This is a genomic window from Azorhizobium sp. AG788, assembly GCF_004364705.1.
GTDB classification, from domain to species: Bacteria; Pseudomonadota; Alphaproteobacteria; order Rhizobiales; family Xanthobacteraceae; genus Azorhizobium; species Azorhizobium caulinodans.
Genome location: NZ_SOBM01000006.1, coordinates 57,025 through 170,753 on the forward strand (window position 1 = coordinate 57,025; position 113,729 = coordinate 170,753).

At 68.2% G+C, this 113,729-nt stretch carries 103 protein-coding genes and 1 pseudogene (2 of these 104 only partly in view); 37 read left to right on the top strand and 67 right to left on the bottom strand.

Translation table 11 applies throughout. The annotated features are described in order from the left end of the window. Positions 1-278 carry the 5' portion of a MarR family winged helix-turn-helix transcriptional regulator gene (locus tag DFO45_RS16290; RefSeq protein WP_133865718.1) on the bottom strand. The gene continues 199 nt to the left of window position 1, outside the view, so 278 of the gene's 477 nt are visible here — the first part of the coding sequence; it begins with the start codon at positions 276-278; its stop codon lies beyond the left edge, outside the window. Positions 279-374: 96 nt separating this feature from the next. Here DFO45_RS16290 and DFO45_RS16295 point away from each other — a divergent pair, with 96 nt between their 5' ends. The 3 genes from DFO45_RS16295 to DFO45_RS16305 are packed head-to-tail and all read left to right on the top strand — an operon-like array spanning position 375 to position 1,706. After that, positions 375-743, top strand: a complete 369-nt coding sequence (locus DFO45_RS16295; RefSeq protein WP_133865719.1) for an antibiotic biosynthesis monooxygenase family protein — start codon at positions 375-377, stop codon at positions 741-743. Positions 744-777: 34 nt separating this feature from the next. Continuing rightward, positions 778-1,224 (top strand): DUF1772 domain-containing protein, encoded by a 447-nt coding sequence (locus DFO45_RS16300; protein WP_133865720.1) that lies wholly within the window; start codon positions 778-780, stop codon positions 1,222-1,224. A gap of 8 nt (positions 1,225-1,232) precedes the next feature. After that, positions 1,233-1,706 carry a hypothetical protein gene (locus tag DFO45_RS16305; protein WP_133865721.1) on the top strand — a complete coding sequence of 158 codons (474 nt, stop codon included), beginning with the start codon at positions 1,233-1,235 and terminating at the stop codon, positions 1,704-1,706. A 270-nt stretch (positions 1,707-1,976) separates the two neighbouring features. Here the strand turns inward: DFO45_RS16305 and DFO45_RS16310 are convergent, their stop codons facing one another. From DFO45_RS16310 to exbB, 12 genes are all read right to left on the bottom strand, one after another. Next, positions 1,977-2,117: a hypothetical protein gene (locus DFO45_RS16310; RefSeq protein ID WP_280960288.1), complete on the bottom strand. Its 141-nt coding sequence runs from the start codon at positions 2,115-2,117 to the stop codon at positions 1,977-1,979. A 280-nt stretch (positions 2,118-2,397) separates the two neighbouring features. Further along, a complete protein-coding gene (locus tag DFO45_RS16315) occupies positions 2,398-6,123 on the bottom strand; it encodes a vitamin B12-dependent ribonucleotide reductase (RefSeq protein ID WP_133865722.1) in 3,726 nt (1,241 codons plus the stop codon). 452 nt (positions 6,124-6,575) lie between these two features. Beyond that, positions 6,576-7,568 carry a thiamine-phosphate kinase gene (gene thiL, locus DFO45_RS16320; protein WP_133865723.1) on the bottom strand — a complete coding sequence of 331 codons (993 nt, stop codon included), beginning with the start codon at positions 7,566-7,568 and terminating at the stop codon, positions 6,576-6,578. Between the two features lie 105 nt (positions 7,569-7,673). Then, the gene (nusB, locus tag DFO45_RS16325) at positions 7,674-8,141 is read right to left on the bottom strand and encodes a transcription antitermination factor NusB (RefSeq protein WP_133865724.1); all 468 of its coding nucleotides are present in this window, start codon (positions 8,139-8,141) and stop codon (positions 7,674-7,676) included. Next, complete coding sequence (gene ribH, locus DFO45_RS16330; protein WP_012169796.1) at positions 8,138-8,626, bottom strand: 6,7-dimethyl-8-ribityllumazine synthase; 489 nt, start codon at positions 8,624-8,626, stop codon at positions 8,138-8,140. Before ribH ends, nusB begins: the two co-directional genes overlap by 4 nt. Positions 8,627-8,770: 144 nt before the next feature. Next, entirely contained in the window at positions 8,771-9,382 is a 612-nt protein-coding gene (locus tag DFO45_RS16335; protein WP_133865725.1) for a riboflavin synthase, read from the bottom strand. 129 nt (positions 9,383-9,511) lie between these two features. Next, a complete protein-coding gene (ribD, locus tag DFO45_RS16340; RefSeq protein WP_133865726.1) occupies positions 9,512-10,663 on the bottom strand; it encodes a bifunctional diaminohydroxyphosphoribosylaminopyrimidine deaminase/5-amino-6-(5-phosphoribosylamino)uracil reductase RibD in 1,152 nt (383 codons plus the stop codon). Between the two features lie 5 nt (positions 10,664-10,668). Beyond that, complete coding sequence (nrdR, locus tag DFO45_RS16345) at positions 10,669-11,190, bottom strand: transcriptional regulator NrdR (RefSeq protein WP_012169793.1); 522 nt, start codon at positions 11,188-11,190, stop codon at positions 10,669-10,671. 105 nt (positions 11,191-11,295) lie between these two features. Continuing rightward, on the bottom strand, positions 11,296-12,609 hold the full coding sequence (gene glyA, locus DFO45_RS16350; protein ID WP_133865727.1) for a serine hydroxymethyltransferase: 1,314 nt from the start codon (positions 12,607-12,609) through the stop codon (positions 11,296-11,298). 176 nt (positions 12,610-12,785) lie between these two features. Next, positions 12,786-13,640 (bottom strand): energy transducer TonB, encoded by an 855-nt coding sequence (locus DFO45_RS16355; protein WP_245518141.1) that lies wholly within the window; start codon positions 13,638-13,640, stop codon positions 12,786-12,788. Further along, positions 13,637-14,104 (bottom strand): TonB system transport protein ExbD, encoded by a 468-nt coding sequence (gene exbD / locus DFO45_RS16360; protein WP_012169790.1) that lies wholly within the window; start codon positions 14,102-14,104, stop codon positions 13,637-13,639. Before exbD ends, DFO45_RS16355 begins: the two co-directional genes overlap by 4 nt. A 3-nt stretch (positions 14,105-14,107) precedes the next feature. Then, positions 14,108-15,229 (bottom strand): tonB-system energizer ExbB, encoded by a 1,122-nt coding sequence (gene exbB, locus DFO45_RS16365; protein ID WP_133865728.1) that lies wholly within the window; start codon positions 15,227-15,229, stop codon positions 14,108-14,110. A gap of 269 nt (positions 15,230-15,498) precedes the next feature. Between exbB and DFO45_RS16370 the strand changes: the two genes are divergently transcribed. Together DFO45_RS16370 and DFO45_RS16375 are read left to right on the top strand one after the other, a co-directional pair. Then, positions 15,499-15,918 carry a DUF2946 family protein gene (locus tag DFO45_RS16370; protein WP_133865729.1) on the top strand — a complete coding sequence of 140 codons (420 nt, stop codon included), beginning with the start codon at positions 15,499-15,501 and terminating at the stop codon, positions 15,916-15,918. A 199-nt stretch (positions 15,919-16,117) separates the two neighbouring features. After that, positions 16,118-18,223, top strand: a complete 2,106-nt coding sequence (locus DFO45_RS16375; protein ID WP_133865730.1) for a TonB-dependent receptor — start codon at positions 16,118-16,120, stop codon at positions 18,221-18,223. Positions 18,224-18,268: 45 nt separating this feature from the next. Here the strand turns inward: DFO45_RS16375 and DFO45_RS16380 are convergent, their stop codons facing one another. Next, positions 18,269-19,636, bottom strand: a complete 1,368-nt coding sequence (locus tag DFO45_RS16380) for a sugar porter family MFS transporter (RefSeq protein ID WP_133865731.1) — start codon at positions 19,634-19,636, stop codon at positions 18,269-18,271. A 199-nt stretch (positions 19,637-19,835) separates the two neighbouring features. Here DFO45_RS16380 and rimO point away from each other — a divergent pair, with 199 nt between their 5' ends. Then, positions 19,836-21,188 carry a 30S ribosomal protein S12 methylthiotransferase RimO gene (rimO, locus tag DFO45_RS16385; protein WP_012169785.1) on the top strand — a complete coding sequence of 451 codons (1,353 nt, stop codon included), beginning with the start codon at positions 19,836-19,838 and terminating at the stop codon, positions 21,186-21,188. A gap of 259 nt (positions 21,189-21,447) precedes the next feature. On the opposite strand, the gene rpoZ is transcribed toward rimO, so the two are convergent. Then, complete coding sequence (rpoZ, locus tag DFO45_RS16390; protein ID WP_012169784.1) at positions 21,448-21,834, bottom strand: DNA-directed RNA polymerase subunit omega; 387 nt, start codon at positions 21,832-21,834, stop codon at positions 21,448-21,450. A gap of 201 nt (positions 21,835-22,035) precedes the next feature. On the opposite strand from rpoZ, the gene DFO45_RS16395 reads away from it, so the two are divergent. From DFO45_RS16395 to DFO45_RS16405, 3 genes are read left to right on the top strand one after another with little or no spacing between them, the layout of a single operon-like run. After that, positions 22,036-22,641, top strand: a complete 606-nt coding sequence (locus DFO45_RS16395; protein WP_012169783.1) for an NYN domain-containing protein — start codon at positions 22,036-22,038, stop codon at positions 22,639-22,641. 8 nt (positions 22,642-22,649) lie between these two features. Next, the gene (locus tag DFO45_RS16400; protein WP_133865732.1) at positions 22,650-23,285 is read left to right on the top strand and encodes a uracil-DNA glycosylase; all 636 of its coding nucleotides are present in this window, start codon (positions 22,650-22,652) and stop codon (positions 23,283-23,285) included. 18 nt (positions 23,286-23,303) lie between these two features. After that, positions 23,304-23,771, top strand: coding sequence for a c-type cytochrome (locus tag DFO45_RS16405; RefSeq protein ID WP_133865733.1), 468 nt, complete (start codon positions 23,304-23,306; stop codon positions 23,769-23,771). 6 nt (positions 23,772-23,777) lie between these two features. On the opposite strand, the gene DFO45_RS16410 is transcribed toward DFO45_RS16405, so the two are convergent. Both DFO45_RS16410 and DFO45_RS16415 read right to left on the bottom strand, forming a co-directional pair. Beyond that, positions 23,778-25,133, bottom strand: a complete 1,356-nt coding sequence (locus tag DFO45_RS16410) for a hypothetical protein (RefSeq protein WP_133865734.1) — start codon at positions 25,131-25,133, stop codon at positions 23,778-23,780. A gap of 142 nt (positions 25,134-25,275) precedes the next feature. Next, complete coding sequence (locus DFO45_RS16415) at positions 25,276-25,836, bottom strand: peroxiredoxin (protein ID WP_043878995.1); 561 nt, start codon at positions 25,834-25,836, stop codon at positions 25,276-25,278. Positions 25,837-26,236: 400 nt separating this feature from the next. Here DFO45_RS16415 and DFO45_RS16420 point away from each other — a divergent pair, with 400 nt between their 5' ends. Further along, positions 26,237-27,034: a DUF1217 domain-containing protein gene (locus tag DFO45_RS16420; RefSeq protein ID WP_166657157.1), complete on the top strand. Its 798-nt coding sequence runs from the start codon at positions 26,237-26,239 to the stop codon at positions 27,032-27,034. Positions 27,035-27,207: 173 nt separating this feature from the next. Further along, positions 27,208-28,002, top strand: coding sequence for a DUF1217 domain-containing protein (locus tag DFO45_RS16425; RefSeq protein WP_043878993.1), 795 nt, complete (start codon positions 27,208-27,210; stop codon positions 28,000-28,002). A 40-nt stretch (positions 28,003-28,042) separates the two neighbouring features. Here the strand turns inward: DFO45_RS16425 and DFO45_RS16430 are convergent, their stop codons facing one another. From DFO45_RS16430 to dapA, 3 genes are all read right to left on the bottom strand, one after another. Beyond that, complete coding sequence (locus DFO45_RS16430) at positions 28,043-28,570, bottom strand: GNAT family N-acetyltransferase (RefSeq protein WP_133865737.1); 528 nt, start codon at positions 28,568-28,570, stop codon at positions 28,043-28,045. Between the two features lie 7 nt (positions 28,571-28,577). Further along, entirely contained in the window at positions 28,578-29,057 is a 480-nt protein-coding gene (smpB, locus tag DFO45_RS16435; RefSeq protein WP_043878992.1) for an SsrA-binding protein SmpB, read from the bottom strand. A 90-nt stretch (positions 29,058-29,147) separates the two neighbouring features. Then, positions 29,148-30,047, bottom strand: a complete 900-nt coding sequence (gene dapA / locus DFO45_RS16440) for a 4-hydroxy-tetrahydrodipicolinate synthase (protein WP_133865738.1) — start codon at positions 30,045-30,047, stop codon at positions 29,148-29,150. Positions 30,048-30,321: 274 nt separating this feature from the next. On the opposite strand from dapA, the gene DFO45_RS16445 reads away from it, so the two are divergent. The 3 genes from DFO45_RS16445 (at position 30,322) to DFO45_RS16455 (ending at position 34,085) form a co-directional block, all read left to right on the top strand. Next, positions 30,322-32,505, top strand: coding sequence for a lytic transglycosylase domain-containing protein (locus tag DFO45_RS16445; protein ID WP_245518142.1), 2,184 nt, complete (start codon positions 30,322-30,324; stop codon positions 32,503-32,505). A 123-nt stretch (positions 32,506-32,628) separates the two neighbouring features. Further along, the gene (locus DFO45_RS16450; RefSeq protein WP_133865740.1) at positions 32,629-33,252 is read left to right on the top strand and encodes a glutathione S-transferase family protein; all 624 of its coding nucleotides are present in this window, start codon (positions 32,629-32,631) and stop codon (positions 33,250-33,252) included. Between the two features lie 20 nt (positions 33,253-33,272). Then, the gene (locus DFO45_RS16455; protein ID WP_133865741.1) at positions 33,273-34,085 is read left to right on the top strand and encodes a PhzF family phenazine biosynthesis protein; all 813 of its coding nucleotides are present in this window, start codon (positions 33,273-33,275) and stop codon (positions 34,083-34,085) included. Between the two features lie 18 nt (positions 34,086-34,103). Here DFO45_RS16455 and DFO45_RS16460 read toward each other — a convergent pair whose 3' ends face one another. The 9 genes from DFO45_RS16460 to DFO45_RS16500 all read right to left on the bottom strand — a co-directional run bounded on the left by DFO45_RS16460 (position 34,104) and on the right by DFO45_RS16500 (position 43,098). Further along, on the bottom strand, positions 34,104-35,249 hold the full coding sequence (locus tag DFO45_RS16460) for a DSD1 family PLP-dependent enzyme (RefSeq protein WP_133865742.1): 1,146 nt from the start codon (positions 35,247-35,249) through the stop codon (positions 34,104-34,106). Between the two features lie 76 nt (positions 35,250-35,325). Then, entirely contained in the window at positions 35,326-36,453 is a 1,128-nt protein-coding gene (locus tag DFO45_RS16465; RefSeq protein ID WP_133865994.1) for an FAD-dependent oxidoreductase, read from the bottom strand. Position 36,454: 1 nt separating this feature from the next. After that, positions 36,455-37,882, bottom strand: a complete 1,428-nt coding sequence (locus DFO45_RS16470) for an NAD(P)/FAD-dependent oxidoreductase (RefSeq protein ID WP_133865743.1) — start codon at positions 37,880-37,882, stop codon at positions 36,455-36,457. Continuing rightward, positions 37,879-38,175, bottom strand: coding sequence for a (2Fe-2S)-binding protein (locus DFO45_RS16475; RefSeq protein ID WP_133865744.1), 297 nt, complete (start codon positions 38,173-38,175; stop codon positions 37,879-37,881). The genes DFO45_RS16470 and DFO45_RS16475 overlap by 4 nt, the downstream gene beginning before the upstream one ends. Then, a complete protein-coding gene (locus DFO45_RS16480; RefSeq protein ID WP_133865745.1) occupies positions 38,156-39,280 on the bottom strand; it encodes an FAD-dependent oxidoreductase in 1,125 nt (374 codons plus the stop codon). Before DFO45_RS16480 ends, DFO45_RS16475 begins: the two co-directional genes overlap by 20 nt. Further along, complete coding sequence (locus DFO45_RS16485; protein WP_133865746.1) at positions 39,277-40,080, bottom strand: ABC transporter permease; 804 nt, start codon at positions 40,078-40,080, stop codon at positions 39,277-39,279. The genes DFO45_RS16480 and DFO45_RS16485 overlap by 4 nt, the downstream gene beginning before the upstream one ends. Then, a complete protein-coding gene (locus DFO45_RS16490; protein WP_245518167.1) occupies positions 40,077-40,955 on the bottom strand; it encodes an ABC transporter permease in 879 nt (292 codons plus the stop codon). The genes DFO45_RS16485 and DFO45_RS16490 overlap by 4 nt, the downstream gene beginning before the upstream one ends. A 14-nt stretch (positions 40,956-40,969) precedes the next feature. Next, positions 40,970-42,010 (bottom strand): ABC transporter ATP-binding protein, encoded by a 1,041-nt coding sequence (locus DFO45_RS16495; RefSeq protein ID WP_133865995.1) that lies wholly within the window; start codon positions 42,008-42,010, stop codon positions 40,970-40,972. Positions 42,011-42,048: 38 nt separating this feature from the next. Next, complete coding sequence (locus DFO45_RS16500) at positions 42,049-43,098, bottom strand: ABC transporter substrate-binding protein (RefSeq protein WP_133865748.1); 1,050 nt, start codon at positions 43,096-43,098, stop codon at positions 42,049-42,051. A gap of 175 nt (positions 43,099-43,273) precedes the next feature. Between DFO45_RS16500 and DFO45_RS16505 the strand changes: the two genes are divergently transcribed. Continuing rightward, on the top strand, positions 43,274-44,212 hold the full coding sequence (locus tag DFO45_RS16505; protein ID WP_133865749.1) for a LysR substrate-binding domain-containing protein: 939 nt from the start codon (positions 43,274-43,276) through the stop codon (positions 44,210-44,212). Between the two features lie 6 nt (positions 44,213-44,218). Here DFO45_RS16505 and DFO45_RS16510 read toward each other — a convergent pair whose 3' ends face one another. Further along, the gene (locus DFO45_RS16510; RefSeq protein ID WP_133865750.1) at positions 44,219-45,178 is read right to left on the bottom strand and encodes an AEC family transporter; all 960 of its coding nucleotides are present in this window, start codon (positions 45,176-45,178) and stop codon (positions 44,219-44,221) included. 92 nt (positions 45,179-45,270) lie between these two features. Beyond that, positions 45,271-46,029 (bottom strand): gamma-glutamylcyclotransferase family protein, encoded by a 759-nt coding sequence (locus DFO45_RS16515; RefSeq protein ID WP_245518143.1) that lies wholly within the window; start codon positions 46,027-46,029, stop codon positions 45,271-45,273. 164 nt (positions 46,030-46,193) lie between these two features. Between DFO45_RS16515 and DFO45_RS16520 the strand changes: the two genes are divergently transcribed. The 3 genes from DFO45_RS16520 to DFO45_RS16530 all read left to right on the top strand — a co-directional run bounded on the left by DFO45_RS16520 (position 46,194) and on the right by DFO45_RS16530 (position 50,024). Next, the gene (locus tag DFO45_RS16520; protein WP_012169758.1) at positions 46,194-47,234 is read left to right on the top strand and encodes a CoA ester lyase; all 1,041 of its coding nucleotides are present in this window, start codon (positions 46,194-46,196) and stop codon (positions 47,232-47,234) included. 219 nt (positions 47,235-47,453) lie between these two features. Further along, positions 47,454-47,795, top strand: a complete 342-nt coding sequence (gene hspQ, locus DFO45_RS16525) for a heat shock protein HspQ (RefSeq protein ID WP_043878989.1) — start codon at positions 47,454-47,456, stop codon at positions 47,793-47,795. A gap of 144 nt (positions 47,796-47,939) precedes the next feature. Beyond that, positions 47,940-50,024: a methyl-accepting chemotaxis protein gene (locus DFO45_RS16530; protein WP_133865751.1), complete on the top strand. Its 2,085-nt coding sequence runs from the start codon at positions 47,940-47,942 to the stop codon at positions 50,022-50,024. Positions 50,025-50,102: 78 nt separating this feature from the next. Here DFO45_RS16530 and DFO45_RS16535 read toward each other — a convergent pair whose 3' ends face one another. After that, positions 50,103-50,873 (bottom strand): invasion associated locus B family protein, encoded by a 771-nt coding sequence (locus tag DFO45_RS16535; RefSeq protein WP_043878988.1) that lies wholly within the window; start codon positions 50,871-50,873, stop codon positions 50,103-50,105. A 357-nt stretch (positions 50,874-51,230) separates the two neighbouring features. Here DFO45_RS16535 and DFO45_RS16540 point away from each other — a divergent pair, with 357 nt between their 5' ends. Continuing rightward, positions 51,231-52,907, top strand: a complete 1,677-nt coding sequence (locus DFO45_RS16540; protein ID WP_245518144.1) for an extracellular solute-binding protein — start codon at positions 51,231-51,233, stop codon at positions 52,905-52,907. 15 nt (positions 52,908-52,922) lie between these two features. Here DFO45_RS16540 and DFO45_RS16545 read toward each other — a convergent pair whose 3' ends face one another. The 4 genes from DFO45_RS16545 to surE all read right to left on the bottom strand — a co-directional run bounded on the left by DFO45_RS16545 (position 52,923) and on the right by surE (position 59,522). Further along, complete coding sequence (locus DFO45_RS16545) at positions 52,923-54,383, bottom strand: EAL domain-containing protein (protein ID WP_166657158.1); 1,461 nt, start codon at positions 54,381-54,383, stop codon at positions 52,923-52,925. Positions 54,384-54,658: 275 nt separating this feature from the next. After that, the gene (gene mfd / locus DFO45_RS16550) at positions 54,659-58,174 is read right to left on the bottom strand and encodes a transcription-repair coupling factor (RefSeq protein WP_133865753.1); all 3,516 of its coding nucleotides are present in this window, start codon (positions 58,172-58,174) and stop codon (positions 54,659-54,661) included. Between the two features lie 51 nt (positions 58,175-58,225). Further along, entirely contained in the window at positions 58,226-58,522 is a 297-nt protein-coding gene (locus tag DFO45_RS16555) for a succinate dehydrogenase assembly factor 2 (RefSeq protein WP_012169751.1), read from the bottom strand. A 232-nt stretch (positions 58,523-58,754) separates the two neighbouring features. Next, positions 58,755-59,522 carry a 5'/3'-nucleotidase SurE gene (surE, locus tag DFO45_RS16560; protein WP_133865754.1) on the bottom strand — a complete coding sequence of 256 codons (768 nt, stop codon included), beginning with the start codon at positions 59,520-59,522 and terminating at the stop codon, positions 58,755-58,757. Positions 59,523-59,773: 251 nt separating this feature from the next. Here surE and folP point away from each other — a divergent pair, with 251 nt between their 5' ends. Beyond that, entirely contained in the window at positions 59,774-60,538 is a 765-nt protein-coding gene (gene folP / locus DFO45_RS16565) for a dihydropteroate synthase (protein WP_245518168.1), read from the top strand. Further along, positions 60,535-61,014: a 2-amino-4-hydroxy-6-hydroxymethyldihydropteridine diphosphokinase gene (gene folK / locus DFO45_RS16570; RefSeq protein WP_133865756.1), complete on the top strand. Its 480-nt coding sequence runs from the start codon at positions 60,535-60,537 to the stop codon at positions 61,012-61,014. The genes folP and folK overlap by 4 nt, the downstream gene beginning before the upstream one ends. Here the strand turns inward: folK and DFO45_RS25495 are convergent, their stop codons facing one another. From DFO45_RS25495 to DFO45_RS16585, 3 genes are all read right to left on the bottom strand, one after another. Further along, a complete protein-coding gene (locus tag DFO45_RS25495; RefSeq protein ID WP_208299817.1) occupies positions 61,015-61,581 on the bottom strand; it encodes a hypothetical protein in 567 nt (188 codons plus the stop codon). Between the two features lie 107 nt (positions 61,582-61,688). Further along, positions 61,689-63,830, bottom strand: a complete 2,142-nt coding sequence (locus DFO45_RS16580) for a flagellar motor protein MotB (protein WP_133865757.1) — start codon at positions 63,828-63,830, stop codon at positions 61,689-61,691. A 385-nt stretch (positions 63,831-64,215) separates the two neighbouring features. Further along, positions 64,216-65,667 (bottom strand): porin, encoded by a 1,452-nt coding sequence (locus DFO45_RS16585; protein ID WP_133865758.1) that lies wholly within the window; start codon positions 65,665-65,667, stop codon positions 64,216-64,218. Positions 65,668-66,192: 525 nt separating this feature from the next. Between DFO45_RS16585 and DFO45_RS16590 the strand changes: the two genes are divergently transcribed. The 4 genes from DFO45_RS16590 (at position 66,193) to aat (ending at position 72,382) form a co-directional block, all read left to right on the top strand. Beyond that, entirely contained in the window at positions 66,193-67,314 is a 1,122-nt protein-coding gene (locus tag DFO45_RS16590; protein WP_133865759.1) for a DNA repair exonuclease, read from the top strand. Then, entirely contained in the window at positions 67,314-69,938 is a 2,625-nt protein-coding gene (locus DFO45_RS16595; protein WP_133865760.1) for an ATP-binding protein, read from the top strand. The genes DFO45_RS16590 and DFO45_RS16595 overlap by 1 nt, the downstream gene beginning before the upstream one ends. Positions 69,939-70,156: 218 nt before the next feature. After that, positions 70,157-71,632 (top strand): diguanylate cyclase, encoded by a 1,476-nt coding sequence (locus DFO45_RS25435; RefSeq protein ID WP_166657159.1) that lies wholly within the window; start codon positions 70,157-70,159, stop codon positions 71,630-71,632. Between the two features lie 72 nt (positions 71,633-71,704). Continuing rightward, positions 71,705-72,382 (top strand): leucyl/phenylalanyl-tRNA--protein transferase, encoded by a 678-nt coding sequence (gene aat, locus DFO45_RS16605; RefSeq protein WP_133865762.1) that lies wholly within the window; start codon positions 71,705-71,707, stop codon positions 72,380-72,382. Here the strand turns inward: aat and DFO45_RS16610 are convergent. The 5 genes from DFO45_RS16610 to DFO45_RS16630 form a co-directional block, all read right to left on the bottom strand. After that, positions 72,313-73,125, bottom strand: a complete 813-nt coding sequence (locus DFO45_RS16610; RefSeq protein WP_245518145.1) for a DUF2155 domain-containing protein — start codon at positions 73,123-73,125, stop codon at positions 72,313-72,315. The genes aat and DFO45_RS16610 overlap by 70 nt on opposite strands. Positions 73,126-73,310: 185 nt before the next feature. Beyond that, positions 73,311-73,721, bottom strand: a complete 411-nt coding sequence (locus DFO45_RS16615) for an NADH:ubiquinone oxidoreductase subunit NDUFA12 (protein WP_043880077.1) — start codon at positions 73,719-73,721, stop codon at positions 73,311-73,313. Between the two features lie 94 nt (positions 73,722-73,815). Continuing rightward, entirely contained in the window at positions 73,816-74,880 is a 1,065-nt protein-coding gene (locus tag DFO45_RS16620) for an ionic transporter (protein ID WP_133865763.1), read from the bottom strand. 147 nt (positions 74,881-75,027) lie between these two features. Next, positions 75,028-76,011, bottom strand: a complete 984-nt coding sequence (gene speB / locus DFO45_RS16625) for an agmatinase (protein WP_012169737.1) — start codon at positions 76,009-76,011, stop codon at positions 75,028-75,030. A gap of 43 nt (positions 76,012-76,054) precedes the next feature. Next, complete coding sequence (locus DFO45_RS16630; protein ID WP_133865764.1) at positions 76,055-77,152, bottom strand: sulfate ABC transporter ATP-binding protein; 1,098 nt, start codon at positions 77,150-77,152, stop codon at positions 76,055-76,057. A 203-nt stretch (positions 77,153-77,355) separates the two neighbouring features. Between DFO45_RS16630 and DFO45_RS16635 the strand changes: the two genes are divergently transcribed. After that, a complete protein-coding gene (locus tag DFO45_RS16635) occupies positions 77,356-78,564 on the top strand; it encodes a GGDEF domain-containing protein (RefSeq protein ID WP_133865765.1) in 1,209 nt (402 codons plus the stop codon). A gap of 10 nt (positions 78,565-78,574) precedes the next feature. Here the strand turns inward: DFO45_RS16635 and DFO45_RS16640 are convergent, their stop codons facing one another. The 3 genes from DFO45_RS16640 to DFO45_RS16650 form a co-directional block, all read right to left on the bottom strand. Continuing rightward, positions 78,575-79,414: an anti-sigma factor gene (locus tag DFO45_RS16640; protein WP_133865766.1), complete on the bottom strand. Its 840-nt coding sequence runs from the start codon at positions 79,412-79,414 to the stop codon at positions 78,575-78,577. Next, complete coding sequence (locus DFO45_RS16645; RefSeq protein WP_012169733.1) at positions 79,411-79,947, bottom strand: sigma-70 family RNA polymerase sigma factor; 537 nt, start codon at positions 79,945-79,947, stop codon at positions 79,411-79,413. Before DFO45_RS16645 ends, DFO45_RS16640 begins: the two co-directional genes overlap by 4 nt. 162 nt (positions 79,948-80,109) lie before the next feature. Next, positions 80,110-80,502 carry a flagellar export protein FliJ gene (locus DFO45_RS16650; RefSeq protein ID WP_133865767.1) on the bottom strand — a complete coding sequence of 131 codons (393 nt, stop codon included), beginning with the start codon at positions 80,500-80,502 and terminating at the stop codon, positions 80,110-80,112. A 450-nt stretch (positions 80,503-80,952) separates the two neighbouring features. On the opposite strand from DFO45_RS16650, the gene DFO45_RS16655 reads away from it, so the two are divergent. Continuing rightward, the gene (locus tag DFO45_RS16655; RefSeq protein ID WP_012169731.1) at positions 80,953-81,654 is read left to right on the top strand and encodes a response regulator transcription factor CtrA; all 702 of its coding nucleotides are present in this window, start codon (positions 80,953-80,955) and stop codon (positions 81,652-81,654) included. Positions 81,655-81,762: 108 nt separating this feature from the next. On the opposite strand, the gene DFO45_RS16660 is transcribed toward DFO45_RS16655, so the two are convergent. Beyond that, complete coding sequence (locus DFO45_RS16660) at positions 81,763-82,737, bottom strand: DnaJ C-terminal domain-containing protein (RefSeq protein WP_012169730.1); 975 nt, start codon at positions 82,735-82,737, stop codon at positions 81,763-81,765. A gap of 334 nt (positions 82,738-83,071) precedes the next feature. Beyond that, complete coding sequence (locus DFO45_RS16665; RefSeq protein ID WP_166657160.1) at positions 83,072-83,449, bottom strand: RT0821/Lpp0805 family surface protein; 378 nt, start codon at positions 83,447-83,449, stop codon at positions 83,072-83,074. A gap of 142 nt (positions 83,450-83,591) precedes the next feature. Here DFO45_RS16665 and pdxH point away from each other — a divergent pair, with 142 nt between their 5' ends. Together pdxH and DFO45_RS16675 are read left to right on the top strand one after the other, a co-directional pair. After that, positions 83,592-84,230, top strand: a complete 639-nt coding sequence (gene pdxH, locus DFO45_RS16670) for a pyridoxamine 5'-phosphate oxidase (protein ID WP_043878984.1) — start codon at positions 83,592-83,594, stop codon at positions 84,228-84,230. A gap of 86 nt (positions 84,231-84,316) precedes the next feature. After that, positions 84,317-85,066, top strand: coding sequence for an SDR family oxidoreductase (locus tag DFO45_RS16675; protein WP_043878983.1), 750 nt, complete (start codon positions 84,317-84,319; stop codon positions 85,064-85,066). A 12-nt stretch (positions 85,067-85,078) separates the two neighbouring features. Here DFO45_RS16675 and DFO45_RS16680 read toward each other — a convergent pair whose 3' ends face one another. Both DFO45_RS16680 and DFO45_RS16685 read right to left on the bottom strand, forming a co-directional pair. Further along, positions 85,079-86,059: a magnesium transporter CorA family protein gene (locus DFO45_RS16680; protein ID WP_133865769.1), complete on the bottom strand. Its 981-nt coding sequence runs from the start codon at positions 86,057-86,059 to the stop codon at positions 85,079-85,081. Positions 86,060-86,190: 131 nt separating this feature from the next. Next, positions 86,191-86,394, bottom strand: a complete 204-nt coding sequence (locus DFO45_RS16685) for a hypothetical protein (protein ID WP_043878982.1) — start codon at positions 86,392-86,394, stop codon at positions 86,191-86,193. 317 nt (positions 86,395-86,711) lie between these two features. On the opposite strand from DFO45_RS16685, the gene DFO45_RS16690 reads away from it, so the two are divergent. Continuing rightward, the gene (locus DFO45_RS16690) at positions 86,712-87,314 is read left to right on the top strand and encodes a L,D-transpeptidase (protein ID WP_012169725.1); all 603 of its coding nucleotides are present in this window, start codon (positions 86,712-86,714) and stop codon (positions 87,312-87,314) included. 102 nt (positions 87,315-87,416) lie between these two features. Here DFO45_RS16690 and ilvA read toward each other — a convergent pair whose 3' ends face one another. Together ilvA and DFO45_RS16700 are read right to left on the bottom strand one after the other, a co-directional pair. After that, a complete protein-coding gene (gene ilvA / locus DFO45_RS16695; RefSeq protein ID WP_133865770.1) occupies positions 87,417-88,931 on the bottom strand; it encodes a threonine ammonia-lyase, biosynthetic in 1,515 nt (504 codons plus the stop codon). 142 nt (positions 88,932-89,073) lie between these two features. Next, positions 89,074-90,036 carry a DMT family transporter gene (locus DFO45_RS16700; RefSeq protein ID WP_208299818.1) on the bottom strand — a complete coding sequence of 321 codons (963 nt, stop codon included), beginning with the start codon at positions 90,034-90,036 and terminating at the stop codon, positions 89,074-89,076. 135 nt (positions 90,037-90,171) lie between these two features. On the opposite strand from DFO45_RS16700, the gene DFO45_RS16705 reads away from it, so the two are divergent. Then, the gene (locus tag DFO45_RS16705) at positions 90,172-90,669 is read left to right on the top strand and encodes an Lrp/AsnC family transcriptional regulator (protein ID WP_133865772.1); all 498 of its coding nucleotides are present in this window, start codon (positions 90,172-90,174) and stop codon (positions 90,667-90,669) included. Positions 90,670-90,814: 145 nt separating this feature from the next. Next, positions 90,815-91,663 (top strand): FkbM family methyltransferase, encoded by an 849-nt coding sequence (locus DFO45_RS16710; RefSeq protein WP_133865773.1) that lies wholly within the window; start codon positions 90,815-90,817, stop codon positions 91,661-91,663. Here DFO45_RS16710 and DFO45_RS16715 read toward each other — a convergent pair. Next, positions 91,642-92,820 carry a citrate synthase family protein gene (locus DFO45_RS16715; protein WP_133865774.1) on the bottom strand — a complete coding sequence of 393 codons (1,179 nt, stop codon included), beginning with the start codon at positions 92,818-92,820 and terminating at the stop codon, positions 91,642-91,644. The two genes, DFO45_RS16710 and DFO45_RS16715, sit on opposite strands and share 22 nt — an antisense overlap. A gap of 83 nt (positions 92,821-92,903) precedes the next feature. Between DFO45_RS16715 and DFO45_RS16720 the strand changes: the two genes are divergently transcribed. Beyond that, on the top strand, positions 92,904-94,277 hold the full coding sequence (locus DFO45_RS16720) for a CoA transferase (protein ID WP_133865775.1): 1,374 nt from the start codon (positions 92,904-92,906) through the stop codon (positions 94,275-94,277). A gap of 3 nt (positions 94,278-94,280) precedes the next feature. Here DFO45_RS16720 and choV read toward each other — a convergent pair whose 3' ends face one another. The 3 genes from choV to DFO45_RS16735 all read right to left on the bottom strand — a co-directional run bounded on the left by choV (position 94,281) and on the right by DFO45_RS16735 (position 97,455). Next, a complete protein-coding gene (choV, locus tag DFO45_RS16725; protein WP_245518146.1) occupies positions 94,281-95,504 on the bottom strand; it encodes a choline ABC transporter ATP-binding protein in 1,224 nt (407 codons plus the stop codon). Between the two features lie 3 nt (positions 95,505-95,507). Continuing rightward, positions 95,508-96,368 (bottom strand): choline ABC transporter permease subunit, encoded by an 861-nt coding sequence (gene choW / locus DFO45_RS16730; protein ID WP_043878978.1) that lies wholly within the window; start codon positions 96,366-96,368, stop codon positions 95,508-95,510. A gap of 121 nt (positions 96,369-96,489) precedes the next feature. Then, positions 96,490-97,455 carry a choline ABC transporter substrate-binding protein gene (locus DFO45_RS16735; RefSeq protein ID WP_133865776.1) on the bottom strand — a complete coding sequence of 322 codons (966 nt, stop codon included), beginning with the start codon at positions 97,453-97,455 and terminating at the stop codon, positions 96,490-96,492. 310 nt (positions 97,456-97,765) lie between these two features. On the opposite strand from DFO45_RS16735, the pseudogene betI reads away from it, so the two are divergent. From betI to betA, 3 genes and pseudogenes are all read left to right on the top strand, one after another. Beyond that, a pseudogene (gene betI, locus DFO45_RS25500) lies at positions 97,766-98,347 on the top strand (transcriptional regulator BetI); the annotation flags it as partial. Between the two features lie 84 nt (positions 98,348-98,431). Next, complete coding sequence (betB, locus tag DFO45_RS16740; protein WP_348633846.1) at positions 98,432-99,868, top strand: betaine-aldehyde dehydrogenase; 1,437 nt, start codon at positions 98,432-98,434, stop codon at positions 99,866-99,868. Between the two features lie 11 nt (positions 99,869-99,879). Beyond that, positions 99,880-101,550 (top strand): choline dehydrogenase, encoded by a 1,671-nt coding sequence (betA, locus tag DFO45_RS16745; RefSeq protein WP_245518147.1) that lies wholly within the window; start codon positions 99,880-99,882, stop codon positions 101,548-101,550. A 15-nt stretch (positions 101,551-101,565) separates the two neighbouring features. Here the strand turns inward: betA and DFO45_RS16750 are convergent, their stop codons facing one another. The 3 genes from DFO45_RS16750 to DFO45_RS16760 are packed head-to-tail and all read right to left on the bottom strand — an operon-like array spanning position 101,566 to position 104,197. Next, positions 101,566-102,843: an SLC13 family permease gene (locus DFO45_RS16750; RefSeq protein ID WP_133865779.1), complete on the bottom strand. Its 1,278-nt coding sequence runs from the start codon at positions 102,841-102,843 to the stop codon at positions 101,566-101,568. 60 nt (positions 102,844-102,903) lie between these two features. Further along, a complete protein-coding gene (locus tag DFO45_RS16755) occupies positions 102,904-103,863 on the bottom strand; it encodes an alpha/beta fold hydrolase (protein ID WP_133865780.1) in 960 nt (319 codons plus the stop codon). Between the two features lie 4 nt (positions 103,864-103,867). Then, on the bottom strand, positions 103,868-104,197 hold the full coding sequence (locus DFO45_RS16760) for a hypothetical protein (protein ID WP_133865781.1): 330 nt from the start codon (positions 104,195-104,197) through the stop codon (positions 103,868-103,870). Positions 104,198-104,285: 88 nt separating this feature from the next. On the opposite strand from DFO45_RS16760, the gene DFO45_RS16765 reads away from it, so the two are divergent. Next, entirely contained in the window at positions 104,286-105,209 is a 924-nt protein-coding gene (locus tag DFO45_RS16765; RefSeq protein ID WP_133865782.1) for a LysR family transcriptional regulator, read from the top strand. A 6-nt stretch (positions 105,210-105,215) separates the two neighbouring features. Here the strand turns inward: DFO45_RS16765 and DFO45_RS16770 are convergent, their stop codons facing one another. The 7 genes in view from DFO45_RS16770 to DFO45_RS16800 are tightly spaced (at most 36 nt apart) and all read right to left on the bottom strand, a layout consistent with a single transcriptional unit that may run on beyond the window. Then, complete coding sequence (locus DFO45_RS16770; RefSeq protein WP_133865783.1) at positions 105,216-105,986, bottom strand: electron transfer flavoprotein subunit beta; 771 nt, start codon at positions 105,984-105,986, stop codon at positions 105,216-105,218. After that, positions 105,983-107,173, bottom strand: coding sequence for an electron transfer flavoprotein subunit alpha/FixB family protein (locus DFO45_RS16775; RefSeq protein ID WP_133865784.1), 1,191 nt, complete (start codon positions 107,171-107,173; stop codon positions 105,983-105,985). The genes DFO45_RS16770 and DFO45_RS16775 overlap by 4 nt, the downstream gene beginning before the upstream one ends. Next, positions 107,170-109,104, bottom strand: coding sequence for a DUF3483 domain-containing protein (locus DFO45_RS16780; RefSeq protein ID WP_133865785.1), 1,935 nt, complete (start codon positions 109,102-109,104; stop codon positions 107,170-107,172). The genes DFO45_RS16775 and DFO45_RS16780 overlap by 4 nt, the downstream gene beginning before the upstream one ends. 3 nt (positions 109,105-109,107) lie before the next feature. After that, positions 109,108-111,147 carry an NADH:flavin oxidoreductase gene (locus DFO45_RS16785; protein WP_133865786.1) on the bottom strand — a complete coding sequence of 680 codons (2,040 nt, stop codon included), beginning with the start codon at positions 111,145-111,147 and terminating at the stop codon, positions 109,108-109,110. A gap of 36 nt (positions 111,148-111,183) precedes the next feature. Continuing rightward, on the bottom strand, positions 111,184-112,194 hold the full coding sequence (locus DFO45_RS16790) for a GlxA family transcriptional regulator (protein ID WP_133865787.1): 1,011 nt from the start codon (positions 112,192-112,194) through the stop codon (positions 111,184-111,186). A 4-nt stretch (positions 112,195-112,198) separates the two neighbouring features. Continuing rightward, positions 112,199-113,323, bottom strand: coding sequence for a hybrid-cluster NAD(P)-dependent oxidoreductase (locus tag DFO45_RS16795; RefSeq protein WP_133865788.1), 1,125 nt, complete (start codon positions 113,321-113,323; stop codon positions 112,199-112,201). Between the two features lie 4 nt (positions 113,324-113,327). Next, on the bottom strand, positions 113,328-113,729 hold the final stretch of the coding sequence (locus DFO45_RS16800; protein WP_133865789.1) for an aromatic ring-hydroxylating dioxygenase subunit alpha. 858 nt of this gene lie beyond the right edge of the window; only the last 402 of its 1,260 coding nucleotides appear in the window; its start codon lies off the right edge, out of view — the gene reads right to left on this strand; its stop codon occupies positions 113,328-113,330.

The following is a 113,729-nucleotide window of genomic DNA, read 5'->3' on the forward strand; positions in this document are numbered from 1 at the left end:
GGATTAGGCTGGAACTGGACTAGGTCGTCCTTTGCCAGATCGTTGACGATGCGCTGGACGTTCTGGCGGTTCGCACCGAGATCGCGGGCGATCCAGGCAACCGGCTGCGGGCGATCCGCCGCAACAATTGCACCGAGAATCTGCCACCGAGCGCTGGTCAAGCCGAGCGGTGCGACCAGTCGGTCGCCCCAAGTCAGCATGAGATTGTTCACCCGGAATAGGGTGAGGACCATCTCGGTCAAGGCTTGCCCTTCCTCACTGCGAGTCACATTTTTCATTGTCATATTACAACCCATTTGACATCATGATGTCAATTAACTAAGTGTGCGTCGATGCAATTTGACATCATAGAGTCAATTCGAACGGAGAGCGCCATGTCCCGCCTGGAACCGCTTGATGAACGATACCCAATGCAACGCCAGCTCGGCCTCGAAGCCGCGCCGGTCGTTTTGATCAACCTCTTCACACTCGAAGCGGCGGAGGAAGCCCAGTTCCTCGATGCCTGGCGCAGCGACGCAGCATTCATGACGCAGCAGCCAGGCTGCATTTCTACCCAACTCCACCGCGCGCTCGGCGGTAGCTCGATGTTTTTGAACTATGCGGTCTGGGATTCGCTGGAGGCCTTCCGCGCCGCCAGAATTCGTCCCGACTTCGTGACAAAGCGCCTGGCCTATCCGGCATCCGCAGTCGCTAGACCACACCTTTTTCAGAAACTCGCGGTGCCCGGCATCTGCGAAGCCTGACTCCGAAAACGGATTTCAGACAAGGAGAAGAGGCATGTCGCTTCTATTCAACATTCTTGCGGTCACGGGGTCGGCGATGTTTGCAGGCGTCATGCTCGCCATCGGAGTTATCCTCGGCGGATACTGGAAGACACTTCCGGCGGCCGATTTCCTAGAATGGTTCTCCCAGCATAGTGGGCTTGTCATGAGGGCGATCCCGACCGTCGTCATTCCTACGCTGATCGGGCTGGTCGGCGCGCTCTGGCTCGACTGGAGCAATAGCGCCAGCCGCATCATCTGGCTTGGGGCGGCCGGTTCCATCCTCGCCGTTCTCGCTATCACCATGAGCTATTTCGTGCCCAGCAACGCGGCGTTTGCCGCGAAGATCATCGCTGTCGATCACGTTCCGGGGAAACTCGATACCTGGCTCATGATCCACAACGTTCGCATCGCCCTCGCCATGGCCGCTTCGGCACTCGGCGTGTGGGCGATCAGCCGCTGAGGTGCGCGATGCTCAAGATCGTTCATCCCGTTGCGGGCACGATTGCGCTACTCACCATTGCAACTTTTTGGGTCTCAACAGTTCTTTGTGAGCTGTTGGGGTCCCTTACTGCCGTTACCACGGTTAAAACGGCTATTCCGTGGGGACTGCTCATCCTGATTCCGGCCCTCGCGGCCGCCGGCGGTTCGGGTGTCGCATGGTCGAAGGGCCAACGTCAGGGCCTTGTCGGAGCCAAGCTCCGGCGTATGCCCTTCATCGCCGCCAACGGGCTTCTCCTTCTGGTGCCCTGTGTGCTGCTTCTGGCGTCCAAGGCGCGCGCGGGCGAGTTCGATACCACCTTCTACGCGGTGCAGGCGCTCGAACTCGTTGCCGGCGCATCGAACATCATTCTACTCGGCCTGCAAATGCGGGACGGTCTGGCGTTGACGAGATGGCGGCACGGCAGCTTCCGGCGAACCGGGTCGCACTCATCGAACAACTGACCTGAGCCCCAGATCCTCCTCCAGATTTCGTGCAGGCCGTCGATCATGTGATCCGTGTCCCTTTTTCCGCACGAATGTCGGCTTTCGGGCCGCAGCCGATGCGAAATCAATGACCAAGATGGGGGCGCAAAGCCGACGTTGCTGAAATGCGGTCGAGGGGCTGCTTTGGGCCATCAGCGGAACTCCCTTGCCCCCACCTTCAGCACGTCGATGCCAGATCCGGGACATAGATGTCCCGCTGCGGAGACCTCTCGGCGGCGGGTCCGGGGATCAGGACCAGAATCGCACGCCGTCCTGCGCCAGATCGGCCTGGCGCAGGACCTCGATGGGACCAGCGAGACCTAGCAACAGCGCCTGCGGCGGGGCCACGCCGAGGACTGGAATGCGCCGGGTTGGGGGCTTGGCAGTCATCCCGCCTGACGGGCGCGCGGCCGGACAGCCCCCTCCGCCTTGGGTACCTTGCCACTTGGCGACACAGCACGTTGCTATTCCCGCGAGGCTCATCGCCTGCGGTTAAACACCGAGAAGGCGCGGAACACAAAAACGAAAAAGGGCCTCCGTGAATGCGGGGCCCTTTCCCTTTATCCGCGCCGTTTTCAGGCAGTGCGCCAACCTTTGGCTGCCAATGAGCCACACTATGGCGTCAAATGCTCAACCTTTGGGTGCCACGACAACAACGACAGCCTCCCCCTCACGAGCAGCCGGTGGTGGCTCCGCAGGTGTTGCACTTCAGGCAGGTGCCGTTGCGCACCATGGTGAAGTTCATGCACTCGGGGCAGGCTTCGCCTTCATAGCCGCGGGCGCGGGCCTCGGCGCGGCGGTCCTGGGTGCGGGCCGCCGGCGTCCAGGCGAGCGGCTTGTCGAGCAGGCTCTCAACAGCCTCCTCGAGCTCGGCAGCCCCCTCTTCCAGCTCGGCCTCGGGCTTCAGCGCGGTGGCGCCCTCGGTACGGGCCCGCAGCACGGTCACGTTGTCCGAGGAGGCACGCGGCTCGGCGAGCTGCGGCACCAGCAGGCTCACGTTCTTGCCGCGCACGAGGCCCTTGGAGACCACGCGCGAGGCGGCAGCGGCCGCAGCGCCGCCCGTCGGGGCCTTGCCCTCGTCAACGCCCTTGCCGAGCGCGTCGAAGCCGGTCTCCGTCTGGTCCACATGCCCGAGGTCGTAGCGGCCAAGGTAAGAGACCGCCAGTTCGCGGAACACATAGTCCAGGATCGAGGTGGCATACTTGATGGTGTCGTTGCCCTGCACCGGGCCCGCCGGCTCGAAGCGGGTGAAGGTGAAGGCGTCCACATACTCCTCCAGCGGCACGCCGTACTGGAGGCCGAGGGACACCGAGATGGCGAAGTTGTTGATGAAGGAGCGCAGCGCCGCGCCTTCCTTGTGCATGTCGATGAAGATCTCGCCGAGGCGGCCATCATCATATTCGCCGGTGCGCAGATAGACCTTGTGGCCACCCACCACCGCTTTCTGGGTGTAGCCCTTGCGGCGATCGGGCATCTTCTCGCGGTCGTGGACGTTGCGCTCGATGACGCGCTCGATCACCCGCTCAACGATCTTCTCGGTGACGGTCGCGGCGCGGGCGGCGGTCGGCTGGGCCACCAGAGCCTCAACCGCATCTTCCTCGTCCTCGTCGTCCGCCACCAGCTGGGCGTTCAGCGGCTGGGAGAGCTTGGAGCCGTCGCGATAGAGCGCATTGGCCTTCAGCGCGAGACGCCAGGAGAGCAGGTAGGAGGACAGGCAGTCCTCGACCGTCGCCTCGTTGGGCATGTTGATGGTCTTGGAGATGGCACCCGAAATGAACGGCTGCGCAGCAGCCATCATGCGGATGTGGCTCTCCACGGAGAGGAAGCGCTTGCCGATGCGCCCGCAGGGCGAGGCGCAGTCGAACACCGGCAGGTGCTCGGCCTTCAGATAGGGCGCGCCCTCAAGGGTCATGGCGCCGCACACGTGCACGTTGGCGGCTTCCACGTCGGCCTTGGAGAAGCCGAGGTGCGAGAGCAGGTCGAATTTCGGGTCCGCGAGCTGGGCCGCGGAGACGCCGAGCGACTTCGTGAGGAAGTCGTCGCCGAAGGTCCAGCGGTTGAAGGCGAACTTGATGTCGAAGGCGGTCTTCACCGCGGCTTCAGCCTTGGCGATGGCCTCGGCGTCGAAGCCCTTGGCCTTCAGCGAGCCGTGGTTGATGGCCGGAGCCTGCGCCAACGAGCCGTGGCCCACCGCATAGGCCTCGATCTCGGCGATCTGCGCCTCGCTATAGCCGAGCGTGCGCAGCGCCTCCGGCACGGCGCCGTTGATGATCTTGAAGTAGCCACCGCCGGCGAGCTTCTTGAACTTCACCAGGGCGAAATCGGGCTCGATGCCGGTGGTGTCGCAGTCCATCACCAGGCCGATGGTGCCAGTGGGGGCGATCACGCTCACCTGCGCATTGCGGTAGCCGTGCTTCTCGCCGTCGGCCAGCGCCTTGTCCCAGGCCGCCTTGGCGTGGGACACGAGGCGCGCGTCCTTGCAGGACGCATGGTCGAGCGGCACCGGGGCGATGGAGAGCCCCTCATAGCCCTTGGCCTCGCCGTAAGCGGCGCGGCGGTGGTTGCGGATGACCCGCAGCATGGACTGGGCGTTCTGCTCATAGGCCGGGAAGGGCCCAAGCTCCTTCGCCATCTCGGCGGAGGTCGCGTAGCAGATGCCGGTCATGATGGCGGAGATGGCGCCGCAGATGGCACGGCCCTCGGCCGAGTCATAGGGGATACCAGCGGTCATCAGCAGGCCGCCGATATTGGCGTAGCCGAGGCCCAGCGTGCGGTATTCGTAGGAGAGCTCGGCGATGCGGCGCGAGGGGAACTGCGCCATCAGCACGGAGATTTCCAGCACCACGGTCCACAGGCGCACCGCGTGCTCGAAGCTCTCCACGTCGAAGCGCTTCTCGCTATCGCGGAACTGCAGCAGGTTCAGCGAGGCGAGGTTGCAGGCCGTGTCATCGAGGAACATGTACTCGGAGCACGGATTGGAGGCACGGATCTCACCGCCCGACGGGCAGGTGTGCCAGTCGTTGATGGTGGTGTGGAACTGGATGCCGGGGTCGGCGCAGTGCCAGGCGGCCGAGCCGATCTTGTCCCACAGCTCGCGGGCCTTGACGGTCTTGTGCACCTTGCCGTCGGTGCGGCGGATGAGGTTCCAGTCCGCATCCTCCTCCACGGCGCGCAGGAAGTCGTCGGTCACGCGCACCGAGTTGTTGGAGTTCTGGCCGGCCACCGTCAGATAGGCCTCACCGTCCCAGTCGGTGTCGTAGATGGCGACATCGATGTCGGTGAAGCCCTGGCGGGCATACTGGATCACGCGGCGGATGGCGGCGTCCACCACGCCGGCCTTGCGGGCGGCCTTGATCTCGCGCTTCAGTGCCGGGTTCTTCTCGGGGTCGAAGCAGGAATCGCCCGTGCCCTCGCAGTTCACGCAGGCCTTGAGCACGGCTTTCAGGTGCTTGGCATTGATGCGGGAACCGGTGACGAGAGAAGCGACCTTCTGCTCCTCCAGCACCTTCCAGTTCACGTAGGATTCGATATCCGGATGGTCGGCATCGACCACCACCATCTTGGCGGCGCGACGGGTGGTGCCGCCGGACTTGATGGCGCCCGCCGCGCGGTCGCCGATCTTGAGGAAGCTCATGAGGCCGGAGGACTTGCCGCCGCCCGAGAGGCGCTCGCCCTCGCCGCGCAGGGCGGAGAAGTTGGAGCCGGTGCCGGAGCCATACTTGAACAGACGCGCCTCGCGCACCCACAGGTCCATGATGCCGCCCTCGTTCACGAGGTCGTCGCCCACGGACTGGATGAAGCAGGCATGCGGCTGGGGGTGCTCATAGGCCGAGGTGGAGGCCAGAAGCTCGCCAGACTTGTAATCGACGTAGAAATGGCCCTGGCCGGGGCCGTCGATGCCATAGGCCCAGTGCAGGCCGGTGTTGAACCACTGCGGCGAGTTCGGCGCCACCATCTGCATGGCGAGCATGTAGCGGTGCTCGTCGAAGAAGGCCTGCGCGTCCGCCTCCGTGTCGAAATAGCCGCCCTTCCAGCCCCAGTAAGTCCAGGTGCCGGCCAGACGGTCGAACACCTGCTTGGCGGAGCTTTCGCCGACGTAGCGCTCCTTCTCGGGCAGCGCGGCAAGGGCCGCCTCGTCCGGCACCGAGCGCCACAGGAAGGAGGGAACGGCGTTCTCCTCCACCTTCTTCAGGCGCGCCGGAACGCCGGCCTTACGGAAATACTTCTGCGCGAGAATGTCGCTCGCCACCTGCGAGAACTGCGCGGGAACCTCGATGCCTTCCTGGCGGAACACCACCGAACCATTGGGGTTGCGAATCTCGCTGACAGCCTCGCGAAACGCGATGGCGTCATAAGGCGAGCGGCCTTCCGTGGTGTAGCGGCGTTCAACGCGCATGACCGAATGCTCCTCAGCGCAGGGCCCCGGTCCGGGGCATAATAGGTGGTCATTGGCAGGCCGCGACGCAACGTTGGGCGCGGCGCTTTGCGCCGTCCCGGAGCCGGACTGCTGTTTCTGGAAGGCAGGCGCGAAGACACGAGGCCGTGGCCTCAGATCGTCCGCGCCGTTCTTGAATGTGGCGACGCTAGTGCGAGTCTGGCGTCGCCGTCAAACGCAGATTTGGGGGCTCCGAGAGCGGCTTTCCTACTAAATATAGTGAGGCGCCACCTGTTAATAAACCCCTAACAGCCGTTTGCCCGTAGCCATTTGCGGCCGGATCGGGGCTGTGGACAGGCATCCCTCGGGCGCGCCGAAGGGCGTGTCCTTATGCACGTCATCCACAAGCCATTGTGGGCACTTTGTGTGACAGCACCAAAACGTTCGATGGGCGCTGGACAAGCGCCGCCGGCTCAGAAGTGGCTGAAGCTGCGCCGGTCGAGATAGAGCGGCTGGCCGTCGAGACCCACTAGATCTAGTCCATCGCCCTTGTAGGTCTCGCCGATCACGGCGACCGCGATACCCGCCGCCTGGGCAGCGGCACGGAACACCGGCACGGCGTCGTGCGGTACGGCGGTGGCGATCTCGTAATCATCCCCGCCGCCCAGCACGTCGGCCAGAAGCGCGGGCTCGGCTGCGATGGCGGCCGCAGCCGCGTCGGACAGCGGCACCTGAGCCGCCCGCACGAGGCCGCCACAGCCGGAGGCGGACATCATCTTGGCGAAGTCGCCCACCAGCCCGTCCGAGACATCCATGGCCGCCGCGGCATGATCCCGCAGGGCCTGCGCCAGCGGCAGGCGGGGCTGCGGATGCAGGAAACGGTCGGCGAGAAAGGCCTTCTGCTTGGCAGACAGCGCCGCAAAGCCGGGGCGATCCGGCGCGAGGCGCAGTTGCAGGCCGAGCGCGGCGTCCCCGATGGTGCCGGACACCAGCAGCGCATGGCCTGGCGCCGCGCCTGTGCGCGGGACGAAGCCGCCGGTGGGTACGGCCCCAAAGGCGGTGATGGAGAGGGTGACGGGCCCGGGCGTGCTTACCGTGTCACCACCGAGGATGGGACAGCCGAAGCGCACCGCATCCGCGCCCAACGCCTCCGCGAAGGCGCCGAGCCATTCCGGATCCATGGGACGGGGCAAGGCGATGGCGAGCAGCGCGCCGAGCGGGCGCGCACCCTTGGCGGCGAGATCGGAGAGGTTCACCCGCAGCGCCTTGCGGGCGATGGCGGCGGGCGGGTCGTCTGCGAAGAAATGGACGCCCGCCACCAGCGCGTCCTTGGTCAGCACCAGGTCGCAGCCGGGCGGCGGGGTCAGCAGCGCGGCATCGTCGAACAGGCCGCGCGCCTCCGCATGGGTCGCGATGGGCCGGAAATAACGGGCAATGATGTCGTCTTCCCCGCTGCCGGCCGTCATCGCGCTCCTCGCGTCAGAAAAGAATGGTCCGGGCGCCGGGCGCATGTCCCCGCCCCCGTGGATGCCCGGATCCGATCCGGGCACGACCGAAGGCGAAGGGGCGCCTCAGGCGAACTCCTCGGCGCGCAGCTTGCGGGCGAGGGAATCCAGAACCGCGTTCACCATGCCGGTCTCCTCCCGTTCGAAGAAGGCGGCGGCGACGTTCACATATTCGGCGATCACCACGCGCGCGGGCGTTTCCGGCTTGCCGATCAGCTCGAAGGCACCGGCGCGGAGCGCCGCGCGCATCACCAGTTCCACCCGGCGCAGAGGCCAGCCGGCGGTGAGCGCCTCGTCCACCATCGGGTCAATGGTGCGCTGCTGGGCGAGCACGCCTTCGACCACGGTGCGGAACAGGGCGCGGTCGGCTTCCGGATAGACGTCGCCCTCGACCTCGCGGCCGAGCCAGTGGGTCTCGAACTCGGCGAGGATCTCGTTCACCGGCGTGCCGGCGATGTCCATCTGGTAGAGCGCCTGCACGGCCGCGAGACGGGCCGCGCTCTTGCGCATGGGCTTGGAGACCTGATCGCTCATTTGAGGCCCCGGCGCTTCAGGCGCACCAGGCTCAAAGCGGCTTCGGCGGCACCGCCGCCCTTGTTGCCCTCGCCGACCCGCGCCCGCTCCCAGGCCTGCGCCTCGGTTTCCACGGTCAGGATGCCGTTGCCGAGCGGCAGGGCATGGGCGAGCGCCAGATCCATGAGGCCGCGCGAGGATTCTCCCGCCACGATCTCGAAATGGTAGGTCTCGCCGCGGATGACGCAGCCGAGCGCCACCACTGCCTCGTAAGGCTCGTCCTCTTCCTCGGCCGCCTCGAGGGCGATCTCGGCGGCGATCGGGATTTCCAGCGCGCCCGGAACGGTAATCACGTCCACGGTGGCACCGGCCGCCTCCAGCGCGGCGCGAGCGCCGGCCAGAAGCTCGTCCGCCAGCGCCTCGTAATAGCGCCCTTCCACAATCAGCACTCGGGCCCCGGTGACGGGCTCCCCGGCGCTCGCGCCTTCCTTGCGCGTGCTTACCATCTTGATGTTCTCCGATTCGGGCGCGTCAGGTACTAGAGCCGGAAGGGGTCAGAGGAAATCCTTCTGCCCGGGAAATCAGGCTCCGATTTCAAATGGAGAGCGTCTTACGGCTTCAATTGCCGGGCAATCGAAGCCTGTCGCCCTCTAGGCCGGCTCATACTGCGCAAGGCGCGCGGCATAGCGGGCCATCAGGTCCACTTCGAGATTGATCTCATCCTCCGCCTGCACCACGCCCCAGGTGGTGACGGCAAGCGTGTGGGGGATGAGCAGGCACGAGAACCGGTTGCCCTTCACCGTATTGACGGTCAGGGACGTGCCATCGAGACAGACCGAGCCCTTGGCGGCGATGAAGCGGGCCAGCGGCTCCGGCGCCTCGAAGGTGAAGCGGCTCGTCTCCTCGAAATCGTCGCGTGCGACGACCCTCGCGATGCCGTCCACATGGCCGGTCACGAGATGTCCGCCGAGCTCGCCGCCAATGGTCAGCGAGCGCTCCAGATTGATCCGCGACCCCTCGCGCCACTTCGCCACCGTGGTGATGGCCAGCGTCTCGGGGGCGGCGTCCACGTAGAAGACGGCGCGCTTGGGCCCGCGCTTCTTCACCTTGGTCACCGTCAGGCACACGCCGGAACAGGCGATGGAGGCGCCGATATCGATGGAGGAAGGCTTGTAGTCGGTCGCGATGCCGAAGGTGCGCACCTCATTGTGCACTTCCAGATCGACGATCTCGCCGAGATCCGTGACGATGCCAGTGAACATGGTTCCGTCCGCGCGGGTCTTCGCCGCAATGAGTGGGGCCGCGCGGCCTGCCCAAGGAGCAGCAGCACGGGGATCGAAACGCCTCTGTACCACCACCCACCGCCAACGGCAGCAAAAACAGGGCGCAGATCAGAGCCGCCGCAGCCGCATGAGACTGTCGCGGCCAAGCTCCGTGCGCTCCACCACCGCGAAGCCCACCGGCTCGGTGAGGCGCGTGAGGGGACGGCCGGCCAGCGCATCGAGGGCCCCTGCCCCCAGCGCGCCGGGCGAACGCAGCACCGCCACCTCGTCCACGAGCCCCTCATCCAGCAGCGCTGCGGCCACCTGCGGGCCGCCTTCCACCATCAGGCGGGTAAGGCCGAGGAGGCCGAGAAGCTTCATCACCGCCGGGAGAGCGAGGCGGCCGGAGGCAGCGCGGGGGGCGCGCAGCACCTGAACACCCGCATCCACCAGCGCCTTCTCGCGCTCGGCAGGGGCGTCCTCGGCGGCGATGGCCCACACCGGCACCTGCTCCGCCGTACGCACCAAGCCGCAGGTGGTCGGCAGGCGCAGGTCGCCGTCGAGCACGATCCGCACCGGCGAGCGCCCGTCCATGCCGGGCAGGCGGACGGTCAGTTGCGGATCGTCCGCGAGAACGGTGCCGATGCCGACCATGATGGCGTCCGCGTGCGCACGCATCAGATGGACGCGGGCGCGCGCTTCCTCGCCGGTGATGGCGGCCGGGCGCGGGCCTTCAAGGCCCGCCTTCCCATCAGCCGAGACCGCCATCTTGAGCAACACGTGGGGCCGGCCGCGGGTGACGCGGCTGATATGGCCCGCATGATCCTCCAGCGCCCGCTCGGCGCCGACGCCCACCGTCACCCAGAGGCCCGCCGCCCGCATGCGGGCGACACCCCTGCCCCGCACGCGCGGATCGGGATCCTCCACCGCCGCCACCACGCGGGTGATGCCGGCGGCGATCACCGCATCCGCGCAAGGCGGCGTGCGGCCGAAATGCGAGCAGGGCTCGAGCGTGACATAGAGCGTCGCCCCGCGGGCCGCGTCGCCCGCCTGCGCCAGCGCCAGCGGCTCCGCATGGGGACGGCCGGCGGGCGCGGTGCCGGCACGACCGAGAATCTGGGGACCAGCCGAGGTCGGGCGCACCACGACGGCGCCCACGGAAGGGTTGGGCCAGGTGCGGCCGAGGCCGAGCTGGCCGACCGCCAGCGCCTCCGCCATCAGGGCCTCGTCTTCCTCGGGCGAGAAGACGCCGGCCCGGCCAAGGCCCACCGTAGCGCTCATGGCCCCTACTCCGGTTCGCTTTCGGACGCTGTGCGGTCCGCGCGCTTCAGCTTGGCCAGCGCCTCCGCCTTGCGCTCGCCGAGCTGCAATTCGTCCAGCAGGCTCTCGAAATCGCGCGCCTCGCGAAAATTGCGATAGACAGAGGCGAAACGGACATAGGCCACGTCGTCGATCTGCTTCAGGCCTTCCATCACCATCTCGCCGATGGTCTCGGAGGTGATCTCGGTATCCCCGAGGCTCTCCAGCTGCCGCACGAGACCGGAGAGCATGCGCTCCACGCGCTCGGTCTCGACAGGACGCTTGCGCAGGGCGATTTCCACGGACCGGGCGAGCTTGTCGCGATCGAAGGGCACGCGGCGGCCCGAGCGCTTCACCACCATCAGTTCGCGCAGTTGCACGCGCTCGAAGGTGGTGAACCGCCCACCGCAATCCGGGCAGACCCGGCGGCGGCGGATGGCGGTGTTGTCCTCGGTGGGGCGGCTGTCCTTCACCTGGGTGTCGAGACTGCCGCAATAGGGGCACCGCATGAAGACCTGTCCCTTGCCGGGCGGGATCGGACGAAAAGCGCGCGGGCCAATGACCCGCGCGCTACCAAAACGGACCTGCCCCGGCAGACGCCGGAGCGGGCAGGATCAGTTATAAATGGGGAAGCGGGCGAGCAGCGACTTCACCTTGCCGCGCACCGCCTCTTCCACGAGGCTGTCCTCGGCGACACCCTTCTGCGACAGCACGTCCAGCACTTCGGCGATCATGTCGCCGATCTGTTGGAACTCGGCCACGCCGAAGCCGCGGGTGGTGCCCGCCGGGGTGCCGAGACGCACGCCCGAGGTAACCGCCGGCTTCTCGGGATCGAACGGAATGCCGTTCTTGTTGCAGGTGATGTGGGCGCGGCCGAGCGCATTCTCCGAAATCTTGCCGCTGAGGCGCTTGGGGCGCAGGTCCACCAGCATCAGATGCGTGTCGGTGCCGTCGGACACAATGTCGAAGCCGTGGCCGCGCAGGTTCTCGGCCAGCGCGCGGGCATTCTCCACCACGTTCTTGGCATAGACCTTGAACTCGGGGCGCAGCGCTTCGCCGAAGGCCACCGCCTTGGCGGCGATGACATGCATGAGCGGGCCACCCTGGATGCCGGGGAAGATGGCGGAGTTGAGCTTCTTCGCCAGTTCCTCGTCATTGGTCAGGATCATGCCGCCGCGCGGGCCGCGCAGGGTCTTGTGCGTGGTGGTGGTCACCACATGGGCGTGCGGGAACGGGCTCGGGTGCGCGCCACCGGCCACGAGGCCCGCGAAGTGGGCCATGTCCACCATGAGCTTGGCGCCGACGCTGTCGGCGATCTGGCGCATGCGGGCGAAATCGATGACGCGCGGATAGGCGGAGCCGCCGGCCACGATCACCTTCGGCTTGTGCTGGTCGGCGAGCTGGGCGACCACGTCATAATCGATGCGCTGGTCGTCCTCGCGCACGCCATAGGCGACCGCGTTGAACCACTTGCCCGACATGTTGACGGGCGAGCCATGGGTGAGATGGCCGCCGGCGGCGAGGTTGAGGCCGAGGAAGGTGTCGCCCGGCTGCATCAGGGTGAAGAAGACGCCCTGATTGGCCTGGCTGCCGGAATTCGGCTGCACGTTCGCGAAGGCGCACCCGAACAGCTTCTTGGCGCGATCGATGGCGAGGTTCTCGGCCACGTCCACGAACTGGCAGCCGCCATAATAGCGCTTGCCCGGATAGCCCTCGGCATACTTGTTGGTGAGCACCGAGCCCTGGGCCTCGAGCACGGCGCGGGAGACGATGTTTTCCGAGGCGATGAGCTCGATTTCCTCGCGCTGGCGACCGAGTTCGGCCGACACGGCGGCGGCGATCTCGGGATCAACCTCCGCGAGGGAGGCGGAGAAGAAGCGGTTCATCTCCGCCGAGGCGGAGGCGCTGTGCGCAGCGGACGAGGCCATGGATAGTCTCCGAAACGTTCGGCGCGGCAGGCTCCTCGCGGGGCGGCCGGTCGGAGGGCTCGCTTATCACAGCGCACCCGCCAAGTCCAAAGCCTACCTGCCCACCAGCCTTGCACCCCATGCCACACCCAGGCGCGTTTCGCGCTTGGACGCATTGTCCGCTGCGGCGCGGACGGTCAGCGGACGTTGAAATCCACCGGCACTGTGAAGGTGATGCTGGCTCCGGCCACTTCGGCGGGCGGTGCCGGGAAGGGCGAGGCGCGGCGCACCATCTCCAGCGTCTCCTCATCCAGCAGCGCGTGGCCCGACGTGCCGGCGAGGCTGGCGCCGATGACGCGGCCGGCCCGGTCGATGGTGAAGCGCAGGCGGGCGGTGCCCTCCTCCCGCTTGGCGCGTGCCTCGGAGGGATAGCGCTTGTAGCGGTTGAGATGGCCCACGATCATGCTGCGCCACGTGGCCGGCGCCGTGGATGCCGAGGACGAGGCGCCCGCGGACGGCGCCGCAATGGCATTGGACGTCGGCGCATCGAGCTTAGGCGCGGCACTGGTCACCGGCGCGGCCGGGCGACGGCTCGCCTTCTTCTCTGGCTTCTTCTCCTCCGGCTTCTTCTGCGGCGGAGGTGGTTCCTGCACGATCGGGCGCGGAGGCGGCAGCACCGCCTCGGCCATCACGGGGGGCGCCGGGAGGTCCGGCATCTTCTCGATGGGCTCCTCCACCACCTCCGGCGTCGGCGGCGGGGTGGAGTCTTCCATGGTGTCCGGCGCATCCGGCACCGGCTCGGGAGCCTGCACCATCTGCGGTCCGGGCGCCACGTCCTCGGTCTCGGAAGGCGGCGCCACCGGCAGCGGGGCAAGGTCGATCATCACGGCGGCCGGCGGCGGCTCGCTGATGCCCTCCACCTTGTGCCACTTCAGGCCCGCATAGACCGCGCCGCCGTGGATCGCGAGGATCAGGGCGCCGGCCAGCACCCAGCGCCCCACCGGCAACGGCCCGTGGTGCTCGTGGTGATGATGCGGGTAGGTGGCCGTCACTGGGCGGCTCCCGCCGCGGGCGGGGCACCAGCGGGCGCGGTGGCGGCCGCGGCCGTGTCCAGGCCGACGAGACCGATCTTCAGATAGCCGGCCGAGCGCAAGAGATTCATCACCTCCATCACGTCGCCATAGGGCACGGCCTTGTCGGCGCGCACGAAGACGCGCTGCTGGCGGTCGCCATGGGTCACCGCGTCGAGGGCCGCCGGCAGGCTGTCGCGCTGCACCGCCTCGTCGCCCACCGAGAGCTTGAGGTCCGGCTGGATGGTGAGGAACAGCGGCTTGTCCGGCCGCGGCTGCTGCTGGGCATTGGCCACCGGCAGGTCCACCGGCACGTCCACCGTCGCGAGCGGCGCCGCCACCATGAAGATGATGAGCAGCACCAGGATGACGTCGATGAAGGGCGTGACGTTGATGTCGTGGTTTTCGACGAGGTCATCCCCGCCGAGATCAAGCTTCGCGGCCATGGCTCACTCCGCCGCAGCGCGCAGGCGGTTGGCCCCCGAGGCCTCGCGATCGAGATCGCGGGAGAGGTGGCGCATCACCTCGGCCGAGGCGTCCGAGAGGCTCGCCTTGTAGTTGGAGATGGCGCGGGCGAAGACGTTGTAGATGATCACCGCCGGGATGGCCGCCACGAGGCCGATGGCGGTGGCGAGCAGCGCCTCGGCGATGCCGGGGGCGACCACCGCGAGATTGGTCGTCTGCGCCTTCGAGATGCCGATGAAGCTGTTCATGATGCCCCACACGGTGCCGAACAGGCCGATGAAGGGCGCCGTGGAACCGATGGTGGCGAGAAGGCCCGTGCCGAGCGACATGCGCCGGCCCGCCGCCGCCTCGATGCGGTTCAGCGATATGGCGACGCGCTCCTTGATGCCTTCGGCCGGCAGGGCCCGGGAGGCTTCGAGTTCGCCGAGCGCCGACTGGATGAGGCGGGCGGAGGCGCCGCCGCGCGGCGGCAGGGCGCGGGCGCTGCCCAGCAGGTTGGATGATTCGCGCAGGGTGTGCAGCGCGCGCCGCACCTGACGGTTGGCGGTGGTGAGTTCGAGCACCTTCACCAGCCAGATGGTCCAGGTGATGACGGAGGCGAGCGCGAGGCCGCTCATCACCACCTTCACCACGATGTCCGCAGCCATGAACATGCCCCAGGGGGACAGGTCATGGGGCAGCAGCGCCGCCGGCCGGGGCGCGGCTTCCGCGGCGGGCGCAGGCGGCGCGGGAAGCGCAGGCGCAGCCGCCGAGGCCGGCGCCGCTCCGGCGGGGGGCTCGGCGGGCGGAGTGGCGGGAGCCGTGGCCGGAGGGAGCTGGGCCGTCGCGGGGGCAAGGGCGGCCGACGGCGGCGGCGGCGCACCCACGGGCGCCGGCGGAGCGGAAGGCTGCACGCCGTAAGGTGACGGCGCCACGGGTGCGGGCTTCGGCGCTGTGGGGGTAACGGCGGGCGCAGCCGCCGCCGGGGCGGTTGCCTGCGCGAGGCGCAGTTTGTCCTCCGCCCGGGCTCCGCAGCTGAGGGTCAAGGCAACGGACAGCGCAGCGACGGCTGCCATCGCACCCCGCACACGCGCCACAGGCTTGGAAGAACCACCGCGTATCGTCATCACGCCACCAGCAATCGATCGTTCAAAGGACATCGGTTGGCTGGCGATCCCCGATGATACGGGGAATTGGCTGGCTGCGTCCCTTATAACGCGTTTTCGCCGCGCTGCGGAATGAAAATGTGCGGGGAACGACCGTTGTGCGCAGATGACGCATCCGGTGACGTTGCGAAAAACGCCGCAGATGTGGCATCCATATGGATCAATTGCGGCAAGCGCCGCGCGCGTCCGCCGCAGGAGCGGACATTTCCAGCCATCCAGAGGCCGACGCAGTGGCGGGTTCCCCAGCACCCCTTCTGACGCCGCAGAGGCATCCCACAACCGCGCATGCGCGCGGCGGTACCCGCATCGGCCTGAGCTGGCTTGCCGCCTATCTTCTCGTCTTCCAGGCGCTGATCTCGGGCCTTGCGCTCGGTGCCATGGCAGCGCCGGCAGGGAATGACGGCTTCATCCTCTGCCTCGGCACCTCGACCGATCAGGATCACGGTGGTCCGGACACGCCGTCCAAGGCACACGATTGTTTCGCCTGCCCGCTGGCCGGTGGAACACCGGTCCTGCCGACCCCCCTCGCCTCGCCGCTGAAGCGGACCTTCGTGGTGCTGGCACCCGAAGCCGGGCGTTCCGACTGGCCGCTTCTCTCCCACCGTGCCGCCACGTCGGCCCGTCCCCGCGCACCGCCCGCCACGGCCTGAGATTGCGCACGCTGGAGCGTTGCGGCAGGCCCTGCGCCTGCTGCCGCCCTTCGGGCTGCGGCACTCGAGGTCAATGGCTGGCTACCGGTTGGCGATCGAGAACCGCAGGCGCTGAAGGGCACCGCTCCCGCCATTTCCGCCCATAGCTCGTTTCTCAGGCCCGGCCGCCGATGGGCGCCGGAGGCCGCGGTGCATTGCCATGCCTTATTCCCCACCCCACCCCCTGCTTCGGGGCGCCCTTCCGCGCGCCCTCCTTGCCGCCACCGCGCTGGCGTTTCCCGGTTCCGCTCTGGCCCAGCAGGCCCCCGCTGCCGCGAGCGCGGTGGAACTGCCCACCATCTCCGTGCAGGCGGCACCGGGCGGCAGCCTTACCGTCCCGTCCGAATCGCAGGCGCGGGCGAACATCGAGCTCACGCCCGGCGGCGCCGAGGTGGTGGGGGCCATGACATGGGATGACACGCAGGCCAAGACCATCAAGGACATGCTGGACTTCGTGCCCGGCGTGTTCGCGCAACCGAAATGGGGCGAGGACACCCGCCTTTCCATCCGCGGCTCCGGCATCTCGCGCAGCGCGCACCTGCGCGGAATCCAGCTCTTCCAGGACGGCATCCCGCTCTCGTCCGTGGATGGCGGCGGCGACTTTCAGGAGATCGACCCCACCGCCTTCCAATATGTGGAGGTGTTCAAGGGCGCCAACGGCTACCAGTTCGGCGCCAATGCGCTGGGCGGCGCCATCAATTTCGTGACGCCCACGGGCCGCACGGCGAGCCCGTTCGAGGCCCGCTTCGACATCGGCTCCTTCGGCTTCTATCGCCTTCAGGCGAGCAGCGGCGGTGCGCAGGGCGCCTTCGATGGCTTCGTCACCGGCTCGTGGCTGACGCAGGAAGGCTTCCGCGACCACTCCGCAGGCGAGAACACGCGCGGCAGCGCCAATTTCGGCATCCAGCTCAACGAGAACCTGGAGACGCGCTTCTATCTCAATGCCACCAATGTGAACCAGCAGATCCCCGGCGCCGTCTCCAAGACCGTGGCTCTGAATTCTCCGCAGACCGCCAATCCCACCAACGTTCTGCTGAATTACCAGCGCAACATCGAGTCCGTGCGCCTCGCCAACAAGACGACGGCCCTGCTCTCCGACACCACGAAGCTGGAGGCCGGCGTCTTCTACACCAACAAGGATCTCAACCACCCCATCTTCCAGGTGCTGAACTACAATTACGAGGAATACGGCGCCTTCACCCGCCTCGTGGACGAGCGCAGCATCGGCGGCTTCAACAACCGCCTCGTGCTCGGCATCAATTACGGAACCGGCACCACTGACGCCAAGCGCTACAACAATGTGGCGGGCATCGCCGGCGCCCTCGCCTACTGGAGCAACGACAGCGCCACCACGACGACCTATTATTTCGAGGACCATTTCTATCTGGCCCCGAACTTCGCCTTCGTCGGCGCCGGCCAGTTCCTCACCGCCAGCCTCGACCGCACGGCCTTCTACAAGGCGGTTTCGGGCGGCAACGACTACAACCTGTTCCTGCCCAAGGGCGGCTTCGTCTACGAGATGGCGCCGGGCGCGCAGGTCTTCGGCAATGTCTCGCGCTCCGGCGAGATACCGACCTTCTCCGAGCTCACCGACTTCGGCAGCGTGGTCATCGGAAATCTGAAGGCGCAGACGGCGACGACGGTCGAGATCGGCACCCGCGGCCGCCAGCCGACCTACAGCTGGGACGTCTCGCTCTATCGCTCGTGGGTGCAGAACGAACTGCAGTGCCAGGACCCCGGCAACACGCAGGGCCTCACCTGCACGGTGGTCAATCTCGGCAGCACCATCCATCAGGGGCTGGAGCTGGGCTTCGGCGTGCAGGTGCTGAAGGATCTCTTCACGCCCGGCCCGATCACCGACAGCATCTGGCTGAATGTCGCCTACACCTACAGCGACTTCTATTTCGACAATGATCCGGTGTGGGGCAACAACCGCCTGCCGGGCATCCCGCCCCACTATCTGCGGGCGGAACTGCTCTACAAGCATCCGAGCGGCTTCTACGCAGGGCCGAACGTGGAGTGGGTGCCGGTCGCCTATTATGTGGACGACGCCAATACGCTCGACACCTCGCCCTACGCCCTGCTCAACTTCCGCACGGGTTACGACAACGGCAAGGGGCCGGCGGTCTATCTCGACGCCCGCAACCTTCTGAACGTGAACTATATCGCGAGCGTGAGCGTGACCGGTCGGGCCAGTCCAAACCAGGCGCTGTTCGAGCCCGGCAACGGCCGCTCTGTGGTGGTGGGCACGCGCTTCAAGTTCTGACCGCAGGGTCCGGGCCGCCGCCTTCGGGCGGCGACCCGGCCGGGGTCAGGTCCTGTCCGGCGCGCGGGTGGCAAGGGCGCTGAACGGCTTGCCAGCCTTCAGATGCGCCTCGATCTCCTCCAGCGACACCTGGCTGGTCTCCGGCACGAGGCGGGCGGTGAACACGAGCCCGGCGAGGCAGACCAGCGCATAGATGCCGAACACACCCGCAAGGCCGATGGCCTCCACCAGCACGGGGAAGGTCAGCACCACGATAAAGTTGAACACCCAGTTGGTGATGGAGGCCGCGCTCATGCCCGGCCCCCGCAGGTGCAACGGGAAGATTTCCGACATCATCACCCACGGCAGCGGCCCGATGGCGACCGCGAAGGCGGCGATGTAGAGCAGCAGCCCCACCAGCGCGAGCGCCTGCAGATCGCTGGCGCCCGTGCCGGCCGCCACCGCGATCATGCCGAGGCTGAGCGCCGCCCCGGCAAAGCCGATGAACATGAGCTTGCGGCGGCCGATGCGATCGATGAGCCCCATGGCCACAAAGGTCATCAGGACGTTGACGCATCCCACACCCACGGTGGCGAGCATCTGGGTGGAGGTGTTGTCGAAGCCGGACAGGCGGAAGACGGTGGGCGCGAAATAGATTACCGCATTGATGCCGCTGAGCTGCTGGAGCAGGAACAGTCCCATACCCACCACCAGCGCCGGCCGCAACGTGGGGCTGAGCAGGTCGCGCCAGCCGCCCTGTGCCTCATCGGCCGCCGCCGCCTTCTCGATCTCCCGCAGCTCGGCCACCACGTCGCGATGATCCCGCGGCAACCCCTGCGTGCGGGCGATGACCGCGCGGGCCTCGTCGCGCCGCCCGCGGAGCACCAGCCAGCGGGGCGTATCGGACAGCACCACCACGCCGAAGAACAGGATCAGGCCCGGCACCATTCCCGTGGCGAACATGGTCCGCCAGCTATCGGAGAAGACGTAGCCCACCAGATAGGCGCCGAGGATGCCGAGCGTGATGGCGAGCTGATAGATGGACACCAGCATGCCCCGGATGCGGGCGGGGGCGGTCTCCGAAATATAGAGCGGGGCGATCATGGCGGCGACGCCGATGGCCAGCCCGAGCAGAAGGCGGGCGATACACACGTGGGCAAGGCTCGTCGCCACCGCAGACAGTAGTGCGCCGAAGACGAACAGCAGCGCCGCGCCCAGCAGCAGCTTGCGCCGCCCCATGGGCCCGGCCAGCCAGCCCGCGAGCAGCGCCCCGCCGATGGCGCCGAACGGAACCGTCGCGGTCATCAGCCCTTCGGCCAGGGGAGAGATGGTGAATTCCGCGCGCAGGAGATGCAGCGCGCCGGCGATGACGCCTTCATCAAAGCCGAAGAGCAGGCCGGCGATGCCGGCGATGGACGCGATCAGATAAATCATGCGGGCACCCCAACCGGACAGGCTGGAGTTGTGTACCTTGGGCGCCACGGGACGGAAAGGCGCAAGGCGGACGGTACCTTGGGATGCGCGCGGACAGCGCCCGCGCCGGGCAGCCATGCGGCAGCGGGATTGACGGGCGGGTCAACCTCCCGTAACGCCTCTGCGCTCTCTGATACCAAACGGACCTGCGCGCCACATCATGGCCGAACCCACCAGCACGCTCTCGACCGCAACCCCGGCGGCGCCCCGCATCTCCTTCGTTTCGCTGGGATGCCCCAAGGCTCTGGTGGACAGCGAGCGCATCGTCACGCGCCTCAGGGCGGAAGGCTATGAGCTGACGCGCAACCACGACGGCGCCGATCTCGTCATCGTGAACACCTGCGGCTTCCTCGACAGCGCCAAGGCTGAAAGCCTCTCGGCCATCGGCGAGGCGCTGGCGGAGAACGGCAAGGTGGTCGTGACCGGCTGCATGGGCGCCGAGCCGGAGCAGATTCGCGCCGTCCACCCGAGCGTGCTCGCCATCACCGGCCCGCAGCAATATGAAAGCGTGCTTGACGCCGTGCACCAGGCGGTGCCGCCCAAGCACGATCCCTTCCTGGACCTCGTGCCCGAACAGGGCGTGAAGCTCACGCCGCGCCACTACGCCTATCTGAAGATTTCAGAAGGCTGCAACAACCGCTGCACCTTCTGCATCATCCCGAAGCTGCGCGGCGATCTCGTGAGCCGCCCGCTGAACGAGGTGATGCGCGAGGCGGAGAAGCTGGTCGCGGCCGGCGTGAAGGAACTGCTCGTCATCTCGCAGGACACCTCGGCCTATGGCGTCGACCTGAAGTATGCCGAGAGCCGCTGGAAGGACCGCGACTGGGCGACCCGCTTCTTCGATCTGGCCGATGCACTGGGCGATCTCGGCGCCTGGGTGCGCCTCCATTACGTCTATCCCTATCCGCACGTGGACCGGGTGATGGAGTTGATGGCGAGCGGCAAGGTGCTGCCCTATCTCGACATTCCCTTCCAGCACGCCAGCCCCACCGTGCTGCGGCGGATGAAGCGTCCGGCGGCGCAGGAGAAGACGCTGGCCCGCGTGCTGGCGTGGCGGGATGCGGTGCCCGACATCACCCTGCGCTCCACCTTCATTGTCGGCTTCCCCGGCGAGACCGAGGAGGAGTTCCAGGAACTGCTGGACTTCCTCGACGAGGCACAGCTCGACCGCGTGGGCTGCTTCAAGTTCGAGCCGGTGGCGGGCGCGCCCGCCAATGCGCTGGAAAATCCGGTGCCGGACGAGGTGAAGGCGGAGCGCTACGACCGCTTCATGCTGAAGCAGCAGGCAATCTCCGCCCGCCGCCTCAAGCGTAAGGTGGGCACCCGCCAGCAGGTCATCATCGACAGCGTGACGCCCGGCGGCGCCATCGGCCGCACCAAGGGCGATGCGCCGGAGATCGACGGCTCGGTGAAGATCGCCTCCCGGCGCCCGCTGCGCGTGGGCGAGATCGCCACGGTGAAGATCGAGGCGGCGGACGCCTATGATCTGATCGGCTCTGCCGTCGGCTTCTGACGCGGCGGCTACCCGCCGCCCCTTGAAACACCCGACACAGATACCCTCTCGTCCAGCCTTGAGCGGAGAGGGACGCGTCATCGCGTCCCAAGGCGGATGCGCGGCCGGCGAACGGATTGCCGCGCGACGGACGCAATGCAAAACTACACCAACTCAATTCAAAAGCTATGCACACAATGCAAAACGCCAGCAGAATCCCGAGAGACCCTGCTGGCGTCGAATTTGAAGCGCGGGACCGCACGCGGCCCCAGCGGGGTGGTCAGCCCTCGTCGTCGTCCGTCTGCTCCGGCGGCACGAGGCCCTGGAGACCGGCGAGGAGCTCTTCCTCGGTCATGCGGTCCAGAACGATATCGGCATCGTCGACGCCGCCTTCGCTGCTGGCGATGAGCGGCACGGACTCGGGCTCCGGCTCGTCCACTTCCGTGTACTTCTGGAGCGAGTGGATGAGGTCTTCCTTGAGATCCTCGGGGCTGACCGTCTCGTCAGCGATCTCGCGCAGCGCAACGACCGGATTTTTGTCGTTATCGCGGTCCACCGTGATCGGCGAGCCGGACGAGATCATGCGGGCGCGATGGCCGGCGAGGAGGACAAGCTCGAAACGGTTGTCCACCTTATCGATGCAATCCTCAACGGTGACACGGGCCATGGTGTCGGCACTCCTTGGTGCGCGCTACGGCGGGGCGAAGCGTGGGAAAGTTTGGCGTTATATCCGATTTGGGATTAGCAGGCAAGCAACCGATGCGTTTTTCGCTTGCGCTCGGACCCGCCATGCTTGAGAAATGGCATGCGATACAAATTTAAAATCCCTGTAGGGTAACGTCTAGTTTTTAGGGTCGGTGAAACGAATATGCAGGGTATGGAAAAGATCGCGCTGTTCATCGATGGCGCCAATCTGTATTCAGCCACGAAAGCTCTTGGATTCGATATCGACTACAAGCGCTTGCTAAAAGAATTCCAGAGCCGCGGGTATTTGCTCCGCGCCTTCTACTATACGACACTGGTCGAGGACCAGGAATATTCGTCCATCCGCCCGCTGCTGGATTGGCTGGATTACAACGGTTATTCCGTCGTAACGAAGCTCGCGCGGGAGTTCACGGACAGTCAGGGCCGACGCCGTGTGCGGGGCAACATGGACATCGAGATCGCCGTCGATGCCATGGAACTGGCCGGCAGCCTCGACCACATCGTCCTCTTCTCCGGCGACGGCGATTTCCGCTCGCTTGTGGAAGCCCTGCAGCGCAAGGGCGTCCGCGTCAGCGTCGTCTCCACCATCTCGACCCAGCCGCCGCTGATCTCCGACGACCTGCGCCGTCAGGCCGACGTCTTCATCGATCTGGTTGACCTTCAGGCGAAAATCGGACGTGATCCGGCCGAGCGCGCCAACCGCCTTCAGGAAACGCCCCGTTTCCTTGAGCGGCGCGGCGCCCCCGTGGCGGACCCGAACGAGAACTGACCGTTTCGATGCTTGCAGACCCGGGGCGCGATTGCCCTTTGTGCCCGCGCCTCGTCTCCTTCCGCTCCACCTGGCGGGCGGCGGAGCCCTCCTGGTTCAACGCTCCGGTTCCGGCCTTCGGACCACAGGAGGCTCGACTCCTCATCGTCGGCCTCGCCCCCGGCCTGCGCGGCGCCAACCGCACGGGACGCCCCTTCACGGGCGACTATGCGGGCGACCTGCTCTACGAGACGCTCATCCATTTCGGCTTCGCGCGCGGCACCTATCGCGCCGATCCCGATGACGGCCTGGAACTGATCGACGCCCGCATCGTGAACGCGGTGCGCTGCGTGCCGCCGGAGAACAAGCCGACCACGGAAGAAATCCGCACCTGCCGCCCCTTCCTCGCGGCAGCGATGGCACAGATGTCGCGCCTGTCCGCCATCGTGGCCCTCGGCAAGATCGCGCATGATTCCGTTGTGGTGACGCTGGGCGAACGCATGTCGCGCGCGCCCTTCGGCCATGGGACCCGGCGCGAGATCGGCGGCCATACGGTGTTCGGCAGCTATCATTGCTCCCGTTACAACACCAACACCGGCGTACTGACGCCCGAGATGTTCCGCGCCGTCTTCTCGCAGGTCCGAAGCTTCCTCGACGCTGCCTGAGGGGGCCACGGGGCGGACATGCGGCACCCCCTCCTCTCCATCGCCCTCGGCGTCGGCATCGGCGCCTGCGCGGTCGCTCTGGCATGGCGGTTCTGGCCGGGCTTCGCGCCGAGCCAGCGCCCGCCCCGGCCGGTGCCGGAAAATGCCACCCTCGCCGACCTGCTCCGCGATGCGGACCCGGCCGCCGGGGCGCAGGTCTTCCGCATCTGCGGATCCTGCCATTCCGTCGGACGCGCCGGCGGCAATCTCGACGGACCGAACCTCCATGGCGTGATTGGCAGCCTGATCGGCCGCAACAGCCCGCGCTTCAGCTACACCGCTGCCCTGCAAGCGGTGGGCGGACGCTGGACGCCTGAGCGGATGGATGCCTGGCTGAAGGACCCGCAAGCCTTTGCGCCCGGCACCAGCATGGGCTTTGCCGGGCTTGAGTCCGCCCGCGACCGGGCTGACGTCATCGCCTACCTGATGCGGCAGACGGGGCCCTGAGACCCGTCAGAACAGCGTGCGCATGGAGACGAGATCGAACGGCACCGCGTGACCCGCAAGGTTCCACATGCCCGCGGTCTCACGGATGACCAGGAAGAAGGGCGACAGTTCGTCGAAGCCGTCGCCGGTGATCACGGTGCCGCCGAACTGGAGGTCGTCATACTTCAGCTCGAGCCCGAGACGATCCCATTCCTCGGTGAAGGCGGGCACATAGCCGTCGGGATTATGCCCCTCCCCGAAGTCCACCGGCTCACGCCCGGCATTGGGATCCTCCGCCGGCGTGATGCTGAGGGCCAGAATGTCCCAGGGGCCTTCCGGCGGGCGGCCCGCCAGCCGATGCAGATAATAGTCGCTATCGAACGGCTCCTGCCCATTCCAGCCGAACAGGCGCTGGGCCGCTGTCGTCTGCCGCCAGTCCTGCCACTGTGCGTCCTCATTGGCTGCGGTCCGGATCGGCTCCGGCGGCTCGCACTCCGGTCCGTTGAACTCCGCCTCGGTCAGCCAGATGGCGGCATGGGTGGAATAGAGGATGTCGTAGGAGCGGAACTCCATGGGATGGCGGTTGCGCAGAGAGGCCACGAAGGGCGCGATCGCCGGATCGGGCGCCTCAGGCAGCGCCCGTCCGTCCATGGCCATGGTCATCACGTCCAGCACCTGCGGCGCGCTGCGGTTCTCCGTGGTGGTGTCGCTGAAGAGCGCGAGCGCCACATATTGCGCACCATGCACCCGGTAGGGCTCCGGCACCCGCACGGTGAAGTGGTGCTCCAGAGGCAGACCGGTCTCGGTGGACAGCGGCCATTGCCCGGGCGTGATGCCCCGCGGCAGGCCGCAGCACCAGCCCTCCGGCGCGTCGCTGCCGCGCGGCTTCAGACCCGGAACGACGTGCACGTTGAAGGCGGCGGAGGGCGGCGTGAGGCTGAGATCGCGCCAGGAGGGATAGACGGCCTTCGGATGGAACAGCTGGATGCGCTGCACCTTGCCATAGCCCGTCTCAACGAACTGGCGGGCGCCGTTCGGCAGGTCGCGCGATCCGAAGCGATAGGGCGCGCCGCCCTCCGGCAGCTTGGAGAGATGGAGATCCGGCGCGACGGCGGCGAGTTCCGCCTCCGGCATGCGCACCCGCAGGCCGGCGATGGAGACCGCCGGATCGAAATTTCCGCGAAACTCGATCCGCCCCAGCCGGCCCCCACGATCAAGGCGCGCGGTCACGTGGAACGAGCGGTCCAGGTAGCGCACCCACCCGCCCTCATGGGGAAGCGGCGCCCGCCAGCGGGAGCCGACGGCCGCTGCCAGTTTCTCGGCGGGATCGCCGGGACGGAGCGCACCAAGGGCCTGCATGTCGGGGGGCGTCGGATCCAGCATATGCGTCTCCCTGTCTGCGCAGGTCCGCAGACCTGGCGGGAGGCGAAGGCTAGCTCCGGACAGAGGGTGGAGAGAAGCGATAAATCCATCGCTCCCTCAATGCCTTAACCCGCAACCTCCAGGGAGAAGTCGAATGATCCGGTCAGCCCCTGTCATAGGTCCGGAAGAACTCGACCACCTGCCGCGCGCTCTCCTCGGGCGGAAACACGGGATAGAAGGTGTGGGCGATGGCCCCATCTTCCACGACCAGCGTGAGCCGCTTGAGGAGTTTAAGTCCGCCGACCTCGAAGGTGGGGAGGCGGATGGCGCGGGCCAGTTGCAGGCCATGGTCGGATAGCAGCGGAAACGGCAGGTTGAGGCGTGTGGCCACTTCCTTCTGATGTTCCGTGTCCTGCGCCGAGAGGCCGAAGACGTGCTCGATGCCGACGGCCCGCAGATCCTCCAGATGGTCGCGGAAGGCGCAGGACTGCACGGTGCAGCCGCGGGCGCCCGGTATTTCGTCCCATCCCTCCAGCGGCGGCTCGCCCGGCCGCGCGGTGCGCGGATAGACATAGACCACCGCACGACCGGACAGGTCGGAGAGGTCCACCGGATGGCCATGGGTGCCCATGAGCCGGATGATCGGCAGCTCCAGCCCCGGCAGGTGGTCTGCGGCGCCGTCATCCTCGGGCACGGGCAAGGCGGCGGGATCGAGGGCACTCATCTGACATGCTCCGGGTGACGGTATCCAAACGCGCCCGATTGTAGCGCAGCCTGACACCGCCGCCAGAGGTTTGCCCGCCTCCGGCCGCACCGTCAGCGCCTCGCATCGAGCGCGCAACATGGAAGGCTTGCGCAGACCTTGCAGAAAGATGCACGGCAAACCTGCCGCAACGGCCTGAAGATTACGGCCGGATTAAAAATATCCGTCCAATCTCGGAAAGTATCCCTGCTTGCCGCAGCGTCCCGAATACACCGTTCCACGCCGTTAGGTCAGATGACGAAAGGACAGGCGACGACCCTCAACTTAGTGTGTGGTGAGCACAAGGCGCCTCGCCATTAATCTCACTGCGCTGGAACAGGTCATGCGGCGGGAGCCGCCACCGGGGCTGGGGAGCGGGGCCATGAGCATCTATCTTGGGTCGACATTCGCGACCTTCAACTATTATTCCAAGAACAGCGATACGGCCCTGAAGCAGGAAGCCGCCCAGCCCGAGGTGGCCCGCGATACGGCCTATTACGAGGCCAATATCGGGTCGGTCACGAGCGTGGACGACTTCGTGAACAACTATCGCCTGCTCAATTATGCCATGACCGCCTATGGCCTCTCGGATGAAACCAACGCCAAGGCCCTGGTGAAGCAGGTCCTCAGCAGCGATCTCTCGGATTCCTCCAGCCTCGTCTACAAGCTCAACGACCAGCGCTACCTGAACCTCGCGAAGGCTTTCGCCAATCTCAATCCCAACGATTCCGCTGCCAGCTATACGGCCGCCACGACCCAGCAGGTCGTGAACAGCTATCTGGAACAGCAGTTGGAAACCGACGTGGGCCAGCAGGACGAGGGCACGCAGCTCGCGCTCTATTTTCAGCGCAACGCCGCGAACATCACCTCCGGCTATTCGATCCTCGGCGACAGCCAGCTCTGGAAGGTGGTTCAGACCGTCTACGATCTGCCGGAAAGCCTCGGTTCCATCGACATCAACCAGCAGAAGGACCTGGTGGAGTCCAAGGTGAACATCGCGGACCTTCAGGACCCCACCAAGGTCTCCGCCCTGCTCGACCGCTTCTCCGCCGTCTGGGACGCCACCAACAGCAGCGCCGCCAGCAGCGATCCGGTGCTGGAGCTCTTTTCCGACGGCGGCTCCGACGCGTCGGCCTCGGGCGCATCCAGCAACATCCTCGATCTCGAATACGGCGGCTGACCGCCTCCGCCGGACGACAGCTTCACGCAAGCCTCGCGCCAGCCGCATCGTGCAGGATGCAGCCGTGGTTTCAGGACTTGCGTTCTCCTGCCGCGCGCTCTGGCGCGCCTGCGGGCTGGACACAGGCCCCCGGTGCCACGACAATGCGTTGGAGACGGTGGGGACTGTCAGCCATGGCTATCGATTTCGGGTCGACGTTCGCGACCTATAATTATTACCAGAAGAACAGTGCCATGGCGCTCAAGACGAAGGCTGCGGAGCCGATCGTCAAGAACGACATCGCTTATTTCAGGGCGAACATCACCAAGGTCAAAACCGTCGACGAGTTCGTCGGCAACTACCGCCTTTTCAATTTCGCCATGAATGCGTTCGGCCTCAGCGAGATGGCCAACGCCAAGGCCTATATGAAAAAGGTGCTGAACAGCGACCTGTCCGATTCCTCCAGCTTCGTGAACAAGCTGGCGGACGACAAGTTCAAGGTGTTCGCCCGCGCCTTCTCCAACCTGAACCCGACCAACGCTCTGACCACCGTTCCGGCCACGGCCGACGACGTGGTTGGATACTACCTCAATCAGTCCATCGAGACGGAGTTGGGGCAGACGGACCAGGGCGTTCAGCTGGCGCTCTACTTCAAGCGCAACGCCGCCACCATCAAGTCGGCCTACAGCATCCTCGGCGACCCGGCCCTCTATAAGGTGGTGAAGACGGTGTTCAACCTGCCTGACAACATGGGCAAGGTGGACATCGCTCAGCAGAAGCGGATCGTGGATGCGAAGCTGAACGTCAACGATCTTCAGGACCCGACGAAGGTGAACAAGCTGCTCCAGCGCTTCGCGGCGATCTGGGACGCGACGAACAACACCGCCGCCAACAACCCGATCCTGACCCTGTTCAACACCAGCAGCTCGCGCAGCTCCGTCAGCAGCGGCGCCGCGTCCTCGATCATCGGCCTGAAGTACGGCGGCTGATCCCGCCAGCGTCGGGCGGCCCTGCGCCGGCCGCAGTGGTCTAAAGGTCGCGCGAGAGCACCACAAGCGTCCCATGGCCGGCCTTCACGGGCCGGCTGAAGGGCATGCGGCCAATCTCGGCAAATCCCCACTTCTGATAGGTGCGCACCGCCCAAGGCGCCGTTTCCATGGCATCGAGCCACAGATAGCCCGCGCCTTCATCGCGCGCGCAGGCGGCCGCCTCGTCCAGCAGGCGGCGGCCCAGCCCCTGCCCTGTCGCTGCCCGCGCCAGATAGATGCGCGGCACCTCGGCGCCGGCCGACCGGCCCGTCACGGGCTCCGGCACGCCGAGAAGCAGCGACAGGAAGCCAAGCAGCGCGCCATCATCCTCCACGAGCCACACACGCGCATCGTCGCGGGCCAACAGGTCTGCGAAGGCGTCCGGCCCGAAGGTGGCAAGCTGCGCGGCATAGGCCGCATCGTCGTCCCAGAGAAAGGCGTAGCTTTCCGCATAAAGTGCCGGGCCAGCCGCCCCGAGACGCCCGGCGTCGACCGGGCCGGCGCGGCGGATCACGGGGCCGACCGACATGGCGGGCTCAGCCGCGATCGCGCATCAGGCGGGCCTTGTCGCGGTTCCAGTCCCGCTCCTTCACCGCCTCGCGCTTGTCATGGGCCTTGCGGCCCTTGGCGAGCGCCACTTCCACCTTCGCCCGGCCCTGCTCGTTGAAATAGATCTTCAGCGGCACCACGGTCATGCCCTCGCGCTCCACCGCAACGGTGAGCTTGTGGATCTGCCGCTTGTGCATCAGCAGTTTGCGCGGGCGGCGCGGCTCGTGGTTGAAGCGGTTGGCTTCCAGATATTCCGGCACGTAGGAATTGAAGAGCCACAGCTCGCCATTCTTGCCACCGGCATAGCTCTCGTGGATCGTCGCCTTGCCGGTGCGCAGCGCCTTCACCTCGGTGCCCTTCAGCGCGATGCCCGCCTCGAACACCTCGCCGATGTCATAGTCGAAGCGCGCCCGCCGGTTGTCGGCGACCACCTTGCGGGGCAGCTCCTTTTTCTTCTTCTCAGCCATCACACTCTCGAAACGGGACGGGGCACGGGTGGCGCCCCGCCCTCGGCAGCGCGGACGCGGCCGGATGTCGCCATCCGGCCCGGCGCAGGATCAGTTGATGAGGCCGGCATGGACCATGGCGCTCTTCACCACGGCCTTGGTCGGCTCCGAGACCGGCACCATGGGCAGGCGCACGTCCTCGGCCATCTTGCCCAGAACGGACAGGGCATATTTGGTGGGCGACGGGTTGGTTTCAACGAAGAGCGCCGTATGCAGCGGCACCAGCTTGTCCTGGATGGCGAGCGCGGCGGCATAATCGCCCCTGGTGCAGGCGGCCTGGAACTCCGCGCACAGGCGCGGGGCAACGTTCGCCGTCACCGAGATGCAGCCCACCCCGCCATGGGCGTTGAAGCCCAGCGCGGTAATGTCCTCGCCCGAGAGCTGGATGAAGTCCTTGCCCAGCGTCTGGCGCTGCAGGGACACGCGCGACATGTTGGCGGTGGCGTCCTTGATGCCGACAATGTTCGGGAACTCGCGCAGACGCGCCATGGTCTCGACGCTCATGTCGATCACCGAGCGGGCGGGGATGTTGTAGATGAAGATGGGCAGGCTCACCGCCTTCGCGATGGCCGCGAAGTGCTGGTACAGGCCCTCCTGCGAGGGCTTGTTGTAATAGGGCGTGACCACGAGCAGGCCCTGCGCGCCGACCTTCTCGGCATGCTGGGAAAACTCGATGGCGGTCGCCGTATCGTTGGAGCCCGCGCCGGCCATCACCGGCACGCGGCCGGCGGCCTGCGACACCGCCCATTCGATCACGCGCTTGTGCTCGTCATGGGTCAGGGTCGGGCTTTCGCCCGTGGTGCCCACCGGCACGAGGCCGTTGGTGCCCTCGGCGATCTGCCACTCCACGAGATCGCGGAACGCTTTCTCGTCCAGGGCCCCATCGCGGAACGGCGTCACGAGCGCGGTAAAGGAGCCACGGAACAGAGCGTTGGGCGAAGCGGAAGACATGGCAGGGCCTTGTTCTGGGTTATGAACGCACCCGCCCCCTTGGCGCGGGGCAAAGCGGACCGCGACAGATACAGCGTTGTCCGCGTCAGCGAAAGGCCCCAGCGGTTCCTGCGCCCGCCGGGACGGGGCGTTGATCGCCGCGCGAACTCGCCTCAGGATAGCAGCGTCACGTTTCTGCCCGTATCGGTGCGGCAGGGTAGTTAGCGTTTCGTCAATGCGGCTCGCCCAAGATCGGCGCCGGATCCGCTTCGGCGCTGAGCCGTGAGGAAAAATGATGCCGTCTGTCCGTCTCCTGCTCTCATGCACCGCCCTCGCCCTGGCGCTTGCCGTGGCGCCGCCGGCCATGGCGGCCCAGGACAGCGACGCCCCCACCAAGAAAACCGACACCAAGAAGACGGACGCGAAGAAGGCGGACCCGAAGAAGGACGCCAAGAAAGACGCGAAGAAGCCGGACGCCAAATCCAAGGCCGCCGCCAAGCCTGCGACCCATGGCCCCGGCCGCGGCGTGGCCGCCCGCCCGGCACCCAAGGCCGCGCCGCTGACGCTCGCCCCCACCGCCGCCATCGCCACCGGCGAACTCGGCGAATTGCGCAATGCGGTGATCGCCGCCAAGGCCGGCCGCGGCACGGAAGCGCTCCAGATGGCGCGCCAGCTGGAAGACCCCGTGGCGCGCAACCTGGTCGTCTGGCTGGTCATCCGCAACGCGCCGAACGACTACGGCTTCACCAACATCGCCACCTTCCTGCGCGAGAAACCGGGCTGGCCGACGCCCGGCACCCTGCGCCGCCGCGCCGAGCGCGTGCTGCTGGCGGAGAACAAGGATCCGGCCACCGTCCGCGCCTTCTTCTCGGAACAGGACCCGATCTCCGGCGAGGGCAAGATTGCGCTCGCCCGCGCCATGGCCGCCTCCGGCGACCGCAACACGACCGCCGCACTCATCCGCGACGCCTGGCGCAACGATGATCTGACCGAGAACACCGAGAATCAGGTGCTGGGCGAATTCGGCGTCCTGCTCACCCGCGCCGACCACAAGGCCCGCGCCGACCGCTACAGCTACAAGCCCGATCAGGCCCGTGCGATGCGCGCCGCCGCCCGCGCCGGCTCGGACGTGGTCCTGCTGACGCAGGCCCGGCTCGCCATCGCGAAAAAGGCACCGGAAGGCGCCCGCCTGCTGTCGCAGGTGCCCTTCACGCTCGCCAACGACCCGGCCTATCTGTTCGCCAAGTCCCAGCTTGCCCGCCGCGCCGGCAAAGACGCGGAAGCCGCCTCCGCGCTGCTTCAGGCGGCCAGCGCCAGCCCGGACGTGCTGGTCGACACCGACGAATGGTGGATCGAGCGCCGCCTCGTCTCCCGCGAACTGCTGGATGCGGGCGATCCCAAGACCGCCTATCGCGTGGCTGCCACCGGCGCCATTCCGGACGCCTCCAACTATCGCGCGGAGCAGCAGTTCACCGCCGGCTGGATCGCCCTCGCCTTCCTGAAGGACCCGCGCACGGCGCAGGCGCATTTCTCGCGCATCGCCCACGGCCAGAGCAACCCGATCACGCTGTCCCGCGCCTTCTTCTGGCAGGGCCGCGCGGCGGAGGCGGCCGGCGACACTGGCTCGGCACGGTCGCACTATGAGCACGCGGCGCAGTATTCGACCACCTATTACGGGCAGCTCGCCCGCCAGCGGCTGGGCCTGTCGGCCGTGGCCCTCCGCCGTGCGCCGGACGGCGGCATGCAGGCCCGCGCCACCTTCGACCGCATCGAGCCCGTGAAGGCGGTGCGCCTGCTCTATGCGCTGGGCGACCGCGACACCGCCATGACCATTCTCTACGACCTTGCCTGGCGCATGGAGGACAGTTCCCACCTCCAGATGCTCTACCAGCTGGCACAGGAGAACAATGACGCGCGCGGCGCGCTGGTGGTGGGCAAGGAGAGCGTGGCCGAGGGCCATCCGCTGGACGCCGCCGCCTTCCCCACCTTCGGCATCCCGAACTACACCTCGATCGGCAATCCGGTGGACCGGGCCATGGTCTATGCGGTGGCCCGGCAGGAGAGCCAGTTCAACCCCCGCACCCTCTCCAGCGCCAAGGCCATGGGCCTGATGCAAGTGACGCCTGAGGCCGGCCGCGAGGTGACGAAGAAGACCGGCGTTGCCTATGACGAGGCCCGCCTGATGAACGACCAGTCCTACAACGTGCAGTTCGGCGCGGCGGAACTGGGCGAGCTGATGGAGAATTACGGCGGCAACACCGCCCTCGTCTTCGCCGCCTACAACGCCGGTCGGGGCTCGGTGCGCAAATGGATCGACCGCTATGGCGACCCGCGCTCGCCGGATGTGGACCCCGTGGACTGGGTGGAACTCATCCCCTATTCCGAGACGCGCAATTACGTGCAGCGGGTGATGGAGAATTATCTCGTCTACCGCGCCCGCTTCGGCTCGGACCGCGCCCAGCCGGTGGCCGCCCGCTGAGGACGGGCCGCATCCACCCCATTGCTCCGAGGGCAATGTTCCCGTTGCACGCGACCGCCCCCGGCGCCACCTTGCCGCGCCCGCGCTTCGCGGGCGCTGTGATCAGCGACACGGTGGCCCTTCATGCTCCGCATCCTCGGCAAGCGGCAATCCATCAACGTGCGCAAGGTGCTCTGGGCCTGCGACGAGATCCGACTTGATTACACGCAAGAAGACTGGGGCGCCGGCTTCCGTCCGACCTCCGATCCCGCCTTCCAGGCTCTGAGCCCCAAGGGGCTTGTGCCGGTCGTCGTGGATGGCGATGCGGTGCTCACCGAGAGCAACACCATCGTGCGCTATCTCGCCGCCCGATATGGCCGCCCCGACCTGCTGCCCGCCGATCCGGTGGCGCGGGCCCAGGTGGACGCCGCGATGGACTGGCAGGCGACCGAGTTCAACACCGCCTGGCGCACCGCCTTCCTCGTGCTGATGCGCAACCGGCCCGACGCCGGCACACCGGAACAGGTGGAGGCCTCCATCACCGAATGGACGCGCATGGTCGCCCTGCTGGACGGCCAGTTCTCCGACGGACGCGCCTTCATCTGCGGTGCCACCTTCACGGTGGCCGACATCGTGATCGGGCTTTCGTTGCACCGCTGGTTCCGGGCGCCCATTCCCCGCCCGGACTTCACGCACGCCGCCGCCTACTACGCTCGGCTGGCGGAGCGCCCCGCCGGGCGGGCCTACATGGCCGCCACCTACGACTGATCCTGATCCGAGCCCCTCCCATGAAAGCCCCGCTGTTCCAGGTCGACGCCTTCACCACGCGCCGCTTCGCCGGCAATCCCGCCGCCGTGATGCTGCTGGAGGCCTATCCGGAAGACGAAACGCTGCGCGCCATCGCAGCCGAGAACAACCTCTCAGAGACCGCCTTTCTGGTGAGAGAGGGCGGTGACTATCACCTGCGCTGGTTCACGCCGAAGGTGGAAGTGCCGCTCTGCGGCCATGCCACGCTTGCCAGCGCGTCGGTGGTGATGGAGCGGCTGGAGCCGGGGCGTGCTTCGGTGACATTCCACACCGCCAGCGGCGCCCTGCCCGTTTCCCGAAGCGGCACGGGCTATGTGCTGGACTTCCCGGCGCGCGGCAGCGAGCCCATCGCCATGCCGGGCGTCGCGGCCGCGCTGGGCGCGGCGCCGGAAGAGGTGCGCATCAATCCCTTCACCTACATGGCCGTGCTTGCGGACGCCGCGACCGTGCGCGGGCTTTCTCCCGATATGGCCGCCATCGCCGCGCTCGACCGGCCCGGCCTTATCGTGACCGCGCCGGGCGATAACGCTTATGATGTGGTCAGCCGCTACTTCGCCCCCGCCAAGGGGATTCCCGAGGACCCGGTCACGGGGGCGGCCCATACGACCCTCGTGCCCTACTGGGCGGAACGCCTCGGCCGCAGCACGCTCGCCTGCCATCAGGCCTCGGCGCGCGGCGGCGACCTCACCTGCCGCCTTTCGGATGACCGCGTGCTCATCGAGGGCGCGTGCGTCTTCTTCCTCGAAGGCACGGCGGAATATGGAACTGAGACGAAACGGCAGGCCCGGACGTGAGCCGGGCCTGACGATCCCTCACCAGCCCCGGAAGCGGGACCAGCGGGCGATGTGGGCGCTGCCGTCCGCCGGCAGCACCGCATAATCGTCGAACTCGGTGGCGGTGGCGCAGGCATGGTTGGGCAGGATGCGCACCTGCGCCCCCACGGGCAGGTCCGGCGCGGTGGCCGTGCTGCCTGCCCGCAGGCCGAGAATGCCGTGCTCCTGATTGGCGCCCACCACGATGAGATCCGGGATCACCTGTCCCTCGACGTCGCACACCAGGCCATAGCCCTGATCCACCGCCTGGGCCGCAGTGCCGCGATCCCGCGAGAGGGCCATCCAGCCCGCATCCACCAGCGTCCAGCCGCGCTCGCTCTGGTGACCGATGACGGTGGCAAGGACCGAGAGGGCGATATCGTCCGGCGTGCAGACGCCGATGCCCGCCATCACCAGATCCTGGGAGACATAGACGCCGGCGCGCACTTCCGTCACGCCGGTGAGATCGCGGGCGAAATGGGCGGTGGGGGTGGAGCCGACGCTGACCACCGGGCACGGCAGACCGGCGGCGCGCAGGGTCTCGGCGGCTGCCACAATCGCCGCGCGCTCCTGCTCGGCAAAGTCTGCGAGCGCCTCGGGACCCACCTGCCCGTAACTGCCGCCGGAATGGCAGAGCACGCCGCGCAGTTGCGCGCCGCCCTCGTGCAGGATGCGGCCGATGGCGACGATCTCCGGATCATCCGGCTTGAGACCGGCGCGATGGCCGTCGCAGTCGATCTCGATCAGCGCCGGAATGGCGTCTCCCACGGCCCGCGACATGGCGGCGACCGCCGCAGCCTGCACGCGCGTATCCAGCACCACGGCGAGATCGCAGCCGGCGCCGCGCAGGGCGATCACGCGCGGCAGCTTCTGCGGGGCGATGCCCACCGCATAGATGATGTCGCGCACGCCGGCGGCGGCGAACACCTCCGCCTCCTTCAGTGTGGAGACCGTCGCGGGGCCATTGCCGTCCTTCAGCACACGGCGGGCGGCCTCCACGCTCTTCAGCGTCTTCAGATGCGGACGCAGCGCAACGCCGAGGCCGTCCAGATGCGCCTTGAGCCGGGCGATGTTCCGCAGCATGCGCGCCTCATCGAGGATGAGGCAGGGGGTGGGAAGGTCGGCGAGGGCGGCGGCGACGGTCATGGCGCGGGGCTTTCTTTGGGCAGGGCAAGGACGGCCCTAACCCGCATTTAGAACGGCCCGGCGCGCGTGAAAAGCCTCATCCCGCCTGCGCCACTGGGGCGGCGAACCGGCCGATAGAAAACGGCGCTATGGGCAGGTTGCTGGCGCCCGTGGTGATGAGTTCAGCGAGAATGCTGCCCACGATGGGGCCGAGCTGGAAGCCGTGGGCGGAGAAGCCGAAGGCGTGATAGGCGGCTTCGGCCTGAAGGCTCGGTCCAATCACGGGGATGTCGTCGGGCATCCGCGCCTCGATGCCCGCCCACGCGCGGTTGATCTGCGCCTCCGCCATGATGGGGAAGATCTCCGCCGCCGTGCGGGCGTTGAAGGCGAGCTTGCCGAAATCGAGCGACGTGCGGTTGGTGTCGCGATCCGCAATGCCGCGATGCCCGCCACCGATGAGCACCGTGCCGTTGGCATATTGCTTGAACGAGAGCGGGCGCCGCGTCGCGCCCACCACCGGCTTCACGAAAGGTGGCATCCGCAGCGTGATCATCAGCATGGGAGCGATCACCTCCAGCGGCACCGGCTCGCCCAGCGCCGCCGCGATGCGGTCCGCCCAGGCGCCGGCGGCGTTCACCAGCACGGGGGCCTCGTGCGTCTCGTCCCCCACCTTCACCCGCCAGAGGCCGCCCCGCCGCTCCGGCAGCCCCGCCGGGCGGCCTTCCAGAAAGGTGGCGCCGAAGCGGATGGCGGCATTGCGGAAGGCGAGCACGGTGCGGAAGGGCAGCGCCGCCCCATCCGCCCGCGAGACGATGCCACCCACGCAATGGGGCGAGACGGCGGGCAGGAGCGTCCGCAACTCATCCTGCCCGATCAATTCCTCATGGGTGAAGCCCAGCGCATTGAGCCTGGCGACCCGCTCGGCGAGAAGCGCAAGGTCGCCCTCATCCTCGGCGACCTTCACCTGACCGAGACTCTCGAAGCCGCAGTCGTCGTCCACCAGATCGCGGATGGAATGCCAGAGCTCCATGGAGGCGACGGAGAGCGGCACTTCCGCGAAGGCGCGGCCGAGCCGCCGCACCCCGCCTGCATTGACGCCCGAGGCGTGGCGGCCGGCATGGTCCTTCTCGATCACCAGCGCCTTCACGCCGCGCCAGGCGAGATGCAGGGCCGTTGAGCAGCCATGCAGGCCGCCGCCGATGATCAAGACATCCGGCCGCGCCATCTCAGCCGCGCTCAACGGATTTCATGGCCGTCTCGTCCCGTGGCAGGGAGGCGAGTTCAGCCACCGAAATGGGCTTCACCGGAGCGCGCAGCCGGTAATGGCCGATCTCGGCCGGGGAGACGCCCTGCGCCTCCGCCATCAGTTCGGAGATGGTGAGGCCGCACATCCGGCCCTGACAGGGGCCCATGCCCGTGCGCAGGAAGGATTTGAGCTGGTTCGGCCCGGCGCAGCCCAGCGCCACCGTCTCGCGCACCTGTTTGGCCGTCACTTCCTCGCAGCGGCAGGCGATGGTGTCGTCGGCCGGGCGGCGGAAGCCGTCCGCCGGGCGATAGAGCCGGTCGAGGAAGGCGCGGCCCTTCAGCGCCTGAGCGAGCGCCGCCTCCACCTTCGGCTTCTCGGCCAGCACGGGGGCGCCGGGCTTCAGGGCGGCAATGGCAGCGAGCGCCGCCAGCCGGCCGCGCTCGGCCGCGCCCAGCGCACCACCAATGCCGGCGCCATCGCCCGCGACCGCGATGCCCTCCAGCGGGCTCGTGCCCTCCGCATCGACATCCGGGCGGAAGCAGCATTGTGCATCGTCCCAGACCACGGGAATGCCGGCGGCATTGGCGAGATTGAGGTTCGGCACCACGCCTTGATGCAGCAGCAGCGTATCCACCTCCATGCGCCCGCGCGCGCCGGAGGCCGTCGTGTAGGAGACGGCGCGCACCGCGCTGTCCCCCTCCGCCTCCAGCGCCGTGATGCCGGAGAGGATGCGCACATTGGCCCGCACCTTGCGCAGCAGGGTCAGGCCCTTGCGGAAGTAAGGCGAGGTGAGGAAGCCGAACGCCTCCGGCAGCGCCGCCCGCCACGCGCCGGGGGCGGTGGTGTCGAGAATGGCGGTGATCTTCACGCCCGCATCGAGAAGCTGCGCCGCCAGCAGGAACATCAGCGGCCCGCAGCCAGCGAGCACGAGGCGGCCATCCGGGACAAGCCCGGAAGATTTCAGCAGCGTCTGCGCGCCGCCCGCCGTCATCACGCCCGGCAGTGTCCAGCCCGGAATGGGCATGGGCCGCTCTAAAGCGCCTGTGGCGAGGATGACGCGCTTCGCCGTGACGAGGTGCGCGCGCCCCGCCACGGACACCGCAATCTCCCGATCCCGCGACAGCGACCAGACGGTGGCACCGGGCACATAGGCCGCGCCGCTGGTGAGCATCCCATCAGCCAGCGTCGCGCCGGACCAGTAATCCGCCCCCAGCAACGCGCCCTTCGGCAAAGGCGAGCGGGTGATGGCGCGGTAGATCTGGCCTCCGGGCGATGGGTTTTCGTCCAGCAGGACGGTGGAAAGGCCGGCGCGCGCGGCAAGCGTTGCGGCGGCGAGGCCGGCGGGGCCGGCGCCCACCACGGCCACGTCGCAGGCGGCGGGGATGGGGGTCGCGGGGCGCGCATTCATCGGCCGATCTCCCTCTTGCCCTTCTGCGTCTCCACGCGCATCCCCTCGGCCACCGGCACCATGCAGCCCTGCCGGTTGCCGGTGCCGTCGATCACCACCAGGCAATCGAAGCACACGCCCATCAGGCAGTAAGGCGCGCGCGGCGTCCCGCTGACGGGCGTCTCGCGATTGTGGTCGATGCCGGCGGCAAGCAGCGCTGCCGCCACCGTGTCGCCCGCCCGCGCCGTGACGGGCCGGCCGTCCACCGTGATGCGCACGGTGTCGCCTTGTGCCTCAGGCAGCCGCCGGAACATGGAACCTCCGCGCACTGAACACCTCGAAATCTTCGCTTGGCAGGTGGCCCTGCGCGATGGCCGGGGCCACCACGAAGGCATGGGTTGCCGCCAGCGTGACGCCGCTGTGGCAGGTGGCGACAAACGCCCCCGGACAGGTGGCGGACTGGTCGTAGATGGGGAAACCGTCCTTGGTCATGACGCGCAGCGCCGCCCAGGTGCGCACCACATTGAGCCCGCCGATGCGCGGGAACATGCGCACCGCGCGGTCGGCGATGGCCGAAACGATGGGCAGGCCAACGGTCGGGTCCGGCCCGGCCTCTTCCACCGAGTCCCCCAGCATCACCGTGCCTTCATCGGTCTGGCGCACGGTGACGACGGGGTGGCGCAGGAAGGGCTGGGTGCGCTCGGTCACCACCACCTGCCCGCGCTGGGGCCGCACCGGTACATCGAGCCCGACCATGGGGCCGAGCCGCGCATTGCCGTTGCCGGCGGCGAGCACCACTTTGGCGGCGCGGATCTCGCCCTTGGGCGTGCTGATGCGGAATTCCCCGCCCTCGTAGGCGATGGCGTCCACCCCGTGGTTGGGCAGATAGCGTGCGCCCGCCTGCTCCATGGCCATGTGCAGGGCGCGGAAGAGGCGCAGGGAGTTCACGTGGCCATCGAGCGGGCAATAGCTCGCGCCCACCACCTGCGGGCCGATCTCCGGCATCATCGCCTTCACCCGCGCATGGTCCATGATCTCATAGTCATAGCGCATCATGCGCGGCTGGTTGTGCAGGCGCTGCAACAGGCTGGCGCGCTTCTCCAGCTCGGCCTCGGAGAGGGCGAGATGGAAGCCGCCGGGCTGCTGGAGCATGAGGTCGAGCCCGGTCTCCTGCTTCAGCGCCTGCGCCAGCTGGGGCCACAGGCCCGCCCCGCGCACCGTCCAGCCGGCATATTCCGGCATTCCAAGGCCCTTGGACTGCACCCACACGAGGGCGAAATTGCCCCGCGAGGCGCGCAGAGCGATGTCGCCCTCATCCAGCACCGCCACACGGGTGCCGGTGCGGGCGAGGCCATAGGCGATGGAGGCGCCCACCAGCCCGCCGCCGATAACGGCGACGTCGAAGGTATTGGCGGTCATCGTCCGCCCCCCTCACCCGCCAGCAGCCGCTCGAGGCCGAACAGCTTCTCGATCAGCGCCATCACCACCACGGTGAGCGCAATCAGCACCGCCGAGATGGAGGTGACAAGGGGATCAATATTGTCCTGGATGTACAGGAACAGGCGCACCGGCAGCGTCGTGGCGCCGGGGGCCGCGATGAACACCGTCATCGTCACCTCGTCGAAACTGTTGATGAAGGCCAGCACGAGCCCGGAGGCCACGCCCGGCAGGATGAGCGGCAGCGTCACGCGGCGGAACAGGGTCGCCCCCGAGGCGCCGAGCGAGAGGGCCGCCTGCTCCAGCGCGCGGTCCATGCCGGTGGTGGTGGAGAGCGTCAGGCGGAAGGCGAAGGGCAGCACGATCACCACATGGGCCAGCACAAGGCTCACCTTGGTGCCGCTCACGCCGATCTGGGTGAAGAAGCGCAGGAAGGCGACACCCAGCACCACGTGCGGGATCATGAGCGGCGAAAGGATGAGCGCGCACAGCGCCTCCCGCCCCGGGAACTGATGGCGCGCCACCACCAGCGCCGCCGGTACCGATACGCCGACCGCGATGACCGAGGAAAGCGCCGCGAGCCAGAGCGAATCCCCGAAGGCGGAGATGAACTCCGGGTATCCCGCGATGGCCTTGAACCAGCGTAGCGAGAGGCCGTTCGTAGGCAGCGAGAGATAGCCCTCGGGCGTGAAGGCGACCACGCACACGATGAGGATGGGCGCCAGCATGAAGACCATGACCAGCGCGTGGAAGAGGAGCGCGAGAGGCCCGTTGCGGCTCATTGGATCACCCTCGCATAACGGCGCTCCACCAGCGCGTTGCAGCCGATGACGATGGCGGCGATGGCAGCGAGCAGCAGCACCGCCACGGCGGCGCCCAGCGGCCAGTTGAGCGTGTTGAGGAATTCGTCATAGGCCAGCGTCGCCGCCACCTTCAACCGCCGGCCACCGATGATGGCGGGGGTGGCGAAGGAACTGGCCGACAGTGCGAAGACGATGATGGCACCCGAGAGGATGCCCGGCAAAACCTGCGGCAGCACGATGCGGGTGAGAATGGTGAATTGAGAAGCCCCGAGCGAGGCCGCCGCATTCTCCGCGCGCGGATCGAGCCGCTGGAGCACGGCCCAGACGGAGAGCACCATGAAAGGCACCATCACATGGGTGAGCGCCACCATCACGCCCCCCTCCGTGAACATGAAGGGAATGGGCTGGGAGAGCACACCCATGTCCATCAGCGCCTTGTTGACGACGCCGTTGCGCCCACCGAACAGCAGCGCCCATCCGAGCGTGCGCGCCACCACAGAAATGAGCAACGGACCAAGCGTCACCACGAGGAAGATGCCCTTCCAGGGCGCCTTCATGCGGTGGATGATGTAAGCCTCCGGCGCGCCGATGAGGCAGCAGGCGAGCGTCACCACCCCGGCGATGCGGAAGGTGCGCAGGAACATCTCCGCATAATAGGGATCGCCCGCGATTTCCGCCCAGTTCTCCAGCGAGAGCGTGGGCGAGATGCCGGCGGAGCTGGAGAAAGCGTGGAAGGAGAGGAGCGCCGTCATGACGAGCGGCACCAGCACCACGCCAAACACGATGAGCAGCGCCGGCAGCAGCATGAGGGCCGGCGCCAGCCAGGCGGGCGCGCCTTCCCGCGCCGGGGCCATGTGCGCCACGGCGCTCATTGCCCGCCTCCCGCCCGCAGGCCCGCATCCTCGGCCCGCCAGGAGAGATGGACACTCTCGCCCTCCTCCGGCTTCGGCGCGCCGTCATTCTGGCAGACGATGGTGGCCGTGCCGGCTGGTGTCTCGCCAATGAACAGCCAGTGCGTGCCCTGAAACACCCGCGAGACGATGCGGCAGGAGAGCCCTTGCGCCGCGAAGGCGATCTTCTCCGGCCGCACGGAGAGCGTGACGCGCGCGCCCTGTGCCAGATGGGGCGGGCACGGGAAGGAGAGGCCGCCGATCACCGCCGCGCCCGCCTGCACCTGCGCCTCGAACACATTGGTCTTGCCGAGGAAGGAGGCGACGAAAGGCGTCGCGGGCCGCTCATAGACCTCCTGAGGACGGCCGATCTGCTCCACCTTGCCGGCGTTCATCACCACGATGCGATCCGAAAGCGCCATGGCCTCGTGCTGGTCGTGGGTGACGAGAATGGTGGTGGTGCCCAGCGAGCGCTGGATCTGCCGCAGCTCGATCTGCATCTCCTCGCGCAGCTTGGCGTCGAGGTTCGACAGCGGCTCGTCCAGCAGCAGGATGCGCGGCTTGATGACCAGCGCGCGGGCGAGCGCCACGCGCTGCTGCTGGCCGCCGGACATGCGGCGGGGATAGCGGTCCGCCAGCGCGCCGAGCCCGACGAGGGTAAGCGCATCCGCCACCCGCGTGGCGCGCTCGGCCTTCGGCACCTTCTGCATTTCAAGGCCGAAGGCGACATTCTCCGCCGCCGTCATGTGCGGGAAGAGAGCATAGCTCTGGAACACGATGCCGAGGCCCCGGCGGGCGGGCTTCACCGCCACCAGATCGCGCCCCTCCAGCCGGATGGCGCCGCCGCTCGGCTCGGTGAAGCCGGCGATCATCTGCAAGGTGGTGGTCTTGCCGCAGCCGGAGGGGCCGAGCAGGGAGATGAACTCTCCCTGCGCAACTGCGAGGCTCAGCGCATCCACCGCCACATGGTCGGCATAGCGCTTGGTGAGCCCGTCGAGGGTGAGGAAGGCGCTGGCCATGCCGGGCGCGGACGTGCTGGAGGACGTGCGCGCGAGGATCAACGTTCCACCTCGCGGTTCCAGCGCTTCGTCCAGTCGTCGATCTTGGGGTTGATGGCGTCCCAGTCGAACACGAGCAGCTTGGCCGCCCGCTCGCCCACAGGGGCCATGCGCAGGGCTTCCATGTCAACCTTGGCGTTCTTGTTGACCGGGCCGTAGCCATATTCCTTGGAGAGCACGGCCTGGAACTCGGGCGCCACCATCGCCTGCACGAAGGCATTGGCGAGAGCATTGTCGCCGCCTTTCGCCACCGGACAGGCGGAGGCGAGCAGTGCCACCGCGCCTTCCTTGGGATAGACGAAATCCACCGGGAAGCCGGTGGCGGCGAAGGAGGCGACGCGGCCCGAACCCCACACGGCGATCACCGCCTGCCCGCTCTGGAACAGCTCGGTCATCTTGCCCGGCGAGGGCTCATAGGCGAGCACGTTGGGGTTCACGTCCGTCTTCATCACCTTGAAGCCGGGCTCGATGGCGTTTTCCCCGCCGCCATTCATGCGGGCGAACTCCACCAGCGTATAGAGGCCATAGGTGTTGTTGATCGGCGGAATGACGAGCTGACCCTTGTATTTCGGGTCCTTCAGGTCGTTCCAGGAGGTGGGCGGCGCCCAGCCTTTCTCCTTGAACACCTTGGTGTTGTACATCAGGCCGGTGGCGACGAGGCCGATGCCCACCGCCTTGTCGTCCTTGAAGCGGGCGGTGTCGAACAGCTCCGCCGTGGGCAGGCCCTTGATGGGCGCGCAGAAGCCGAGATTGATGGCGCGATACATGGGGCCATCGTCGAGGATGGCGACGTCGATCTGCTGATTGCCCTTCTGGGCCTGAAGCTTGGCCAGCGTATCGGTGGAATTGCCCGCCACATATTCCACCTTCACCCCGTGCGCCTTCTCGAAGGCGGGGATGATCTCCTTGCGCATGATCTGCTCGAAGGTGCCGCCATAGCCGGCGACATAGAAGGTCTGCTGCGCCTGCGCGCCGCCGATGAGGCCAAGGAGGCCGGCGAGGCAGGCAAGGGAGGCGGCGGCACGGTGCTTAAACGACAAGCGCTTCATCGAAATCCCCTCGTGGCAACCACGTGCGTGCGGAACGGGAAGGAAGGCATGCGCGCCTTTGCCGTCTTTGTGTGCGCGCTGACAAAATGGTCATACGCGGGGGCTTGTGCGTCCAATGCATTTGGAATGATTTTACATAACGAGATGTTATGGTCCTCAGCACCGGAGTGTTCCCGTGTCCTGGCTCAATCCCCGGCAGATCGAGGCTTTCCGCGCCATCATGGTGTCCGGCACGGTGACCGATGCCGCCGCCCTCATGGGCGTGACCCAGCCGGCCGTCAGCCGCATGCTCCGCGACCTTCAGGCGACGCTGGGGCTCACGCTGTTCGAGCGGCGCGGCGCCAAGCTGGTGCCCACCAATGAGGGGCTGACCATCTATGCGGAGGTGGCGCGCTCCTTCGTCGGGCTGGAGCGCATTGCGCACGTGGCGCGGGAGGTGAAGGAGCGGCGCGCCGGTGTGCTGCGCATCGCCGCCATGCCGGCGCTCATGAACGGCTTCCTGCCGCGCTTCGTCGGCCGCTTCCTGAAAGACAAGCCGCGCATGGATCTCTCGCTCAGCGGCGTCAGCTCCCATCTGGTGCTGGAGCACACGCTGTCGGGAGAGTGCGATCTCGGCTTCGTCATGGGGCCGCTCGCCCATGCGGGCCTCATCGCCCATCCCATGCCTTCCGCTCCCATGGTGGCCGTGCTGCCGCAGGATCATCCGCTGGTGGCCAAGGACGCCATCCATGTCACGGACTTCGATGGTCAGGACTTCATCGCCATGGAGCCGGGCGGCCTCTCGCGCATGCAGCTCGACCGCATCATGGAATTGCACAATGTGCGGCCGGTGGTGCGGGCGGAAACCCGCCTCTCGGGCATCGTCTGCGGCCTCGTCACCTCAGGCCTCGGGGTGAGCGTGTGCGATCCCTTCACGGCCCATGAATTCACCGCGCGGGGCCTCGTCATCCGGCCGTTCACGCCATCGGTCGATTTCGAGTTCGCCGCCGTGCGCTCGGCGCAGAAGCGCTTCCCGGCCGTGGGCAAGGCGCTGCTCGACGCCTTCGTGCTCCACAGCCGCGCCTTCATCGCCGAGGCGCCCTGGACGCAGCCCGAGCCCGCCGCCGCCGGCTGAGGCCGCTCAGTGGAAGAGGTGCAGCGGCACGAGATGCTGCTGGATCAGATAGAGCAGGCCGGTCACCGTGGCGACGGAGAGCACCGTGCCCACGAGCACGCCGGCGGAAGCTTCCTCCATATAGGTCCGGTATTGCCGCGCCAGCACGAAACAGTTGAGAGCCGGCGGGAGCGAGGCCATGAGGACCGCCGTTTCCACCCAGCGGTCCGAGAACGGGCCGAGGGCACTGAACACGGTGAGCGCAATCGCCGGATGCACCAACAGCTTGAGGCCGAGCAGCGCCGGCAGTTCCGCCGGCACGCGCTTCAGCGGCCGCAGCGCGACGGTGACGCCGAGCGTAAAGAGCGCACAGGGCGCGGCCGCATTCTTCAGGAAATCCAGCATCCGCTCCACGGCACCGGGCGCATGGAGATCGAAGGCGGCGGCGATCACGCCGAGGAACGTGGCGATGTTGAAGGGGTGCGTCACCACCCGCTTCACGACGGTCACGAGCGTCTTTGAGAGGCGCTCTCCGCGCCCGTGCACGGCGATAAGCAGTGGCACCAGCGTGAAGAACAGCAGGCTGTCGCAGGCGAAGATCAGGGCCGCCGGTGTTGCCGCTTCCGCCCCGAGCGCGGCCAGCGAAAGGCCCGGGCCCATGTAGCCAACGTTGGCGTAGGCCCCGACATTCAGGGCGATGGCGGACTCCTTGAGATTTCCCCGCCTGAACCACAACGCGAGCGCGAGCGCGAGCGCGGCGGTGGTGGCCGTGGAGAGGCCCGCCGCCAGGATGAAGCGCGGGTTAGCGAGTTCGGAGAAGGGCGTCTGGGCAACGATGCGATAGAAGAGCGCCGGCAGCGCCACATAGATGATGAAGAAGGACAGCCAGGCGAGCCCTTCTTCCGGCAGGCGCACCAGCCGGCCGCAGGCAAAGCCCAGAAAGATCAGTCCGAAGAAGGGAAAGGCGAGGCCGAACAGGTCCGTCATGACGCCGGAACAGACGATGTTCGCCCCGCCCCTGCAAGCGGTCTGCCGCGCAAGGCCAAGCCGACAGCCATGCGCGGTGCGCTGCGGTAGTCCTAGGGCCGCGCCGTGGCCAGGTGGCGGACGGCATATTCCCCTTCATAGAGTCGCTGACCGAAGACGCTGCTCGCGGGCGCGGTCGAGGAGAGCAGGCTGTCGATGGCTCCGGCATGGGGCACCATCGCCCAGGGCCGCCGGGCCACCGGCCGGTCGTTGAGCCAGAACGGACTCCAGCCGTCCGTGGTCTCGATGAGTTCGGCCGCAAAGTCCCGGCCATAGGACAGGGCGCCCTGGAGGACGAGGTCGATATAGCTCTGGAGAAGTGGGAACTGCGCTTCGGGCGGGAAGTCCCGCTGCCCGGCCTTCGGCACATAGATCCACATGGTGCCGCTGTCCGGCAGGCGCAGCCAGGAGAGGCTCTCCACCAGGGCCGGGGCGACCATCACCCGGTCGTAGCCGGATTCCCGCGCGTCGAACTTCACCAGCGAGGCGTCCGTGACCGGGAAGATCACGCCGTTGATGGGCGTCGGCGCCTTGCCCGCCGCCTTCTCCAGCCCCAGCGCGGTGAAACCGGAGCGGGAGCGTGCGTTCCAGGTGCGTCGATAGCCGAAGCCGTCCGTGACCCGCACCGGCACCGCGTCGGTCCGCTCGCCGGCCGTGCCGCTTCGGGAATCCCCATCGATGAGCGAGCCATAGCCGATGAGGAACTGGGTGGGCAGCACCGGCGCGCGCGCCCAGGCCGGCGGTGCGCCGGGCAGCACCGCGCCAAGACCGAGGCTCGCGAGGCCACCCAGAACGTTGCGCCGTGTCAGCATTGGCGTCTCCTTCGCATCCCCCAGCCGGCGTCTTCTAGCAGAGCGGGCCGAGCGCCGCTGCCACCTGCGCTGCACCGCCACATGGACATGCTGCACGGCAAAGTTGCTCTTGCCCCTGCCGGAGCGCCTGTCCATTCTGCGGAAACAACGATTGGGGGAAACGAATGAAACTGCCGCGCAACTTCTTCAAGCCGCTCGCCATCGGAGCCCCTGCCCCCTATCGGGAACTGCCCGTGCGGCTGGAGCGCATGATCCATTTCGTGCCGCCGCATCTGGAGAAGATCCGCGCCAAGGTGCCGGACCTCGCCCGTCAGGTGGACGTGGTGCTCGGCAATCTGGAAGACGCCATCCCGATCGACGCCAAGGAGGCCGCGCGCACCGGCTTCATCGAGATGGCGAAGGCGGTGGACTTCGGTACCACGGGCCTCTGGACCCGCATCAACGCGCTGAACAGCCCATGGGCGCTCGACGACATCACCGAAATCGTGGGTGCCGTGGGCGACAAGCTCGACGTCATCATGCTGCCGAAGGTGGATGGCCCGTGGGACATCCACTATCTCGACCAGTTGCTGGCGCAGCTCGAAGCCCGGCACAAGGTGGAGAAGCCCATCCTCATCCACGCCATCCTGGAGACGGCGGAGGGGGTGAAGAATGTGGAGGCGATCGCTGCGGCGTCTCCGCGCATGCATGGCATGAGCCTCGGCCCTGCCGACCTTGCGGCGTCGCGCGCCATGAAGACCACCCGCGTCGGCGGCGGCCATCCGGAATACAAGGTGCTGGCAGACCCGGACGGAGATGCGCCCCGCACGGGCTATCAGCAGGATCTGTGGCACTACACGGTGGGCAAGATGGTGGATGCCTGTGCCTCAGCCGGCATCAAGCCCTTCTATGGCCCGTTCGGCGACTTCGCCGACGGCCCAGCGTGCGAGAGCCAGTTCCGCAATGCCTTCCTGCAAGGCTGCGTGGGCGCATGGTCGCTGCATCCGACGCAGATCGACATCGCCAAGCGCGTCTTCAGCCCCGATCCGGGCGAGGTCGCCTTCGCCCTCAAGATACTCGAAGCCATGCCGGACGGCGCCGGCGCGGTGATGATCGACGGCAAGATGCAGGATGATGCCACCTGGAAACAGGCCAAGGTGATCGTGGACCTGGCCCGCATCGTCGCCGCCAAGGATGCGGAGATGGCGAAAATCTACGGCCTGTGAGGCCGGTGCCGGCTCATCCCCAGCGCGTGGGCCGGCGTATCAGGGTTAAGGAGTGGTGAAGATCGCGGCGTTGCGTTATGTGACGGCGCAGCGACACACGGGAGATTCACGGGAATGGCACGGTCGGTGAAGGAACAGGCGCGGACAGACGCACCGGGCGCGACGCCCCGGCGTACACGCCGCCCCGCCCGCACCAGCCGGGCGACGCCCGAGGCGGCCGTGGCCGCGGACACCCGCACGCGCACCGCCCGATTCCGCATCGGCGACGTGGTGCGCCACCGGCACTTCCCCTTCCGGGGCGTGGTGTTCGACGTGGACCCGGTCTTCGACAATACCGAGGAATGGTATCTGTCGATCCCGGAGGAGATCCGCCCCCGCAAGGACCAGCCGTTCTACCACCTGCTGGCCGAGAATGCGGACAATGAGTACGTGGCCTATGTGTCCGAACAGAATCTCGAGCCGGACACGTCCAATGAGCCGGTGCGCCACCCGCGTGTGGCCGAGGCCCTCGCCTCTGACGGAACCGGCGGCTGGAAGGTGCGGCGCGACCTCCTGAACTGACAGGATCGAGCCGGAAATCCGGACGTTTGATAGCTGGCGATAGATTGGCAAGCCAGCCTGCTAATCATACCTCCTACCGGTCAGCCCCGCGCAAGCATTCCACTTCAGCGTGCAGTCTGAACGGCTCTGCCGGGGGAGGACTGTATGCGTATCCGTGGGATGATCCTGCTGTGTATTTCGACCCTCGGGGCAGTGTCCCTCGTGGGTGGCGTCGTTGTGGCCGTGAACCAGTGGCAGCGCTGGAATTCGGCAGTCGCGGTGGAAGGCTTGATGCAGGTGTTCGCCGAAATGGCCTACATCAACGAGCGCTATTCCATCGAACGCGGCGATTTCAACCAGATGCTGCTGGCGGATACGCCCGTCACCCCCACGCTCCAGGAAACCATGCGCCGCAACCTCGGCCGCACGGACGAAGCGCTGGCCAACGCCAAGGCCAACGCCGCCAAGCTGCCTGCCGCCGACCGTCAGGCGTTCGAAGGGCCGATCCAGAAGACCATCGACGAAATCCGCCAGCTGCGCGAAGCCTCCTGGCCGCAGGGCGAGAAGCCGAAGGCTGCGCGGGACCCCGCCTTCGTTCAGTCCTTCGTGCCGAAGGCGCAGGACATTCTTCAGTCCCTCGGCCGGACCGCTGCGGCACTCGAACTGCGCATCAGCGACGAAGACAACAATGTGGGCCGCCTTGCCGCCTTCGCCCGCCAGACCATCTTCCTGCGTGATGCCGCCGGCCGGCGCGCGACCATGGTCACCACGCTGCTCGGCTCCGGCAAGCCCTTCACCCCGGCCCAGCTCGAGCAGTTCTTCCAGCTCGACGGCCAGGTGACCGCCTATTGGGACATGGTCTCCCATGCGAGCAAGGATTTGAACGACGTCCCCGGCATCACCACGGCCATGACCGAGGCCAAGACCAAGTTCACCGACCTCGTCGCCAATCTCAATCGCAGCATGATGCCCGCTGCCAAGGGTGAAGGCCCGGCGCCGATGCCGCTCGCCGACTGGCGCGCGCAGATTTCGCCGGCCCTGAAGAGCTCTCTCGCCCCGCGCGACGCCGCCTTCACCGCCGCCTACGTCATGGCCGAAGCCAGCATCGCCTCCGCCCGCACCGGTTTCGGGCTCGCCTGCGGCGGCATCGTCGGCATCATCGCCATCGTTGGTGGCTTTGCGCTGTTCATCAATCGCCGCCTCATCACCCCCATCCGCGGCCTGACCGTGGGCATCGAGCAGATCGCCGAGGGCAATCTCGACGTGGATATTCCCGGCGCCGGCCGCAAGGACGAGATCGGCGAGATCAGCCGCGCCGTGGAAGTGCTGCGGGGCAACAGCCGCGAGGTGGTGCGCCTTCAGGAGGAGCAGGTGGCCATGCGCGAGCAGGCCGAGCAGGACCGCAGGGCGACCTTCGCCCGTGTGGCCGACGAACTCGACCGTGTGGTCGGCAAGATCGCGGGCGCCGTCTCCGCCACCTCCGAGGAATTGCAGGCCTCCGCCCGCGGCATGTCCACCATGGCGGCGCAGACGTCCGACCGCTCGTCGGTGGCCGCGCAGGCCTCCCATGTCGCCAGCGACATGGTGGGCGCCGTCGCCGCTGCGGCAGAGGAACTCTCCGCCTCGGTGAACGAGATCGGCACGCAGGTGAAGGAATCCGCGCGCATCGCCGGCGTTGCGGTGGACGAGGCCAACAACGCCGCGAGCAAGGTCACCGCCATGTCGGAGGCCGCCCGCAAGATCGGCGACATCCTCCAGCTCATCACCGAGATTGCCGGCCAGACCAACCTGCTCGCGCTCAACGCCACCATCGAGGCGGCACGTGCGGGCGAGGCCGGCAAGGGCTTCGCGGTGGTGGCGAGCGAGGTGAAGAACCTCGCCGACCAGACCGCCAAGGCCACCGCAGAGATCGACACCCAGATCTCCGCCGTTCAGAGCGCCACCAACGAGGCTGTGTCGGCCATCGCCAGCATCGCCGGCACCATCGGCCGGATGAATGACATCTCGGGGTCCATTGCCTCCGCTGTGACCCAGCAGCAGGCGGCCACGAGCGAGATCGCCGGCTCCATCGCCCGCGCCTCCGAAGGCACGCGCGAAGCCAATGAAAACATGGCGCAGGTCACCCAGACGGCCGCCGAGACCGGCAGCGCCGCCAGCCAGGTCCTGGATGCCTCCACCGAACTGTCCCGCACCTCCAGCGAGTTGCGCGTGGCGACCGACGATTTCGTGGCCCGCATCCGCACCGCCTGACGCCTGCCGCTCCCCAAATGCAGAACGGCCCGCCGATTGGCGGGCCGTTCGTTTTTCCAACGCTGCTTCGATGCGCGATCAGGGCTTGGCGGGAGCCGCCGGCGCCGCGGCGGGAGCCGGAGCCGCAGCACCCTGGGCGGGGGCGCCGCCCTGGGCCGCAGCACGCTCTTCCATCATCTTCTGGGCGCGCTTCTGAAGCTCTTCCGCCAGCTTCTGACGCTCGGCCGCGACAACATTCGGATCGGACGGGGCGCCGTCATAGGCCTTGGCGAAGTCCTTGGCCGGCAGCACGAAGTTGAGCGTGCGACCGCCCATCTGCAGCGCCTGGATGGTGATGTTCTGCGCCTTCTTGAGCTTGGTCACGAATTCGGCATTCACGTCCATGCTGGCGAAGCAGCCGTTGGGGAAGCAGATTTCGTACTTGAGCGAAAGCGGCGCTTCCTTGTCGATCACCACGCGGGTGCCGGGCTGGATCAGCATGCCGATCGGAACCGACACGATGAACTTCTTGACCGGATCGTCCTGCATCTCGCGGATGGCCGCGGAGGCCAGCGGCTGGCCGGTCTCGGCGGTGAAGTCCTGCGTGGTCATGCAGATCTGCTTGTTGGCCGCCTGATCGGTGCCGCAGACCTTGGTCCAGGGAGTGTTGATGCCGGGCACGGCCACGGACTGCGGACCGGCAGCCTGCTGCTGCTGAGCCTGCGCGGGCGCCTGCTGGCCCTGGGCGGGCTTGGCCGGAGCCGGCTTGGCCGGGGCCGCGTTCTGGGCCAGGGCCCCGCTCGCAACACCAAGCGTCATCGCGGCGACGGCGAGAGCGCTCGCGCGACGCAAAATGGTGGCTGTCGTCATTCCCATCTTCCCTGTCATGCCGGTCGCCGAGCGCGAGACTCGAATTGGCGGCGTTGCATTCCGCCTCTGTAACGCCGCTCTGTTCGGTGTCAATTGAGGCAAGACCGTGACCTGAACATCACAGTCCCACGCGCGCACGGCGTGTGACGTGCTACCTTGAACAGGAATGCGGCCACCACGCGACAGCGTGGCAGGATTTCTGACGTCTGACGGAGGCTGTGACGATTGGACCGGAGCCTGACCGTATCCCGCGCCAGCCTTGTCCTTGCCTGGCTTTTCGCACTCGCCTTCTCCTGTGCCCTTCCCTCATTCGCCCGCGCGCAGGAGAGGGCCATCGCCATGCACGGCGCGCCGCGCATGGCAGCGGGATTCGCTCAATTCCCCTACGTCAATCCGGATGCACCGAAAGGCGGACGCCTCTCCCTTTCCCTGCTCGGCACGTTCGACAGCCTCAATCCCTTCATCGTGCGCGGCACCGCGCCGCCCATCCTGCGCGGGTACCTCTACGAGAGCCTCATGGTGCGCAGCTATGACGAGCCCTTCACGCTCTACGGCCTGCTGGCCCGGAGCGTGGAGACGGACGAGGCGCGCAGCTATGTGACCTTTGAGATCGACCCGCGCGCCCGCTTCTCGGATGGCACGCCGGTGACGGCAGAGGACGTGCTGTTCTCGTTCCAGCTCCTTCGGGACAAGGGGCGGCCGAACCTGCGCCTCTATTACGGCAAGGTGTCCGAAGCCCGCGCCGAAGGCAGCCGGGTGCGCTTCACCTTCGCCGCGCCGGATCGGGAGCTGCCGCTCATCATGGGCCTAATGCCCGTGCTGCCGCGCCACGCTGTGGACGCGTCGACCTTCGACCAGACCTCGCTCACGGCGCCCGTCGGCTCCGGCCCCTATACGGTGGCGCGCATCGAGCCCGGCGCCAGCGTGACGCTGGTCCGCAACCCCGCCTACTGGGGGCGGGAGCTCGCGGTCACCCGCGGCATGTTCAATTTCGACGAACTGCGCTTCACCTATTTCCGCGATGCGAATACGGAATTCGAGGCCTTCAAGCGCGGGCTCGTCGATGCCCGCTTCGAGACCGACCCCAGCCGCTGGCAGACCGGCTACGACTTCCCCGCCGCCCGCGACGGGCAGGTGATCCGCGAGACCATCGAGACGCGGCTGCCCAAGCCCCATTATGCACTGGTGTTCAACACCCGCCGGCCGGTGTTCGCGGACGTCCGGGTGCGCCGGGCGCTGATCGAGCTGTTCGACTTCGAATGGCTTGACCGCAATTTCTACCACGGCCTCTACCGCCGCACGGCCGGCTTCTTCGACGGCTCGGACCTCTCAAGCCTCGGCCGGCCGGAGAGCGCGGGGGAGCGGGCACTTCTCGGTGCCGGCACCGCTGAGCTCAGGGCCGACGTGCGAGCCGGAACCTATGCCCCGCCCGTGTCCGACGGCAGCGGGCGGGACCGCACGCGCACCAAGGCGGCGCTCGCGCTTCTGGCGGAAGCCGGCTACCGGCAGAAGGACGGCAAGCTGCGCGCCGTGGGGACGGGCCAGCCGCTCGCCTTCGAGGTGATGGTGACGACGCGGGAACAGGAGCGCCTCGCCCTGGGCTTCGCGAGCCAGATGGCCCGCGCCGGCATCACCGCCAATGTGCGGATGGTGGATGCGGTGCAGTTCGATGCCCGGCGCAACGCCTATGACTTCGACATGGTGCCCTTCACCTGGACGCAGTCACTCTCGCCCGGCAACGAGCAGGCCTTCTATTTCGGATCGGCCGCCGCCGATATGCCCGGCACGCGCAATTATATGGGTGCGAAGTCGACCGCCGTTGACGCGGCCATCGCCGCCCTGACGGCCGCCCGCACGACGGGCGAGGTGACGGACGCCGCCCGCGCCCTTGACCGCGCGCTCATCTCCGGCGCCTACGGCGTGCCTCTGTTCTACGCCCCCGGCCAATGGCTGGCGCGCTGGACGCGCATCGAGCGGCCAACCACCGTTTCACTCTACGGGACCCTGCCGGAGACCTGGTGGCACGCGCCTTGAGCGGCGACCCGTACGCTATTGCGTCTGGAGCCGCAGTTGGTCGAGGGTCGCTTCCACCTCCATGGGGCGGAAGAAAAGGAAGCCCTGCGCCATGCGGATGCCGATGCGCCGGATACGATCGAGCTGGCGCTCCGTCTCGATGCCCTCGGCGATGATGCCGACGCCGAACTCGCGGGCCACATGGACGATGGAGTCGACAATGTTCGGGTCCGTGCCGCGCCGCTCCAGCTCCTGAATGAAGCTCTTGTCCACCTTGATGAAATCGATCTCCAGCAGGGCCAGCGACGCCAGATTGGAGAAGCCGATGCCGAAATCGTCCAGCGCGAACTGGGCTCCCCGCTCGCGCAGCCGCGCCACCACGCGCTGCACCTCGGGGGAGGCATAGTCCGTCGTCTCGCGCTCGGTGAGCTCGAACATCACGCGGCACAGGCACAGTTGGTCGTTGCCGAAGGCATCCAGGGCCGCGTCCACCACCCGCTCGTCGCTGAGCTGGTTCGGCGGCAGGTTGATGCCGACATAAAGCTCGTGATGGAGCTCATTCATGCGGGCGAGATCGCTCGCCGCCTGCCGCAGCACCCAGCTGGTGGTGTCGTGGATCAGCGGGCTGCGCTCGATCCAGGGAATGAAAGCCGCCGGCTGAAGCAGGCCATGGCGGCTGTGCCGCCAGCGCATCAGCGCCTCCACCCCGAGCCAATGGCCGGTGTTGACCTCAATGGTCGGCAGATAGGTGAGGAAGAACTCGCCCCGCTTCAGCGCCGTGCGCACTTGCCCCTCGATGGAGAGCCGGCGGCGCAGCGCGGCAAGCGGGCCGAAATAGATGGCCAGGCCCACCAGTGCAAAAAAGCCGATCTGCAGCGGCAGATCGGCCATCCAGCGGCGCAGGAGCCAGTAAGGGGGAGCACTCACGTCCAGTTGCACGGGCCACCGCGCCGAGGCCAGCGTGAGCAGCGCATCCGGCTCACCCGCGGCCCGGCGCTCGCGTTTCTCCCGCAGGCCCAGCCCCACGCCGTCCACCGAGAGCGCGAAGGGCGCGAGCATGCAGGCGGGATAGATGCGGGCGGTCGCCGTGACATCATCCTGCGTGCGCGAAATGGCCATGGCCGCCTGCTGGCCGGTGCTGCAGGCCGTAAGCGTGGATTGGGGCGCCGTCCATTCACACAGCACGCGCCCGCCGGTCGCGATGGTCACGCGGTCAAGCGGCACGTTGAGCATGTGGGAGAGCACGCGGGGCTCCACGGCCCCGGCGACGCAGGCTCGGGAGCCGGCCGTCGCGGCCGAGGACATGGCCTCGGAGGCAGCATCCATCCCGCGCTCGGCCCAAGATAGAGCAGCGACGGCCTGCTCGCGCAGAGTCGAAACGGAACGGGACCAGGACCGCTGAAAGTCGAACGCCAGATAGAGGACGAGTACAACCAACGCCACCAGAGCGTAAACCAGAGCGAGCCGGCGAGAAAACTGGTCCCAAGTATCGGTCATCGGCCGCAACATCCCCCAAACGCCATACGGCACGGGTCCCGCCACACGTGAAGGCGGCAAATCCGAAAACACCGCAAGCTTAACGCGTGCGCGCAGAGAGGTTCGGCGGCACATTCGTCGCAGATTACAATCGGCGCAATAGATCACTTCGATACCACCGGCGCAAGCAGCGCCGGCGGGAACTTTAGTGGTCTTATTCAGCTATCCTGATCGTGCGGGATACAATAAATTCGGCCAAGAACCTCATAATACCTCCATTTATATTAGGAGATAGGTCAGGCAACCTTCCGCTTTTCGACGAGACCCGCGAGCTTCCGCAGCACCTGGAGGGTGCCCTTCAGGCGGGCCTCGGCGGTCGCCCAATCGCGCAGGAACACCACCTTGAAGTCCGGCCGCACCTTGGCCTGCGGGCCTTCGGCATTGATGAGCTGGACGAGGCCGGCGGGGTCCGCGAACTGGTTCTCGCGGAAGGCCAGGACAACCCCCTTCGGGCCGGCGTCCACCTTCTCGACGTTCGCCTTCCGGGCGAGAGTCTTGATCTGCGACAGGCGCAGCAGGTGGGTCACCTCCTCCGGAGCCGGGCCGAAGCGATCCACCAGTTCCACCCCGAAAGCGTCAAGCTCGGCATCCTCGGTGATGTCGGCAAGGCGCCGGTAGAGGGCGAGGCGCACGTGCAGGTCGGTGACATACTCCTCGGGAATCAGCACCGGCATGCCGATGGTGATGTTGGGCGACCACTTGTCGTCCACATAGTCGGTGATGCCGGCCTTGAGGTGGGCGATCGCCTCCTCCAGCATCTCCTGATAGAGTTCGTAGCCGACTTCCTTGATGTGTCCGGACTGCTCGTCGCCCAGAAGGTTGCCGGCGCCGCGGATGTCGAGGTCGTGGCTCGCGAGCTGGAAGCCGGCGCCTAGCGTCTCCAACGACTGGAGCACCTTGAGCCGCCGCTCAGCCTGCGCGGTGATCGGCTTGGTGGCCGGCACCGAGAAGATGGCGTAGGCGCGCGCCTTGGCCCGGCCCACCCGGCCGCGCAGCTGATAAAGCTGGGCGAGGCCGAACATGTCGGCGCGGTGCACGATGAGCGTGTTGGCGTTCGGCACGTCCAGCCCGCTTTCCACGATGGTGGTGGAGAGCAGCACGTCATACTGGCCGTCATAGAAGGCGGTCATGATGTCTTCGAGCGTACCCGCCGCCATCTGGCCGTGGGCCACCGCCACCTTCACCTCGGGCACCGACTTCTCCAGGAACTCGCGCACCTCGGCGAGATCGTCGATGCGCGGCACCACATAGAAGCTCTGGCCGCCGCGATAGCGCTCGCGCAGCAGCGCCTCGCGCACGATGAGCGGATCGAACGGCGTCACGAAGGTGCGCACCGCGAGGCGATCCACGGGCGGCGTCGCGATGAGCGAAAGCTCACGCACTCCGGTCATGGCCAGTTGCAGCGTCCGCGGAATGGGCGTCGCGGTCAGGGTCAGCACATGCACCTCGGAGCGCAGCGCCTTCAGCCGCTCCTTGTGGGCGACGCCGAAATGCTGCTCCTCGTCCACGATGACGAGGCCGAGATCCCGGAACTGGATGGTCTTGCCGAGCAAAGCGTGGGTGCCGACCACGATGTCCACCGTGCCGTCGGTGAGCCCCTTCTTCACGGCGGTGAGGTCCTTGCCCGTCACCATGCGCGAGGCCTGCGCCACGTTCACCGGCAGGCCCTTGAAGCGCTCGGAGAAGGTGCGGAAATGCTGGCGGGCGAGCAGCGTTGTGGGCACCACCACCGCCACCTGCTTGCCGGAGAGCGCCACCGCGAAGGCCGCCCGTAGCGCAACCTCCGTCTTGCCGAAGCCCACGTCGCCGCACACGAGGCGGTCCATGGGATGGCCGGACGAAAGATCGTCCAGCACCGCCGAGATGGCAGCTTCCTGATCGTCCGTCTCCTCATAGGGGAAGCGGGCACGGAATTCGTCATAGAGGCCGGCGGCGGGCACGAGGCGTGGCGCTTCCGAGAGCTGGCGCGCGGCGGCGATCTTGATGAGCTCACCCGCCATCTCGCGGATGCGCTTCTTCATGCGCGCCTTGCGCGCCTGCCAGCCGCCGCCACCCAGCTTGTCGAGCTGCGCCTCGGTGTCCTCCGAGCCGTAGCGGGTCAGGAGTTCGAGATTCTCCACCGGCAGGAACAGCTTGTCGCCGCCGGCGTAATGGATCTCCAGGCAGTCGTGCGGCGCGCCCATGGCCTCAATGGCCTTGAGCCCAATGAAGCGGCCGATGCCGTGGTCCACATGCACCACGAGGTCGCCGGCGGTGAGCGAAGTCAGCTCGGAGATGACGTCCTGCGGCCGGCGCGCCTTGCGCTTGGGCCGCACGAGGCGATCGCCGAGAATGTCCTGCTCGCCGATGATGGCGAAGTCCGGCGTCTCGAAGCCGCGCTCCAGCCCATAGATGGCCAGCGTCGCCTTGTTGCGCGGCATGGCATCGATGGTGGCGAACTTGGAGATGGGCGCGAGATCCTTCAGCCCGTGGTCAGCCATCACGGTGGAGAGGCGTTCGCGCGAGCCTTCGCTCCAGCCGGCGAGGATCACCTTCTTGCCGCGCCCCTGAAGGTCGCGCACATGGGTGACGGCGGCATCAAAGACATTGGCCTCCGGGTCCGCCCGCTCGGCGGCGAAGGAACGGCCCTCCACGCCGCCCACGTCCACCACTTTGCCCGCGCCACCGTCCGGCGTCGCGAAGGGGGTGAGGCGGGTGAGCGGCAGCGCGTGCAGGCGGCTGCGCCACTCGTCCTGCGTCAGATAAAGCCGCTCAGGGGGCAGCGGCTTGTACACGGCGCCCGGCGCGCCGGACGCCAGCGCCTCCTTGCGGGCGTCGTAATAGTCGCCGATCTGGGTGATGCGCTCGGCCGCCGCATCCTCCACCTGCGCCTCCACCACGAAGGGCGTGCGGTCGAGATAGTCGAACAGCGTGTCGAGGCCGGAGTGGAACAGCGGCAGCCAGTGCTCCATGCCCGCATGGCGGCGGCCTTCGCTCACCGCCTCATAGAGCGTGTCGCCCTTGGTGTTGGCGCCGAACTCCGCCAGATACGCCATGCGGAAGCGGCGCATGGTGTCGGTCGTGAGCTGGAACTCCGCCATGGGCACCAGCTCCAGCGCATGGAGCGTGCCGGACGAGCGCTGTGTCTCCGGATCGAAGGCGCGGATGCTCTCCAGCGTGTCGCCGAAGAAATCGAGGCGGATGGGCGCATCGAGTCCCGGCGGATAGAGATCGATGAGACCGCCGCGCACCGCATATTCGCCGGTGTCGCGCACGGTGGGGGTGCGCAGATAGCCGTTGCGCTCCGCCCATTCCACGATGCCTTCAAGGGCGATGGCATTGCCCGGCCGGGCGGAGAGCGACTGCGCCGCCAGAAGATCGCGCGCGGGCACGCGCTGCACGGTGGCGTTCACGGTGGTGAGCAGCACGCTCACCTCGCCTCCCTTCACGCGGGCAAGGCGCGCCAGCGTTGCCATGCGCCGGGCGGTGATGGCGGCATTGGGCGAGGCGCGGTCATAGGGCAGGCAGTCCCAGGACGGGAAGCTCAGCACCTCGATCTCGGGCGCGAAGAAAGCGAGCCCCCGCTCCAGCGCCGCGAGCCGCTGGCCGTCCCGGCAGACCACCGTGAGGCTCGGCCAGGGCGCGTCCTTGCCGGCCGCGACGCTGCGGGCGAGGTCCGCCACCACCAGCCCCTGCATCCCTTCCGGCACGCGGGAAAGGGTCAGCGGATTGCCGGCTTTGAGGTCTTCGGCGAGGGAACGGGGACGCTTCACGGGGGATATTCCAATGGAAAGAGGCCCCGGCGCCGCCGCCGGGGCGCGATCTCACTCCGGCAGGGAATTGCCGGCGAGATGCCAGGTCTGGATCTTGCGGAAGAAGGGCGTGTCGAGTTCCGCAGGCACCGGCAGCGAGCCGCTGAGCCAGGAGAACAGGTCCGGATCCTCGATCTCCAGCAGATGCTCGAAGATGTCCACTTCCGCCTCGGTGAGAGTCTCGATATTGGCATCGGCGAAGCGGCCCATGATGAGGTCCATCTCGCGGGTGCCCCGGTGCCAGGCGCGGTAGATGATGCGCCGCCGCCGCACGTCCAACCCGGCGCTCGACTTCACGGTTCCCGACATGCCTGCCTCCCTGCGCGGAGCGTGACGCCCGCGAAAACGCGCCGCCCACGGGCGATGCCGTGGCCGGAAGAGAACGGTTTCGCGCCGGGCCGCTCCGGCCGGCGCGATCCTTGAACGGACCGGCGCCCGCCCCGGATCACCGCCGGGGCCGTCGCCGAGGGTCCGTTCCCAAAGGCTTGGGGCTTATAGAAGCAAAGCGCGCAGGGCGGAAGCATGCCCGGCGCAACACCGGTCAGCGCGCCTCGAACACCTGGGCGAGGCGGGTCATCATGGGCTCGTCGGTCTGTTCCACCCGAAGCGGTGTGACCGAGATGCGCCCCTCATCGAGCGCCCGCAGGTCCGACCCCGGCACCGTGTCCGCCGAGCGGCGCTCGAAGGCGATCCAGAAATAGTCGTTGCCGCGCCCGTCCTTGCGCGGATCGATGCGCATCAGCTTCTGGTCGCGCCGCCCCTGCGCCGTCACGGCGATGCCCGCCACCTGGTCCGGCGTGCGGTCGGGAAAGTTCACATTGATCAGCACGCCCGCCGGAATGCCTTCACCCAGCAGGGTGCGGATGACATCGGGGCCATGGGTCTCGGCGGTCTGGTAGGAAGGATTGTCCCGCGTCTGCGGCCCGAAGGCCTGCGAGAGCGCGATGGAGGGAATGCCGAGAATGGTGCCCTCGATGGCGCCCGCCACGGTGCCCGAATAGCTCACGTCCTCGGCGATGTTCTGGCCCCGGTTGACGCCCGAGAGGATGAGGTCCGGCGGATTGTCGATGAGCACGTGCCGCACGGCCATGATCACGCAGTCGGTGGGCGTGCCCTTCACCGCATAGCGCTGGGCGGCCACCTTGCGCAGGCGGAGCGGATCGTTGAGAGACAGGGAATGGGCGACGCCCGACTGGTCGGTTTCCGGCGCCACCACCCATACGTCATCGGAGAGGGCGGCTGCGATGCGGGCACAGGCGTCGAGCCCCGGAGCGTGAATGCCGTCGTCATTCGTCACCAGGATGCGCATGGCCCCGTCCCTTCCCAACCGCAAGCGCCCGAACGCGGCGCAGGCGGTGCTTAACTCCAGACCGGACGGACTGCAACGAAGGTCGCATGCCTTCACCGCCGCCCGCTCCCCGCTTGCGCCGGCCGCCCAAGGGAGGCATTCGTTGCGACACCTTCCGCGCCTGCCCACGGAGCCGGCCCTTGACCACCCTTCCCGCCCACATCCTCGACGCCCGCGGCCGACCGGTGCCGCTCTCCGAGCGCACGCTGATCATGGGCATCCTCAATGTCACGCCCGATTCTTTCTCGGACGGAGGACTCAGCGCTGCGCCCGAGACTGCGCGGGAGACCGCCCGCCGCCTTGTGCGCGAAGGCGCGGACATTCTCGACGTGGGCGGCGAGAGCACGCGGCCCGGCCACACCCGCATTTCGGATGACGAGGAATGGGACCGCATCGCCCCGGTGCTGGACGGGCTGGCGGACGAACTGGGCGTGCTCGTCTCCGTGGACACGTATAAAGCCGAGGTGGCCCGCCGGGCGCTGAAGGCGGGAGTCGCCGTCATCAACGACATCTGGGGCTTTGCCTTCGATCCCGACATGCCGGCGGTGGTGGCCGACAGCGATGCCGCCGCCGTGCTGATGCACAATCGCGAGGCCATCGATCCGGCCATCGACATCATGGCGGACATGATCACCTTCTTCGAGCGGGCGCTGGAGAAAGCCGACAAGGCCGGCATCCCGCTCAACCGGCTCGTGCTCGATCCCGGCATCGGCTTCGGCAAGACGTTCGAGCAGAATCTGGCGGCCTGCGCCCGCCTCTCCGAGCTGCGCGTGCTCGGCCTGCCGCTGCTGCTCGGCACCTCGCGCAAGTCCATGATCGGCAAGGTCATCGAGACGCAGCCCACCGAGCGCCTGCCGGGCACCATCGCCTCGAACGTCATCGGCATCATGGCGGGGGTGGAGATCATCCGCGTGCACGATGTGGCCGAGCACGTGCAGGCGGCCCGCGTGGCCGAAGCCATCCGCCGGGCGCGATGACCACCGCCTATCTCTGCCTCGGCGGCAATGTGGGCGACGTGGCCGCGACCCTTGCCGAAGCCGGCCGGCTGCTGGAGGTGGGCGGGCTGGTCATCCGCGCGCGCTCGCCCCTCTACCGCACGCCGCCCTGGGGGCCGGTGCCGCAGCCGCCCTATCTCAACCAGGTGCTCGCCGTCACCGGCGCCCCCTCCCCGAGCGCGCTGCTGACGCTGGCGCTGGATGTGGAACGTCAGCTCGGACGGAACCGCGCGCGGGAGGCGCGCTTCGGCCCCCGCACGGCGGACATCGATATCCTCGCCTATGGCGACGAGATCGTACACGAGCCGGATCTGGAACTGCCCCATCCGCGCCTGCTCGAGCGCGCCTTCGCGCTGGTGCCGCTGCTGGACATCGCGCCCGACATCATCATCTCCGGCACACGGGCGCGGGACGCGCTGGCGCGGCTTGACCGGAGCGGCATCGAGCGGGTGGACTGACTACTCCGCCGTGCCCTGATCTTCGGCCACAAGCGCCTGCGCCTGCGCCACCCAGCCCTCGCGCTCGATGCGGCCCGGAAAGGCCAGCGCCGCGCCCACCCAGCGCACCTCGTCGGGCGTCCAGGCCGCGATCTGGCGCAGATGGTAGATGCCGAGTTCGTTGAGGCGCCGGGCATTCTGCGGGCCGATGCCCTTGATCCGCCTGAGATCATCCGGCGCCCCGTCGGGCGCGTCGAGACGGGGCGGCGGCGTTCCGGGCGTGCCCTCCGGCCGGCGCTCCGCCTCCTTCGCCGCCCGGCGGCGCACGACCGTCGGGGTCGGCGGCAGATTGAGGGGGAGTTCCGGGGCCGGCGGCGGCTCGGGTGGCGCGGCCACGGGCTCCGGGGTGGGCGCGACCCTGGGGGCCGGCCGTGGACGCTCGGTCAGATCGATGGTGAACAGCGCCGCATGCGCCAGACGTTCCAGCCGCCGGCGCTCCATCCGCAGCCGCAGCCCATAGGCGGCCGCCCCGCCGATGAGGAAGGCGGCGAACAGCAGCAGGGCGACGTCGACTTCGAACGAGATCATGGGCGCGCCCTCGGACGGAAGGCGAGATAGACGGTGGCGAAGCCGAGCCCGAGCGCCAGAAGCTCATAGGGCCAGAGATTTAGAAACAGATAGACCATGGCCGCCCCCTATTGCGGTCGCACGGAAATACGCACTCCGGCGACGGTGAGGGATTCCGCCCCCTCCCCGCCGAAGTCCGCCATCCAGGAGACATGGGAGGCCGGAACGCCCGCCGCCACAAGATGCGCACGGATCGCCTCGCCCTGGATGGCGGCGACGGGATCGGGCACCGCCGCCCCCTGCGCCCCCTGGAGCGCGAGCGGCGGACAGCGCAGCGCCGCCTGCGCCAGACGATCCAGCGCCGGCAGGCTGCCCGGCCCCGGCTGGCCGCCCGGCAGGAAGACGAGTCCCCGCGCCGTGGCGTCGGTGAGCAGCTTCAGGCATTCGCGCGGGCCCACGGGCAGGCTCGCCGGGGGGGCCTCCACCGCGAGATCCATCGCAAAGCCCTTGGGCAGCGCGGCCTTGAGCTCCGCCTCGATCTGCGCCCCGGCGGCGGGATAGCGATCGGTGCCGGACAGGCTCACCTGACCGTCGGAGAAGCGCAGGTCTCCGGTCTCCAGGCGGGCGAGCGGGGCGAGCGCGGCAATCGCCGCATCGGCAAAGCGCGGCGGCGCCCCGGCGCCCACGGCCGTCACGTCATTGACCCGCACGCCGGGAAAGAGGCGCCCGACCGTCTCCAGCAGGCGCGCATGGACCGCATCGTCCGGAAAGAAGCCGGAGAGCGTGACACCGCTCTCCTCCGTCCGGACGGCGAAGACATAAGGCGAGATGACCGGCGGCAGGACGCGGGAGGCATCCACCTTCACGCCCGGCGGCGGTGCCTTGAGCGCGTCGCGCAGGCTGGCATAGCTGGCGCTGTCCGCCGCCTCGCCGCTCAGCGTCACCGCGCCGGTGAGCACCGAAGCCTCGCCCTGCGCCATGCGGCTCACCTGCGTGAGGGCGAAGGTGACGGCAGCCGTCCAGATGTCGGAGGGCGGTCCGCCGGAGGCGAGCCGGACCTGATCGCTCACCTGCACGCCGGCGAACAGCGCCTTTACCGCATCGCCCATCACGCGCCGCGCATCCTCGCTCGGCGCATAGCCGGAGATCTGCGCCTGCCCCCCCTGTCGCGAGACCCGCCATATGAAGGGCGCAGCCACCGGCGGCTCCACGGAGAAGCGGACCACCTGAAAGCCCTCGGGCGGCGCGCGGCGGGCGGCCGAGAGCGCGTCATAGATCGGGAAGGTGCTGGCCGCGCCCTCCAGATAGATGGAGGTGTTGGACAGGCTCACCTGTCCGGTGGGCATGAGCGCGAGCTGGTTGGCGGCGAAACGGACGGCGGCAAGCCAGCGATCGAGGCTGGGCGCGCCGTCGGCAAGGTCCGTATGGTCGGAGATGCCGGCCTCCGGCATGGCGGCGCGCAGCGCCGCGAGCACCTGCTGGCGCACCTCTTCCGACGGCACATGGCCGCGCACCACCACCGCCCTGCCCTCGCGCGCGGCCGACCACAGATAAGGCGAGGCGGCGGGCGGACGCACGGCGAAGCGCGCGAGGCGGAAATCCTGGGGCAGCGGCTCGCTCATGGTGAGGCGCAGCGCATTGTAGGCCGCGAGGTCGGGGGCCCGCCCTTCGATGGACAGCATGTCGTCGGAGAGGGTGATGCGCCCGCTCTGCACCCGCATCAGCGCATCAAGGGCGAAGATGACCACCGAAGAAAAATCGCCGGGCGGCGCGCCACGGGCGCGAACGAGCTGGTCGAGGCCACGGACCTCCAGGCCCGGAGGCAGGCCCTTCACCGCAGCGGCGATGCGCGCGAGCGCATAGCGGGAGGGCACGTAGCCTTCGAGCTGGACGCGGGGGCCATCGCGGATGACGGAGAAGGTGAAGGGGCGGCGCTCCGGCAGGAGGGTGGTGGCATCCGTGACGGAGCCGACGCCCGACAGGGATTCGATCGCCCCACGCACCTTGTCGCGCGGCTCCTGAGCCAGCGCTTCGCCGATGAGCGTCGCATCGCGGCCGGAGAAGCGGGCGGTCGCCCAGGATTCGCCGATGGCGTCGAGCCGCTCGGCGGCGCGCACCGCGAGATCCGCCTCGATGCCCGGGCGGCTTAGATGCACGGTAAAGGCGACGAGCGCGCACAGAAGGATGAGGCCAACCCCGAGAATCCTGAGGTCGAGAAGGGTGCCCCCTTCCGTCTCCCTCTGCCCTCGGAGACCCGCCTTCTCGTCCATTCCTGTCTCCCGCCGGCGGTGCCGCCAAGTCGATGTCATCGGGAGCGCTTTCGCCCCCCGGCGTGCCATCCCCCGCATGCGGTCAGGCGAAAAACCGATCGCCGCCAGCCACGCCGGTCCCAAGCCACGCCGCGCGCGACCTTAGCCCGCCGCCGCGCGCTTGGCACGTAAAGGAGCGGTGGCCGATCCGCAACAGGGGCGGCGCGTCAGGTCTGCGATGAAGGGAGAGGCCCGAAGGCTTGCACTGGCCGGGCTCAGGCACTGGTCATTCCAGGCGCCGCAGCACGGCGGCGTCACCAGCCCACCAGAGGGCGTGATGAGTGGCCCAAAACGAAAAACCCCGGCGGTTGCCCGCCGGGGTTCTCCAAACCAATGATCGCGAGGATCAGAAGTTGCGCTGAGCGCGGAAGCCGCCCGACCACACGTCGGTGGAGCCGCCGACCGTGGCAGTCGCGCCGCCGCCGGTGGTGCCAGCACCCGTGTTGTAGGTGCCGAGGTTGGCGCCGCCATCAACCTTCGAGTAGAGCACTTCGAGGCCGAGGTCGAGGTTCTTGACCGGCGACCAGATGGTGTTCAGGCCGACCTGCCAGATGTTCACGTCGACAGCGCCAACGGTGTTCTGGGGCACGGAGACCTCAGAGTAACCGCCGAACACGGCCGAGCGAACCGCCGGGGTCCAGAAGTGACGGAACTGACCCTGGATGCCCCAAGCCGTCTCGGTGTTGTACGAGCGGGTGGCCTGGTTCCACACAGCGTCGGCGATCGGGTAGTAGGCGCCGGTCGCGAAGGTGGTGGTCTTGGTGTCGAGCGAGCCGAGGCCCGTCGCGCGACCCTGGGTGGTGCCGGCGAAGCCGACATAGCTCAGAGCGCCGTCAGCATAGCCAGCCTGGATGAAGAGGCTGTCGCCGGGGGAGATCATCGGGAGCTTGATTTCCACGGCGCCGCCGATGGCCCAGCCCCAGGTGTCGGTCGAGTTCTGACCAACGTAGGTCGTGCCCGTACCGGTCCAGGTCGGGTTCAGAGCGGTGACCTGATGGGCAGCCGCAGAGAGCTGAACCGTACCCCAAGCCTGGTCGAGGCGGATGTTGCCGACGATGTCAGGAATTTCCTGACCAGCCTGGTAATTGGCATAGCCGAGCGTGCTGGTCGGGTTGTACACGCCGGCCGAGCCAGCCTGCACGCCGGTGATGCGGTTGGCGGCGTCTTCGAGGGCGATGGTCGCCGAGAAGCCGTTACCGAACTGGGCGGTGTAGGCGAGGGCGGTGGTCCACTGGTTCGAACCCGCATACAGCTGCGTGTAGGCGTAGTTGATGCCCGTGTCGAAGAACGACTGGGTGTAACCGAAGGTGAAGCCAGCGAACTGGATGAAGGCGCGCTCGAAGTAGAAGCCGATGCCCGAACCCGCGTTAGCCGTGGACTGGGAATCCCAGTTCATGCCGAAGCGGATGTAGGAGCGCAGGGTGCCGTAGTCGGTCTGCGAGCGGGCGTCGAGACCGAACACCGCGCGGGCGCGGGTCAGGTAGGACGAGTCGTCAGAGTCCTTGTACGGATAGCCACCAGCGCCAGCGCCGGGACCGTTGAAGCCGGTGCCAGCAACCGACGAGATGTTCGGGTTGAAGGTGCCGACGGCGTTGATGTAGGTGTCGAAGCGGGCGTAGCCGTCGATCTTGAGGCAGGTGTCGGTGCCGGGGATGTAGTAGAAGCCCGCGCCGTAAGCGGAGCACACCTTCACGTACTCCACAGCCTTCGCCTTCACGGGAAGGTCGGCAGCCTGGGCGCCGGCGACGGCGGCGAGACCCGCGACGCTACCGAGCAGAAGGCTCTTCACCATGTTCATTGTGACCTCCAAATTTTGTTCCGAGGGAGCCAGCCGCTTCGTCGATGTTGCCACCAGCGAGAGGTCTTGACCCCGATTCCCCCACCGGCTCGCCACCAGGCCAACACAGTATGGGGCGACCGGGGACTGCCCCCCTTCGTCGCAAAGCCACCTTACAAAAGCCGGACCGGGGATCAATCTCGACACACTCCAAAAGGCAGGGGGGAAGGGCCTTTTCCCAGGGGTGTTGCAGGAACAACACGTTTTCGCGACACCCATTCCAATACCATACCCGTCCTTGGAAACCCTTCATTTACCTCAATCTTCCGCGCGCGATCTTTTCCGTGGGCGAAAACGGGTGGCGGCATCTTGCCACCACACCCGACCGGGGTCGCCCCGGGAAGCGTGCGGAAATGTGTTTGAAGGCGGGCACGGCTCGAATCATGGCACGCGGGCCACAGGCGCCGCGGCTCGCCCCTTGTGACGCCAAGGTTTTGCCCTGATGCAGGCCGGCCCGTTTCCGCCTGATTGCGCTATAGAGAGACCATGCGCCTGATTCACTCGGCCGACTGGCAACTGGGCAAACCGTTCGGCCGCATGCCGGTGGACGCCCGCGCCGCTTTGAGCGAGGCCCGCCTCGACGCCATCGACACGCTCGCCGCCGCCGCCCGGCAGCACCGGGCCGGCCATGTTCTCGTGGCCGGCGACGTCTTCGACAGCGCCGAGCCGGGCGACCGCATCTATCGGCAGGCGCTTGCGCGCATGAAGGCGGCGGCCGGCGTGCGCTGGTGGCTGCTGCCCGGCAACCACGATCCGCTCCGTCCGGACGGGCTCTGGAGCCGCCTCTCCGCCGAGGCGCCGGAGAATGTCGCCGCCTGCCTCACGCCCGCCCCGGTGATGCTGGGCGAGGATGCCGTGCTGCTGCCGGCCCCCCTCACGCACAAGTTCAGCCTCTCCGACCCCACCGCCTGGTTCGATGGCGCCGAGACGCCCGCCGGCCTGCCGCGCATCGGGCTGGCCCATGGCGCCATCCGCACCTTCGGCGGTGACGAGCAGACGAATCTGATCGCGCCGGATCGGGCCCGCCGGGCCGGCCTCTCTTATCTGGCGCTTGGCGACTGGCACGGCCTGCGGAAGATCGATGGCCATACTTATTACAGCGGCACGCCGGAGCCGGACGATTTCGGCCGGGAGGCGACGGGCCTCGCCCTGCTGGTGGATGTGGCCGGCGCCGGTCTCGAGCCGCAGGTGGAGGCGCTGCCCATCGGCCGTCATGCCTGGGTGGAGGAGCGCTGGCACCTGTCTGGCGCCGAGGACATCGCGCCGCGCATCGCGGCGCTCGCCCCCGGCATCGAGCGCAAGCATCTGGTGGCACGGCTGCATCTGTCCGGGCTCGTGCCGCTGGCCGAGCGCGTCACCCTGCGCCGGCTGCTGGAGGACGGGCTCGCCCATGAGATCCGCTGGCTCGACCTTGATCTGGCGGACCTCATGACACGCCCAACCGAAACCGATCTCTCCGAGATCGACGCCCACGGCGAACTGCGCGACGCCGCCGAGCGCCTTCGGGCCATGGCGGAGGACGGCGGCACCGAGGGCCGGCTGGCCGGGGCCGCGCTGGAGCGCCTCTATGTGGAACTGATGCGCGCCCAGCGCGGGAGCGAAGCCTGATGCGCATCCGCCGCCTCTCCATCGAGAACTTCCGCAAGTTCCGTGCACCCGTGGTGCTCGACGGCTTCTCCGATGGCCTCAACCTCGTCTGCGAGCCCAATGAGAGCGGCAAGTCCACCGTGCTGGAAGCCCTGCGGGCCGCCCTGTTCGAGCGCTACAATTCCAAGAGCGGTCGTATCCGCTCCTTCCGCCCCCATGGCGATGACGTCGCCCCCACCGTCACGGTGGAGTTCGAGGTGGCCAGCGGGCGCTGGCAACTGGCCAAGCGCTTCCTGCAGGGGCCTTCCGTCACCCTCGACGGGCCGGAGGGCCGCTTCACCGCCGAGGCGGCTGAGGAAAAGCTCCAGGCCCTCCTCGGCTTCAACCGCGCCGGCAACAGCGGGGCGGACGACGACAGCCGCGGCGCGCTGGGCCTGCTCTGGGTGGAGCAGGGCCAGTCCTTCCAGCTCGGCTCGCCCGCCGAGACCGCCCGCCGCACGCTGGAGGAGGCGCTGGCCTCCGAGGTCGGTGCCGTCACCGGCGGACGCCGGGCCAAGGCCGTGCAGCAGCAGGTGGAGAAGGCGCTCGCCGATTTCTACACCGCGACCGGCAAGCCCACCGGCCGTCTCAAGCAGGCGCAGGACGCGGCCGCCGCCTCGCGCGAGCGCGCGAGCGCCTGCGCGCAGGAACTGATGCAGTTCGACGAGGTGCTGAAGCGCCTCGAAACGAAGCGCAACGAACAGCGGCGCCTCGTCCGCGACATCGAGGACCCGGAAGCGGACAAGGAACTGAAGGCGCTGGACGCCGATATCGAGCGCGCCCGCAGGGCCGCCGACGCCCTGCGCATGGCCGACCTGACCTGCCGTTCCGCCACAGCCGACCGGGAAGCCCTCGACAAGAGGGCGGAGGTCCGCGCCGGACTGCGCACGGCGCTCCTGAAGGCCGAAGCCGCCGCACGCGCGGCCCTCGAAAACCTGAACGCCCATGCGGAGCGGCTTGCGCAGGCCCGCCGGGCCGACCAAGCGGCGGCCGAAGCTCTGGACACGGCCCGGACGCAACTGCGGCAGGCGGAGGAGCGTCAGGACAAGGCCCAGGCGGCGCGCCGGTCGGCCGCCGACCGGCAACAGCTCGCCGCCGCCTTCGCGCGGCTCGATCGGGCCAATGGTCTGGCAGCCGAGATTGCCCGGATCGAAGCGCGGATCGCCGGCAGCCGGATGGACGAGGCGGCCGACGCGCGCCTGCGCAAGCTGGAGGCCGCGGTCATCGCGACCCGCGCGACGCTGGATGCCGGCGCCGCCAGCCTCTCGGTCACCCTTCAGCCCGGCGCGGCCATCACCCTCGATGGCGCGCCGCTGGAGAGCGGGACGCAGATCAGCCTGACACGGGATGCGCGCATCGACATTCCCGGCGTCGGCACCCTCGCCTTTCGCCCGCCCGCCGGCAGCGATGCGTCCCTCGCCCGCCATCGGGCGGCGAGCGACGATCTCGCGGCCTTTCTCGGGGCCGTCGGCCATGCCGATCCCGCGGCGGCCCATGCGGCGGCGCGGGCCCGCACGCAGGATGAGACCGCGCTCGCCGCCCTGCGCAGCCGTCTGGAAGCGGAGTGTCCGGCTGATCCGGCCCTGGGCCTGCCGGCCGGTCTGGACGCCTTGCGCGGCGCCCTTGCCGGCCGCGACCGCCCCGAGCCGCTCGCTCTCGATGCCGCCCAGCCGCCGGCAGAGATTGATCTGCGGCCGTTCCGGACCGCGGAGATCGAGGCGACGGCCCGCCGGCAGGCGGCGCTGGACAGTCTCCAGAAGGCCGAGATGCGGGGCGTGGAGCTTCAGGGCGCCAGCGACCGGGCGGAGGGGGACCGCCTGCGTCTCGCGCAGGAACTTGCCGCCGATCTCGCCCCCCTCCCCGATGCCGACCTGGAGGCCCGGCAGGCCGCCGCCCGCGCCGACGAGGCCCGCGCCCTCGTGGACCGGGAGACAGCCGGGCGGGCCGCCGCCGCGCTCGATGTGGAAGCCCTTCACCAGCAGCGCGAGCGCATGGTGAAGAAGCGCGAGCGCCTGCAGGCCGATCTGCCAAACCTCGCCGGCGAGGTGGCGCGCCTTGAGGAACAGGCCCGTACGCTGGGCGGCGAAGGGCCGGGCCAGCGGGCCGAAGCCGCCCGCGAGGAAGCGGAGGCGGCGGAGGCAGCCCATGCGCGCCTCAAGGACGAAGGTGATGCCCTCGCGCTCCTGCTCGGCGTGCTGCGCGAGGCCCAGCAGGATGCGGCACGGCGCTATCTGCGGCCCATCACCCGGCGCATGGAGCCGTTCGTGCGGCGCCTGCTGCCCAATGCGAGCCTCGCCTTCACCGAGGACTACAAGCCCGGCCTGCTGACGCGCGGCGGGCGCGAGGAGGCGGCGGAGCTCCTCAGCAAGGGCACACAGGAGCAGTTGGCGGTGCTCACCCGCATCGCCTTCGCCGATCTCCTCATCGACAAGGGCAAGCCGGCCTCGCTGGTGCTCGACGACGCCCTCGTGTTTTCCGACGACGACCGATTCGAGGTGATGACCGACATCCTCGCCGACGCGGCCCGGCGCATGCAGGTCATCATCCTGAGCTGCCGTGCCTCGGCCTATCGCACGGTGGATGCCACCCGGCTGCCGCTGGGATAGGGCCCGACCCCGCCACAATGGTTGTAATACGAACGATCTTGCAGATGAACATTTCGACAGATAGACGTTAACCCTGTCGTAAGCCTGCAACCTACCGATCGGCACGGCGCCCGTTCGCGCCGCGCGAGGCCCCTGGACCCGTCCGCCGCATGATCAAGCCTGGCAGCACTGCACTCAAGGCAGCGCCTCCGTCGGTCGTTCCGCCGGCAGCGCGGCTGATGATTCCTGCGGGCGCGCTGATCTCGGTGATCTTTGCCAGCTTCATGGCGCTCACCCTCTGGCAGAATTACGGGGATGTGGCCCGGGAGGCGGCGAGCCACGGCGAGCAGCGGGTGGACAGCCTCGCCCGCGACGTGGCGGGGCAGATCTTCCCCTATCGCGTTCTGCTGCGGCAGGTGGCCGCGGACTATGCCGATCCGCAGACGGACCAGACGCCGGCCGGCTGGCAGCGGCTGCTGGCACGCATGATTTCCGCCACCGAACGCCCCGGCGTGATGCTGCTGACCGATGCCTCCGGGCAGGTGGTGGCCCGCTCCGACCGCCCCGCCGGCCTTGGCGAGCGGGTGCGGACGCAACCCTATTTCGCCCTCCATGCCAAAGGTCAGGTGGACGGTCCCTATCTCAGCGAGCGGGTGGCCTGTGACGGCACCGAGCCCTGCATCGCCCTGTCGCAGGCCCTGAAAGATCCAGACGGCCAGTTTGCGGGCGTGGCCGCCGTCCTGCTGCCCCTCTCCCTCCTGCGCGAACCGCTGAAGGCGGAGGCGGCGGAGACCAGCGACCCCATGCTGGTCGCGCGCATCGACGGCACGCTGTTCGTGGAAGAGTGCGGCACCTCCGGCATCTGCATCCGACCGCCGCCCGACCTGATCCGCGAGATCGCGGGGGCGGTCCACGCGCCCGTGACCCTGTCCTATGGCGACGGTAAGCGGACCTTCTATGCGGCCCCCGTGCCGCAACTGCCGCTGGTGGTGGCCACCGGCCAGTCGATCCGCGACATCTTCCTGCCCTGGCGCTACCGCGTGCTGGTGGGCACCGCAGCCGTTCTCACCGTGGGCTTCGCCTCCATCGCCATCGCCCTCGTGCTGCGGCACGACCTGATGCGCCGCAGCCGCCTCCAGGCGGAACTGCTCCAGCTCTCCCTGACCGACGATCTCACGGGCATCGCCAACCGCCGGCGCTTCTTCGATGTGGCCATCCGGGAATGGCAGCGGGCGCAGCGGCTCGGCTCGCCGGTGGCCGTGCTGATGATCGACATCGACCGGTTCAAGCTGCTGAACGACCGCCTCGGCCATGCGGCGGGCGATGCCGTGCTCCAGGCCATCGCCCAGCTCATCCGCCACAGCCTGCGCCGGCCGGCGGATCTCGCCGCCCGTTACGGCGGCGAGGAGTTCACCGCCATCCTGCCCGACACGGACATGGCCGGCGCCTTCCAGACGGCGGAGCGCATCCGCACGCAGGTGGAGCGGGACGTGATCCGCGGCGACCATCCGGTCACCGTCAGCATCGGCATTGCCGCCGCCATCGCCTCCCCGAACGAGACGTTCGAGAATGCGGTCGCCGCCGCCGACCGCGCCCTCTACCGGGCCAAGGAGAGCGGACGCAATCGCGTGATGGTCGAACGCATCGGGGATGCGCATGTCGTCGTGGCGGAGCCCGATTTCTCAGACGCCACGCTGGATCCGACGCGCGCCTGACCCGCACGGACGTTCCTCCCGCGGATCCTGCGGAGATTTTCACCCGCCGGGGTGCTGCGATATGATCGCCCCATGAGCCGACCGCGCGAGCCCTTTGTCGAGATCACGCCCGATGTCCTGCTGAAGGCCTATGCCTGCGGGATCTTTCCCATGGCGGAAAGCGCGGACGATCCGGGACTTTACTGGATCGAGCCCGACCGGCGCGGCATCATCCCGCTCGACGGGTTTCACATTCCCTCGCGCCTTGCCCGCACGATCCGGCAGGACAAGTTCGAGATCCGCATCGACACCGATTTCGAGGGCGTGATTTCCGGCTGCGCCGCCCCGCAGGAGGGCCGCGAGAAGACCTGGATCAACCCGCGCATCCGCCGGCTCTATGGAGAGCTGTTCGATCGCGGCCAGTGCCACACGGTGGAGGCCTGGCGGGACGGCAAGCTGGTGGGCGGGCTCTATGGGGTGGAACTCGGCGCCGCCTTCTTTGGCGAGAGCATGTTCCATTATGAGCGCGACGCCTCGAAGGTGGCTCTGGCGCATCTCGTCGCCCGGCTGAAGGTCGGCGGCTTCAAGCTGCTGGACACTCAGTTCATCACCGGCCACCTGAGCGGCTTCGGGGCGCTCGAGGTCACGCGCCGGCACTACCATCGGCTGCTGGAGGAGTCGGTCTCCGCCCGGGCCGACTTCTATTTCTGGCCGCCGGGCTTCGCCGTGCCGGGGGCGCTCTGCTTGCAGTCGGTCAGCCACACGTCATAGATCGGGTGCTCGACGCCGTGCAGGCCGGGGCTGGAAGCGAACATCCACCCGGTGAAGATCCGCTTGGCCTCGCCCTTCAGCGTGATCTCGTTCACTTCCGTGAAAGACGTGGTGTTCTGCGGCTCGGTCGGCGGGCGCGTGTAGCAGGCGCGGGGCGTCACCTGAAGGGCGCCGAACTGCACCGTCTCGCCAATGCCCACCTCGAAGGAGGTGATGCGGCCGGTGATCTTGTCGAGGCCCGCATAGACGGCGATGGGGTTGGCGATCTTCTCCGCCGGGGGCTCCACCACCAGAACGTCATTGTTCGGCTGCGGCTGCTGGGCCCCCGCGGGGGCCTGAGCAGCGGGCGCCTGCCCGGCGGGGGCTGGCGCCGCCGGCGCCTGTGCGGGCGCAGAACCGGACGGAAGCTGCGGCACCGGCTGGCGATAGCGGTTCTGTTGCTGCTGCGACTGCGTCTGCTGCGGCGCCTGCTGCTGCGGATTGATGCCGTAGATGCCCTGATAGGGCTGATTCTGCGCCGGCTGCTGCGGCGCCGGGGCGGGCTGGGCCGGCTGCGGCCGATTGTCCGGATAGCCGGGATAGCCGCCCTGATAATTGGGCGTACCGACGCCCGCCGGCGGCAGGAGCGGGGCGGAATCGATGCCGTTGCGGCTCTGCGCGAGCGCGCCCCCGCAGACCGCCGCCATCGCAACGGCCGCCACGGCCGGGACGAGGAAACCGGAGGCGGGACGGAGAAAACGCATCAGACGCGCACCTGAGAGAGGAGAGGCCGGGCTCGGGCCGACGCCGGATGGCATCCAGGCCCGTTATCATCCGCATTGCGGCCTTGCGAGGGCGGCGCTGCGGTGTGCCGTGGAAATCCGCACACAAGAACGCGCGGCCCTTGGGACCGCGCGCTCGCAGAAACTGGACTGTCAGAAGCCCGCGATCACTCGCCGGGGGACCAGGCGTTGTAGTCGCCGGTCACGCGCGGGCGGTGGCCGCCGGCCTGCACCGAACCCTTCGGGCGATAGGCGAGCGGCGTGCCGGTGTAGTTGCGGTGGTGCGGCTTCTGCCACGGACGGGGGGTGTAGGTCTCTTCGGTCGGCGGGGTGTCCACGCGATGGTGGAGCCAGCCGTACCAGCCGGGCGGAACCGTGGTCGAGTCGGCATAGCCGCTGTAGAGCACCCAGCGGCGCTGGAAGCCGAGCGTCGGGTCCACCTTGCCGCCCTTGGTGCGGTAGTAGGCGTTGCCGAATTCGTCATGGCCAACGAGTTCGCCGAAGCGGCGGGTCCACAGCAGGGTGCCGGGAGTCGCCTTGTGCCACCAGGCGAAGATGTAGAGCAGCAACTCTTTCACGGAGCGAGCCTCTTCTTGGTCGGGCGGAACATGCCACCGTGCCGCCGCGGTGTCCACCCGAACATCCGCCAATGTGGACGGCCGCTTCGCCGGCTCACGGCACGAACAACGTCATCACATAGATGGCGAACAGCACGAGATGCACGAAGCCGTTGAGCAGGTTGGTGCGGCCGGTGCCGAAGCTGACGATGGACAGCACCAGCACCAGCAGCAACTGCACCCGGTCCTCCGGCTCGATGCCCAGATAGATGGGACGATCCACCCAGACGCTGATCGCCACCATGGCCGGCATGGTGAGGCCGATGGTGGCAAGCGCCGAGCCGAGCGCCGTGTTGATGCTGCGCTGGAGATCGTTGGCGCGGGCGGCGCGGATGGCGGTGATGGTCTCCGGCAGCAGCAGCATCGCCACCACGGCGGCGCTGATGACGGCATCCGGATCGCGCAGATGCAGCCGGTCGAGCAGTTCCTCGACGCCGGCAGCCACCCCGCTCGAGACAAGAACGATGCCCCCGAGCGCCGCCAGCAGCAGCGGGATATGCACCACGAGACGGCGCGGCCGCGCCGGGGCGGGCTCGCTCGCCTCCGGCATGAAGTCCGCCCGGTGGCGCACCGTCTGCATGAAGAGGAAGGCGCCGTAGAGCACCACCGTGCCGCACATGATGAAGGAGATCTGGAACGGGTCCACCGCACCCATCAGGCCGGCGTGGGTATTTTGCGGCAGCAGCAGGCACAGCACCGAAATGGCGATGATGACCGAAAGATAGCCATTCACGCCCTGCTGGCGCACCTCCTGCTCCCGGTGGCGGAGCGCACCCACCAGCAGGCAGGCGCCCACGACCCCCGTGCAGACGAACATGACGGTGGAGAGCACCGCCTCCCGACCGACGCCGGGATTGTTCTCGCCGTTCAGCATCATGGCCACCAGCACCGAGACCTCGATGACGGTGACGCTCAGGGTCAGGATCAGCGTGCCGAAGGGCTGGCCGATCCGGGACGAGATGCCCTCCGCATGATGGACCGCCGCGAAGGAGGTGCCGATGAGGAGCACCGTCTCGATGAAGGACAGGGTCCCCGTGAAAGGGACGGGCAGCACGGAAACGGCGAGGCCGAGGGCGAGCGCGGCCAGGGGAAAGAAATAAGCGAGCCAGATGAACGGCATGAAAATCCCCGAAAAATCCCGCGCATGCGCGCTCTGGCGCGCGCCCTGCCCCGCCGCCGTTCACCCGGATAAGCGCGCCTTTCCGGCCGGGTGAACGCCCGGCCGGCCTTGCGGACGAAGAAATCCCGGAGCGCGACCGGGCCAGCCTCAAGGGACGATGGATGCACCGGAGGCCTTGCGGCCCGCAAGCACGCCCAGATAGCAGGCGGCGAGGGATGCACCGGCGAGTGCCGTTACGTCCGCATGGTCATAGGGGGGCGAGACTTCCACCACGTCGAACCCCTTGAGATCGAGCCCGCCGAGCCGGCGCAGGGTATCGAGCGCCTCGCGGCTCGACAGCCCCCCGCAGACCGGCGTGCCGGTGCCGGGCGCAAAGGCGGGATCGATCGCGTCGATATCGAAGGAGAGATAGACCGGCGCATCGCCCACGCGCGCCGCGATGGCGGCAGCGATCCCCTTCGGCCCGAGATCGCCGGCCTGAAAGCCGTCGATGATCGCGATGCCGTAATCCTGCGGCGCGTGGGTGCGGATACCGACCTGGATGGAGCGATCCACCCGGATCAGCCCGTCCTTCACCGCGCGGGTAATCATGGTGCCGTGATCGACGCGGGTCCCGTCGTCGTCCCAGGTGTCCTGATGGGCGTCGAACTGGACGAGCGCCACTGGCGCGCCGGTCTTTGCCACCAACGCCTTCAGGATCGGATAGGTGAGGAAATGATCGCCGCCGAGCGTCACCAGATGGGCGCCGGTGGCATAGAGACGGGCCGCCTGCGCCTCGATGGCGGCGGGGATGGACGCCGGCAGCCCGTAATCGAACACGCAATCACCCGCGTCCGCCATGTCCAGCGCGGCGAAGGGATCGGCGCGGAACGGAAACAGCGGATCGCCGTCGAGGATGCTGGAGGCGGCGCGGAGCGCGCGCGGCCCGAAGCGGGTGCCCGGCCGGTTGGAGACGGTGACGTCCAGAGGCACGCCCCACACGACCACCTCGGCGCCGCCGCCATCACGGGCATAGCGCCGGCGCAGGAAGGACGTGACGCCGGAATAGTTCGGCTCCATGGACTGGCCATGCCGGAAGCCGGGGTCCAGCGCACGATCGACAGGGCGCGGCGCCAGGGGATCACTCGACATTCATCTCTCCCGTGAAGATCGGCGCACGCCTCGAGGCGCACGCTCAGATGGCATATTCGCCGCTCTGGTGGGCCACTGGCGGCCGGCAGTCGGCCCCGGCGCCGGTCGCGGGAAAGAGCCGCGCCCGATTGAAGCGCACCGCGACCTTGGTGCCATTCTCGGCACGGACGGCCGGCGAGATGTCCGCCTCCACCACTCCGCCGGCCACGTCCACGGTAAGCCGCCGGATGGCGCCATGGCGCCGGTAGCCGCGCACGATGCCTTCCATGCCCGGCGTGCCGGCCATGGCGATGGACACGTCCTGCGGACGGACGAAGAGCGATCCGGTGCCGTCCGGAACCGGCGCGATGGCCACAGCCACTGCACCGCCGGCGGCAAAGGCAGCGCCGCCGCGCACCTCCACGTCGAGCCGGCTCGATTCCCCCATGAAGCCGAACACTTGCGGCGTCGCGGGCTGGTCATAGACCTCGTCGGGGGTCCCCACCTGCTCGATGCGGCCGACACTCATCACCACCACACGGTCGGCGAGCTCCAGCGCCTCGTCCTGATCGTGGGTCACGAACAGGGTGGTGTGGCCGGTGCGGTCGTGCAGCTCGCGCAGCCAGGCCCGCAATTCCTTGCGCACCAGAGCGTCGAGCGCGCCGAACGGCTCGTCCAGCAGCAGCACCTTCGGCTCGATGGCGAGCGCCCGGGCGAGCGCCACGCGCTGGCGCTGGCCGCCCGAGAGCTGCGCCGGATAGCGCCCGCCATAGCCTTCCAGTTGGACAAGGCCCAGCAGATCGGAGACCCGCGCGCGGATGTCCGCCTCGGAGGGGCGGGTGGCGCGCGGGCGCGAGCGCAGCCCGTAGGCCACATTGTCGGCGACGCTCATATGGCGGAAGAGCGCATATTGCTGGAACACGAAGCCGATGCCGCGGTGGCGCACCGGAACATGGGCCGCATCGGCGCCGTCGAGGACGATCCGCCCGCCGTCGAGCGCCTCGAGGCCGGCGATGGCCCTGAGCAGCGTCGTCTTTCCCGAGCCGGACGGCCCCAGCAGCGCGACAAGCTCACCGGGCGCGACATCCAGCGAGATATCGGCCAGCGCCATCTGCTGGCCGAAGCGCTTGACTGCATTCTCCACGGAAACGGCAACGGTCATGGGCGGGAAACGACCTCCAGCTTCTCCCGCCTTATGCCATGCCGCGGCGATGGGCGGAATGTACCGGTGACGGTGAGAGAGGGGCATTTTGCCGGCAGCGCGGGCAGGCCCAGCGGCGACGAGCTTTTCCTTGCCGCCCCAGAACAGCCGCGCAATGGTATCAAGATTGCGCAACAGCCTGATTGTCTCGGCCCCCCCGGATTATGGTCACCCTCGATTTCCAGACGATAGGCTTCGCCGCTGTGGTGCTGGCCACCCTCATGGGTGCGCTGCTGCTGCTGGCGTGGGCCTATGTCCGGAGCGAGACCTGCCTCATCTTCTGGGGTGTCACAGACCTGTTCTGTGCCGGCTCGGTTGCCGTCCTGACCGCCGCCAACGGGCGCCTGGGGCCGAACGTGGCGCCCTTCAGCAACGGCTGGCTGCTGACGGGGGCCGCCCTCACCTATTGCGGCATGCGCGCCTTCGACCGGCGCCCGATCACGCTGCCCATCTGGCTGGCGGTGATCGCCACGCCCCTCTTCTATTATATTGCGTGCGTGCTGTTCCTGCCCAACGTGAACGACAGGGTGGTGCTCTACACCTTCATCTGCTGTTGCTGGCTCGGCGGCTCCGCCTACGTGCTCGCCCACGTGCCGTCCTATGCGCCGGCGTTTTCCCGCATGCTGGTCGCCCTCTTCCTTGCCGGCATGTGCACCATACAGGTGGTGCGGCTCGCAGGCAGTCTCGCCGGCTTCCGGCCGCTCGGCGGCGACATGACATCAGAGCAGATGGCCTGGACCTTCGCCGCCGGCCTCTTCTTCACCGTCGGGCTGAACTTCGGCGGCATGTTCATGGTGCTGGACCGCATGGCCAGCTGTGACGAACTTACCGAACTCAGCAACCGCCGTTCGCTGCTCATGGGCGCCAGCGCCCTGCTGCGCTCGGCCCTTGCCTCGGGGCGTCCGGTCTCGGTGCTGCTGGTGGATCTCGATCACTTCAAATCCATCAACGACCGCTTCGGCCACCGGACCGGCGATCAGGTGCTGCGGGCCTTCGCGCAGGTTGCGCGCAAGCTGCTGCGCCGGGGCGATCTCGTGGGGCGCTATGGCGGCGAGGAATTCTGCCTCGTGCTCAAGGATGCCGGATCGGATGTGGCCTGCGTGATGGCGGAGCGCCTGCGGCGGCAGGTGATGGACGATCTGCGGGAAGTGGAAGGCCATGCGGTGGAGGCCACGGTCGCGATCGGCGTCGCAAGCCTGGAGGCCGGGCAGCGCGTGGCCGGCATCGACCGCATGATCGATGCCGCGGACCATGCGCTCTATGCCGCCAAGGACGGAGGCCGCAACCGGGTGGTGCTCGCGGCGCCGCTCGTCACGCCCCAGCCGGCGGCCCCACACGCCGGGGGCGCCGCCGCCTCCACGGGCGTCGCCTGAGCCTCTCGCGTCACTCCGGCAAAAGGCGTCCCGAATAGAGCACATCGCCGCTCGGCAATTCGGATGTGCCGCCTTCCGGCTCCAGCGTCACCTGGAGCGTGGCCTTGGCCGCCACCTTGGCGCCCAGCTTGCGCACGACGTCCGACCGGGTGGCGAAGCTGGACGAGAAGGTGCCGAGCGACCGGGGCGACTGGCCGTCCGGCACGATCCAGAGTTGATAGGACTTGCCGGCGGGCGCGGGATCAACCAGCGGGCGCACGGTCACGTCGCCGTCGCTGACATCGATCCGCACGAGGACGGATGCGGCGCGCCCTTCCTGCAGCAGGGCAAAATAGCGCTGGGCCACGGAGCGATCCCATTCGCGATAGCCGAAGGTGCCCGCGCACGCGACCAGCAGCACGCCGAGGCCGATGGCGGCCCAGCGCCAGCGGCGCATCTGGCTGAGGATGGCAGCGTTGGGGGCGAGTTCGATGATCGGCGGCGCCTCGGCGGCATCGACGGCTGCGGGAATGGCGAAGCCACCCGGCCCCTTCGCTCCCTTAGCTTCCTTCGCCCCTTTCCCGTCCTTGGCCTTGCCCTTCGCATCGGCAGGCTTGGCGGGCTCGTCCGGCGTGCGCTCGATCGGACGGGGAATGAGATTGACGGCGACATCGCGCCACAGATCGGCCGGCGGCGCGACCGGCACCACCAGCTCGTGCAGAGGCGACAGGCGCTGTTCCCATTGCCGGGACACGGCACCGAACGCGCGCTCCTCCTCGATCCGGCTGCGGATCATCAGCCGCAGGGCGGCCGGAAGCGTGCCGAGCACATATTCGGCGACGAACTGACGATCGTCCTCGGAGAGGTTCATTTGGCCAGACACTCGTCGATCTCGGCCACGCTGCGCTTCAGCCAGGTGCTGATGGTGGGCATGGGGGCGTCGAAATAGACGGACAGCGCCTCGCGGCTCCAGCCGTCATAATAAGCGAGCAGGAACATGCGCCGGCGCTCCTCCGACAAGGTGCCGAGGCAGGCGAGCAGGCGCTTCAGTTCGGGCGAATGCGCGGGCGCGGCGAGCGGATCGTCCGCCGGGTCCTCCACCGAGAAGGGCTCCCAGGCCTCGCCCGTATTCTCCATGGTCCGCGCCATCTCCAGCGCCGCCTCGCGGGTCACGCACACGAGCCAGGCGAGCGGGTCGAGGTCCGTCGGCGCCGTCCTGGCGCTCTTCCACACGCGCAGATAGGCGCTCTTGAGGGCGGCGCGCGCCAGTTCCGGCCGGCGCAGGATGCGCAGGCACAGGCCATAGAGTTTCGGACTGGACAGCTTGTAGAGCTGTTCCATGGCGTCGAGGTCGCGCTCCGCGATGGCGGCGAGGAGCGGGGTCAGGCGTTCAGCGCTCGTCACGACGGTTCAGTCCCATGGTGGGGGCCCGACCCACGGCAACGGGACCCCGAAGGGGTGGTTCCGCCACCAGACCGGATCATTGAAGGCAAGGGAGGCGGCGGATTGCGCGACCAGCGTGAACGCGGCGCGACCTCTTGTCACCCGCCTCCTCCCGATCGCCGATCACAGACGCGCGGGTTCGCCCTGCCGCCACGCCGCACGGCGCTCGATGGGCTCGCCATCGCCACGCTCGCGCTCGCCGGCGGCTTCCACGAGACCGAGTTCCGCTTCCGCCTCGTCGAAGGCGGCCTGGGCCTCCGCACGCTGGCCGCGCAGTTCGTCCGCCGAGCGCACGAGGTTCTCGCGGCGCTGGCGCGCCGAAGCGGCGAGCGGGGGATAGGCAAAATGCTTGGGATCGGTGATGCCGGAGCGCTGCTCCTCCGCCGCAATGTCCCGCTCGAGCTCCGACGCCATGCGGTCAAATTCCGCGATCATGGTGTCGATCTGTGCGAGGCGACGGCGGGCGTCCTCGATCTTGAACCTTTTGGCACGGATGAGGGGCTCACGCGATTTCATGAACGCGACACTCCGAGGCACGCGACAAGGCGGGAGCCGGGGTTCCGGTCCCTTTCCGCAAGGAGCATGGCCACATACGGTTGTCGTTTCCTTACCGCCAAGCCCACGCGACGGGGAAAATCGAACGGGCCGCCGCTCTGGCAACCAATCGTTTACCCCCTTCGTTAATGATGACCTCACGGTTCGGAGCGGGCGACAGTGGCGCGCGTTCCGGACAGACAAAGCGCTCGCGCGGCGGTGCGACGTTACAGTGTGGGTTAACACGAGGACTTGAGTGAGGGGCGTAGAGTCAGTCGAAGCGCCCGTGCACAAAGTTTTTCGCAAGGACTCTTGTCCGAGCGAATCGGTTTCGGTTAACCATTCAACACACGTAACGCGAATCACACGGTCGGCCGAGCACACGGAGGGCGGCACCCCGCCATTCGGGTTGTTGCGAGGAAAGGGATTGCCATGCGCGTCTTGCTCATCGAGGACGACAGTGCGACCGCCCAAAGCATCGAGCTGATGCTGAAGTCGGAAAGTTTCAACGTCTACACGACGGATCTCGGTGAAGAAGGCGTCGATCTCGGCAAGGTGTACGAGTACGACATCATTCTTCTTGACCTGAACTTGCCGGACATGTCCGGTTTCGAGGTTCTGCGCTCGCTGCGCCTCGCCAAGGTCAAGACCCCCATCCTGATCCTTTCCGGCCTTGCCAATACCGAGGACAAGGTCAAGGGCTTTGGCTTCGGTGCGGACGATTATCTGACGAAGCCCTTCCACAAGGACGAGATGGTGGCGCGCATCCATGCCATCGTCCGCCGCTCGAAGGGCCATGCCCAGTCGGTAATCCAGACCGGCGACCTGATCGTCAACCTCGACACCAAGACGGTGGAGGTGGAAGGCGCACGGGTGCATCTGACCGGCAAGGAATATCAGATGCTGGAACTCCTCTCCCTGCGCAAGGGCACGACCCTGACCAAGGAGATGTTCCTCAACCATCTCTACGGCGGCATGGACGAGCCGGAGCTGAAGATCATCGACGTCTTCATCTGCAAGCTCCGGAAGAAGCTCGCGAACGCCTCCGCCGGCAAGAACTACATCGAGACCGTCTGGGGTCGCGGCTATGTGCTGCGTGAGCCGAACGGCACAGTGGAGCGCATCGCGTCCTGACGACGCCGCGCGGACACCGGTTCCAAACAAAAGGCCCCGCCGGTTGGCGGGGCCTTTTGCGTTCTGTGAAATGATCGAAGCCGGCGGCAACCGGGCTCGGCGCGCCGATCAGGCGGCCCCCTTGTCCCGGCGCTTGCGCAGCAGCGCCTCGAGTTCCGCATCGGGCGTCTCGGGCAGGGCGACGTTCGTGGTGACGAGCAGATCGCCCGCGCCGCCGCCTGTCTTGGGCATGCCCTTGCCGCGCAGGCGGAAGGTCCGCCCGCCCGACGTCCAGGCCGGAACGTTGAGCTCGACCGCACCCGAGAGGGTCGGCACGCGCACCTTGGCACCCAGAACCGCATCTTCCAGCGGCACCATCACCTCGGTGCGCAGGTCCTCGCCGTCGCGGCGGAAGCGGGGATGGGGCGCATAGGCGATGGTCACGAAGGCGTCGCCGGGGCTGCCGCCCTCGAAGCTCTGCTCGCCCTGCCCCTTCAGGCGCATCTTGTGGCCTTCCGCCGTGCCGGCGGCGATCTTCAGCTCCACCGTCTTGCCGTTGGGCAAGGTGACGCGCTTGCTCGCGCCCTGGGCCGCCTCCTCGAGGTCGACGGTGACGGTCATCTCCACGTCGTCCCCCCGCTTGGGCGTAAAGCCGCCCCCGGCGGCGCGCTGCTGGCGGCCGAAGCCGAAGATGTCGCCGATGTCGTCGAAGTTCGGCCCGCCCGCGCGGCCGCCTCCGCCGCCCCGGCGGGTGTAGCCGGTCTGGCCTTCGGGACCGAAGGTGAAGCTCTCGAAAATCGTGTCGCCATCGAAGCCGCTGAAGCCGCGGGACCGGCCGCCACGTCCGCCCGCGCCGAAGCCGGCGAAATCGTGCATCCGCGGCTTGCCCTCCGCATCGATCTCACCGCGGTCAAACTGGCCGCGCTTGTCCTTGTCGGACAGGAGCTCGTAGGCGGAATTCAGCTCGGCAAACTTGTCCTGCGCCTTCGGGTCCGACGTGTTGGCGTCGGGGTGCAACTGTTTGGCCTGGCGCCGAAAGGCGCGCTTGATCTCGGCTTCGTCGGCGGTCTTCGCTACGCCGAGGATGTCGTAAGGATCGCGCATGGGTAAACAACCTCAGGGCCGGCACTCAGCGGCCAGCCGCGCCTTTCATGTGGTGTTATGTTGCTCGATTGCAACGGGGGAACTCAAGCCCTTCCCCAAGTCATGATCCGGATAGCACGATTCTGCGCCGCACGGCCCTGTCGGGCCGGCGCGCGGCGGGCGGAACGCCCTTCATTCATGCTGACCGGAGGCTCGGGGCCGGGTGCTCAAGTTCGCTTGCCGCAAGCTTGCGCACCCGAGGCTTGCGCCAGCATCGCTTCGGCGTGGCAAGGCGTGCTTTCCCGCCGCCTGCGGCATCAGGGCCGCACGGCCCACGCTGACCCGCGCCGAAACCTCAGGCCTGGCCGAGGATGCGGACCTGGTTGAGCAGCGTGATGCCGCGCGTGTCGCGGCATGCCTCGCCCTGCACCCAGTGCTCGCCGCGATGATCGACGATGCCGATACGGAAGTCGCGGCACTTGTTGTCCTTCACGGCCCCGACGGGGGTGGCGGTGCCGTGCGCGCCGGTGGCCTTGTTCTCCCACGGCATGCTGGCCCCCTCCTCCTTGGCGGCGAGGGCGCCCTCCAGGGCAAGCTTGGCCTGCATCCAGTCACTGACCGCAATGCCGGCGGGCGGCGCCCCCTGGGGCACCGCGAGCGACAGGGGCTGGGGCTTGATGGAGCCGGTGACGAGCGCGTCATCGTCGCGGATCAGTGCCCCGCACCCGGCCATGGACAGCGCCACGCATCCGGCCGCGACCAATCGGACCGCGCGAAGCACTGGCCGCGCGGCGACATCGCGCCTATATGGGCGCCGTATCTCCGGCCCGCGCCGTACGAAATACCGATGCGGCGACACGCGATTGGCTCCTGTCATGTCCGATTCCGCCATGGAACCCCAGAACCCCTTAACGTCTGGTGATTTCACCGCCGCCGATGAACCGTTCCGGCTGTTTTCCGAATGGCTGAAGGATGCGGAACGCTCGGAACCCAATGACCCCAATGCCATGACGCTCGCCACCGTCGATCCCGACGGACTGCCGGATGCCCGCATGGTGCTGCTGAAGGGGCTCGATGACCGGGGCTTCGTTTTCTATACCAACACCGAGAGCGCCAAGGGTCGGGAGCTGACCGCTCACCCCAAGGCGGCGCTGGTGTTCCACTGGAAAAGCCTGCGCCGTCAGGTGCGTGTGCGCGGCCCGGTGGAGCGGGTAACCGACGCCGAAGCGGATGCCTATTTCGCCACCCGCCCCCGCCTATCGCAGATCGGCGCCTGGGCGAGCCAGCAGTCCCGCCCGCTGGAAGGGCGCTTCGCCCTCGAGGCGGCGGTCGCCACCACGACTGCCCGCTACGCCGTCGGCAGCGTGCCGCGCCCGCCCCACTGGACCGGTTTCCGCATCCTGCCGGTGCAGATTGAATTCTGGCACGATCGCCCGTTCCGGCTGCACGACCGCGTCGTTTTCAAGCGGGAAAATCCGGAAATCGACTGGGAAAAGAGCCGTCTTTATCCCTGATCCTTGACCGTCGGGCGCTGCCCGTGCTGCCTGCGGTTCAAACAAGACGTTGCACCGCAGCATCCTCCCTTCCGAAAGTCCGCACCATGGTCGCCGTTTCCAACCAGCCGCCGCGCATCATGCTCCTCACCGGCGCCTCGCGCGGCATCGGCCACGCCACGGTCAAACGCTTCTCCAGCGCCGGCTGGCGTGTCATCACCTGCTCGCGCCAGCCGTTCCCGGAACAGTGCCCCTGGGCAGCCGGCCCCGAGGACCACATCCAGGTGGATCTGGGCAATCCGGACGACACGCTGGCGGCGGTGGAGGAAATCAAGAACCGTCTGCCCAATGGCGAACTGCACGCGCTCGTCAACAATGCCGGCATCTCGCCCAAGGGCGAGGGCGGCTCGCGGCTCGGCACGCTGGACACCCCCCACGACGTGTGGATGCAGGTGTTCCAGGTGAATTTCTTCGCCTCCATCATGCTGGCGCGCGGGCTGGTCTCTGAACTGGAGAAGGCGCAGGGCTCGGTTGTGAACGTTACCTCCATCGCCGGCTCGCGGGTGCATCCGTTCGCGGGCGCCGCCTATGCCACCTCGAAGGCGGCTCTTGCGGCCCTGACCCGTGAGATGGCGGCGGACTTCGGGCCGCGCGGCGTGCGGGTGAACGCCATTGCGCCGGGCGAGATCGACACCGCTATTCTTTCTCCGGGCACGGACAAGATCGTGGCGCAAATCCCCCTTCGGCGCCTCGGCACGCCGGACGAGGTGGCGAAGATCATCTACGTGCTGTGCACGGAGACCTCGTCCTATCTCAATGGCGCGGAAATCCTCATCAACGGCGGTCAGCACGTCTGAGCCGCCGAAGGCTCAGAGCCAGCGCCGCCATTTGAAGAAGAGGTAGGGCAGGATGCCCGACACCACCATGGCGCAGAGCGCCAGGGGATAACCGTAGGTCTCGGCCAGTTCGGGCATGTGCTGGAAATTCATGCCGTAGATCGAGGCGATCAGGGTGGGCGGCATCAGCACCACCGAGAGCACGGCGAAGATCTTAATGATGTTGTTCTGCTCGAGGCTCACCATGCCGATGGTGGCGTCGAGCAGGAACTGCAACTTGGTGACGAGGAAGACCGCATAGTCGGACAGGCCCGTCACATCGCGCATCATGCTCTTCACCGCATCGCGGCCCTTGGGGCTCAGCGTGTGCCCTTCCACGATATCGGCGCCGAGGAAGGCGAGCAGGCGGGTGAGCGAGGACAGGCTTTCCCGCGCGTAGGAGGTGAGGCGCTCCTTGCGGCCAAGCTGGGTGAGGATCGCGCGATAGATCTGGTTGGCGTCGCTACCCTTGGCCTGCGGCTCGAAGGTGCGCCGGGACAGGCGGTCGATGCCGTCGCCGCACATCTCCAGCACGTCGGCCACGCGGTCGATGATCGCGTCGAGCAGTTCGGTGAGAAGCGTCTCCGCCGAGAGCGGATCGGGGCAGGCGCGGCGCAGCCGATCGGCCAGCAAGGGAAAGGCCTTCGGTTCGCTGTAGCGCACCGTCACGAGGACGGCGTCGGTCAGGATGAAGGTCACGGGCGTGACCTCGGGCGTGTCGGTCTGCGCGCCGCAGAGCACCGACAGCGTCATGTAGCGGGCGCCCCGCTCCGCATAGAGGCGGGAGGAGGCCTCGATCTCCCGCATCTCTTCGCGCGTGGGAATCTCGATGCCGAGGGCCCGCTCGATGGTGCGGTCCTCGAACGCTTCCGGCGCGATCAGATCGAGCCAGACCGCCCCGGCCGGGATGTTGGCGTCGGCGGCAACGACCTCCGACACCAGCGCACCCGCGCGGGGGACATAGGCAATCAGCATGGGCGCTCGGCTCCAGTCCGCGCGCCACGCCTCGGGCGCTCAGCAACCACCTGCCATCAGGCCGAACCCGGCGCCGCCTCTTCAAGAGCGCGGCCGCCACACGGCGCGAAGGCAATCGATCTGGTCCGGCCTCAGGCCGCCAGGAATTCGATGTCGCGGATGGTTACGACTTTCTTCTCGCCATTCTGGGTCTTAGCGTCCTTGGCCGGGGAATACTGGGCCGCGGCAGCGACGGCATTGATGCCGATCTCGCGCCACTGGGCTGCCTGACCCGCGAAATGCTTGCTCTCGGCTTCCAGACGGGCTTGCTGCCCCTGGACGGTATTGGCCGACATTGTCCCTACTCCTTTTGCGTACCGCTTCCTGAAGCAGCGGTCGCCTCCGTGTGTGCCCTTCGACAGATGGAGTTGAACTGCGTCGAAACTTTGCACGCCCGGGGACGAGTCCAAGGTCTTACGGGGACAGCATCGCGCGAAGCTTGCAATGAGCCGTTAACGCCTGACGATGGGTGAGCATCTGCGGCTTTTGTGCAACAGGTTTCCCGGCACTGAACATGGCAGCACGGTGGCCCCTTCAAGGCCCGGGAGGGTTAGGTTAATCCAATCCTGACATCTCGATTCGACGAGATTTTCCAAACATTGAAGAGGCGGCCATGCGGGCGCGGGCGATTGCGGCTGTTTTGACGGGTATTGTGCTAGCGGGCTGCCAGACCAACCAGCTTCAACCGGCGCCGGAGGCTTCCCTCAAGCCGCGCGACAAGCAGCTTCTCGCGAATGCGCCGTATCCGAAGGTGAAGCCGGAAGGCGAATTCGCCCGTCAGATCGTGAGCTACTCCGGCAAGGAGAAGCCCGGCACCATCGTGGTCGATACCGACAAGCGCATGCTCTACTACGTGCAGGGCGACGGCACCGCGATCCGCTATGGCGTGACCGTGGGCGAAGAGAGCCTGGCGTTCCGTGGCGAAGCGAAGGTGGGCCGCAAGGCCGAATGGCCGAGCTGGACCCCCACCCCGGAAATCCACCAGCGCATCGCCGGCCTGCCGAGCTACGTCAACGGCGGCCCGCAGAACCCGATGGGCGCCCGCGCGCTGTACCTCTATCAGGGCAACCGCGACACGCTCTTCCGCATCCATGGCACCAACCAGCCCGAACTGCTTGGTCAGGCCATCTCATCCGGCTGCATCCGCATGCTGAACGAGGACGTGATCGACCTGTTCAACCGCGTGCCCGTTGGCGCCAACGTGGTGGTTCTCTGAACTGCACGCGCCGCGATGGCCTGAACAAGAAAACCCCGCCGGGCGCACCGGCGGGGTTTTTCTTTGGGTTGATGCCGCGAGATACCTTCGCTCTGCCTCGCCTCAGTTGGCGAGGAAGAGGCGATAGGCGGGATTGTCGGTCTCGTCCCAGCAGGGATAGTCGAGGGCGGTCAGCCGCTCGGCGAACTCCGCCCGCTCCTGCGGCGGCACGTCAATGCCCGCAAGCACGCGGCCATAGTCCGCGCCATGGTTGCGGTAATGGAACATGGTGATGTTCCAGGTCTGGGCCATGCTCTCCAGGAACTTCAGCAGGGCGCCGGGGCGCTCGGGAAACTGGAAGCGGTAGACCATCTCGTTCGGCAGGTCCGGCGTGCGGCCGCCCACCATGTAACGCACATGGAGCTTGGCCATTTCGTTGTCGCTCATGTCGATGACGCCATAGCCCTCGGCGCGCAACAGATCCGCCACCGCCTTGCGCTCCGCCTCGCCGCCCGTGAGCTGCACGCCGACGAAGATCTGTGCCTCGCCGGCCGGCGCGTAGCGATAGTTGAACTCGGTGATGGCGCGGGCGCCCAGCACGCGGATGAAGTGGCGGTAGCTGCCCGGCTTCTCCGGGATCGACACCGCGAACAGCGCCTCGCGCCGCTCACCCAGCTCCGCCCGCTCGGCGATGTGGCGCAGGCGGTCGAAATTGAGATTGGCGCCGCTGTTGATGGCGATGAGGCCACGCTGGCAGGGGCCGTGCTGCTCCACATACTTCTTGAGGCCCGCAAGGCTGACGGCGCCGGAAGGCTCGGGAATGGCGCGCGTGTCCTCGAAGATGTCCTTCATGGCGGCGCAGATCTCGTCGGTTGTGACGGTGATCATGCCGTCGAGAAGCTGGCGGCAGAGCCGGAAGGTCTCCTCGCCCGCCTGGCGCACCGCGACGCCATCGGCGAACAGGCCCACCTGGTTGAGCTTCACCCGCTCGTCCGCCGCGAGTGCCGCCGTCATGCTGGCGGCATCCTCCGGCTCGACGCCGATGACCTTCACGTCCGGCCGCAGGAACTTCACATAGGCCGCGACACCGGCCGCAAGGCCGCCGCCGCCGATCTGGACGAAGATGGCCTCCAGCGGATCGGGATGCTGGCGCATCAGTTCCATGCCGATGGTGCCCTGCCCCGCGATCACCTGCGGATCGTCATAGGGATGGATGAAGACGGCGCCGGTCTGCGCCTCCAGCGTCTTGGCGTGGGCATAGGCCTCGTCGAACGTATCGCCATGCAGCACGGCATCGCCGCCATTGGCCTTGACCGCCTGCACCTTGATGTCGGGCGTCGTGCGCGGCATCACGATGGTCGCCTTGACGCCGAGCGCCTTCGCCGCCAGCGCCACGCCCTGTGCGTGATTGCCCGCGGACGCGCAGATGACGCCATGGGCGCGCGCCTCCTCGTCCAGCCCCACCATCTTGTTGTAGGCACCGCGCAGCTTGAACGAGAAGACCGGCTGCAAATCTTCCCGCTTCAGGAAGACCGGGCTGCCGAGCCGCCCGGACAGGCGGCGCATGGGATCGAGCGGGCTTTCGATGGCGACGTCATAGACGCGGGCGGCCAGAATCTTCCGGATGTAATCTTCCACTGACGTCGAGCCCGAACTGCGTTGCACGGGCAGCGGACGGCGTGCGCCGTCCGCTGCTGCGCGCTGATAGCGCAGAACGGCCGGCCCCGTCACCGCTTTCGGCAAGCGGAACAGCCATGTCTCCCCTGCCCTGCCGCGCGGATCAGGCGCGCGCGCCAACACCGGCAGGGGTGACGGCCGGGGTCTTGCGGCGGCCAGCCAGCGCCGCGAGGCCCGTTCCGGCGACGATGAGCGCCAGCCCCAGCGACAGCGGCACCGTGAGCCTCTCGCCCAGAAGGAGGGCCGAGGACAGCGCCCCGATGATCGGCACGCCCATGGTGATGTTGGACATGGCGAAGGTGCTGATGCGGCGGCCATGCTCGGTGGAGATGACAAAGCAGGCGGAGGTGGCGAGCGGCCCGATGTAAGCGAGCAGCCCCACCAGTTCGAGCGACCAGCCGATGTGCGTGGGCGGCCCCTCGGTGACAAGCGCCATCAGGCCCAGCGGCACGGCGGCAAAGAGCATCTGCCACGGGGCGAGCTCGATGGGCCGCGACAGGAAGCGGTGGCGCCGCACATGCAGGATGACCAGCGACCAGCAGATGGCGGCGGTGAGCAGCAGCACGTTGCCGCCCACGACCTCGGGGCGCCGCCAGTCCATCTCGAAGGGCGAGCAGATGAGCGCGACGCCGGCCATGCCCACCGCCAGCGCGAGTCCCTGCCGGCCCGTGGGCCGCTGGCCGAGCAGCATCCAGGCCGCGAGCATGGCCCAGAGCGGGGTGGTGTAGCCGAGCACGGCGGCGCGGCTCGCGTCCGTATATTGCATGGCGATGAGGCCGAGGCCGGTGAAGGCCATCATCTGCAGGCCGCCGATGCTGAAGACGATCGGCCAATCGGCGCGCGGGGGGAAGCGCACGCCGCCGCGCACGGCGAGAAGCGCGAACAGGCAGGCGGCGGCACTGCCAAAGCGGAAAGTGGCGAGCCACAGCGGCGGCACCGTGCCGAGCGCCAGCTTCATGGCCGGCCAGCTCAGGCCCCAGAACAGCACCATGGCCACCAGCCAGGGCGCGGACTGCGCGGCGGTGGAAACGGGGGCTATGGTCCGGCCCTGAACGGCGGTTGTCATTGGGGAACTCCGCATTGCTGCGCTGCAAACTCACCCATTGATATGCCGTGGAGCGGGAAATTTCCGGCCTATCTCTCGCAATTTCCGGGCAAGGCGGGTAATTTTATCCGCATTAGGCCAGCCTCTAGGAATATCATGCCTACCGACCGCGAATCCCTTGATGCCGCCAGCCTTCGCATCCTCGATGCCCTCCAGGCGGACGCGGAAATCAGCAATGCGGACCTGGCGGAAAAGGTGGGCCTCTCCCCCTCGCCCTGCTGGCGACGGGTGGCGGACATGAAAGCCAAAGGCGTCATCCGCGGCTCCGTTGCGCTCGTGGACCCGGTAGCGCTCGGCCTTGCGGTGAACGTCTTCGTCCATGTCTCGCTGAAGCAGCAGGACAAGCGTTCGCTGGAGATCTTCGATGCCGCCATACGGGAACGGCCGGAGGTGATGGAGTGCTATCTGATGAGCGGGGAATCCGACTACATGCTGCGCGTGGTGGTGGAAGATCTCATCAAGTATCAGCAACTCATGGTGGAGGTGCTGACGCGCATTCCGGTGGTCGCCAACATCCGCTCGAGCTTTGCGCTGGCGCAGGTCAAATACACCACGGCGCTGCCGACCGGACACCTTGCGGGCCACGAGCGTTAGCCTCATCTGCGCGGTGGCGGGATATTTACCGGTCCTTCACCCTCTTTGGCGCGGAACTGCACCGAAGTCCGTTCACAGGCACGGGCGAACATGCCACAAACACAACCGCGGCTGACGGCCGGACCCCATTACCAGAGGAAGAGGCGTGCTCGAGGCCCTGAAAGCGCAGATGGAAGCGCGCACGCCGCGCCTGTTCGGCCTTGTGGCCGCGCTGTTCAACCGCGCCGCCGCCCGCAACAGCGCCGAGCCCGCCAATCTCCTGCCCTTCCTTGTGACCTCCGGGGACCGGGCCTGCGATATCGGCGCCAACAACGGGCTCTTCACCTTCTGGCTGCTGCGGCTGGGCGTACAGGTGGAGGCCTTCGAGCCCAACCCGCGCCTTGCCCGCGTGCTCGACCTGCGCTTTGCCGCCGCGCGCCGGGCGGGGCGCTTCCGGCTGTTCGCCTGCGCGCTGAGCGACGGTACCGGGCCTGCCACCCTCCACGTGCCGCGCGGCCTCTCTCCGCTGGCCTCCATCGACGGCGACTTTGTCGCCAACAGCACGGCGCCGGTGGACCACGTGACCATCGCCCGCCGCACGCTGGACGACTGCATCGAAGGTCGGGTGGATTTCCTCAAGATCGACGTGGAGGGGCACGAGGCGAAGGTGCTCGCCGGCGCGTCCCGCCTGCTGGCGGAAAGCCGCCCCACCCTGCTGGTGGAAGCGGAAGAGCGCCATCACGCCGGTGCGGTGGCCGCCCTTGAGGTCCTTCTGGCGCCGCTGGGTTATGAGGGCTTCTTCTGCGCCGACGGCGCCGTGCAGCCTCTCGCACGCTTCGATCCCGCGCTCCACCAGCGCCCCGGTGCGCTCAACGCGCAAGGCACGCGGGTGCAGCCGGGGGCAACCTATGTGAACAATTTCGTCTTCATCGCCCGCGCCGATCGCAAGGCACGCTTCATGGCGTGGCGCCCCGGCCCGTGGCTGGTGGACGCTCAGGGACGCGGGCCAGTGTAGAGCGCGCGGGGCCGGATCAGCGCCTGCGTTTCCCGCTGCTCGCGGGCGTGGGCGATCCAGCCCACCGAGCGGCCGAGGGCGAACAGCAGGAAGGCCGTCCCTTCCGGCAGGCTGAGCGCGCGGCGCACCGCCACCAGTGCGAAATCGACGGATGGGGGCCGGCCGGTCAGGTCCTCCACCCGTGCCGCGATCTCGCGCCCCCGATCAAGGCCGGCCACGCTCGCGCCCAACAGCGCCTTCGCCCGGATATCGCCGGCCGGATAGAGCGGATGGCCGAAGCCCGGCACATCCTCGCCGCGTTCCAGACGCTGGCGGATTCGGTTTGTGGGGTCGCCCGTGCCGAGATCGGACCAGAAGGCCTCGACCCGCGCCGTCGTCGAGCCGTGCCGGTATCCGCTCAGGGCAGCGAGACCGCCGATGACCGCCGCCTTGAGCGAAGCTCCCGTGGAGGCGACGCAGCGCGCGGAAAAGCCGGAGGCATTGAGCTCATGATCAGCACACAGGACCAGCGCGCGCCGGACGAGCTGAGCGCCGGCCTCGGAAAGCCCATAGGCCTCTGCCATCTGCAGGTAGAGAGGCTGGGCGCCGGTGGGACGCCGCAGCGCGGCCGCCGCCAGTTGGCGCACGAGCGTCCCGCAGCCCCGCGCCTCCGCGTCCCGGTCCGCGCGCCACGCGGCCGTAGCGGCATCGTCCGCCAGGGCGGCGAAGAGCGGCAGCAGGCTCTCGCTTGCCGGCCGATCCGCCATCAGCGGCAACAGCGCTTCGAATGCCGGTGACGCGGGGGGCAGCACCGTCGGAAAGGCGATCTCCAGCGGCACCTGCCAGAGCAGCGCCGCCACCTCTTCGAGCGTGGCGCTCTCGGCCAGTTCGGTGGCATCGCGTCCCCGGAAGTAGAGCCGCCCGCCCTCGATCAGCGTCAGGGCGGACTCCAGAACCGGCATTCCCCAATCGAGCGTGGAGCGGGCGATCTCCTTCGGCCGGCGGCCGCGCCGACGGGCACGGGCGAGCCTGTCCACCTCCTCCGCCAGATAGAAGCTGCGGCGCGGGTCCTCGTCCGGATGGGCCTTCAGAAGCCCCCGGCTGACATAGGCATAGAGCGTCTGGCGCGAGACGCCGAGCCGCCGTGCCGCCTCTTCGGCGCCGATCCGCTGAACCATGGGCGATGCTTGATTGATATTATCAACGTTGACGATAGGCGCCGACGCTTCGCATGTGAAGGCGAAACCACGCGGAAGCCGCCATGTCCCCGTTGCCCGCCTTCACCGCCGCCCTTTCCGAAATCTGGACCGCCCTCGGCGGCGCCCACGCCGACAGCGCTGCCGTGCGCCTGACCGGCGCGGGAAGGCTCTCCTCTGCCTTTCCGGTGAGCGATCTCGCAGCGGCGTCCGTCGCAGCCGCGGGCCTCGCGCTCGGGACATTGCGCGCGCAAGGCGGCCCCCTGCCGGAGATCGCGGTGGACAGCCGCCTCGCCTCCCTCTGGTTCAGCACCTCCTATCGCCCCGAGGGCTGGCCCGCGCCGCCGGTCTGGGATGCCGTGGCGGGCGATTATCGCACCGCGGATGGGTGGATCCGCCTTCACACCAACGCGCCCCACCATCGCGCCGCCGCCCTCTCGGTTCTCGGCACCTCGGCGGACCGCGAGGCAGTGGCGGCCGCCGTCGCCCTCTGGACGAGCGAGGACCTGGAAGCCGCCATCGTTGCGGCGAACGGCTGCGCGGCGGTGATGCGCACGCAGGAAGAATGGGCCGCCCATCCCCAAGGCGCCGCCGTGGCGCGCGAGCCGTTCATCTGGCGCGCCGAAGGCACCGCGAGCGACAGACCGGAAGCCCGGCTGGATCCCGTCCGGCCGCTCGCCGGCGTGCGCGTGCTCGACCTCACGCGCGTCCTGGCCGGCCCCACCGCCACGCGCGTTCTCGCCGGCTTCGGCGCCGATGTGCTGCGCATCGATCCGCCCTTCTGGGACGAACCGGCGTTGCTGCCGGACATGACGCTCGGCAAGCGGCGCGCCCATCTGGACTTGCGCGAGGCAGAAGACCGGCAGCAGCTCGCCGTGCTGCTCTCGGAGGCGGACATCCTCGTGCACGGCTACCGGTCGGACGCGCTGGAGGCCATGGGCTTCGGCGCCGAAGCCCGGCAGGACATCCGCCCCGGCCTCGTGGATGTGAGCCTCGATGCCTATGGCTGGACGGGCCCCTGGGCGCAGCGGCGCGGCTTCGACAGCCTCGTGCAGATGAGCAGCGGCATCGCTCATGCCGGCATGGTGCATTACGGCAAGGATCGACCGACGCCCCTGCCCGTGCAGGCGCTCGACCATGCCACGGGCTATCTGCTCGCCGCCGCCGCCCTGCGCGGCCTGGCGCAGCGGCGGGAGGCCGGGCGCGGTTCGCTCTGGCGGACGTCCCTCGCCCGCACGGCCCGGCTCCTCGTCGGCCTGCCCGCGGCAACCGGCGAGGCGCCGCTGGCACCGGCGGAAGAGGCAGACTTCGCGCCCGGCCTCGAACAGAGCGCCTGGGGCCCGCTGCACCGGCTGAAGCCGCCGCTGCGCATCAAGGGCACGCACATGGCATGGGACCACCCGGCGGGCCTGCTGGGGGTGGACGCTCCGCTCTGGTGAGCTTCAGGCGCCCCGGCGCAGCAGGCCGCGATAGATTTCCTCGTCGTCGCACAGGCCGGCGAGGCGGCCGAGCTGGTCCACCAGCAGGATCGGGTGATCCGTCTGGCACTTCAGGGCGATGGCCGCCTTCAGCTTGAGATCGAGCGGCGCGACGATGAGGTCCACCGCCGGCTCCACGGCGCCGCTCGTGGGATCGGCGGCGCCAAGCCGCCCTTCCCGCCCGTTCAGCAGAACGGAGACCGGCCGCCCATCGCCATCGATCACCACCCGCACATGACCCTCGCGGCCGAGGAGGATCGTGCCGCCCTCGCGGCGCAGCGCGCTTGCCGGCGTCATCACCGCATTGCCCCGCAGCACGTTGAGCGGGTTCATGTGTTTCACGAAATCGGCCACATAGTCATTGGCCGGACGCAGCAGGATGTCCTCGGCCGTGCCCGCCTGCACGATGCGCCCGCCCTCCATGATGGCGATGGTGTTGCCGATCTTCAGCGCCTCGTCGAGATCGTGACTGACGAAGACGATGGTCTTCTGGATGCGCTGCTGGAGGTCGAGCAGTTCGTCCTGCAGCTTGTCGCGGATCAGCGGGTCGAGCGCCGAGAAGGGCTCGTCCATGAGCAGGATGTCGGCATCGGTGGCGAAGGCGCGGGCGAGACCCACCCGCTGCTGCATGCCGCCCGAGAGTTCATGGGCATATTTGTCGGCCCATTTGGAGAGGCCCACCATGGCGAGCTTCTCGTCCACGAGGCGGTTGCGCTCGGCCGCGCCCACGCCCCGCAGCTCAAGCCCGAAGCCCACATTCTCGCGCACCGTGCGCCAGGGCAGCAGGCCGAACTGCTGGAACACCATGGAGACTGTGCGCATGCGGATGTCGCGCAGCATCCGCTTGTCGCAGCGCGCCACATCGATGAGCGTGCCGTCATGGCGCACGAAGACTTCGCCGCGCGCCGTGCGGTTGAGCCGGTTGATGGCCCGCAGAATGGTGCTCTTGCCGGAGCCGGACAGGCCCATGAGCACGCAGATCTCGCCCCGCCCGATGGTGAGGTTCACCCCCGCCGCGCCGAGCACGCAGCCGGTGGCCTCCAGGATAGCATCGCGGGTGCCGCCCGCATCCATCATCGGGAAGGCGCGCTCCGGCTTGTGGCCGAAGACGATGTCCACGTTGCGGAATTCCACCGCCGTGGTGCCGGCGGTGCTGATGGCTTCGGTGGTCATGCTGTGCGCCGTCATGGGTCAGGCCCTCCGGGAGCGCCGGCCGGCGCGGTCCGGGCGCTTGCACACCCGGTCAAGCACGATGGCGAGGATGACGATGGCCATGCCGGCCTCGAAGCCCATGGCCACATTCACGGTATTGAGCGCGCGCACCACCGGCTTGCCGAGCCCGTCGGAGCCCACCAGCGCGGCGATCACCACCATGGAGAGGCTCAGCATGATGCATTGCGTGATGCCGGCCATGATGGTGGGCAGCGCATAGGGCAGTTCCACCTTGAAGAGGAGCTGCCGCCGGGTGGCGCCGAAGGCCTCGCCCGCCTCCACCAGCGCTGGCGGCACGGAGGAAATGCCGAGGTGCGTCAGGCGGATGGGCGCCGGAAGCGCGAAGATCACCGTGGAGATGAGGCCCGGCACGACGCCGAGCCCAAACAGCACCAGCGTCGGGATGAGATAGACGAAGGTGGGGATGGTCTGCATCAGGTCCAGCACCGGGCGGATGGCGGTGTAGAGCCAGGGCCGGTGGGCGGCGGCGATGCCCACCGGCACGCCGATGAGGACGCAGACGAAGGTGGCGCAGAGCACGAGGGACAGCGTCTCCACCGTCGCATCCCAATAGCCGAGGTTGGCCACCAGCAGGAGCGCCCCGAGAATGAAGACCGCGAGCCCGATGGAGCGGTGTACCCAATAGGCCCCCGCCGCGCAGGCGGCGATGAGCAGCAGCGGCGGGATGAACAGCAGGGCCGCCGTGAGCCCGCCGATCATGGCGGCGAGCACCGCCGAGATGACGTCGAACACCACCTGCGCGTGGGTGCTCAGGAAATCCACCACTGCGCTGAGCCAGCGGCCGAGCGGGATCTTGTGTTCGACGAGCCAGTCATACATCGGCTTTCTCTCCCCGAGCCGACACCGCCCTTGCGGGCGCGGATGAACCCCGGCCACCCGCCGTCGCGGCGGCAGGCACCGGGCATCAATGACCGGCCGGCCGGAGCCGGCCGGATCGGCCTCACATCTTGAGCGATGCCTTCACCGCCGCAAGGCCCGGCTTGCCGTCGAAGGTGGTGACGCCCTGGAGCCAGGGCTCCCAGGCCTTCGGATTGGCCTTCAGCCACTTCTCCGCCGCCTTGTCCGCATCCATGCTGTCGAACAGGATGTAACCCATCACGGTGTTTTCGAGCGGCAGGTTGAACTTCAGGTTCTTGATGAGCGTCGCCGCATTTGGGCACTCGCCCATCCAGCCGGCGCGCACATTGGTATAGATGGTGGCGCCGCCGAGATTGGGGCCGAAGACGTCGTCACCACCCTCCAGATACTTGATGGAGAACTTGGTGTTCATGGGATGGGGCTCCCATCCGAGGAACACGATGGGCTCCTTGCGCTTGGTGGCGCGATCCACCTGCGAGAGCATGCCCTGCTCGCTGGATTCCACGATCTCGAACTTGCCGAGGCCGAAGGCATTGTCCTTGATCATGCCCATGATCAGGCGGTTGCCGTCATTGCCGGGCTCGATGCCGTAGATCTTGCCCTTCAGCTTGTCCTTGAACTTGGCGATGTCCGCGAAGGTCTTGAGACCGGAGTCATAGAGATAGGTCGGCACCGCCAGCGTGTATTTGGCGCCTTCGAGATTGGCGCCCACGACCTCCACCGACTTGTCGTCGATATAGGGCTTGCGGTCCGCTTCCATGGTCGGCATCCAGTTGCCGAGGAAGACGTCGATGTCCTTGTTCTTCATCGACGTATAGGTCACCGGCACCGCCAGCACCTGCGTCTTGGGCGTATAGCCAAGCCCCTTGAGCAGCGCGGACGTGATGGCCGTGGTGGCGGCGATGTCCGTCCAGCCCACGTCCGCGAAACGGACGGTCTTGCAGGCGGCGGCATCGGCGGCGCGGGCGGCGGGGGCCGCGAGGCCGCACAGGGCCGCCCCGATCGCCACCGCGGCGGTCCATGTCCGGAACAGATGAATGCCAGTCATTCCCAATCCCCTCGATCCCGGGGCCGGCATCGCGCGGCCCCCTCTCACTCTGAAGGAAGGTGGCGGCCGTGCTGCTCCGACCGTCTTGCGCGGGCCACGTTGGGTGGGCCATTGAACGAACATTCAATCCTCATCGCGGCGGTTTGTCACGCGCATTATTTAGCCGTTCAAAGTTGAGATTCTGTGCAGCACATACATTCCTTGCTGACCATTCATCAGCCCGCGCCAGAACGAGCGTTGCCCGACATTTGCGCTGGTCAGTCGCCTGATTGAACGTATAATCAATCGACGATCCGACCCGGAGGCTTCCATGGCAGATGCAGCCCAGACCCGCACCGAGCCTGAGGATGTGCGGCGCCAGCAGCTGATCGATGCCACCATCATCTGCCTCGCGGAGATTGGGTTCGTCGCAACGACGCTGGTGCAGATCGCCCGCCGGGCCAATGTCTCGCCGGGCCTCGTGGCGCATTATTTCGGCGACAAGAACGGCCTTCTGGAAGCGACCTTACGGCACCTCGCCCGGCGCCTCGCGCAAGGCACCGCCCGCCGTCTCGCCGCCGCACGCACCCCGCGCGAGCGCGTGCAGGCGGTGATCGAGGCCAATCTGGCGCCCGAGGAATTCGACCGCCGCACCTCCAGCGTCTGGCTCGCCTTCTGGGGGCAGGTCATCCACGAGCAGCGCTTCGCCCGTGTGCAGAACGTCTACCAGCGCCGCATGACCTCCGACCTCGTGCATGCGCTGAAGAAGATCATCGCCCCAGTCGATGCCCAGCGCATCGCGGTCTCCATCGCAGCAGTCATCGACGGCCTCTGGCTGCGCGCCACCCTCTCCAACGGCGGCGAGCCGGACAGTGCCCTCGCCCGCTCCATCGCCACGGCCTTTGCCGATTCCCAGATCGCCGCTGCACCGCCCCGCCCGAGCGAAGTCCCGCTCGTGGCAGTGGCCGCGCGCGGGCCGGCGAGCGTGCGCAACCAGATCGGCGGCGGACCGGTGGCGAGCCGCGCCGCCACCACCTTCGAAACCCGCAATCCCGCCACCGGCGAGCTTCTGGCGGAAATCGAGATCGCCGGTCCGGAGGAAGTCGATCGCGCGGTTGCGGCGGCGCGGGACGGCCAGCGGAAATGGGCGGCCATGACCGGAGCCGAGCGCGGCCGCATCCTGCGTCGGGCGGCCGATCTGCTGCGCGCCCGCAACGACGAGCTGGCGCGCCTGGAGACGCTCGACACCGGCAAGCCGATCCAGGAAACCAGTGTCGTGGACGTGCTCTCCGGGGCCGACTGCCTCGATTATTTCGCCGGCGTTGCCCCGACTCTGGCCGGCGAGCATGTGGACCTCGGCCCCGAGGCCTTCGGCTATACCCGCCGGGAGCCGCTCGGCGTCGTCGCCGGCATCGGCGCCTGGAACTACCCGCTCCAGATCGCCTGCTGGAAGGCCGCGCCCGCGCTCGCCTGCGGCAATGCGATGATCTTCAAGCCGGCGGAGCTGACCCCCCTCACCGCCGTGAAGCTCGCGGAAATCTTCACCGAGGCCGGCCTTCCGGACGGCGTGTTCAATGTGGTGCAGGGCTTTGCCGACACGGGACGGCTCCTCACCCGTCATCCCGGCATCGCCAAGGTGTCCCTCACCGGCGAAGCCGGCACCGGGCGCAAGGTGATGGCGGATGCCGCCGCGAGCCTGAAACATGTGACGCTGGAGCTGGGCGGCAAGTCGCCCCTCATCGTCTTTCCGGATGCCAATCTGGAAGACGCGGTCTCTGCCGCCATGCTCGGCAATTTCTATTCCGGCGGCGAAATCTGCTCCAACGGCACCCGCGTCTTCGTCCATTCCAGTATTCTGAAGCCCTTCCTCGCGCAGCTGATCGAGCGCACCAAGCGCATGGTGGTAGGCGATCCGCTCGATCCCGCGACCCATGTGGGCGCGCTCATCAGCGGAGCGCACATGAAGAAGGTGCTCGGCTATATCGAGGCGGCGAAGGCGGCCGGCGCGCGGCTAGTGGCGGGGGGGCATCGCGTCGAGACGGGAGCGCTGGCCAGGGGGAATTTCGTCGCCCCCACCATCTTCGCCGACTGCACGGACGACATGCCCAACGTGCGCGAGGAGATTTTCGGCCCCGTCATGTCGGTGCTGGCCTTCGAGGATGAGGCGGAGGTGGTGGCGCGGGCCAATGACACCGCCTTCGGCCTTGCCGCCGGCGTCTTCACCGCCGATCTGGCCCGCGCCCACCGGGTGATCGCACAACTTGAGGCCGGGACCTGCTGGATCAACCAGTACAACATCACGCCCATCGAGCTGCCCTTCGGCGGCACCAAGCAGTCGGGGCTCGGGCGCGAGAACAGCCGCGCCGCCATCGAGCACTACACACAGATCAAGAGCGTCTACGTCAATCTCGGCCGCGTGGCCTCTCCTTATTGATGGAGCGAACCGTGGCCACTTCGTCCGCCGCCGTCTTCGACTATGTGATCGTGGGTTCCGGCTCGGCCGGCGCCGTTCTGGCGGACCGGCTCTCCGCTGACGGACGCTTCACGGTGCGTGTGCTGGAATATGGCGGCTCGGACCGCTCCCTGCTCATCCAGATGCCGGCGGCCCTCTCCATCCCCATGAACATGCCGAAATACAACTGGGGCTTCGAGACGGAGCCGGAGCCGGGGCTTGGCGGCCGGCGTCTGGTCTGCCCGCGCGGCAAGGTGATCGGGGGATCATCATCGGTCAACGGCATGGTTTATGTGCGCGGCAATCCGCACGATTTCGACCGCTGGGAGGAAGAAGGCGCGCAGGGCTGGGGCTATCGGCACGTGCTGCCCTATTTCCAGCGCGCGGAAACCCGGCAGGAGGGGGGCGATGCCTATCGCGGCGCCACAGGTCCGCTTGCCACCCGCTACGGCCCGTTGGAAAATCCGCTCTACAACGTGTTCGTGGAGGCCGCGCGTCAGGCCGGCTATCCCGCCACCTCGGACATCAATGGTGCCCAGCAGGAAGGCTTCGGGCGCATGGACATGACGGTGAAGGACGGCGTGCGCTGGTCCACCGCCAATGCCTATCTCAAGCCCGCCTTGAAGCGCCCCAACCTGTCGCTTGAAACCCACGCTTTGGTGCAGGCGGTCGAGTTTGAAGGCCGCCGGGCCGTGGGCGTGCGCTATGAGCGGGACGGCACGGAGCAGGTGGTGAAGGCACGCCGGGAGGTGATCCTCGCTGCCGGGCCGATCAACTCGCCCAAGCTCCTCAAGCTCTCGGGCATCGGCCCGGCGCAGGAACTCTCCGACCTCGGAATTCCCGTCGTGGCGGACCGGCCAGGGGTGGGCGAGAACTTGCAGGACCATCTGGAGTTCTATTTCCAGGTGGCCTGTACGCAGCCGATCACCCTTTATTCCAAGACTGGCCTCCTCTCACGCGGGCTCGTGGGTGCGCAATGGCTTTTGGCCCGCTCCGGGCTTGGTGCCAGTAACCATTTCGAGAGCTGCGGCTTCATCCGCTCGCGGCCGGGCATCCGTTATCCGGACATCCAGTATCATTTCCTGCCGCTGGCGGTGAGCTATGACGGCAAGGGCCTCGCCAGCGAACACGGGTTTCAGGCCCATGTGGGCCCCATGCGCAGCAAGAGCCGGGGCTGGGTGCGGCTGCGCTCGCGCGATGCGCGCGAACATCCGCGCATCTTCTTCAATTATCTCGGCCATGAGGACGACATCACCGAGATGCGCGCCTGCGTGCGCCTCACCCGCGAGATTTTTGCCCAGGCCGCCTTCGATCCCTATCGCGGACGCGAGATCCAGCCCGGCGCGGGCGTCACCTCGGACGAGGCGATCGATGCCTTCATCCGCGAGAAGGTGGAGAGCGCCTATCACCCCTCCTGTAGTTGCAGGATGGGGCGGGCGGACGATCCCATGGCGGTGGTGACCCCCGATACCAAGGTGATCGGCGTCGAGGGCCTGCGGGTGGTGGACAGTTCCATCATGCCGTCGGTCACGACGGGCAATCTCAACGCCCCCACCATCATGATCGGCGAGAAGGCCTCGGACATCATCCTCGGCAAACCGGCCCTCGCCGCCTCTAACGCGCCCTATTACATCGCGGAGAACTGGCGCACCGCCCAGCGCTGAACGGCGCGCCGGGGCTCAGACCGCGCCCACCGCCCACGCAACGCCCAGCATGGCGAGCGCTACACCCCAGGTGTAGAGCAGCGAATGGCGGATGTGGGCGCCGAACTCGACGCCCGCGAGGCCCGCCGCCAGATAGGCGCTGCCCACCACCGGGCTGATGGCGAAGCCGACATTCTCGCCGATCATCAGCGCGCGGGCCACCGCATCGGGCGTCACCCCATGGGCCTGCCCGACGCTGACCAGAACGGGCATGATGCCGAAATAATAGGAGTCCGAGCCGAACATCATGCCGAGCGGCGTCGCGAAGGCGCCGACGATGATGTGCACCCAATGGCCGAGGCTCACGGGAATGACCGCGACGATCTCATTGCTGACGGCGGTGAGCATGCCGCTGCCGTTGAGCACGCCGAGGAAGACACCGGCGCAGAGCAGCACCGCCGCCAGCAGCAGCGCTTCCGCCGAATGGCGCCGCACGGTCGCCATCTGGGCGCTGGCGCCCTTGTAATTGAGCGGCAAGGCGATGGCGACGCCGACCATCAGCACCAGCACCGTGGAGATGCCCGAGAACAGCATGGCGGCAATGACCGCCGCCGTGAGCACGCCATTGGCGATGCGGCGCCAGAGCGGCACGTCCACCGTCCTGGCGGGCGCCGCAGCCGCGGCCGCCACGCCCGCGCCTTCCGCCACCGGCCGGCGCCGCTGGCCGAGCCACCAGGCGAGCCCGAGGGCGAAGACAAGGCCGGCCACCTGCACGCTCCACAGCGGCCGCCAGAGCAGCACGGGATCGAGATGCAGAGCGCTCGCGGCACGCAGGGTCGCCGGCGTCCAAGGCTCCATGTTCATGATGCCCGCGCTCATGCCGGCCAGCATGGGCAGATGGCGCACGTCGATGTTGAGGCGCTGGTAGATGGGCAGAAGGGCGGTGATGGTCACCACATAAGTGGTCGCTCCGGCGCCATCGAGGTGAACCATGGCGGCCACCAGAACGGTCACCATAAGCACCCGGTGCGGATGATCGCCCGCGAATTTCAGCAGCGCGCGGATGAGGGGCTCGAACAGCCCCTGCTCGTTCATGATGCTGAAGAACAGGATGGCGAAGATGAACAGCGCCACGATGGGCGCCACCGTCGACATGCCGGAGGCGACGAGCTTCTGCGCCTGCGCGAGATCGACACCCGCCGCGCAGGCCCCGAGCAGTGGCACCACCACGAAGGTCACGAGGGGGGACAGGCGGCCGCTGACCAGCAGCAGGACGGCCACAAGAACGGTCGCAAGACCGATGAAGGCGAGCATGGGCGTTTCCCGGACTTTTATTGGAGGCAGCCACGGGCGAGACGGCGCCCGTGGAAAATGTCAGCGCGCGGCGGCCTCAGCAGCGGCGGCGAGCCAGTCAATGACGCGGCCGGCGAGGGCGTCGCTATTGCGGTCCATCATCAGGAAGTGGGTGTTGCCGGCCGTCCCCTCCTGCGGCAGGTCGAGGATGCGGGCCGGCACGCCGTGTGCGGCGAGCGCGCTGACATAGGCATCCACCGCGCCGCGATAGCGCGTCCACACCGGATGGTCGGCGATATGATCGCCCCACAGCACCAGGTGAGGCGGCAGCGCATCGCTGATGCCGGCGGTTTCCGGCGCGCCCGAAGGCTCCAGCGCGACCACCGCACGGACGAGATCGGGATAGCGCTGCGTCATCTGCAGCGCGAAGCCGCCGCCCTGGCTGTGACCCACCACAAGGCACGGCCCCACGCGGGCGAGAAGCGCGCCATAGGCCGCCTCCGTCATGGCCTCATGGCCCACCCAGCGCGGCACCCACTGGGCCGCGAAGGCATCGAACGCCTCGGGCGGGAACTGCACCTCCGGCCACGGCCTGCGGGCCGCCGCATCCGTGGCATAACTGCCGGGCGGGCCCATGCGGAACATGTCCCACGCCTCGTTCTTCGTACGGAAGAGCGGCGCGCCCTCATAGATCTGCGGATACATGCTCCAGGAGGAGCGCCCGCGTTCCACCGCATCGCTCACCAGCACGTCGAAGCCGGCTTCCAGAAAGCGTGTGAGCCAGCCGGGACGCCCGTCCGGCGTCGTCTCCCAGTTCACGCCGGTCATGCCGCCGCCGTGCCAGAACAGCACGGGATAAGGGCAGCGCGGCTCGGCCAGCCGGAATTCCTGCACATACATCTGGCCGGTGACGTGATCGCCATTGGGATCGACGGGGCGTGGCGCAGCGCCGATGGCGAGCCGCCGCTGCTCCACCGGCAGGCCGTCGAGCGTAACGGTGCGCCCGCCGACGAAGAAGCTGCCAATCTTGCGGAGTTGCATCGCATCAGTTCCGGGCAAAGAGCTGGTCGTTCCGGCTCGGGAAGCAGCGGATGCGCGGCGTCTTCCCGAACAGCTCGACGCACAGATGGTCCAGCGCCTGCATGAAGCCATCCATCACGCCGGGTGAGCGGAAATCCTGATGCCGGTATTGGACGCCGATATAGATGGACGCGCCATGGACGGGGGCGATCGCCCGCACCATCAGGATCTGCACCTTGTCCGGGGCGGCGGAAAGCTGATCGAGGCACAGGCCGGCCACGCGCGCATTGAAGCGCTCGGCATCCGCCGGCGACACATCCACGGCCGGATCGAAGGTGGCGGTGATGACGGGCATAGGCACTCCCAGAGAACGTGTTCTTTTCCGCACTATGCCGGGCCGCCATATTGATAATAAGTGATAATTCGGCAATGATTATGCAGCAATGCGCATCAATTACGATCTGCCCGAACTGCGGGCCTTCCTCACCGTCGCCCGCCTGCGCAATTTCGGCCGGGCGGCGGCGGCGCTGAACCTGTCGCCCTCGGCCGTCAGCCGCCGCATCTCGGAACTTGAGCAGGCCCTCAATGTCCAGCTTCTGGAGCGGACCACCCGCTCCGTGGTACTCACCGCCGCCGGCCGGGCGCTGGTGGCCGAAGTGGCGCCTCTGCTGGAGAAGATGGACCAGGGCCTCAATGCCATCGTGGACGAAGCCCGCGGCAAGGGCGGCTGGCTGGATGTCGGCTGCGTCACCACGGTCGCCTTCAGCATCGCGCCCGGCGTTGCCGACCGCTTCCGCCGCGCCTATCCGGACATGCACCTGCGCTTTCACGACGACACCGGCAAGCGTGTCACCGAAAGCGTCATGGCCGGTGGTGTCGCTTTCGCGGTGAACACGCTGCTCCAGCCGCCGAGCGAACTGCTGGCGGAGCATCTGCTGGACGATCCTTATGTGCTCGTTCTGCCGCGCGATCATCCTTCCGCGGGTCTGGACGCCTTCCCGTGGGCGGACCTGTCCGACCTGCCGCGCGGCGGCGTGCCGCTGGTGGCGCTCAAGCAGTCGAGCGCCAACCGCAAGGAGATGGATGCGGCCTTGGAACAGGCGGGGCTCGATGCCCCCTGGAGCGACGAGGTGGAACACCTCTCCACCATGCTCGGCTTCCTGCGGGCGGGGGGCGTTGCGGCGGTGATGCCCCGCCTCGCGCTGCTCGCCTGCGCGGACTGGGGCCTCTCCCATGTGCGGCTGTGCGATCCGGCGATCCACCGCCGCATCGGCCTCATCCGCCGCAAGGATCTGGTGCTCTCGGAGCCCGCACGGCGGCTCTGGGATCTGTTCGCCGAGGAACTGCGGACCCACGCCGCGCCCTGATTGGTCTCAGTCGTCTACGGACCGTGCGCCCGCAAGACCAAGCCCGCGGAGATAGCTCAGGATTTCCCGCGCTGCCTCCTCCGGCGCAGGATCGACGAGCACCCGTCCCCGCGTGTTGCCCCCGGACAGCGCGGCCACGCGTTCGGCTGCCGTAAGACCCGCCTGCGCCATCACCTTCGGCCGTGGACGATAGAGCCGCTCCTCCAGATCCTCCTCACGGACCGGCACGCGCTCTGCCGGCGCGCGGGTGACGGCGCCTCCGGCCCGCGCCCGGGCATAGGCGAAGGGCAGAGGCGCAGGGGCGCCCGGATGCACGCTCACGAGCACCGGCAGGCGTACGAGGACACGCCGGCGTGCGCCGCGCGGCAGGGCCTGCTCGATACCCAGCGTGCCCGCATCAGCACCGGGCGACAGCGTGACGGCATCCGGGACGAGAGGCCATCCCAGCGCGAAGGCGAGCGCATAGGGAACGAGCCCGGTATCGGCGCCGCCCTCGCCGCGCGGCCCCGCCAGCACCACATCGGGCGCGGCTTCCCGCACCGCCGCCGCCAGCGCCGGCACCGGATCATCCTCGGCCGCACAAGCCAGATGGATCAGGTGCGCGAGGCCTCTCCCCAGAGCCTCGCGCACCGTCTCCAGCCCTGGCCCGGCATGGAGCCCGGCCGGGGTTGGATCAAGGATCGTCGCCATGCGCGCCGCCTGCGCCTCCAAGCGGGAGAGGCACGGCTTGCCGGAAACGGGATGCCGGCTTTCGGAGAGCAGAACCAGCGCCTTCATGACGCTTCCTCCGCCAGGAGCGCGAGCAGCGCCGGCATGACCGCCTGCGCGTCCGCCACCTGCGCGAGCCCGGCGCGCTCGATCATCGCCGCATGCAGGTCCGTATTCACCGCCACCACATGCTCGCAGCCGGCGATCCCCTGAAGATGCTGGGGCGCCCCGGCGATGCCGAGGGCGAAATAGCAGCGGGCCGAGAGCACCGTGCCCGAAGCCCCCACCTGCGCGGTGCGGGGCATGAGGCCGGCGTCGCACACCATGCGGCTGGCACCGGGCGTCGCCCCGAGCGCCTCCGCCAGCGCGCCGAAGGCGGCAAAATCCGTGACGCCATTGCCGGCCGAGAGCACGAAATCCGCTTCGCCCAGCGGCACGGTGGCGGGATCGGCGGGCACCTCCTTGATGCTCAGGATGGCGCTCTCGAAATCGAGGCGTGCAGGCAAGGGCAGATCGATGAGGCGGGCCTCATGAACGGTGCGCCCGTGCGGGGCGGCGGCGCCCTCGGCGAGCGTCAGCAGCAGGGGCGGTTCACGGCGCTGCTCCACCCGGCGGCCCCGTGCGGGACGGGCGACGGCGCGGGCGCTCACCTGCTCGGCGCCGCAGAACAGGCCCTCGCCCATCCGCACCGCCACGCGGCGGGCGAGATCGCCGCCGATCCGGCTTTCCGGCCACAGCACGTGCCGCGGCCGCAGCGCGGCGATGGCGGCCATGAGCGCACCTGCCCGCCGGTCGGGATCGTCCGCTTCGGGCAGACACGCGATGCGGTCGGCACCGGCCGCGCCCGCATCCTGCGGGAGCGTTCCGCCGAGCAGCACCACGGCGCCGCCGCCAGCATCGGCCAGCAAACGGGCGGCGCCCAGCACCTGCCGGTCGTGGACGGAGAGGTGCCCGCCCGGCACATCGGCGACGGCAAGGACGAGGAAGGCCGGCTCCGGCACCAGCCGCCGTTCAGGGGCCTTCGGTTCGGGCGCTGCCGGCGGGGAGGTGACAGAGACCGGACGGTGGCCACCGCCGGCGCGGTCGAGCCGCAGGCGGGTCCGGCCCGGCACCTCCGCGGCCGCGCGTTCGGCGAAGGGATTGCGCCGCAGCCGCCCCTCCGGCACGGGCGTGCCAAGCTGGAAACGCGGCCGGCCTTGCGTGGGCAGGGCCCGGGCCGCGCGCTCGGCGCGGGGATCGCGGCGGGGGCGGCTCACGCGACCGGCTCCGGCTGGCGGGCGCGGGCGGATGCCGGGGCCGCTTGCCCCGCCTCGACGGCGGCGAGCACCAGTTCGGCCACGTCCCGCACTTCGGGCCGCGCGCCGGTGACACCTTCGAGCATGACGGCGCAGTGGGGACAGGCCACCGCCACCACCGCCGCGCCGGTCGCCCGCGCCTGATCCATGCGCAAATCGGGAATGCGCAGGTCGCCCGCAATGTCGCTGTGCGGCGCGCCGCCCCCGCCGCCGCAGCACAAAGAGCGGGTGCCGTGACGGGCCATTTCAGTGCGCTTCAGCCCCAGCGAATCCAGCAGCCGGCGAGGCGCCTCCACCTCGCCATTGTAGCGGCCGAGATAGCAGGGGTCGTGATAGGTGACGGAGAGCTCTCCGGATGCGCCCAGCGCAAGGCCCCCCTCGGCCACCAGACGATCGAGGAAGGCGGTGTGATGCCAGACTTCATACCGCCCGCCGAAGGCCGAATACTCGTTGCGCAGACTGTTGAGCGCGTGCGGATCGGCGGTGAGGATCAGGCCAAAGGAAAGAGCATTCAGCGTCGCCACATTCTCCCGCGCCAGCCGGGCGAAGGTCGCCTCGTCCCCCAGACGGCGGGCGAGATCGCCGCAGTCCTTCTCGCGTGCGCCGAGGATGGCGAAATCGACGCCCGCCGTCCGCAGAAGCCGCACCAGCGCCCGGAGCGTGCGGCCGTGGCGCAGGTCATAGGCGCCCTCCCCCAGCCAGAGCAGCACATCCGCATGACCGCCCGGATGGAGGACCGGCAGGTCGAGCCCGGCGGCGAAATCGGCGCGTGCGGCGAGCGCATGGCCCCCCGCCTCGTCGGTGGCGCGCAGATCATCAAGCCGCGCCGCCGCCTTTTCCGGCACGGCGCCGAGCATGAGGGTCTGGTGGCGGCGCAGGTCGATGACCGCATCCACATGCTCGATCATCATCGGGCATTCCTCGACGCAGGCCCGGCACGTGGTGCAGGACCAGAGCGTGTCCGGATGGATCATCGCCCCGGCGCCCACGATGGGCGAAAGCGGCCCGCCGCGCCCGGCGACCGGGCGGGCATTGGGATAGGGGCTGCCGGAATAGGCCGCGCTGTCTGATCCCTCCATCGCCGCGACCAGATCCTGCACGAGACGCTTGGGGTTCAGCGGCTGGCCGGCGGCAAAGGCGGGGCATGCGGTCTCGCAGCGCCCGCATTGCACGCAGGCATCAAAGCCGAGCAGGCGGTTCCAGCCGAAATCGGCGGGCGTGCCGACGCCCAGCGTCTCGGCCTCCAGATCGACAGGCGCCAGCGCCACATCCCGCCGCCCCGCAAAGCGCGCGGGGCGCGGATGGGCGGCAAGGTGCAGGGCGCCTGCCAGCGCATGGCGCATGGGGCCGCGGGCGACAAGGAAAGCGAGGGCGAGGCCGCAGCCGGCGGTCACCGCCAGAACCACGAACCCCGCCCCGCCCGACAGTCCGGCAACCGCCCCGGAAGCCAGACTGAACCCGCCAAGCCCGTAACCGAGCAGGAGAAAGGGAAGGATCTGAAACCGCCCGCCCGAGAGCCGCGCCGGCCGGGCGGGATAGCGCCGCCCCCCCACCAGCAGCGCACCCGCGAGCATGGTCGCGAAGGCCAGCGCGGTCAGAGCCCACCACAGGCGGGAGGTGGCGAGCACCGGCACGATGGCGAGCCCCGCCATGCCCGATCCGGCGATGAGCCCGCCGGCCGCCAGCATATGCATGCGCGCAGCCCGAGGATCGCGCGCCACCACATGGTGCACGTCCACCAGATAGCGCTTCGGCGCGGCGGCGAGGCCCGAAAGCCAGTCCACCCGTGCCGTCCGACCACGCCGCCAGAGCGCGACCCGTGTGCCGAGCGCGAGCGCGGCCGAAAGCCCCATGGCCCAGACGAGCACCGAAAGGCCGAAGGCTGCGGCCATGGCTCAGATATCCTTGCACAGGCGCAGGGCGTCATAGAGCGCGGCGTGGATGTTGCGCCCGGCCAGCGCATCCCCCACCCGGTAGAGCGCGAAGCCGTGCGAGAGATCGAAGGGCTGCGGCTCGCCGCGCACGATGGCGCCCTGGTCGATCTGCCCCGCATTCACCGAGCGGGCTTTGAGCGCATGATAGACGCCGTCCACGGGCAGCGTGCCATAGTCCACCACCACATGGTCCACCACGCGCTCCTCCTCCTGATCGGTAAAGGTGTTGCGCAGGGCGGCCACCAGACGGTTGCCCTCGGGATAGATCTCGATGAGATCGAGATTGGGGGAGAAGATCACCCCAAGCTTGTAGAGCTCGCGGTAGTGAATGGGCTGGTTGGTGGTGCCCACCTCCTGCGCCGCATAACGATCGGCGGTGACGAATTCCACGAGGCAGCCCCGCTTGGCCATCTGCTCGGCGGTGGAGGCGGCATTGTGCTGGCCCATCTCGTCGAACAGCAGCACGGAGCCGGAAAGCTCCACGCTGCCGGAGAGCACGTCCGCCGTGGTGAGCGCCCGCTCGGCGCCCTTGGCGTGGCCATGGCTCGGCGCGCCGCCGGTGGCGATGATGACCACGTCCGGCCGCTCGGCGAGGATCGCGTCCGCGCTCGCCTCGGTGCCGAGGCGCAGGTCCACGCCAAGCTTTCCGACCTGTCCCGCGAGCCAGCGCGGAATGCCGGAGAGCGCCTCCCGCCAGCCCGCCCTGGCGGCAAGGTTGATCTGCCCGCCGGCCAGCGCGTTCTTCTCGAACAGCACCACGGAATGGCCCCGCTCCGCGCACACGCGGGCGGCCTCCAGCCCGCCGGGGCCGGCGCCGACCACCACCACGCGTCGGCGCACGTCCGCCTTGGGGATGACATGGGGCATGGTGGCTTCGCGCCCGGTGGCGGCGTTCTGGATGCACAGGGCATCGCCGCCCACATAGATGCGGTCGATGCAATAGCCGGCGCCCACGCACTGGCGGATGTCATCCTCCCGCCCCTCGGTGAGCTTCTTCACGAGATGCGGGTCGGCGATATGGGCGCGGGTCATGGCCACCATGTCCACATGCCCCTGCGCCACCGCGCGGGCGGCGGTGGCAAGATCGGTCACGCGCTGGGCGTGGAACACCGGCACCTCCACCTCGCGCTTGATGGCGCTGGGCAGATGCAGGAAGGGCGCGACGGGGAAGGACATGTTGGGCAGGGAGATGGCGTGGGCCATGTCGTCCCGCGCCTGCCCGCCCAGCACATTGATGAAGTCCACCAGCCCGTCGCGGGCATAGGTGGCGGCGATCTCCACGCACTCCTCATGGGAGAGGCCGTCGGCGATCATCTCGTCGCCGGACATGCGGATGCCGATCACATAATCATCGCCCGCCGCCGTGCGCATCGCCTCCAGCACCTCCCGGCCGAACCGCATGCGGTTGGCAAGGCTCCCGCCATAGCCATCGGTGCGATGGTTCACGGCCGGCGACCAGAACTGGTCGATGAGATGGCCGTGGGCGGCGGAGACCTCGCAGCCATCGAGCCCCCCCTCGCGGCAGCGGCGGGCGGCGGCGGCGAAATCCTGAATGATGCGGGCGATCTCTTCCGACTCCAGTTCCTTCGGAATGGTGCGGGAGGCGGCCTCGCGCCTCGGCGAAGCGGAGACGGTGGGGAACCAGTTCTCCGTGTCCCACTTGGTGCGCCGGCCCATGTGGGTGAGCTGGATCATCAGCTTGGCGCCATGCCGGTGCACGCGCTCGGAAAAAGACTGGAAGAAGGGGATGACGCTGTCATCCGCCACCGACACCTGGTTCCATGGCGCCGCCGGACTGTCGAGCGCGACGGAGGAGGAGCCGCCGAACATGGTGAGGCCGATGCCGCCCTTGGCCTTCTCCTCGTGATAGAGCTGGTAGCGCTCCTGCGGCTTGCCGTCCCTGCCATAGCCGGGGGCATGGCTGGTGCTCATCACACGGTTGCGGATGGTGAGGCCCTTCAGGGTCAGCGGCTTCAGCAAGGCGTCGGCATTGGCGATCATCGGGCGGCTCCAATCGCGCAAGCGGGTCGGGCAATGTCAGGCGGCGCGCTCCGCGCGGGGCGGATGGCCAAAGCGCCGCCCGTAGGCGACGGAGAAATGCGCGGCGGACTGGAAGCCGCAGGCGAGCGCCACGTCCGTCACCGGCAAGGGCGAAAGGCGCAGCAGCTCACGGGCACGGGCAAGCCGCAGGTCCAGATAGAAGGCGGCGGGCGAGGCCGAAAGATGCCGCTGGAACAGGCGCTCCAGCTGGCGTTGGGAAAGATTGGCGGCGGCCGCCACCTCCCCTGTGGGAAGCGGACGCTCAAGATGGCGCGCCATCACTTCCACCGCTTTCGCCAGCACCGGGATGCGCGCCGCGACGTCCGGCGCCACCAGCGCCTTCTGCCGCTCGGTGGCGCCGGGCCGGCGGACGATGAACTGATCCGCCACCGCCCCGGCCGTGCGGGCGCCGAGCGCGGACGCGATCAGCACCAGCATCATGTCGAGCGGCGCGACGCCGCCGGTGCAGGTCAGCCGATCGCGGTCGATGACGAAGGCGTCCTCCTGAAAGGCGACGTCGGGAAATTCCTCGCGGATGGCGGCGAGATTCTCCCAATGGATGGCGCAACGATAACCGTTGAGCAGGCCCGCTTCCGCCAGCGCGAAGGTGCCTGTGCACAGCGCGCCCAGCGCCATGCCCTTGCGGGCGGCGCGGCGCAGCGCCTCGCGGGTGGCGCGGCCCACCGCATGGCGCACGTCGATGCCGCCGCACACCATCAGGAGGTCAAGCTCGCCCACGTCGCCCAAGGGGCGGGTGGGGTTCAGCGAGAGACCGTTGCTGGCGGGCACGGGGGCGCCGTCCAGCGTTACCACCTCCCAGCCATAGATGTCGCGCCCGCTCACATAGTTGGCCATGCGGCAGGCTTCGAGCGCATTGGCGAGCGCGATCATGGAATAATTGGGCAAGGTGAGGAAGCCGATGCGCCGCACCCGTGCCATCTCCGCGCCGAGCGGCGACGCGCCGGTCGCGGGCACGGTGGCAAGGTGGGGGGCCGGAGCGCGGGTCATGGCGTCAGCGCTCGATCACGAGATCGCTGGTGGGACGGGCGCAGCAGATCAGCACCATGCCCGCATCGATCTCCCGTTGGCGGATGCCGCCGCCATGCTTCATCTCCACCGTGCCTTCGGTAAGCTTGCACTTGCAGGTGCCGCACAGGCCCTTGGTACAGGAGGACGGCAGGCGCATGCCCGCCCGGCGGGCGGCCTCCAGCACATTCATGTCCTCCGGGCACTCGATCACCCGGCCGGATTTGCGGAATTCCACGCGATGCATCCGCGTGGCGCCGGCCTCCCCTTCGGCGGCGATCACTTCGACGCCCACCTCCGGCTCGGCGGCGGCGAGCGTTGCGAAATCGAAGCTCTCCTCATGGTGGCGCGCCATGTCGAAGCCGGCCGACCGCAGCATGTCGCGCACCGCCGCCATATAGGGCGCGGGACCGCACACAAAGACCTCGCGGGTGCGGAAATCCGGGACCACAGCCTCGAGATGGGCGAGTGAGAGGCGCCCGCGCAGCCCATGCCAGGGCTCGAAGGGCGCATCCGCCTCGCAGATGGCGGCAAAACGGAACGTGGGCGTCGTCCGCGCCATCAGCTCCAGCTCGGCGCGGAAGATGATGTCGGCGGGCGTGCGGGCGCTGTGCAGGAAGGCGATGTCCGCGCCGGTGGCCAGGTCCCAATGGGCGCGGGCCATGGACATGACCGGCGTGATGCCGCTGCCGCCGGAGAGGAAGAGATAGCGGGGCGCCTCGTGCTGCGCGCAGGTGAAATCCCCCATGGGGCCCACCGCGCGCAGCACGCTCCCCTCCCGGAGGCGATCGTGGAGGAAGTTCGACACCGGTCCGCCGGGCACGCGCTTGACGGTGATGGCCGCCGTATCCGGCCGCGTGGGGCTGGAGGAGAGCGTGTAGCAGCGGTTGAGCCGCGTGCCGTCGATATCGAGGTCAAGGGTGATGAACTGGCCGGGCAGATAGCGGAACCGGGCCGGCGTGGCGGACGCGAGGACGAAGGTCTTTACGTCGGCCGTTTCCTGCCGCACCTGACGCACAACCAGGGCATCGTCACGCTCCGGATCCCAGGTGGGCGGCACCTCGGCGGGGGATGCGAGGCGAGGGTCAGGGCGGATGGTGCGCGCGTCCATGGCGTCAGCGGGCACCCTGGGCGCGCATTCGGCCCACATACCAGTTGCAGAACTTCTCCACGAGCATCTCGGTGTGCGGGGAATAGGGGCCGGGCTCATAGGCCGGGCTGCGCGCGCCCTCCTGGCAGAGGCCGACGAGTTCGGCATCCTGCACGTTGGTCGCCTGCCAGACGGCGGTGAGGTTGGCGATGTCGTAATCGACGCCCTCCACGGCATCCTTGTGCACCAGCCACTTGGTGCGCACCAGCGTGCGCTCGGCATCGAGCGGGATGGCCGAGAACGTCACCACATGGTCGCTCATGAAATGGTGCCAGCTGTTGGGCTGGGTCCAGAAATGCAGAGCGCCGTGCCGGGGATCGTTGATGGCGCCGAGCAGCTTCCTGCAGGCGGCCCTGGTGTCGCCGGT

Coding starts and splice junctions, on each gene's coding strand:
- DFO45_RS16295 (WP_133865719.1), top strand. CDS start 375: ATGTCCCGCCTGGAACCGCTTGATGAACGATACCCAATGCAACGCCAG.
- DFO45_RS16300 (WP_133865720.1), top strand. CDS start 778: ATGTCGCTTCTATTCAACATTCTTGCGGTCACGGGGTCGGCGATGTTT.
- DFO45_RS16305 (WP_133865721.1), top strand. CDS start 1,233: ATGCTCAAGATCGTTCATCCCGTTGCGGGCACGATTGCGCTACTCACC.
- DFO45_RS16310 (WP_280960288.1), bottom strand. CDS start 2,117: ATGACTGCCAAGCCCCCAACCCGGCGCATTCCAGTCCTCGGCGTGGCC.
- DFO45_RS16315 (WP_133865722.1), bottom strand. CDS start 6,123: ATGCGCGTTGAACGCCGCTACACCACGGAAGGCCGCTCGCCTTATGAC.
- thiL (WP_133865723.1), bottom strand. CDS start 7,568: ATGACGGCCGGCAGCGGGGAAGACGACATCATTGCCCGTTATTTCCGG.
- nusB (WP_133865724.1), bottom strand. CDS start 8,141: ATGAGCGATCAGGTCTCCAAGCCCATGCGCAAGAGCGCGGCCCGTCTC.
- ribH (WP_012169796.1), bottom strand. CDS start 8,626: ATGGTAAGCACGCGCAAGGAAGGCGCGAGCGCCGGGGAGCCCGTCACC.
- DFO45_RS16335 (WP_133865725.1), bottom strand. CDS start 9,382: ATGTTCACTGGCATCGTCACGGATCTCGGCGAGATCGTCGATCTGGAA.
- ribD (WP_133865726.1), bottom strand. CDS start 10,663: ATGAGCGCTACGGTGGGCCTTGGCCGGGCCGGCGTCTTCTCGCCCGAG.
- nrdR (WP_012169793.1), bottom strand. CDS start 11,190: ATGCGGTGCCCCTATTGCGGCAGTCTCGACACCCAGGTGAAGGACAGC.
- glyA (WP_133865727.1), bottom strand. CDS start 12,609: ATGGCCTCGTCCGCTGCGCACAGCGCCTCCGCCTCGGCGGAGATGAAC.
- exbD (WP_012169790.1), bottom strand. CDS start 14,104: ATGGCCGCGAAGCTTGATCTCGGCGGGGATGACCTCGTCGAAAACCAC.
- exbB (WP_133865728.1), bottom strand. CDS start 15,229: ATGACGATACGCGGTGGTTCTTCCAAGCCTGTGGCGCGTGTGCGGGGT.
- DFO45_RS16375 (WP_133865730.1), top strand. CDS start 16,118: ATGCCTTATTCCCCACCCCACCCCCTGCTTCGGGGCGCCCTTCCGCGC.
- DFO45_RS16380 (WP_133865731.1), bottom strand. CDS start 19,636: ATGATTTATCTGATCGCGTCCATCGCCGGCATCGCCGGCCTGCTCTTC.
- rimO (WP_012169785.1), top strand. CDS start 19,836: ATGGCCGAACCCACCAGCACGCTCTCGACCGCAACCCCGGCGGCGCCC.
- rpoZ (WP_012169784.1), bottom strand. CDS start 21,834: ATGGCCCGTGTCACCGTTGAGGATTGCATCGATAAGGTGGACAACCGT.
- DFO45_RS16395 (WP_012169783.1), top strand. CDS start 22,036: ATGCAGGGTATGGAAAAGATCGCGCTGTTCATCGATGGCGCCAATCTG.
- DFO45_RS16400 (WP_133865732.1), top strand. CDS start 22,650: ATGCTTGCAGACCCGGGGCGCGATTGCCCTTTGTGCCCGCGCCTCGTC.
- DFO45_RS16405 (WP_133865733.1), top strand. CDS start 23,304: ATGCGGCACCCCCTCCTCTCCATCGCCCTCGGCGTCGGCATCGGCGCC.
- DFO45_RS16410 (WP_133865734.1), bottom strand. CDS start 25,133: ATGCTGGATCCGACGCCCCCCGACATGCAGGCCCTTGGTGCGCTCCGT.
- DFO45_RS16415 (WP_043878995.1), bottom strand. CDS start 25,836: ATGAGTGCCCTCGATCCCGCCGCCTTGCCCGTGCCCGAGGATGACGGC.
- DFO45_RS16420 (WP_166657157.1), top strand. CDS start 26,237: ATGAGCATCTATCTTGGGTCGACATTCGCGACCTTCAACTATTATTCC.
- DFO45_RS16425 (WP_043878993.1), top strand. CDS start 27,208: ATGGCTATCGATTTCGGGTCGACGTTCGCGACCTATAATTATTACCAG.
- DFO45_RS16430 (WP_133865737.1), bottom strand. CDS start 28,570: ATGTCGGTCGGCCCCGTGATCCGCCGCGCCGGCCCGGTCGACGCCGGG.
- smpB (WP_043878992.1), bottom strand. CDS start 29,057: ATGGCTGAGAAGAAGAAAAAGGAGCTGCCCCGCAAGGTGGTCGCCGAC.
- dapA (WP_133865738.1), bottom strand. CDS start 30,047: ATGTCTTCCGCTTCGCCCAACGCTCTGTTCCGTGGCTCCTTTACCGCG.
- DFO45_RS16445 (WP_245518142.1), top strand. CDS start 30,322: ATGCCGTCTGTCCGTCTCCTGCTCTCATGCACCGCCCTCGCCCTGGCG.
- DFO45_RS16450 (WP_133865740.1), top strand. CDS start 32,629: ATGCTCCGCATCCTCGGCAAGCGGCAATCCATCAACGTGCGCAAGGTG.
- DFO45_RS16455 (WP_133865741.1), top strand. CDS start 33,273: ATGAAAGCCCCGCTGTTCCAGGTCGACGCCTTCACCACGCGCCGCTTC.
- DFO45_RS16460 (WP_133865742.1), bottom strand. CDS start 35,249: ATGACCGTCGCCGCCGCCCTCGCCGACCTTCCCACCCCCTGCCTCATC.
- DFO45_RS16465 (WP_133865994.1), bottom strand. CDS start 36,453: ATGGCGCGGCCGGATGTCTTGATCATCGGCGGCGGCCTGCATGGCTGC.
- DFO45_RS16470 (WP_133865743.1), bottom strand. CDS start 37,882: ATGAATGCGCGCCCCGCGACCCCCATCCCCGCCGCCTGCGACGTGGCC.
- DFO45_RS16475 (WP_133865744.1), bottom strand. CDS start 38,175: ATGTTCCGGCGGCTGCCTGAGGCACAAGGCGACACCGTGCGCATCACG.
- DFO45_RS16480 (WP_133865745.1), bottom strand. CDS start 39,280: ATGACCGCCAATACCTTCGACGTCGCCGTTATCGGCGGCGGGCTGGTG.
- DFO45_RS16485 (WP_133865746.1), bottom strand. CDS start 40,080: ATGAGCCGCAACGGGCCTCTCGCGCTCCTCTTCCACGCGCTGGTCATG.
- DFO45_RS16490 (WP_245518167.1), bottom strand. CDS start 40,955: ATGGCCCCGGCGCGGGAAGGCGCGCCCGCCTGGCTGGCGCCGGCCCTC.
- DFO45_RS16495 (WP_133865995.1), bottom strand. CDS start 42,010: ATGGCCAGCGCCTTCCTCACCCTCGACGGGCTCACCAAGCGCTATGCC.
- DFO45_RS16500 (WP_133865748.1), bottom strand. CDS start 43,098: ATGAAGCGCTTGTCGTTTAAGCACCGTGCCGCCGCCTCCCTTGCCTGC.
- DFO45_RS16510 (WP_133865750.1), bottom strand. CDS start 45,178: ATGACGGACCTGTTCGGCCTCGCCTTTCCCTTCTTCGGACTGATCTTT.
- DFO45_RS16515 (WP_245518143.1), bottom strand. CDS start 46,029: ATGCTGACACGGCGCAACGTTCTGGGTGGCCTCGCGAGCCTCGGTCTT.
- DFO45_RS16520 (WP_012169758.1), top strand. CDS start 46,194: ATGAAACTGCCGCGCAACTTCTTCAAGCCGCTCGCCATCGGAGCCCCT.
- DFO45_RS16530 (WP_133865751.1), top strand. CDS start 47,940: ATGCGTATCCGTGGGATGATCCTGCTGTGTATTTCGACCCTCGGGGCA.
- DFO45_RS16535 (WP_043878988.1), bottom strand. CDS start 50,873: ATGACGACAGCCACCATTTTGCGTCGCGCGAGCGCTCTCGCCGTCGCC.
- DFO45_RS16540 (WP_245518144.1), top strand. CDS start 51,231: ATGGCAGCGGGATTCGCTCAATTCCCCTACGTCAATCCGGATGCACCG.
- DFO45_RS16545 (WP_166657158.1), bottom strand. CDS start 54,383: ATGACCGATACTTGGGACCAGTTTTCTCGCCGGCTCGCTCTGGTTTAC.
- DFO45_RS16555 (WP_012169751.1), bottom strand. CDS start 58,522: ATGTCGGGAACCGTGAAGTCGAGCGCCGGGTTGGACGTGCGGCGGCGG.
- surE (WP_133865754.1), bottom strand. CDS start 59,522: ATGCGCATCCTGGTGACGAATGACGACGGCATTCACGCTCCGGGGCTC.
- folP (WP_245518168.1), top strand. CDS start 59,774: ATGGGCATCCTCAATGTCACGCCCGATTCTTTCTCGGACGGAGGACTC.
- folK (WP_133865756.1), top strand. CDS start 60,535: ATGACCACCGCCTATCTCTGCCTCGGCGGCAATGTGGGCGACGTGGCC.
- DFO45_RS25495 (WP_208299817.1), bottom strand. CDS start 61,581: ATGATCTCGTTCGAAGTCGACGTCGCCCTGCTGCTGTTCGCCGCCTTC.
- DFO45_RS16580 (WP_133865757.1), bottom strand. CDS start 63,830: ATGGACGAGAAGGCGGGTCTCCGAGGGCAGAGGGAGACGGAAGGGGGC.
- DFO45_RS16585 (WP_133865758.1), bottom strand. CDS start 65,667: ATGAACATGGTGAAGAGCCTTCTGCTCGGTAGCGTCGCGGGTCTCGCC.
- DFO45_RS16590 (WP_133865759.1), top strand. CDS start 66,193: ATGCGCCTGATTCACTCGGCCGACTGGCAACTGGGCAAACCGTTCGGC.
- DFO45_RS16595 (WP_133865760.1), top strand. CDS start 67,314: ATGCGCATCCGCCGCCTCTCCATCGAGAACTTCCGCAAGTTCCGTGCA.
- DFO45_RS25435 (WP_166657159.1), top strand. CDS start 70,157: ATGATTCCTGCGGGCGCGCTGATCTCGGTGATCTTTGCCAGCTTCATG.
- aat (WP_133865762.1), top strand. CDS start 71,705: ATGAGCCGACCGCGCGAGCCCTTTGTCGAGATCACGCCCGATGTCCTG.
- DFO45_RS16610 (WP_245518145.1), bottom strand. CDS start 73,125: ATGCGTTTTCTCCGTCCCGCCTCCGGTTTCCTCGTCCCGGCCGTGGCG.
- DFO45_RS16620 (WP_133865763.1), bottom strand. CDS start 74,880: ATGCCGTTCATCTGGCTCGCTTATTTCTTTCCCCTGGCCGCGCTCGCC.
- speB (WP_012169737.1), bottom strand. CDS start 76,011: ATGTCGAGTGATCCCCTGGCGCCGCGCCCTGTCGATCGTGCGCTGGAC.
- DFO45_RS16630 (WP_133865764.1), bottom strand. CDS start 77,152: ATGACCGTTGCCGTTTCCGTGGAGAATGCAGTCAAGCGCTTCGGCCAG.
- DFO45_RS16635 (WP_133865765.1), top strand. CDS start 77,356: ATGGTCACCCTCGATTTCCAGACGATAGGCTTCGCCGCTGTGGTGCTG.
- DFO45_RS16640 (WP_133865766.1), bottom strand. CDS start 79,414: ATGAACCTCTCCGAGGACGATCGTCAGTTCGTCGCCGAATATGTGCTC.
- DFO45_RS16650 (WP_133865767.1), bottom strand. CDS start 80,502: ATGAAATCGCGTGAGCCCCTCATCCGTGCCAAAAGGTTCAAGATCGAG.
- DFO45_RS16655 (WP_012169731.1), top strand. CDS start 80,953: ATGCGCGTCTTGCTCATCGAGGACGACAGTGCGACCGCCCAAAGCATC.
- DFO45_RS16660 (WP_012169730.1), bottom strand. CDS start 82,737: ATGCGCGATCCTTACGACATCCTCGGCGTAGCGAAGACCGCCGACGAA.
- DFO45_RS16665 (WP_166657160.1), bottom strand. CDS start 83,449: ATGGCCGGGTGCGGGGCACTGATCCGCGACGATGACGCGCTCGTCACC.
- pdxH (WP_043878984.1), top strand. CDS start 83,592: ATGTCCGATTCCGCCATGGAACCCCAGAACCCCTTAACGTCTGGTGAT.
- DFO45_RS16675 (WP_043878983.1), top strand. CDS start 84,317: ATGGTCGCCGTTTCCAACCAGCCGCCGCGCATCATGCTCCTCACCGGC.
- DFO45_RS16680 (WP_133865769.1), bottom strand. CDS start 86,059: ATGCTGATTGCCTATGTCCCCCGCGCGGGTGCGCTGGTGTCGGAGGTC.
- DFO45_RS16685 (WP_043878982.1), bottom strand. CDS start 86,394: ATGTCGGCCAATACCGTCCAGGGGCAGCAAGCCCGTCTGGAAGCCGAG.
- DFO45_RS16690 (WP_012169725.1), top strand. CDS start 86,712: ATGCGGGCGCGGGCGATTGCGGCTGTTTTGACGGGTATTGTGCTAGCG.
- DFO45_RS16700 (WP_208299818.1), bottom strand. CDS start 90,036: ATGACAACCGCCGTTCAGGGCCGGACCATAGCCCCCGTTTCCACCGCC.
- DFO45_RS16705 (WP_133865772.1), top strand. CDS start 90,172: ATGCCTACCGACCGCGAATCCCTTGATGCCGCCAGCCTTCGCATCCTC.
- DFO45_RS16715 (WP_133865774.1), bottom strand. CDS start 92,820: ATGGTTCAGCGGATCGGCGCCGAAGAGGCGGCACGGCGGCTCGGCGTC.
- DFO45_RS16720 (WP_133865775.1), top strand. CDS start 92,904: ATGTCCCCGTTGCCCGCCTTCACCGCCGCCCTTTCCGAAATCTGGACC.
- choV (WP_245518146.1), bottom strand. CDS start 95,504: ATGACGGCGCACAGCATGACCACCGAAGCCATCAGCACCGCCGGCACC.
- choW (WP_043878978.1), bottom strand. CDS start 96,368: ATGTATGACTGGCTCGTCGAACACAAGATCCCGCTCGGCCGCTGGCTC.
- DFO45_RS16735 (WP_133865776.1), bottom strand. CDS start 97,455: ATGACTGGCATTCATCTGTTCCGGACATGGACCGCCGCGGTGGCGATC.
- DFO45_RS16750 (WP_133865779.1), bottom strand. CDS start 102,843: ATGCTCGCCTTCATCGGTCTTGCGACCGTTCTTGTGGCCGTCCTGCTG.
- DFO45_RS16755 (WP_133865780.1), bottom strand. CDS start 103,863: ATGCAACTCCGCAAGATTGGCAGCTTCTTCGTCGGCGGGCGCACCGTT.
- DFO45_RS16760 (WP_133865781.1), bottom strand. CDS start 104,197: ATGCCCGTCATCACCGCCACCTTCGATCCGGCCGTGGATGTGTCGCCG.
- DFO45_RS16765 (WP_133865782.1), top strand. CDS start 104,286: ATGCGCATCAATTACGATCTGCCCGAACTGCGGGCCTTCCTCACCGTC.
- DFO45_RS16770 (WP_133865783.1), bottom strand. CDS start 105,986: ATGAAGGCGCTGGTTCTGCTCTCCGAAAGCCGGCATCCCGTTTCCGGC.
- DFO45_RS16780 (WP_133865785.1), bottom strand. CDS start 109,104: ATGGCCGCAGCCTTCGGCCTTTCGGTGCTCGTCTGGGCCATGGGGCTT.
- DFO45_RS16785 (WP_133865786.1), bottom strand. CDS start 111,147: ATGATCGCCAATGCCGACGCCTTGCTGAAGCCGCTGACCCTGAAGGGC.
- DFO45_RS16790 (WP_133865787.1), bottom strand. CDS start 112,194: ATGACCCGCGCTCCGGCCCCCCACCTTGCCACCGTGCCCGCGACCGGC.
- DFO45_RS16795 (WP_133865788.1), bottom strand. CDS start 113,323: ATGGACGCGCGCACCATCCGCCCTGACCCTCGCCTCGCATCCCCCGCC.